Origin of the sequence: Rhizobium sp. WYCCWR 11152, assembly GCF_013087615.1 — a bacterium.
GTDB classification, from domain to species: domain Bacteria; phylum Pseudomonadota; class Alphaproteobacteria; order Rhizobiales; family Rhizobiaceae; genus Rhizobium; species Rhizobium indicum.
The window spans coordinates 57,672-173,014 of sequence record NZ_JABFCP010000010.1; the positions used below are offsets into that span (position 1 = coordinate 57,672).

Genomic DNA, 115,343 nt, shown 5'->3' on the forward strand with positions numbered 1-115,343 from the left:
GCGCCTCCGGCACCGGCACCGCCGTCACCAGGTTCGAAGCCTTTGCTGCCGGTACCCAGGCCGAGGCTCCGAGTGCGGCAAGCCCTGCCCGTGTCGCCGATGCCGCCAGAGCGTGGCGAGCGACGACATTCTCCAGGCCTTCGGCCTCGATGCGGTCGAGCGCCGTCTCCAGCGCGAAGAATTCCAGCGGCGCCGGTGTTCCCGGCAGGCTACGGCGGCCGCCGTCGATCCAGCTCTTCAGATCGGCCAAAGACAAGATCGAATCGCGCGGGGCGCCGTCTCTGAGGATCAGATCCCAGGCGCCGCCGCTGACGGAAAGTGCGGACACGCCAGCCGGGCCGCCGAGCGCCTTCTGTGGCCCGATCACCGCGATGTCGATGCCGAGATCGTCAACGTTAAGTTCATGGCCACCAACCGAGGCGACTGCGTCGACAACAGTGACGATGCCGCGTGCCTGCGCAAGCGCCAGTATCTCGGGCAGGGGGTTCAGAATGCCGCTCGCCGATTCCGCGTGAACCAAGGCAAGCACATCGATCCGGGGACCGGCGTCGAGCGCTTTTGCCACCGCCTCGATCTCGACCGGCAGGCCTGGCTCGGCGACAATATCGGCGACCGTCGCACCGCCCCGCCGCAGCCATTGCCCGAACCAGCCGCCATAGGGGCTGGTGATGATATTGAGTGCTGTCAGGCCGGGACGCGCAAGACTGACGGCCGCCGCCTCCAGCGCCACCACCGCCTCGGCCTGCACGAGCAGGATGTCGTTGCGGCTGCGCAATATGCCGCCGATCCTGTCGGCAAGGGCAGCGAAGCGCTCTGCGGGGTAGGAGGGGACACCGTGCAGGGGATTCCAACCAGGATCGGACATGGACACTTCCTTCAGCAGGGATCGGTCACGAGACGAGGGACGGCGGCAACGAGCGCGCGGGCGGCATCGGATTGCGGCGCGGCAACGACCGCCGCTGCCGGTCCGGTCTCGACGATCCGTCCGCCATCCATAACGGCGATGCGGTGGGAGACGGCGCGCACCACAGCAAGATCGTGCGAAATGAACAGACAGGCAACGCCCTGTTCTTTCTGCAGATCGACCAGAAGCTCCAAGATCCTGCCACGCACGGTCACATCGAGCGCCGAGACCGCCTCATCGAGCACCAGTAACGAGGGCCGTGTCGCCATCGCCCGCGCAATCGCCACACGCTGCCGCTGGCCGCCGGAGAGTGCTCGCACCGGACGGGCGGCATGATCTGCGGTGAGGCCGACACGCTCCAGCAGCTTGGCGATCTCGCCAGGACGTCGATCTTTCGCGACGACGCCATGGATGCGAAGCGGATCGTCGAGCACTGCACCGACGCTCGCCACCGGATTGAAGGCGGCGAGCGGATCCTGAAACACCATCTGCATACGCGCCCGCCGGCGCCGCAAAGGCGCACCATTCAGCGCGAGCCAATCCTCTCCCTCGAAGCGAATCGAGCCGGCATCGGCAGCAACAAGCCGCAGCAGGATGCGCGATAGCGTCGATTTTCCACTGCCGGAGGCGCCGACGAGACCGAGCGTTTCCCCCGCCGCGATGGTGAGCGACACATTATCGAGAGCGGCAATCCGGCGTCCCGCAGACGAAAAACCTTTCGACAGGTTTTCGATGGAAAGCAGCCTGTCGTTCATGACCGCACCTCCACGATCAGCGGCGGCGTCGCGAGGTCTCGATGGCTGGCGATCAGGGCGGCGGTATAGTCGCTCTTGGGCGCCGAAAGCACCGAACAGACGGGGCCTGCCTCGACCAGCCTCGCATTGCGGAAAACGGCGATGCGATCGACAAAGCCGGAGGCAAGCGCGATGTCGTGGGTGATGAAGAGCAGCGTCATGCCGTCTTCGCGTACGAGCCCGTCGAGCAGGCGGACGATCTCGGCCTGGACGACGACGTCGAGCGCGCTGGTCGCCTCGTCGGCGATCAGCAGCGCAGGCCTCGCGGCAATCGCCGCCGCAATCGCCACGCGTTGGCGCTGGCCGCCGGAAAGCTGATGCGGAAAGGCCCGCATCGCCTTGTCGGGCTGCGGTATTCTCACCCGCTCAAGCAATTCCTCGGCCCTGATATAGGCCTGTTTCCAACTTAGGCCGAGATGGCGTCTGGCGCCCTCGGCGATCTGTTCGCCGATCGTCAAAACGGGATTGAGGCTGGAGCCCGGATCCTGGAAGACGAGGCCGAAATCGCGGCCTGGGCGGGGCGGATGGCCAAGGCCGGGCCAGAGTATCTCGCCGCCGACCTTCGTTCCCTCCGGCAGCAGACCGGCAAGCGCGCGGGCAAGTGTGCTCTTGCCGGAGCCGCTTTCGCCGATGATCGCCAGCCTTTCGCCGGCGACGATATCTAGATCGATATTGTCGAGCGCGGCCGCGCCGTTCCCACTGCGCCCGTAGGTGACCGAAAGCTGCCGCAGGCTACAGAAGACGCCGCTCATGCCGCCCTCACGCCATTGTCGCCAAGCGCCTTGCCCAGACCCTCGCTGAAGAGATGGACGCCGAGCACGGTCACGGCGAGTGCCGCACCCGGTATGACCGAGAGATAGGATGCTGAACGCAACACGCTGCGGCCCTCTGCGATCATCGAACCCCAGGTGGCGATATTGGGGTTACCCAGACCAAGGAAGGACAGCGCTGCCTCAGTGAGGATCGCACCGGCGACGATGGTGGCCGAAAGCGCCAGCACCGGTGGCAATGCATTCGGCAGGATTTCCCGGAAAGCGATCTCGGCCGGATGCATGCCGATCACCCTTGCCGAGGCGACATAATCCTGCTCGCGGATCGCAAGCACCTGCGCTCTCGTCAGCCGCGCCGGATCGGCCCAGGTGCCGAGTGCGATGGCAAGGACGACAATGGGTGTCGACACGCCGATGGTGCTGACGAAAGCGAGGGCGAGCAGGAAAGCCGGCACGATCTGGAAGGCGTCAACCACCCGCATCAGCGCCTCGTCGACGAGTCCGCCGGCAAAACCGGCCGCAAGGCCGACGCAGAGCCCAAGCACCATGGCCGCAAACGCCGCCGCCAGGCCAACGGCAAGCGAGGTTCTGGCACCATAGAGCAGGCCCGCCAGCACGTCGCGGCCGAGACGGTCGGTGCCAAGCGGAAAACCCGGATCGGTGAATGGCGCCAGCAGGGCGTGGCCGGCAATTTTCAGCGGATCGCCCGGCGAAATGACGGGAGCGAGCAGCCCGGCTAAAAGCAGGACGAGAAGGATCGCAAATCCGGCCACACCTTCCGGCGTGCGCAACAGTCGCCGCAGCCAGCTCATACGCCGCCCTCCGAAGCGCCGATGCGCGGGTCGAGTGCGGCATAGACGAGATCGACGAGGAAATTGACCGAGATGACCAGGACGGCGCTGGTGACGATGATGCCCATCAACAACGGCGCGTCACGGCCGTTGACCGCCTCCTGCGCCAGCCGCCCGAAGCCCGGGATCGCAAAGATGCTCTCGATCACCACGCTGCCGCCGAGCATGGCCGCCGATTGCAGTCCGAGCATGGTGACGAGCGGCAACAGCGCGTTGCGCGCGACATGGCGCAGCACGATCCGGCTGCGCGACAGACCCTTGGCGCGGGCGAAGAGCACGAAATCGAGCTTCCAGGCCTCGGCCATGCCGCTGCGCATCACCCGCAGAAACAAGGCGAGATAGATCAACGCCAGAGCGCCGACCGGCAGAACGAGATGATCGGCGATATCGAGCGCGCGCGAAAATCCTGTCTTGCCGGAAGCGATCGTCGCGACGCCGGCGATCGGAAACCAGCGCAGCTTCACCGAAAAGGCGATGCTCAGCACTAGGCCGAGCCAGAAGCTCGGAATGGCATAGACGATCAGCGAGCCGATCGACAGCAGCCGATCCCGCAGACCGCCCGGCCGCGCCCCGGCAAGGATGCCGAGCGCCGAGCCGAGGCCGAAGGATAGCGCCGTCGCGCTGCCCATCAGGAGCAGCGTATTGGGCAGGCGTTCGGCAATGAGCGCACCGGCCGGCCGGCCGAAGGCGACCGACCAGCCGAGATCGAAGCGTGCGAGTGAGGAAAGATAGAGCCAGAGGCGCGCGAACATCGATTGGTCGAGGCCGTAGCTCTCGCGCAGCGACTGCCTAAGTGCGGCATCGCCGCCGCCGATCGAGCCAAGATAGGCGTCGACGGCATCGCCCGAGGCGGATTCAAGCAGGAAAAAGGTGAAGATCACCACGATCAGCAGCACCGGAATGCTGCTGATCGCCCTGCGCCTCAGGAGGATGATAGCACGTCTCACGCCGGACAGGGCCTCTGGAAGAGAATTGCCGCCGATCCTATCACGATTGTAGCGCCGTATCGCCCCAGTTCGAGACAGCCCAACGCGGATTATCCGCAACGCTGAGCACGCTGTCGCGCGCGACGGTGATGAAACCCCATTCCGCGACGTTGATCAGCGGCAGATCGGCTGCGACGAGCTGCTGGAACTTGCGATAGAGATCGGTGCGCGACGCCGTGTCGACGGTCTCGGAGGCCTGTTTGATGATCTTGTCGACCTCCGGATTGACGTAGCCGCCCTGATTGGAGAAGGGCACGCCGGCTGGCGTCCCGGACTGGACGAGAATGGTGGTGGAGATCGCCGGATCACCGCGGAAGACCGGCGGACCGACGGCGAGATCGAAGTCGTGGTCGGTATAGACTGCCTTCTGGTGCGCGGCCGCATCGGCATTGACGATTTCCGCATTGATGCCGATCACCGCGAGCGCCTGGCGAAGGTAATCGCCGAACTGCCGGGTCTCGTTGAAATAGGGTGCGGGGCGAAGCTTCAGGGTAAAGCGGTTGCCGTCAGTCCCTTGGCTGTATCCTGCCTTGTCGAGGATATCGTTGGCGGCCGCAGGGTCGAACGCATAGGTCGCGACATCGGGTGTATAGAACTGCGGTGCATTCTTCGGCACCGGCCCGGTCGAAGCGGCGGCGTAACCGAGGAAGATCGTATCGACCACGAATTTCTTGTCGATCGCCTGGGCGATCGCCTGCCGCACCCTGAGATCGGCCAATTCCTTGCGGCGATGATTGATCTCGACGACGAGTTGGTAGGTCAGGGCCTCATAGCCCTTCGAGATCACTTTGATACCGGCGACCTTGGAGATACGGTCGAGATCGGCCAGCGGCACAGCTGAGAAGGCGGCAAGCTGGATTTCCTCGGCTTCGAGTGCTGCACCCGCCGACTCGCGATCGGGCAGCACCCGGAAGATGATCTCGTCGAGTTTCGGCTGCTCCTTGTCCCAGTAATTCTCATTGCGCGTCAGCCGGTAATATTCGCCGGGCTTGTGTTCGGCGAATTTGAACGGACCGGTGCCGATCAGCGTGTTGTTGGCAGGGTTGGTGGCGATATCGGTGCCGTCGAAAATATGCTTGGCGACGACGCTAGTGACAACAGGCAGGGCGTTGCGGATCAGCTGGAACGGCGTCGGCTTGGAGAAGCGGAAGATGGCGGTGTAATCATCGGGCGTATCGACGGCTTCGAGATTGGCGAAGACCAGGCGGCCGAGATTCTGCAGCGGCTTCCAGATGTTAAGCGCGGAGAAGGCGACATCGACCGAGGTGAACGGCTTGCCATCGTGCCAGGTGACGCCGTCGCGCAGCTTGAAGGTGACCGAGAGGCCGTCATCCGAGCCCTCCCAGGAGGTCGCAAGGCGCGGTGAAAGCCCGTCCTTGCCGTCGAACGACGCTTCGGCGAGCGGCTCGATCACCTTGCTGGCGACGAAGAAGACGCCGTTCGAGGCGACGATGGCAGGGTTGAGGTTCTTCGGCTCGGAATCGGCCGCAACGATCAGTCGGCCGCCGCCGGACGCGGTCTGCGCGAGCGCCTGCCGGGCGAGCGCCGTCGAGGCAAGCAGTAGGGCAGTGCCCTTCATCAGCGTGCGCCGCGAGATAGATGATACGGTCATGACCCCTCCTGATCGGTGAACAATTCGCCAGACTATATTCACGGCGAAAAGATCATTGCGACGGATATTAAATTCAAATGCGCAAGCCGGGCGAGATATTTTTCTGCCCTGTGCGCATTCGCCTGAGCAAGCCGTGCCGATCAGCCGCCGGCGGCAAGCCTGACCGGTTCTCCCGCGAGGTTGCGGTAAGCAGCACCCGGATGCGGAGCGACGAGACGCGGTCCCTTGCCACCAAGCTTTTCCCGCAACGTTCCCTTGGCGTAATCGGTCTTGTAGACGCCGCGCTTTTGCAGTTCCGGCACCAGCAGATCGACGGCATCCTCGAAACTTTCGGGCGTCACGGCATAGGCCAGGTTGAAGCCGTCGACATCGGTATCCTCGATCCATTCCTGCATCAGGTCGGCGACCGTCTGCGGCGAACCAACGAACACAGGGCCGAAACCGCCGATGCCGACCCAGTCGGCCATTTCGCGCACCGTCCATTCCTTGGTGGGATCGATGGTGGTGAAGGTCTCGACGGCCGATTGCACTGCATTGGTATGGCGGTGGCGCAGTACCTCGTCCGGCCCGAACTGACCGAAATCGATGCCGGTCCAACCGGAAATCAGCGTCAGCGCTCCCTCGAAGGAGGCGTATTTGCGGTATTCGTTGAACTTCCGCTGTGCCTCCGCGTCCGTTTCGCCGAGGATCACGGTCTGCAGATTGAAGGCAAGGATTTCGCGCGGGTTGCGGCCGACGCGTTCGGCCGCCTCGCGGACATTGGCGACGTAACGCTTCAGCACAGGCTTCGACGGGGATGCGACGAAGATGCACTCGGCATGGGCGCCGGCGAAATCCTTGCCGCGGCTGGAGGCGCCGGCCTGGTAGAGCACTGGCGTGCGCTGCGGCGAGGGTTCGCTCAAGTGAATGCCGGGCACGTTGAAATGCTTGCCGGAATGGCGGATCGGGTGGACCTTGTCAGGATGGGTGAAGATACCGCTTTCGCGGTCGCGGACGACGGCGCCATCCTCCCAGCTTCCCTCCCAGAGTTTGTAGCAAACCTCGAGATATTCCTCGGCGAGGTCGTAGCGGTCATCATGCTTCGTCTGCGCCGGCTGGCCGATATTGAGCGCACCGCTGTTGAGGTAGGAGGTGACGATATTCCAGCCGACACGCCCCTTGGTCAGATGGTCGATCGTCGATATGCGGCGGGCGAAGGTGTAGGGGTGCTCGAAGGAGAGCGACGCCGTCAGGCCAAAGCCGAGATGCTCGGTCTCGTAGGCCATGGTTGGGATCAGCTGCAGCGGATCATTGACCGGCACCTGCGCCGAATGGCGAAGTGCAGCATCGACATTGCCGTTCAGCACATCGTAGACGCCGAGCACGTCGGCGATGAACAGCCCGTCGAACCTGCCTCGCTCCAGCGTCTTTGCCAGATGCACCCAGTAGTCGAGATCCTTGTAGGTTGAGGACTTGTCGCGCGGATGGCGCCAGAGCCCCGGCGACTGGTGTCCGACGCAATTCATGTCGAAGGCGTTCAGCCTGATTTCGCGGGTCATGTTTTCTTCCTTGGAATTAGGGATTGCTGCGGCCGAGGCCGTAGGTCAACGCCAACGCGCCGACGAGCACGGCGCCCTTGACGAAATCCTGTGTGTAATAAGGGGCGTTCAGCATGGTGAGGCCATTGAGCAGCACACCGACGAAGACGGCGCCGGCAATGGTGCCGAGCACGTTTGGGCGGCGCAGGTTGAAGACGGCAAAGCCGATCAACGCGGCAGCGACCGAATCCATCAGCAGCGAACCGCCGGAGGAAATTTCGCCGCGCCCGACGCGGGCGGCGATGACAATGCCGCCGAGCGATGCCAGCGTGCCCGATAGGACATAGGCGAGCGTCTTCAGCCGCACCGTCGAGGCGCCGGCAAGCCGGGTCGCGACCTCGTTGCCGCCGGTCGCAAACAGCAAGCGGCCGATGCGGGTGCGCTCGGTGAGGATGAAGAGGACGACGGCGACCACCGCCATCAGCACCACGGAAACGGGCAGGGTGCCAAGGATGCTGTAGCGGCCGATCAGCAGGAAGGCCGGGTCGTAGGCGCCGGTCGCCTTCGAGCCGTCGGGCAGGGTGAGGCCGGCCGAAATCGACCGGCCGGCGGTCGGGATCAGCTGCAGGCCGGAAAGCAGGAACATCATCGCCAGCGTCGCCAGGAGATCCGGCACCTTCAGGCGGACGATGAGGAAGGCGTTGACGAGACCGACCAGAGCGCCGAAGGCGAGCACAAGCGGCACCGTCGCATAGGCATCAAGGCCCCAGACGATCATCGCGTAACTGGCCGCCATCACGCTCGATGCGGCGACTGCGCCGATCGACAGGTCGAAACCGCCGACGGCGAGCGTGACGGTGACGCCGGCGCCGAGAATGGCGACGACGGACACCGCCTGCAGAATGCTCATCAGATTGGCGATATTGATGAAGGCGGGTTGGGCAATGGTGAAGCCGACGATGAGCAGTGCCAGGAGGATGAACACCGCGCCCGCCCGGAGAAATGCCCCGAGAGATGCAAGGCTGCTGCTATGGGCTTGCGGCGATGCCTTTGGCCGGGCGTTTGCCTGTGGAAGAGTGTCGTCATCGATGGTCGTCATGCGGATATTCCCTGGATGGCGGAGGCAAGAGCGGCCCCGTCTGCCGCGGGCCTCAACACGTGGTGGTCGATGACGAGAATGCGGTCGGCCACCTCATAGGCCTCCTCCGGGTCGGAGGTCGCGATCAGCGTCGCCCGGTCGGTGCGGGCGCGGATTGCCCGGATGATGTCATGACGGGCGCCGACGTCGACGCCCTGGAAAGGTTCGTCGAGCAGCAGCAGCCGGCTTGGTTCTGCCTCCCAGCGGGCGATCACCGCCTTCTGCTGGTTGCCGCCGGACAGCGACCAGACCGAGGCGAGCGGACCCGCGGCCTTGATGCCGAGACGGGTGATTGCCTGCTCGGCCTCGCGGCGCTCACGGCCGCCGACAAGGAAACCGTGCGGATACCATTTGCCAAGATGCGGCAGGCTGATCGTCGCCGACAGCAAATGGCCGGGCCATGCCGGTGGCATCAGCGAGGAACGATGACGGTCTTCGGCCGCCATCGCCACGCCTGATGCAATCGCTTCGGCCGGACCTTTCGGCCGGTAGGGCCGACCGCCGAGGAACATCGCACCGCCTGCAAGCGCAGTTACCCCGAAGATTGCCGATAGCAGCCGGCTCTTGCCGGCGCCAAGCACACCGGTCACCGCCACCACCTCGCCCTCATGCAATGACAGATCGAAGGAGGCAGCCCCAGAGAGCAGTCTGATATCGCGCATCTCGAAAATCACTGGTCCGGTCGCAGGCCGCGCATCCGGCCGAGCCGCATCCAGTCTGCGGCCGATCATCGTCTCGACGGCGCTCGAAAAATCGATCGGCCGCGCGAAGGTGCCGACGACGCGGCCGCCGCGCATGACGAGCGCGCGGTCGGCGATGGCTTCGAGGTCGGCGGTACGATGCGAGATATAGAGGATCGCCAGGCCCCGCTTACGAAGCTTCAGCAGAATATCGAAGAGGCGGCGACTTTCCTCTCCGGAAAGGCTCGCCGTCGGCTCGTCGAGGATGAGGAGGTCGGCGCGGTTGGCAAGCGCGCGAGCGATCGCCACAAGTTGCCGATCGGCGCTGGCGAGGTCACCGAAATCGCGGTCCAGCGGCAGGGTGAAGCCGGCGGCATCGAGCATGGACTGCGCGGCACGGCGGATGCCGGCGCGCGAGACGAAGAAGGGTGTGCTGCGATCGGCAAACCGGTTGAGCAGCAAGGCATCGGCAACGGTCAGACCGGCCGCGCCGACGAGATCCGTCGATTGATGCACCGTGACGACACCCGCCCTTGCCGCTTCGGCCGGGCTGCGCGGCGCAAAGGCGCGGCCATCGAGGCTGACCATGCCGCCATCGGCCGGAAGCACGCCGGAAAGGATCTTGACCAGCGTCGATTTGCCCGCGCCGTTTGCGCCCATCAGAGCCACGATCTCGCCGCGCTCCATAGAAAAATCAGCGCCGGCAAGCGCCCGCGTCGACCCGAAGCTGCGGGTGATATTTTCAATGTGAAGAAGCGGCATCGACAAAGGTCCGGGACTGTAATCGAAGCCGGAGTGTGCCCTGTCCGGGCGGTCGAACTCCAGGCACGGCTTTCCCCGGCGAACTGCCCTCGGGAAACAAAGAATCTCCCACAGCCCATAAAATCGGATCATTTACTCTACTAAAAACATAGAGATTATATCTAATAATCCGACGCGTCGCAGGGGCTGTCAGACCTGTCAGACGACGCCCCGCGATTTGCTAGAAGGAACGCGACGATGAAATCCCTCGCACGGCTCGCACTGTCTGCCGCCATCATTCCGTTCATTTTCATTCAAGGCGCAAAAGCCGACGGTTTATCCGGTGCTCCTGCCCCTTTCGACAAAGGCGGCGTCAAAGTGGCGCTGATCAGCTACATCTCGGCCGGCGATTTCTTCCAGGCATACCAGGCAGGGGCTGAAGCTCAGGCCAAGGCGCTGGATATCGATCTGCGCATCTTCCCCGGCCGGCAGGATGCCGCCGAACAGCGCGAGCAGATCCTGCAGGCGATCAATCTCGGCGTCTCCGGCATCGTCATAGATCACGGCCTGCCGGAATCGCTCGGCGACGTCGTGCAGCAGGCGCTCGACAAGGGCATCAGGGTCGTGGCCTTCGACGTCAACCTCAACAATTCCAAGATTCCGCAGGTGGAGCAGAGCGATCACGAACTCGCGTCACTGGCGCTCGAGCAGGTGGTGAAGGACAACGGCAACAGCTTCAACGCCGGTTATGTCTATGTCGCTGGCTTTGCGCCGCTCGACCGTCGCAACGAGGTCTGGGACAAGTTCAAGTCGGACAATAAGGGCGTGGTCGAAAAGGCTCGCTTCGGCAATGTCAGCGACACGACGGCGACTTCGACTACCGATCAAGCGAAGGCCGTGCTCACTGCCAATCCCGATATATCGGTCGTCTTCGCCCCCTATGACGAATTCGCTCGCGGCGTGAAGCTGGCTGCCAACGATCTCGGCATAGCAAGCAAGCTCAAGATCTATTCGGCCGACGTCTCGACGGCCGATATCCAGGAAATCACCGAGGAAGGCAGCCCTTGGGTCGCGACCGTCGCGACCAATCCCGCCGTCGTCGGCGCCGTCTCCATTCGCGCCGCAGCACTCGAAATCGCCGGGCAGACGGTTCCCCACCAAATCACCGTGAAGCCGACGCTTCTGACGCAGGAAAGCCTGCGTGCAGCCGGCGTCAAGACGATCGAGGAACTGGCCGAAAAGATCCCGGCCTTCAGCACGAGCGATGCGGCGACCGCCAGCTGGATCCCGGACAAGCTGTTCTGAGACCACGCACTTCGATCCTTCCGGCGGAAGCGTGCGGCTCCCGCCGGATCATCTTTTTGGAGAATTGGAGTTCCGCCCATGAGCCAATCCAATGTCATCTTCGCGGCCAGCCGCAACCCGACGCGCGAAGACCTCTTTGCCCGTGCCGAGGAGATCTCTGCCGACCTGTCGCGGCGTGCCGCAGACCTCGACCGCGAAGGCCGTCCGCCGCTCGCCGAGATCGTCAAATTGAAGAATGCCGGGCTGCTCAATGCGCTGCATCCCACGCAAATCGGCGGCGGTGGCCTCGATTGGGTCGACGGGCTGAGGCTGGTGCGCATTCTCGCCCGGGGCGAGAGCTCGATCGGCCAGTTGCTCGGCTACCACTATGTCAACAGCCAGTACATCTATTGGGCCCTCGATGCGGCGCGCGCCCATGCGCTGGGCAGCGATACGGTCGCCAGGAACCTCTATTGGGGGGCGGCCGTCAATCCGCGCGATCCCGGGCTGGTGCTTACCCGTCGCGGCAACGGCTATGTGCTGAACGGACGCAAGTCCTTCTCCACGGCGGCGCGGGTCTCCGACTATATCAATGCCAATGCGACGCTCGACGACAAGATCGCCGGTTTCGCCGTGCCGACCAATCGTCAAGGTTACGTCGCCAATGACGACTGGGACAATATCGGTCAGCGCCTGTCCGACAGCGGCAGCGTCGAGTTCCGCGACTTCCCCGTCTACGAGGAGGATTTCGTCGGCGCGCCCGCTGCACCTGATGTGGCGCCGCCGGTGCTGTCGACCTTCAACACGCCGTTCATCCAACTGGTCTTCGTCAACTTTTATCTCGGCACCGCGGAGGGCGCGCTGCATGCCGCCGTCGATTACGTCCGCAACACGACCCGGCCGTGGATAACCTCCGGTGTCGAGCGGGCGGCGGATGATCCTTATATCCTCGAACGCGTCGGCGAATTCACTGTCGCGCTGAAAGCATCGGCGGCCCTTGCCGACAATGCCGCAGCCGCCGTGCAGGCGGGTCTTGCCCGCGGCCGCGACGTCACCGAGCGCGAGCGCGGCGCAGCAGCAGCGGAAGCCTATGCCGCCAAGGTCCACGCCACCCATGTCTCGCTCGACATCACCTCGCGCGTCTTCGAGCTGACGGGCGCGCGCTCGACGGCCGACAAATACCGTTTCGACCGGTTCTGGCGCAATGTCCGCACTCACACGCTGCACGATCCTGTCTTCTACAAGGCGAAGGAAGTCGGTGAATTCGTGCTGAACGACAAGATACCGGAGGTCAGCCTCTATAGCTGAGGCGGCTATCTTTCACCGAAAGCAAAAACCCCACTGCCGGCACCGGCGGTGGGGTTTTCGGTTGGAAGACGGGGAGATTTCAGAGCGCGCCGTTCTTCGGCGGCGCTACGCCGTTCAAATGGTAGTTGCCGACGACGTGATATTTCCAACGCACGGGATCGTGCAGCGTATGGGTGCGGGCATTGCGCCAGTGGCGGTCGAGGTTAAGGCCAGCCTGCACCGACGAAGTTCCGGCAAGCTCGAAAAGCGTGTTCGAGGCCTCGATCGCCACTTCGGTCGTCAGCACCTTGGCGGCGGCAACCGCCAGCGTCGCCGCGATCACCTTTTCCTCCGTCGTCTCGACCTGCGCAGCATCGACCTTATGGCCGGCGCGCTCCACCAGAGCCGTTGCAGCTTCCAGGCGAATGGCGATCTGGCCGACCTTGGCGATCGTCAGCGGATCGTCTGAGGCACGCTCAAGGCCGCTGTCCATCCAGGGGCGCGATTTCGTCCTGACGAACTCAAGCGTTTCGGCAAAGGCCGCCCGTGCGATACCGAGATCAACGCCGGCATGGATGATCTGGCCGACCGAGCCGATCGTCGTCGGCCGCTCGAAACCCTTGTGATGGAAGACCACGGAATCGGCGCTGACATAGACATTGTCGAGGATGGTCGTACCGCTGCCGGTGGTGCGCTGGCCGAAGCCGTCCCAGTCGTCGACGATCTCGACGCCTTCGGTGCCCTTCGGCACGAAGGCCATGGTCAGCCGATCCTCCGGATCGAGCGCGAAGATGGTAATCCAGTCGGCGAAGATGACGCCGGTCGAATAGAATTTACGGCCGTTGATCCGGTAACCCGGACCGTCGCGGGTGATGCGCGTGTTGTAGTGGCCGACCGTCTTCGTACCGCGCTCGGAAAGCGCATTGCCGAAACGATCGCCGGCCAGCACCCGGCCGAAGAAATAACGCTGCTGCTCCTCGCCGCCGTCGGTTCTGAGCGCCTCGAGAATATAGAAATGGTTCTGCGGAATCTGGCCGATCGAACCGTCCGCCTCAGACAGGATCGCGGTGATCTCGGCAAGCACGGCGTTGGAGACGTCGAGCCCGCCATATTGCGCTGGCACGGTGATCGCCAGAAGGCCGGACTGGGCGAGAAGATCCAGTTCGGTAAACGGCAGGATCCGGTCAGCGTCGCGCTCGGCTGCGCGTGCGGCAAATTGCGCCGCCAGTCTGCGGGCGGTGGCGATCGCCTCATCATCGCTGCCGATACGGTCGGCTACGGGCCGGATCTGATCTGCTTGCCTCAGCACGGTGTTCATCGATGTCTCCAATTCTGACGAGCCTATCGGTGAAAGAAATTAAGCGCCGACATAAGAGCACAAATTCTATAGATGCGATGGAAAATGAAAAGTGTTTGCTTATCGGCTTCTGGCTGCCGCGATTAGTGTCTCAGTCGGGCGGTTCTGCGAAAACGTGGCTGAAAAAGCGCCGAAATCGCTTCCAGAAATTAGCGGAGCCGGCCTCGATTTGAATTCGTCGAGTTCCTACGTAACCGATATCCGATGCGTCGCTGCAGCGGCTTCAGACAGAACGCCCAATGCGGGGCAGGCGGCCGCCTTGCCCGATCCATGAGGAAAGTCATGACCCCACGGCAGTTGCGCCTCGGCGCCTTCATGCGTCCCGTCAGCCTGCATACCGGCGCCTGGCGCTATCCCGGTTCTTATCCCGACGCCAACTTCAATTTCGCCCATCTGAAGTCCTTCGCGCAGGCGTTGGAGCGGGCGAAATTCGACGCCTTCTTCATGGCCGATCATCTTGCCGTGCTCAACATGCCGGTCGAGGCGCTGAGGCGCAGCCACACTGTGACCTCCTTCGAGCCCTTCACGCTGCTCTCGGCGCTGGCAGCGGTGACGGAGCGTATCGGCCTTGTCGCCACCGCTTCCACCACTTTCGACGAGCCCTATCACATCGCCCGGCGTTTCGCCTCGCTCGATCATATCAGCGGCGGCCGCGCTGGCTGGAACATCGTCACGACATCGAACCCCGATGCCGCGCTCAATTTCGGCCTAGACGAACATATGGAGCATGGCGAACGCTATCATCGCGCCCGGGAATTCTATGATGTGGTAACCGGGCTCTGGGATAGTTTCGCCGACGATGCCTTCATCCGCGACCGTGAAAGCGGCCTGTTCTTCGATCCGGAGAAGATGCATGTGCTCGGCCACAAGGGCGAGGAACTGAGCGTCCGCGGACCCCTCAATATCGCCCGGCCGCCGCAGGGTTGGCCTGTCATCGTCCAAGCCGGCCAGTCGGACCCCGGCCGTCAGCTTGCCGCCGAGACCGCCGAGATGGTCTTCTGTTCGCCGCGCGATCTGGCCGCCGGCAAGGCGCTCTATGCCGATATCAAAGCCCGCATGGAAGCCATCGGCCGCAACCGCGACCATCTGAAGATCCTGCCCGCCGCCTTTATCATCGTCGGCGACAGCATCGACGAGGCACGCGCCAAACGCGCCACGCTCGACAGTCTGGTGCATTACGACAGCGCCATCGCTTCGCTTTCGATCGCGCTCGGCCATGACGCTTCGGGCTTCGATCCCGACGCCCCGCTGCCGGCCGATATTCCCGACACCAATGCCAGCAAGACCGGCCGCGCCCAGGTGCTGAAGCTTGCCGCCGAAGAAAATCTGACGGTGCGGCAGCTGGCACAGCGCTACGGCGGTTATGCTGGCCTCGCCTTCGTCGGCACGCCGGCAAGTATCGCCGACGACATGGAACGCTGGCTGGACGAGGAAGGCTCGGACGGTTTCAACGTCGTCTTCCCCTATCTGCCGCAGGGTCTCACCGACGTCACCGAACGGCTGGTTCCCGAATTGCAGCGCCGGGGCCTGTTCCGCAGCGAATACGAGGGCACGACGCTGCGCGAGCATCTCGGATTGCCGCGGCCGGAGAACCGGTTTTTTCCGGCCGGTGCGTAGGACGCTGCGGGCAGTCCCCGCGCGGCAAGACGATACAACTAGCCTTCAGAATTCGACGGTCCTGTTGTCGAAGCCCAGCTGCGCGTGTTCCAATTCCCTCTCATCAACGGAGGGATCGCGCAATGCCTCAAACAGCGTCTTCGGCGTCCAGTTCATCTGAAATTCGGCATAGCTGACAAGGACATAGGCCGCTTCGCCGCGATCAGTGATCACCACCGGCCGCTCGCTCGCTTCCTTCTTCGCCTTGCTCGGATTCCGGTTGAAGGCTGCGCCGGTCATGAAGGACATTTTCATCGAAACCATCCACTCTCCATCAAGCAGGGACTATATCCAACCTGCCACCTTCAGACCATGGCCCCAACATCGAACGCATCGCTTTCGCCGGGCATCAGTTCGAGGGGCCAGACGATGTTGCGGCCCTCGTTCGGATAGAAATCTCGATAAGCCGGCATGTTGGCGAGAAGCATCCGGCCCAGATCGACGCCGAGATCGTAGAGCGAGATGCGGAAGCAGCTCAGCGACGGCTGCAGAAACCGTGCGCGCGGAGCGTCGCGGAAGCCGATCACCGCAAGGTCGCGGCCGGGCATGACGCCCGATTCCATCAAGCGGCGGTAAAGGCCGATCGCCATCAGCTCGTAGATCAGGATCACCGCCGTCGGCCGCTCTTCGAGCAGCAGCAGCTCATGGGCCGCCTGATAGCCGCCCTGTTCGCTCGACCTGACGCGGATGACGAGTGAGGAGTCGAAGGCAATGTCGTGCCGCTCGAGCGCCCGGCGATAGCTGTCGATAAAGAGATAGCCGAGGTTGGCCTCGCTCGATGGCGCGGTGATTGCGATCCGGCGGTGGCCCAGCGTGATCAGCCGCTCGACGGCATGGTCCGCCACGCCCTCGAAATCGAGATCGATCCAGGGGAAATTGCTGGCCGAAAGGCTGCGGCCGAGCGCGACGAAGGGGATCTTCGCCCGCGATAGAAAGTCGATGCGCCGGTCGACGCGCTGCGTGTCCGAGATGATCATCGCATCGACGATGCGCCGCGCCACCATCCGCTTCAGATATTCGTGCGGGTCCTCGTCGCTCGGGCAGGGCAGCATGAGGAGGTCGAGCTTGTGGCGGGCAAAGACGCTCTGCAGGCCGCTGGTGACGCCGAGGAAGAAGTTGTCGGCGTTCTCGACCGTCTCCTTGCTGGATTCGATCATCAACCCGATGACCTTCGTCTCCCCCTGCCTCAGGCTCCGCCCAGACTGGTTGGCGACGTAGCCGAGTTCCTCGGCCGCCGCCAGCACCCGCCGGCGCGTTTCCTCATTGACATCGAGCTTGCCGTTCAGCGCGCGGGAGACCGTGCCGATCGAGATATTCAAGTGTTCGGCAAGCTGGCGAATCCCCTTCATCGCTGACGATTTTCCCGGGAGCATGATGCCGAAAAGTGTGCGCGGTTTTCGGACGACATCATGCTCCGTTTCTATAATTCAGATCCGTCCGGATCTGGGCCCGTAATTTCCCATTTGGCGTCTATTGACACCGCAAAATGTTTCCGCATACAGTCGTAAACGTTTACGGAGTGCGTGTCACGAGGAGAGTTGGCACCGTTCCCCTGGAGGAAATCGTGAAATTCAGTGCCATTCTGTGCGGGTGCGGAGCTATGTCCAAAGGTTGGTTGCGAGCCATCGCTTCCAACCCTCTGCTGGCCGATTCCATCACGATCGTCGGCCTTGTCGACCTGAGCCGCGAGACGGCCGAAAAGCTTGCTGCGGAGTTCGGCCTTGATGGCGCCGTCATCGGTTCGGACCTGTCCGACGTCATCGCGGCCACAAAGGCCGACCTGGTCTTCGACATCGTCATTCCGGCTGCGCGCTACGACGTCGTTTCGACGGCACTCAAGGCCGGCTGCCACGTGCTCAGCGAAAAGCCGATGGCGGCCTCGCTTGCCGAGGGCGCCGCTCTGGTCGGCCTAGCCGCCGAGACCGGCCGCATCCATGCCGTCATCCAGAACCGCCGCTTCATATCAGGCGTCAGGCGCTTGCGTCGCTTCGTCGAAAGCGGCGCGATCGGCGAACTCACCGGCATCCATTGCGACTTCTTCCTGGCGCCGCATTTCGGCGGTTTCCGCGAAGAGATGGACAACGTCCTGCTTCTCGACATGGCGATCCACACCTTTGATGCGGCGCGCTACGTCGCCGACCGGAAGCCGCTCGCCGTCTATTGCGTCGAGCGCAATCCGAAGGGTTCGTGGTACCGGCACGGCGCCTCAGCCAATGCCATCTTCGAATTTTCCGACGACATCGTCTTCACCTATCGCGGCTCCTGGTGCGCCGAGGGCGAGCGCACCAGCTGGGAAAGCCAGTGGCGTCTCGTCGGCTCGAAGGGGATGCTCACCTGGGATGGCGAGGAGAGTTTCAAGGCGACTGTTGCCGGCGAAGAGCCCGGCCTTTTGCATGGTTCCGCTGCCGTAAACGTTCCCGGTCCGGAACATGACGAGGAAACCCATGGCCACGCCAGCGTCATCGCCGACTTCATCGCGGCGATCGGCACCGGCAAACGGCCCGAGACGGTCAATTCCGATAATATCAGAAGCCTTGCCATGGTCTTCGGCGCAATCGAAAGCGCCAAGACGGGCAGGCGCGTCGAAATTTCAGCATAGGAAGACGTGACGTGAGCAACCCTGCAAAATCCATTCGAATCGGCACCATGGTCAGCGGCAACAAGGGCGATGCCGCTACCCGCATCGGCGAGATCGCCGGCCTGGGCTTCGAAAGCTTCGAACCCTTCTTCTGGCAGACGACCAAGGGGCAGGATCTTGCCGAACTCGGCAAGCGCTGCCTCGATGCGATCGGCGACCGCGACATCACCATCTCGACGCTTGGCATGTTCGGCAATCCGCTGGAAGAGACCGCAATCGACCTCGAGACGCTGGAGGGCTGGAAGCATTGTATCGACAATGCCCATCATTTCGGCGCCACCTGCGTTGCCGGCTTCACCGGCCGCATCCGCGGCAAGCCGCTGACAGACAGCCTGCCTCGCTACAAGCAGATCTGGAGCGAGCTTGCCAAGCGGGCGGCCGACAAGGGCGTCAAGATTGCTTTCGAGAATTGCGCCATGGACGGCAACTGGGCAAGCGGCGACTGGAATATCGCGCATAATCCCGACGCCTGGGAACTGATGTTCAACGAGACGCCGGACGATAATATCGGGCTGGAGTGGGAGCCGTGCCATCAGATGGTCTATCTGATCGACCCTTTGCCGCAGATCCGCAAATGGGCGCATAAGTTCTTCCACGTCCACGGCAAGGACGCGACCATCCGCTGGGAGGTCATCAAGGAACACGGTATTTTCGGCAAGGAGAAATTCGTCTTCATGCGCACGCCGGGCTTCGGCGACAGCAACTGGACCGACATCATTTCCGAGCTGCGCGTTGCCGGCTGGTCGGGCTCGATCGACATCGAAGGCTGGCACGACCCGGTCTATCGCGACGCGCTTGAAATGACCGGCCAGGTCTATGCGCTGAACCACCTCAAGCATGCCCGGGGCGGCGAATTCGTCGTCGATCCCATCTGATGATATCGTTTCCGGCAAGGAGGAATTGCCGGAAACGGGGATAACCACAAAGGAGGAGAACCATGGCTATCCGCAAATATGCAATTCTGGGCGCTCTCGCGCTTGCAGGCGTCTCGATATTCGGTCTTTCGGCCAAGGCCGAGGACGTCACGCTGACGCTCTGGTCGCTGGACAAAGACACCCAGCCGGCGCCGAACCTCGTCAAGGAGTTCAACGCCCAGAACAACGGCATCAAGATCGAATACCGGCTGATCCAGTTCGACGACGTCGTCACCGAGGCCATGCGCGCCTATGCGACCGGTCAGGCGCCCGATATCATCGCTGTCGACAACCCGGAGCATGCGCTGTTTTCGTCGCGCGGCGCCTTCCTCGATCTCACTGACATGATCGCCAAGTCGACCGTCATCAAGCCGGAGAACTACTTTCCGGGGCCGCTGAAATCGGTCGAGTGGGATGGCAAGTATTTTGGCGTGCCAAAGGCGACCAACACGATCGCGCTTTACTACAACAAGGACATGTTCAAGGCCAAGGGCCTCGATCCGGCGAAGCCGCCGCAGACCTGGGACGAGCTGGTCGAGGACGCGCGCAAGCTGACCGACCCCGCCAAGAACGTCTACGGTCTCGCCTTCTCGGCCAAGGCCAACGAGGAAGGCACCTTCCAGTTCCTTCCCTGGGCTCAGATGGGCGGCGGCAGTTATGAGCACATCAACGCCGAAGGCGCGGTGAAGGCGCTCGAGGTCTGGAAGACGATCATGGACGAGAAGCTCGCTTCTCCCGATACGCTGACGCGCGGCCAGTGGGATTCGACCGGCACCTTCAATTCCGGCAATGCGGCAATGGCGATCTCGGGTCCATGGGAGCTCGACCGCATGACGCAGGAAGCGAAGTTCGACTGGGGCGTCACTCTGCTCCCGGTTCCCAAGGAAGGGGCTGAACGCTCCTCTGCCATGGGTGACTTCAACTGGGCGATCTTCGCCACCAGCAAACATCCGGCCGAAGCCTTCAAGGCGCTCGAATATTTCGCCTCGCAAGACGACAAGATGTTCAAGAATTTCGGCCAGCTTCCGGCTCGCTCCGACATTTCGATCCCGGAAACCGGTCAGCCACTGAAGGATGCCGCCCTCAAGGTCTTCCTCGAACAGCTGAAATACGCCAAGCCGCGCGGCCCGCATCCGCAATGGCCGAAGATCTCCAAGGCGATCCAGGACGCCATCCAGGCGGCTCTGACCGGTCAGATGAGCCCGAAGGACGCGCTCGACCAGGCCGCCGACAAGATCAAGGCAGTACTAGGCTGATCATTGGCTGCGAGCGAGCCGCTTGCTCCCTCTTCTCCCCAGCGGGGAGAAGAGGAACCGGAAGCAACGCGTCTTTTAACCGGATGAACCTTGGTTCATCCCATCATTTCCTCCCGGCAGGGGCCGTCTTCCGCATCATGCGCCAGGCGGCCCCGTTCGGAGTATCGGAGGACCCATGAAGAGGATCCTGATGAGCGTCAGGGACGGCCGCGGTTTCGATATCGTGCTGGTCGCATTCCCGCTCGGCTTTCTGTTCCTGATGGCGGGGCTGCCGCTGATCTACAATGTCGTGATGAGTTTCCAGGAGGTCGACATGTTCAGCCTCGGGACCTTCTCGCGTCCCTTCGTCGGCTTCAAGAATTATACCGACCTCTTCGCGCAGCCGGAGACGCTGCCGATCCTCTACAACACCGTCATCTTCGTCGTCGGCTCCATCGCCGGCCAGTTCCTGATCGGCTTCGGCCTGGCGCTGTTCTTCTGGGTCAATTTTCCCGGCGCCTCATGGATGCGCGGCCTGTTCCTCGTCTCCTGGGTGATGCCCGGCCTCGTCGTCGGCGCCATCTGGAACTGGATTCTGTCGGGCGATTTCGGCGTGCTGAATTTCATCCTGAAGGAAAGCGGCATCATCTCGGGCAACATCTTCTGGCGCTCGGACCCGCATTATTCGCTCTATGCCGTCATCATCGCCAATGTCTGGCTCGGCACCTCGTTCAACATGATCCTGCTCTCCGTCGGCCTTGCCGGCATTCCCGCCGATCTCTACGAGGCCGCCGAACTCGACGGCGCCAATATCTGGCAGCGCTTCTGGACGATCACGCTGCCGATGATGCGCTCGACCATCGGCGCCATCATCGCACTTGGCCTGATCTTCACCTTGCAGCAATTCGATCTTTTCGCCGCGATCACGTCGGGCGGGCCGAACAATTCATCGAACGTCACGCAATACTGGGCCTGGGATCTCTCCTTCCGCCAATACGACTTCGCCAAGGGCGCAACGATCTCCGTCATCATGATCGTCTTCGTCATGTTCGCGTCCGTCGTCTATGTCCGGTCCACACGCCACGAGGTGCGCGGATGATTACGACGAACCGCGACCGCCTGATGCTCGCCATATCGGTCGTCATGGCGGCGATCTATCTGTTCCCGCTCTACTGGATGTACATCACCGCGCTGAAAAGCGGCTCGGAGATGTTCGCGACGCCGCCGAGCTTCTGGCCGACTGCACCGCAATGGGGCACCTATGCCTATGTCTGGGAAAGCCGGGATATGGGCCGCTATCTCTGGAACTCGCTGGTCATCGCTCTCGGCTCCATGGCGCTCATCACCCTGCTTGGCGTCGGCTGCGCCTATGTGCTCGCCAGATACCGCAATGTCTGGGTGGATATCGGTCTCTTTCTCATCCTCATGCTGCAGGTCCTGCCGGCCTCGCTGATGATCACGCCGATCTTCGTCGGCTTTTCGCAGATTGGCATGCTGAATTATCCACGCCTTGCCGTCATCATCGCGGTCGCGGCAAAGAGCATGCCCTTCTTCGTCATACTGGTGCGCGCCACCTTCATGAGCGTTCCCCAGGAACTGGAGGAGGCGGCCCTGGTAGATGGCAATTCGCGCGTCGGCGCCTTCTTCAACATCGTGCTGCCGCTCGCCCGCAACGGCATCCTGGTCAGCGCCATCCTGATCTTCATGCAGGCCTTCGGCGAATTCGTCTATTCGAAGTCGATGATCCAGGCGGTTGACCTTCAGCCGGCAAGCGTCGGCCTCAATTCCTTCATGGGGCCGAACACCAACGAGTGGAACAACATCATGGCCTACGCCACGATGTATGTGACGCCGATCCTTGCCATCTTCGTTCTCTTGCAGCGCCGCATCGTATCCGGCCTCACCTCTGGAGCCCTTAAATGACCACACAGATCGAGCTCAGAGGCGTCAACAAATATTACGGCGCCTTCCACGCCCTGAAGAATATCGACCTTTCGATCGCCAAGGGCACTTTCGTCGCGCTCGTCGGCCCGTCGGGCTGCGGCAAGTCCACGCTGCTGCGCTCGCTTGCCGGCCTCGAAAGCATTTCGTCGGGCGATCTCAGGATTGCCGGCGAGCTGATGAACGGCGTGCCGCCGCGCAAGCGCGATGTCGCCATGGTGTTCCAGTCCTATGCCCTTTATCCGCACATGACGGTCGAGGAAAACCTGACTTACAGCCTTCGCATCCGCGGCATCGCCAAGGCGGAGGCCAAGAAGGCCGCCGAGGACGTGGCGGCGACGACAGGTCTTTCCCATCTCCTGAAGCGCTATCCGCGCGAGCTTTCCGGCGGTCAGCGCCAGCGCGTCGCCATGAGCCGCGCCATCATCCGCCACCCCAAGGCCTTCCTGTTCGACGAGCCGCTGTCCAATCTCGATGCTGCGCTGCGCGTCCACATGCGCAAGGAAATCCGGTCGCTGCACGACCGACTGCACGCCACCTTCGTCTACGTCACGCACGACCAGGTCGAAGCAATGACGATGGCCGACCATGTGGTGGTGATGCGCGACGGCGTCATCGAACAGCAGGGCGCGCCGCTGGACCTCTACGACCGGCCGGCGAACCGGTTCGTTGCCGGCTTCATCGGTTCGCCGGCCATGAATTTCATCCCCGCGATCGCCGCGGAAGACGGAAAGAGCCTGATCCTGGATTTCGGCGCGGTGAAACAGACGCTTGCGATATCACGCGCCATCGAACCCGGGCGTAAGCTCATCGCCGGCATCCGGCCCGAACATATCGGCGTCGTCGAGCCCGGGCATGGCAGTTTCGATGTGCCGATCGCCTTCGTCGAATCGACCGGTTCCTCGACCTTCATCGTCGCGGAGACCCAGCCGGAACTGACGATCGTCGAGACGCGGCGCGACAGGGTCAAGGCAGGAGACATGATCGGACTTTCGATCGATCCGACCCAGATCCATCTCTTCGACGCGTCGACGGATCACTTGGTATAGACTCAGTCGAGCACCGATCCGGCAGAGCAGCCGTCGTCTGATCGTAGGAGACGTCTCTCGCGTCCATGATCTTGCCGAGGGAAGCACGCCTCAGGTTCTCAAAGAACGGCAAAACGGACAGTGCGTGCCGCGGTCAGGTCACGCGCGCGCGATGAGTGTGTCGTGAATATTACAATTGCATGACGCTTCTGGAATAAAAGCGAAGAAACCCACGATCCGTTCAATGTCATGGAACTTTGAAAAAGTGGTCATCGCGCTGCAATAATCGCGGTTCAAACAGCCCCGCACAAGTGGGGGCTCCATGCGAAAGAAAAACGTTCTACTCATCGTCGTTGACCAATGGCGAGCCGATTTCGTTCCGCACGTTCTGCGTGCCGACGGGAAAAACGATTTCCTGAAGACACCCAATCTCGACCGGCTCTGTCGCGAGGGCGTGACCTTCAGGAACCATGTGACGACCTGCGTTCCCTGCGGCCCGGCCCGTGCGAGCCTGCTCACCGGCCTCTACCTGATGAACCATCGCGCCGTGCAGAACACGGTGCCGCTCGACCAGCGCCACCTCAACCTCGGCAAGGCGTTGCGCGGCGTCGGCTACGATCCGGCGCTGATCGGCTATACGACGACGGTGCCGGATCCGCGCACCACTTCGCCGAACGATCCGCGCTTCAGGGTGCTCGGCGACATGATGGACGGCTTCCATCCGGTCGGCGCCTTCGAGCCCAATATGGAGGGCTATTTTGGCTGGGTGGCACAGAACGGCTTCGAGCTGCCGGAGCATCGTCCTGATATCTGGCTGCCCGAGGGCGAGGGCGCCGTTGCCGGCGCCACCGACCGTCCGTCACGCATTCCGAAGGAATTTTCGGACTCGACCTTCTTCACCGAGCGGGCGCTGACCTATCTCAAGGGCCGCGACGGCAAGCCCTTCTTCCTGCATCTCGGTTATTACCGGCCGCATCCGCCCTTTGTCGCCTCTGCTCCCTATCATGCCATGTACCGGCCGGAAGACATGCCGGCGCCGATCCGCGCAGCCAACCCGGACACCGAGGCTGCACAACATCCGTTGATGAAATTCTATGTCGACAGCATCCGCCGCGGCTCCTTCTTCCAGGGCGCAGAAGGGTTCGGTGCGACGCTCGACGAAGCGGAACTGCGCCAGATGCGCGCGACCTATTGCGGCCTGATTACCGAGGTCGACGATTGCCTTGGCCGGGTCTTTAACTATCTCGATGAGACCGGACAGTGGGACGATACGCTGATCATCTTCACCAGCGACCACGGCGAGCAGCTCGGCGATCATCACCTGCTCGGCAAGATCGGCTACAACGATCCGAGCTTCCGCATCCCGCTCGTCATCAAGGACGCCGGCGACAATGCCCGCGCCGGTGCGATCGAAAGCGGCTTCACCGAGAGCATCGACGTCATGCCGACCATACTCGACTGGCTCGGCGGAAAGATCCCGCACGCCTGTGACGGCCTGTCGCTGCGGCCCTTCCTGAGCGAGGGCCGGCCGCAGGATTGGCGTACCGAATTGCACTACGAATACGACTTCCGCGACGTCTATTATTCCGAGCCGCAGAGTTTCCTCGGCCTCGGCATGAATGATTGCAGCCTCTGCGTCATCCAGGACGAGCGATACAAATACGTTCATTTCGCAGCGCTGCCGCCGCTGTTCTTCGATCTGCAACATGATCCGAACGAATTCACCAATCTCGCCGACGATCCGGCCTATGCCGCGCTCGTGCGGGACTATGCGCAGAAGGCGCTCTCCTGGCGCCTGAAACATGCCGACAGAACCCTGACCCATTATCGCTCCGGCCCCGAAGGCCTGAGCGAACGCAGCCATTGATCCGAACCACCAGAGAACCCAAGGAGATATTCCCATGGTCACCTTCACCCGTCGCGGTGCTCTCGGCCTTGCCACCGGCGTCGCCAGCTCGCTGATCCTGCCGCGTTTTTCCATCGCACAGGCCGACAACCGTCCTTCGATCACTATCGCCGTCCAGAAGATCTCGAACTCGAACACGCTGGATACGTTGCGCGAACAGTCGAATGTCGGCCAGCGCATCTTCAATTCGTCGCTCTGGGAAAGCCTGATCGGCCTCGACTGGCTCGGCAACCTCTCGGCCGTTCCGTCACTCGCCACCGAATGGCGCCGTATCGACGACAAGACCGTCGAGCTGAAACTGCGCCAGGGCGTCAAATTCCACAATGGCGACGAGATGACGGCCGAAGACGTCGCCTTCTCCTTCAGCAAGGAACGTATGTTCGGCGATACGCAGCCGAGCACCGGCAAGACGATCTTCGTCACCGAAAAGAACCCGCTCGGCCGCGAAAGCAAGGAATTGCCGGTCGAAATTCCGGCCGTCGCCCGCCGTATCTGGCCGGCCCTGCTCGGCATCGAAATCGTCGACAAATACACCGTCCGCTTCGTCAACGGTTCGCCTGACGTGACGATGGAAGGCCGTATTTCCGTTGCCGCCAGCGCCATCGCCAATCGCCGCGGCTGGGATGAGGCAAAGAGCTATCTCGACTGGGCCCGCGCACCGATCACGACCGGTCCCTATCGCGTCGCCGAATTCAAGCCGGACACCTATCTGATCTACGAAGCGCATGACGAATATTGGGGCGGCCGCCCTCCGGTGAAGCAGATCCGCTTCGTCGAAGTTCCGGAAGTCGCCTCACGCGTCAATGGCCTGCTGTCCGGCGAATATCACCTCGCCAGCGACATCCCGCCGGACCAGATCGAAGGCATTGAAAAGAACGCTGCCTTCGAAGTCCAGGGCGGCATCATCACCAACCACCGCCTGACTGTATTCGACAAGACCCATGCCCAGCTCGGCAACCCGCTGGTGCGCCGCGCCTTCACGCATGCCATCGACCGCCAGGCGATCGTCGACTCGCTCTGGGCGGGCCGCACGCGCGTTCCGGCCGGCCTGCAGTGGGATTTCTATGGCGACATGCTGGTCAAGGATTGGACCGTGCCGGAATACAATCCGGATCTTGCCCGCCAGCTCCTCAAGGAAGCCAATTACAAGGGCGATCCGATCCCGTATCGCCTGCTGAACAACTACTATACCAACCAGACCCCGACGGCGCAGATCCTCGTCGAAATGTGGGCGCAGGTCGGCCTCAACGTGCAGATCGAAATGAAGGAAAACTGGCAGCAGATCCTCGAAAAGACGCCGACGCGCGCCGTCCGCGACTGGTCGAACTCCGCAAGCTTCCCCGATCCGGTTTCCTCGATCGTCGCCCAGCACGGTCCGAACGGCCAGCAGCAGCAGGTCGGCGAATGGACCAACGCCGAAATGAACACCCTGTCGACCTTCCTCGAGACCAGCACCGATCGCGCCAAGCGCCATGACGCTTTCGCCCGCATGCTGCAGATCTGTGAGCGCGAAGACCCCGCCTATACCGTTCTCCACCAGAACGCCGTCTTCACCGCCAAGTCGAAGTCGATCAATTGGAAGGCCGCATCGGCCTTCGCCATGGACTTCCGCCAGGGCAACTGGTCCTGATCAAGATCTGACGACATCAGCGAGCCGGGGGAAACTCCGGCTCGCTGCCATTTGGTAGACCGGCTATCCGGAAACCAGGCAAGCCCGACAGGCGTGAGCATGATGTCGAAAAGTGTGAGCGGTTTTCAGACGACATCATGCTCTCGTTCGGATCTGGCGGCCGGCGGGAATGCAAGAAGGAGAGGCTGAAATGCCATTGGTCGAAATTTCCAATTTGAAGGTCGCTTTCAGCGGTATCGAAGTCCTTCACGGCGTCGATCTGGCAATCGAGAAAGGCGAGGCGGTGGGTCTCGTCGGCGAATCCGGTTGCGGCAAGTCGGTCACCTGGCTGGCGGCACTCGGGCTCCTGCCTGGAAAGGCTTCCGTCGCAGGCAGCGTGCGTCTCGGCAGCGATCAGCTGATCGGCGCGTCGCGCACGAAGCTCGAAAGCATACGCGGCGGCCGCATCGCCATGATCTTCCAGGATCCGTCGAGCTCGCTCAACCCGGTCATCCGTGCCGGCCGGCAGATCGCCGAGGCCGTTGAATTGCACCGCGGCCTGACCGGCAAGGCTGCCCGCAACGAGGCCGTTCGCCTGATGGAAATGGTCGGCATTCCCGACGCCGTGCGCCGTTTCGACAATTTTCCGCATGAATTTTCCGGTGGCCAGAACCAGCGGCTGATGATCGCCATGGCGCTCGCCGGCAATCCTGATCTGCTGATCGCCGATGAGCCGACGACGGCGCTGGACGCGACCATCCAGGCGCAGATCCTCGATCTGCTGATTTCGATCCGTGAGGAAACCGGCATGGCGATCGTCTTCATCAGTCATGATCTCGGTGCGGTGTCGCAGATCTGCGAGCGCGTCTGCGTCATGTATGCCGGCAACATCGTCGAGAAATGCCCGACGGAATCGTTGTTCCGGTCGCCGCGCCATCCCTATACGCGCGGGCTATTCGATGCCATTCCGCGTATCGATGCCGGCCGCGACCGGCTGGTACCGATCCCAGGCACCGTGCCGCAACCCGGCCGCATGCCCGGTGGCTGTGCCTTCGCGCCGCGTTGCGGCCATGCCTCGGAACTCTGTCATAACAAGGTGCCGCCGCTCGTCGCACTTGACGACGACCGTGCAACCGCCTGCTTCCATCCGCTCAGTGACGGCGCCACCGCATCGAAACGGAACCTCATGCAGGCACAGCAGGGAGTGGCATGGGCATGAGCGAACCTCAGCTGATCGAAGCGAACGACCTCGTCAAGACCTATACGATGCGCCGCGGCATCTTCGGAAAGCCGAGCCATGTCCGGGCGGTCGACGGCGTTTCGCTGTCGGTCGCACCGAAGACGACGCTCGGCATCGTCGGTGAATCCGGCTCAGGAAAATCGACAATGGGCCGGCTACTGCTCGGGCTCGAAACTCCGACCGAAGGCAGCGTCCGCTTCGACGGCGAGGCGATGCCGGCACTCAGAACGCCGCGCTGGCGTAGCCTGAGGGCGCGCATGCAGCTCGTCTTCCAGGATCCGCTGGCAGCCCTTGACCGGCGCATCTCGATCGGCGCTCAGATCGGCGAACCGCTTGCCATCCATGCCGTCGGAAGCGAGGAGGGGCGGCGCGAACGTGTCGACGAACTGCTCGTCGCCGTCGGTCTTCGCCGCGATCAGGCGGAGCGTTATCCGCACGAGCTTTCGGGCGGCCAGCGCCAGCGCGTCGTCATCGCGCGCGCCATCGCCACCAATCCGGAGCTTCTGGTCTGCGACGAACCGGTCTCGGCTCTCGACGTCTCCATCCAGGCGCAGGTGATCAACCTGTTGCGCGACCTGCAGGAAAAGCGCGGCATCGCCATGGCCTTCATCAGCCATGACCTGAAGGTCGTACGCAACATCGCCGATCGAGTCGCGGTGATGTATCTCGGCCGGATCGTCGAGGAAGCAGCTTCGGAGGATATTTTCCGCAGCCCGTTGCATCCCTATACGCAGGCACTGGTCTCCAGCGTTCCGGTTCCCGGCACGGCGCTGCGCGACCGTATCATCCTGCAGGGAGAACCGCCGAACCCCGCTGCCCGGCCTGCCGGCTGCGCCTTTCATCCCCGCTGCGGCCATGCGGTCGAGCGCTGTCGCATCGAGACGCCTGAACTCGTCACCGTCGAGGCGGGCCGGAGAGCTGCCTGCCACCTCGTTGCGCCCGCACCCGCATCAACGCTCATGGAGAGCTGAGCCATGATCCGTTTCTTCCTGATAAGAGCGTTCCGCGCACTGATGACCATCGTGCTGGTGGTCACCTTCGCCTTCGTCGTCCTGCGTCTTTCCGGCGACCCGGCCTTGACGATCATGGGTCCGGAAGCGCCGCCGGAGGCAATCCGCGCCTTCCGCACCGCCTGGGGTCTCGATCAGCCGATCTGGGTGCAGTATCTGCGTTATTTCGGGGCGATCGCCCGCGGGGATCTCGGTATCTCGATGCGCGACGGCCAATCGGCGATCCAGCTCGTGCTCGACCGCATTCCGGCAACGCTGGAGCTGACGATCCCGGCCCTCATCCTTAAGCTGGTGATCGGCATTCCGGCCGGCGTCTACGCCGCCCTCCACCGCGACAGCTCGACCGACCGCGCCGTCATGGCGAGCGCGGTGGTCGGCTTCACCATGCCGAGCTTCGTGCTCGGCCTCGTGCTGGTGCTGATCTTCTCCGTCACGCTCGGCCTGCTGCCATCGGGTGGCCAGGACAGCTGGATGCATGCCATTTTGCCGATCATCACCATGAGCATCGGCGGTGCCGGCATTCTTGCCCGCTTTGCCCGAAGCGCGATGATCGAGGTGCTTGGCCAGCCCTATATCCGCACCGCCAGCGCCAAGGGCACTGCCTGGCGAAACGTCGTCTGGCGCCATGCGCTGCCGAATGCGGCGATCCCGATCGTGACGATCGCCGGCTTCATGGTCGGCACGCTGATCGCCGGCGCCGTCGTGGTGGAATCGCTGTTCTCCTGGCCAGGCGTCGGCCGGCTTCTCGTCGTCGCCGTCTCAAACCGCGATCTCGCCGTCGTCCAGTGCATCCTGTTGCTGGTGGCAGCGACCATGGTGTTTTCAAATTTCGTCGTCGATATCCTTTACGGCTATCTCGACCCGCGTCTGCGCAGCAACCAGGCAAGGCATTAAGGAGCGGAACCATGACAAATATCTCTGCTCAACCGGCGACCGTCATCCACGAAGTGCGCGCAACGAAGAAGCGCGGTGTGCCCGTTTTCGTAATGATCGGTTTTGCCTGGATCGCCGTCGTGATCCTGATCGCGCTGGCGGCCGACTGGATCCGGCCCTACAATATCACCGCCTTCGACCTGAAGAACCGGCTGTCACTGCCAGGCAATGCCGCGCATTGGCTCGGAACCGACGAACTCGGCCGCGATGTTCTCTCCCGCCTCATCGTGTCGATCCGCATCTCGCTGCTGATCGCCTTCGGCGCAACGCTGATCTCGGCCTTCGTCGGCACGACGCTCGGCTTTCTCGCCGCCTATTTTCGCGGCGTTGTCGAACAGATCGTCGTCATGCTTGCCGATTTTCAGGCGGCCATGCCGTTCCTGATCATGGCGCTCGCCGTGCTTGCCTTCTTCGGCAGTTCGCTGCCGCTGCTTATCTGCCTGATGGGCTTCTACGGCTGGGAACGCTATGCGCGCATCGCCCGCGGCCTTGCCATCGCCGCCAGTGGCCAGGGTTATGCCGCCGCCGTCACGCAGCTCGGCGCCAAGCCGGCCCATGTCTATCTCAAGCATATCCTGCCGAACATCGCCTCGACGCTGATCGTCTCGATGACGCTGACTTTCCCAGAGATCATCCTGATGGAAAGCAGCCTTTCCTTCCTCGGCCTCGGCGTGCAGCCGCCGATGAGCAGCCTCGGTAACATGGTCGGCTACGGACGCGAATATCTGACCCGCGCGCCCTGGATCATGCTGGCGCCGTCCTTCGTCATCATGCTGACGACGCTGTCGATCAGCATCACCGGAGACTGGCTGCGCGACAAGCTCGACCCGACGATCGGCTGACATCCTGCCGGTCGAGCTTCGATCGTCTCGCAAAAAAACAGATCCTGCACATTCATCGCTGTTGACAACGGCGAGCAATCGATATTGTCTTGTAAAGCGCTTTACTAAACCGCTTTACAATAGGTCCATCAATGGCCAGGGGAACGACGCCAAGTCTGAAGGATGTTGCCGCCGCTGCCAGCGTCTCGGTCACCACCGTGTCGCGTTTCGTCAACGGAAGTCTCGATCTTCCCTTTCAGACCAAGAAGCGCATCGAGGATGCGATCAAGACGCTGAACTACCGGCCGAACCCGCATGCGCGCCGGTTGAGCAGGGGCCGCTCGGACACGATCGGCCTCGTCGTGCCCGATATCGCCAATCCCTTCTTCGCAACGCTCGTCGCCGCCGTCGAGCAGGCGGCCGATGAAAAGAAGCTCGCCGTCTCATTGCACGCCACCCTCAACCGGCCGGGACGCGAGATCGAATATCTGCAGCTCATCGAGCGCAATCACGTCGACGGCCTGATTTTCGTCACCAACCATCCCGACGACGGCGCGCTTGCCGCGCTGATCAACGGCAGCGGCAAGGTCATCATCGTCGACGAGGACATTCCCAATTCGAAGGCGCCGAAGCTGTTCTGCGACAATGAGCAGGGCGGTTATCTCGCCGGCCAGCATCTGGCCGAACAAGGCCATCGCCATGTCCTGTTCATCGGCGGCGACGAGCGCATGATCAGTGCCCGCAGGCGTTATGACGGCCTGCTGAAGGCGCTCAGGGAACAGCATGGCGACGAGGCCCGGGCCGATCGTTATGCCGGCGAATATACGATAGAATACGGCCGTGCGGCTGCGCTCGACTATCTCTCCGGAAACCGAAAGGCGACGGCGATCTTCGCCAGCTCCGACGAGATCGCCATCGGGCTGGTCGAGGTCTTCAGAAGCCAAGGCGTCTCGATCCCTGCTGACATCTCGGTCATCGGCTTCGACGATGTCGGTCCGCTTCATCTCTTTGCGCCGCCGCTGACGGCCATCCGTCAGCCGGTGCGCCAGATCGGCCGGCGGTCGCTGGAGCTGCTACTGGAAACCAATTGGCACGAGTGGAAACCATCCGCCTCGGAAGAACTCCTGCCTGTCGAAATCGTGGTGCGGAACTCCGTTGCGCCGCCTGCGAAATAATAATCAGCAACGTCAAAAAACCAAAAGAGGATGAGAACATGACACTGAATTTGACAAGACGAACGATGATCGCCGCCGCCGGCTTCACGGCATTGACCTTCATCGGCCTGTCCAGCGCCGCGGCGCAGGAAAAGAAGACCGTCGCGCTGGTGCAGATCAACCAGCAGGCACTTTTCTTCAACCAGATGAATGAGGGCGCCCAGAAGGCGGCCGATGCCGCCGGCGTCAAGCTGGTGATCTTCAACGCCAACAACGAGACGACGGCGCAGAACAGCGCCATCGAAACCTATGTTCAGGAAAAGGTCTCCGGCCTTGCGGTCGTGGCGATCGACGTCAATGGTATCATGCCGGCGGTCAAGCAGGCGGCCGATGCCGGCATTCCCGTCGTCGCCATCGATGCCATCCTGCCTGATGGCCCGCAGAAGGCACAGATCGGCGTCGACAATGCCGCGGCCGGCGCCGATATGGGCAAATACTTCCTCGACTACGTCAAGGCGAACATGGGCGGCAAAGCCAAGCTCGGCGTTGTCGGCGCGCTGAACTCGTTCATCCAGAACATCCGCCAGGAGGGCTTTGAAAAGACCCTGAAAGGCGTCGACGGCATTGAAATGGCCGGCGTCGTCGATGGGCAGAACATCCAGGACAACGCCCTTGCGGCGGCTGAAAACCTGATCACCGCCAATCCTGACCTGACCGCGATCTACGCCACCGGCGAGCCGGCCTTGATGGGGGCGATCGCCGCCGTCCAGAGCCAGGGCAAGCAGGATAAGATCAAGGTGTTCGGCTGGGATCTGACTGCCGAAGCCATTGCCGGCATCGATGCCGGCTTCGTCGTCGCCGTCGTCCAGCAGGATCCGGCCGCAATGGGCGGTGCCGCCGTCGACGCACTCGTCAAGGCCTCGGCCGGCGAAGCCGTCACCAAGACGATCTCGGTGCCGATCACCATCGTCACCAAGGAGAATGTCGAGCCGTACCGGGCCGTCTTCAAATGATCGAAAGCGGACAGCGTGACATCGCTGCCGCCGCTTCCGGAGGGCTCGCACCCTCCGGAACCGGAACTTCCGGCGGCACCCGATCCGACCCGCGCATCTCGCTACGCGGCATCCGCAAGTCGTTCGGCTCGCACCAGGCCCTGCGCGGCGTCGATCTCGACATCTTCCCCGGCGAATGCCTGGGCCTCGTCGGCGATAACGCCGCCGGCAAATCGACGCTGACGAAAATCATCTCGGGAACCTACATTCCCGATGCCGGCACAATCACCATGGAAGGCGAAGAGGTTCGTTTCTCCGGCCCCGCGGATGCGCGTGGGCGTAACATCGAAATGGTGTTCCAGGATCTCAGTCTCTGCGATCATATCGATGTCGTCGGCAATCTCTTTCTCGGCCGTGAACTCAGCCGCGGGCCGTTTCTCGACACCAGGACGATGTTGGCCGAAGCGCGCAAGATGCTGGATTCGCTTGAGATCCGCATCCCGAGGCTGACCGGCAAGGTCGCTCAGCTCTCCGGCGGGCAGCGCCAGGCGATCGCCATTGCGCGCGCCGCCTCGTTCAAGCCGAAGGTGCTGATCATGGACGAGCCGACGTCAGCACTTGCAGTCGCGGAGGTCGAAGCGGTGCTGGCCCTGATCAACCGCGTCAAGGCGAACGGCGTTTCGGTGATCCTCATCACCCACCGGCTGCAGGACCTCTTCCGGGTCTGCGACCGCATCGCGGTGATGTACGAGGGCACGATGGTGGCCGAGCGGCAGATCGGCAGCACCAACCTCGAGGATCTCGTCAGGCTGATCGTCGGTGAAGGAGCCAGACAATGACGGCTTATACGGAACGCGGCCACGGCTCGCGCGTCGCCGATTTCTTCGGTGAACACGCACAGGTCCTGTCGATCGCCATTTTCTTCCTGGCCTGCATGATCTTCTTCTCGATCGGCAGCGAAACCTTCTTCACGCTTGGCAATATCCTGAACATCGTGCGCCAGGCTGCTCCCATCCTGATTGTCGCCATCGCCATGACCTTCGTCATCATCACCGGCGGCATCGATCTGTCGGTCGGCTCGCAGGTCGCCCTCGTCAATGCGGTCGCGGCGATCGTCATGGCGATGGGTGTTCCCTGGCCGTCGGTCGTCATCGGCATGCTCGTGCTCGGCGGCTTCATGGGGCTGGTTCAGGGCTGGTTTACCGCCTATCAGGGCATTCCGGCCTTTATCGTCACGCTCGCCGGCCTCTCGATCCTGCGCGGCCTGGCGCTCTATCTGACCCAGGGCTATTCCATCCCGATCAAGGATGCACCGGGCTTCTTCGCGCTCGGTCGGGGCGAAATCCTCAGCTTCCCGATCCCGGCGGTCATTGCCGTCGTCATCGCCATTCTCGGTTACGTCGTCATCACCGCGACCAAATATGGCCGTCAGGTCGTGGCGGTCGGCTCCAATGCGGAGGCGGCGCGGCGTGTCGGCATGCCCGCCAAATGGATCATCGCCTCGGTCTATATCATCTCCGGTATCGCCTGCGCCGTCGCCGGCCTGCTGATCGCCGCTCGCCTCGGCTCCGGCTCATCCAATGCCGCCGTCGGCTTCGAGCTGCAGGTGATCGCCGCCGTCGTGCTCGGCGGAACGTCGCTGATGGGCGGACGCGGCACCATCCTCGGCACCGTGCTCGGCACGCTGACCATCGCCGTCATCGGCAATGGCCTGATCCTGATGCACATATCGCCGTTCTTCACCCAGATCGTCACCGGCGCCATCATCCTCGTCGCCATCTGGCTGAACACGCGCATCTTCACGGCCAATTTCCATTTCCGGCTGGGCAGGAAAGGATGAATCGATGAGCGAACAGACAGCAGATAGCCTGTCCGAAGCGCATGTCCACTCCGGCAAGGTGATGACCGTTACCGGCCCCGTTTCGGCGGATGCACTCGGCGTGACGCTGATGCACGAGCATATCCTCAACGACTGCCGCTGCTGGTGGCATGCGCCGAAGACGCCGGAACGGCAATATCTCGCCGAAAGCTTCGTCTGCATGGAGATCCTCGGCGAACTCAGGCAGGATCCCTTCGTCAACAAGCACAATATCACGCTCGACGACGAACATCTGGCGGTGGCCGAACTCAAGGACTTCGCCGCGGCGGGCGGGCGCACCGTGGTGGAACCGACCTGCAAGGGCATCGGCCGTGATCCGCTGGCGCTCCGGCGCATCTCCGAAGCGTCCGGCCTCAACATCGTGATGGGGGCCGGTTATTACCTCGGATCCTCACATCCGGAAGGCGTCGCGGCAATGAGCGTCGATGACATCGCATTAGAGATCGTCCGCGAGGCGAGGGAAGGCGTCGACGGCACCGGCGTCAGGATCGGCCTGATCGGCGAGATCGGCGTCTCCTCGGATTTCACCGCCGAGGAAGAAAAATCGCTGCGCGGCGCTGCCCGGGCGCAAGTGCTGACCGGGCTTCCCCTGATGGTGCATCTGCCGGGTTGGTTCCGCCTCGGCCACCGCGTGCTCGACGTGGTGGCGCAAGAGGGGGCGGATCTCCGCCACACCGTGCTTTGCCACATGAATCCATCGCATGACGACATTGCCTATCAGAGCGAGCTGGCGGAGCGTGGCGCCTTCATCGAATACGACATGATCGGCATGGACTTCTTCTATGCCGACCAGCAGGTGCAGTGCCCGAGCGACGAGGAGGCGGCGCGCGCGATCGTGCGTCTTGTCGAGACCGGATATCTCGACCGGATTCTTCTGTCGCACGACGTCTTTCTGAAGATGATGCTGACGCATTACGGCGGCAATGGCTACGCCTATATCCTTCGCCATTTTCTTCCCCGTCTTCAGCGGCACGGCCTCGACAGGACGGTTCTCGACGAGATGATGCGCAGCAATCCGCGCCGCGTCTTTCATGCCGGGGGCTAAAGCGCGTCGCGCTTTAGGTCTTTGTTTTTACGCATGTCGTTATCGCAAAACCGCTTCACACTTTTGCGCGACGTGCTTTAGCTCCATCAATTCAATCGATCACAGGTAACCGCAGACCATGACCAAGAAAATCCTCCTTGTCGGCGAGAGCTGGGTCAGCTCCGCCACGCATTACAAAGGCTTCGACCAGTTCGGCAGCGTCACCTTCCATCTCGGCGCCGAACCGCTGGTGAAGGCGCTCGCCGGCAGCGCCTTCGAACTCACCTATATGCCGGCGCATGAGGCAGTGGAGAAATTCCCCTTCGATATGGCGGGGCTCGATGCCTATGACGCCATCATCCTCTCGGATATCGGCGCCAATTCGCTGCTGCTGCCGCCGGATGTATGGCTGCATTCGCGCACCGTGCCGAACCGGCTGAAACTTCTGAAGGCATGGGTGGAAAAGGGCGGCGGCCTACTGATGGTCGGCGGCTACTTCTCCTTCCAGGGCATCGACGGCAAGGCGCGCTGGCGGCGCACCCCGGTCGAAGACACGCTGCCCGTCACGTGCCTTCCTTACGACGACCGCGTCGAGATCCCCGAGGGCACGGTTGCCGAGGTAGTGAAGCCGGAGCATCCGACGATGCAGGGGCTTGAAGGCGCCTGGCCGGTGCTTCTCGGCGTCAACGAGGTCGAAGTGCGCGACCGTTCCGATGTCGAGGTCGTCGCACGCCTGCCTCAGGATCAGGGCGGCCATCCGCTGCTCGTCGTCGGTACGCATGGCACTGGGCGGACGGCGGCCTGGACGTCGGATATTGGCCCGCACTGGCTCTCGCCCGCTTTCTGCGAATGGGAAGGTTACGGCCGGCTCTGGAAGAACATCCTCGGCTGGCTCACCGAAAAGCAGGCGTGATGTCAGCACGCGCCAGGAATTGGAAAGGGAATGACATGCAGGAAATTTCGGACAGGCCGCCCAACGCCATCAGGGATATCTTCGGTAAGGACAAGGTTCTGATCGGCATGATCCATTGCCCCGCCTTTCCGGGAGCGCCGCGCTACCGGGGGGCTGCGATAGATGCGATTTACGACGCGTGCATGCGCGACGCCGAAGCCTGCGTGGAAGGCGGCCTGCATGGGCTGATCATCGAAAATCATGGCGACGTGCCGTTCTCGAAGCCCGAGGATATCGGCCCCGAGACGACAGGCTTCATGTCTGTCGTCACCGACCGGATCGCGCGCGCGGCCGGCATTCCGCTTGGCGTCAACGTGCTGGCCAATGCGCCGATCCCCGCCTTCGCCATTGCCATGGCCGGTGGCGCCAAATTCATTCGCGTCAACCAATGGGCCAATGCCTATGTCGCCAATGAAGGCTTTATGGAGGGCAGGGCGGCCGAAGCCATGCGCTACCGCTCGTTGCTCAGGGCCGAGCACATCAAGGTCTTTGCCGACAGCCACGTCAAGCATGGCAGCCACGCTATCGTCGCCGACCGCTCGATCCAGGAGCTGACGCGCGACCTTGCCTTCTTTGATGTCGATGGCGTCATCGCCACCGGCCAGCGGACCGGCAATTCGGCAACGATGGAGGAGATCGAGGAAATCGGTGCGGCGACGCACCTGCCGCTGCTCGTCGGCTCCGGCGTCAACAAGGACAACATCGTCGATATTCTGAGCCGCACCAATGGCGTCATCGTTGCGTCTTCATTGAAGCAAGGCGGCGTCTGGTGGAACCCGGTCGATATCGAGCGCGTGCGCGCCTTCCGGGCGGCGGCCGAACCGGGACTAGAGGGCTGAGCATGGCGGCAGAGAGCCTTTCGGGCCGCATCCTGCGCGAGAATGACGCTGTCCTCGGCGCGATGCTGAACCACCGCTTCGTCGAGGACGTGAAAAATGACAGGCTGAGCAAGGAGGCTTTCGAGCATTATCTCGTCTATGAAGGCGCCTTTGTCGACAGCGCCATTTCGATCTTTGCCTATGCGGCGGCGACCGCGAAGACGATGCCGCAGAAGCGTTGGCTGATCGCGGTTCTCGACGCGCTTGCCAACGAGCAGATCGCCTATTTCGAGCGCACCTTCGCCAGTCGCGGCATCGATCCCTCGTCCTTTGACACCGGCATCGCCGAGGTCGAGGGCTTTCGCGCCGGCATGTTGGAGATAGCCCGCCAGGGTGGCTTCCTCGACACGGTCACGGCGATGTTTGCGGCCGAGTGGATGTACTGGACTTGGTCGAAGGAAGCAGCCAGCCGCCCGATCAGCGATCCGCTGCTGAAGGAATGGGTCGACCTGCACGTCGATCCGAATTTCGCCGCCCAGGCGCAATGGCTGAAGAATGAACTCGACATCGCCGGAGAAACGCTGGAAGAGGATGAAAAAGCGCGGCTCAGCGCAATCTTCGGCCGGGCGATGCAACTCGAGATCGATTTTCACGATGCGCCTTATCTTTAGCTTCACCTTGCGAAAGCGGATGCATGCGCGCCTACATAGTCGGTAACGTCGCCATCGACGAAACCATCGCCGTCTCCGAACTTCCCGTCATCGGTGCTTCGATCCTCGGCAATGCGAGTGGCAGCGATCTCGGCGGCAAGGGCACGAACCAGGCGGTCGTCATGGCCCGCTGCGGCGTGCCGACAACGCTGGTGGCGCCTGTCGGCAGGGACGCGAGGGCCGATACGATACGCCATTACCTCGCGGACGAGCCGCTTCGGAGCGAACTGATCGAAATGGAAAATGCATCGAGCGATGTCTCGATCATCTTCCGGCTGCCGGGCGGCGAAAATGCCATCGTTACGACGACGGAATCGGCGCAGAGCCTGTCCCTGTCCGATGTCAGGCGCATTCTCTCGACGGCCGGCCCCGGCGATCTCATGATGCTGCAGGGCAATCTGTCCGACCAGACGACCCGCGATATCCTGGAGCATGCAAGGGAGATCGGCATGATCACCGCGTTCAATCCCTCGCCGGTGCGCTCCTATTTCTCCGATCTTTGGGGGTTGATCGACATCGCCTTCCTCAACAAGGGTGAGGCGCAGACCCTGACGGGAGCGACGGGCAGGGATGCAGCCGAATATCTGTTGAGCCGAGGGCTGCGCGAAATCGTCCTGACGCTGGGCGGCGACGGCGCGACGCTCGTGAACCGGCACGATAGCATCGAAGTGCCCGCCCAAATCTGCGATGTTGTGGATACAACGGGCGCAGGCGATACGTTCATGGCCGCAGCACTTGCATCCTGCGCGCTACGCGGACAGCGGCTGGACAGGCTAGCCATCGAACACGCAGTTGCAGCCGCGGCCATCACCGTCTCAAGACATGGAACAAGAAAGGCGTTTCCGACCATTTCCGAGCTTGAAGCGATCCTGAGATAATCCGCTCGGTATGAGCGCGCTTCATAAAATCATCATCGGCCTCTGCGAAGGGATGGGCTCCTCGCGATTCACTCCGTCATATCAGCAGCATCCGGACTTTTCTCATGACATCTTCCCCGATTTCCGCGCGTCTTTCCCCGACCGCCTCGTCCCGTCTCGTCGTGCTTGCCGAAACAGTATTGAAGGCGGGCGAAACCGCCCGCGGCTCGCTGCGGCGACGAACGTCGGCAGAAATGATCGCCAAGGCGCCGCGCGATTATCAGACCGAAATCGATGTCGCTGTCGAGCGGATCATCGTCGACGAGATGGCGAAGGCCTTCCCGGACTATGCCATCCAGGGCGAGGAAGCCGTCGGCAACCGCACGGCGGGTCCGGACACGCCTGTTATCTACATCGACCCGATCGATGGCACGACCAATTACGCCTGGGGCATTCCGCATTTCGGCATGACGATCTCGATCGTCGAAAGCGGCAGGCTCGTCATGGGCGTCGTCTATGACGCCATGCTGGACGAGCTCTTCAGCGCCGAAATCGGCGGCGGCGCTTATCTCAACGGCGAACGTATCCGCTGCGCCAATGTCGGTGACATCGAGAATGTGCTTGTCGGCGCCGGCCTGCCGATCCCCGGCCAAGTCACGGCGGTTGCGGAAGAGACTTATTTCGAGGCCATCAAACGCCTGATGGCGAATACGGCAGGTGTGCGCCGCCTCGGCTCGGCGGCACTGTCGATTGCCTATGTCGCCTGCGGCCGGCTGGACGGATTCTTCGAAGACGGGCTAGCGATCCATGATTTCGGCGCCTCGGCGCTGCTGGTCGAAGAGGCGGGCGGCATCGTCACCCGTTTTTCCGGCGCTAAGGTTTTCGGAAAGAGCGATATCCTGGCCGCCAGCAAGGCGCTGCATCCCTGGCTGCTCGAAGGCTTCCAGAATAAGGCGTGAACGGGCGCATTCCTCCAGTTTAAATCCGCAGGAGCTCTGCGATCTCCACATCGCCCTTTGCCGGCATCGACTGATGGACGAGCTCGTTGTCGCGGAAGACGAACAAGCCGGCGAAACTCGGCTCGACCCTCATCCCGGCCCGAATCCGATCGTCCGGTGCGACCATCGCCTTCAGGCGGGTGCCGTCGGCAAGATCGACATCGACCATCTTGTGGGTGCCGAAATCGACGGTGCGATGGACTGTCGCGGCATCGACCCGCTCCGAGGGACGGATCGTCAGCGCTTCCGGGCGGGCGGCAAGCGTCACCGGCCCATCCTCGACGGGAACCGGAAGCGGGAACAGCGGATGCTCACAGACGCCGTTTCTAACGCGGCTCTGGACAAAATTCATCGAGCCGATGAACCCGGCGACGAAAGCCGTCTGCGGCTGCCGGTAGATGGTGCTCGGCGGCGCGATCTGTTCGGTGCCTCCGTCGCGCATGACGACGATGCGGTCGGCGAGCGCTAAGGCCTCGTCCTGGCCGTGGGTGACGAAGAGCGTGGTGATGCCAAGGCGCTGCTGGATATCGCGCACTTCCTCCCGCAGCCTTTCGCGCAGATGCTGGTCGAGGCTGGCGAAGGGCTCGTCGAGCAGAAGGATCTTCGGCTCAAGCACGAGCGAGCGGGCAAGCGCGACGCGCTGCTGCTGACCGCCGGAGAGTTGCGTCGTCATCCGCCGCCCGTAATCGGCGAGGCCGACCAGGGCCAAAGCATCCTCGACGCGTTGCCGGATTTCCGCTTTCGGCAGCCGGCGGAGCTTCAGGCCGAAGGCGATATTGTTGAAGACGTCCATGTGCGTCCAGAGCGCATGGCTCTGGAACACCATGCCGGTCGGGCGCCGCTCGGGCGGCAGCACCGTCACATCCTTCGCGTCGATGCGGATCGTTCCGCCGCTTGGGCGCTCGAAGCCGCCGATCATCCTGAGAAGCGTCGACTTGCCGGAACCGGATGGGCCGAGCAGGCAGACGAGCTCGCCGTCTCCGACTTCGAGCGAGAAGTCGCGAACGGCAAAGGCGGTCCCGAACAGCTTCGAAACGCCCTCGATCGAAAGATGTGCCATCTCAAACCCTTCCCTGAATTAACCTCACGCGCCAAAACCTCTTGCAAAGGCGCCGGTGCCGATCACGCGGCGGGCAAACATCAGCGCGATGAAGGACGGCACCCACAACATGACTGACAGTACGGCGCCGTATTGCACGACGATCTGATTGTTGATGAAGCTGATCATCAGCACCGGCATGGTGCGGACCTGAGGCGCGCCGATCAGCCAGGCACCTTCCGTCTCGTAGAAGGTGCCGACGAAGGTCAAAAGCAGTGCGGCAGCGATCGTGGGTCCGGCCTGCGGCAGGGTGATCGACCAGAAGACGCGCAGCGGCGTGGCACCCGCATCGCGCGCCGCCTCTTCCATGCGCCGGTCGACATTCTGGAAGGCTGCGACCGGGATCCAGATCATCAGCATCAGCGTGCCGACAAGCTGGATCAGCACGACGCCCCAGAAAGTGCTGATCAGGCCGAGCTGTAGGAAGATGCCGGCAATGGCGACGAGCAGGCCGAATTTCGGGAAGGCATGCGATGCGAGGAACGACAGGAACAGGATGTTCCTGCCGGGAAAGCGCATGCGGGCGAAGGCGTAAGCCGCGGGAAGGCAGATGACGGCGGAAAGAATGGTCACCGTCGTCGTCAGCCGCAGGCTGAGGAAGAGCGCTTCCCAGACATCCGGACGCGCCAGCGTCTGGCCCCAGAAACGCAGGCCGAACTGCTGCGGGATCACCGATGGATAACGCCAGACCTCGGTGAAAGCCCACGTTCCGACGACGATCAGCGGCAGCGCGATGAACAGCGTCAGCAGGCACGCGAAGAGCATGCCGATCCAGTCGAAGCGAAGATCCGTACCCGATCTACCGGCACTCATGGCTGGGCCTCGCGGTTGCGGGCGATCGACCTGATGTAGAAGATACCGAAGACCAGGCAGAAGCCGAAGGTGATGACGGCTTGGGTCATGGCGTTCAGCGGGTCGTTCATGTCGGCGAAGGTGCGCTGCATGAAAGGCCCCATCATCTCCGGCGATGCGGAGCCCAGCACATAGGGCAGGGTGAAGGCGGAGAAGATGCCGAGCACGGCGAAGGACGCGGTCACCAGCAAGGAATTGCCCATGCGCGGCAAGATGATCGAGATGAACACCCGGAGCGGTCCTGCGCCGACATCGCGAGCGGCCTCGATCGCGCTGTTCGAAACGGAGGAAAGCCCCGCCGTCAGCATCAGCACCGTCAGGGGAAGATTGTCCCAGACGAGGCCGATGACCGGTCCCCACGGCGTCAGATAGGGCGTGCGCAGCTTGGGCAGGCTGACGGCGTTCAGCAGCAGGTCGACGGTGCCGTTCGGCCCGATCGTCCTGATCAGCGCATAGGCGAGAATGATCGACGGCACGAACATCGGGAAGATCGCAAGAGCCTGCACATAGGCGGCAAGTCGCCCCTGCGAGAACCGGAGGTATAGCGCGATCGGAAGGCCGATCGCCAGAAGCAGAATACCGCAGACGGCGGTGGTCCAGAGCGTCAGCCACAGATTGCCGAGGCTGTAGCCATCGGTGAAGAAGAAGCGATAGGAGGCAAGCGAGAATTCCGTCGCACCGTCAGGACCTCGAACGAAGATCGTGCCGACGACCGCCGAAAAGATCGGAAAGACGATCAGCCATGCGAGCAGGAGGACCGGCAGGGCAACGAGGAGGAGCCCGATAGAGCTCCCCCCGTTGATGGATCGGGGACGGCGCAGAACCGCCGGCGCAGTGTCAGTGGACATCAGGTGCGGCTGATGCCCGGAGCGACGTTGCGGTACCAGCCATCGGCGATCGCCTTTTCCCAATCGCCGCCCGGGAAGGTCGGAATGGTCGACGGAATGACGTCGGCATATTTCTTGCGGAGATCGTCGGAGATGTGATCCCAGGAGATGGCGGGGAAACCACCGATCTCCGTGATGATCGCTTCCTGCATTTCCTTCGTCAGCATGAATGCGGCAAGCTTGAGCGCCGCATCCTTGTTGGCGCCGTTCGAGAACACGGTGATGCTGGAGAAGCCGCCGCAAAGGGCAAGATCGGTAAGCTGCACGAGGCCGGTCGTATCAGGCAGCACACCCTGGGAGATCGCCTGCAGCACCTGGTCCGACCAGACCGGCACCATGGTGACGACGCCCTGGGCAAGGAGCTGGATCGACTGGGTGTTGCCGGCCGTATAGGCGCCCTTGTCATAGAGCGCCGGGGCGAGGTCGTTGAGGATTTTCCAGGCCGGCGTCAGCGCCTCGGTGGCGAAGTCGGCGCTGAAATTGTCGATCTTGAACTTCTTCGGATCGCGGCCATTGGCCTCATGGATCGCGCGGCGGACGAAGTTTCCGCCCGAACCGCCCTTGTCGGGACGGTTGTAGATGAACTGGCCCGGATTGGCCTTGATCCAGGCGGTGAGCTGATCCCAGCTCTTCGGCGCATCCTTCGGATCGAGCTTGGTCGTGTCGTAGGCGAGAAGGACCTGCGAACCGCGATAGGGAAGAGAGTAGCGGGTATCGAAGGCAAGCGGGTTGATATGGTCGTAGCCTTCGATGTTCTCGGCGGAGAACTTGACCCAGAGCCCGGCATCGATGCCGCCGGACGGCAGGCGCGGATCGAACTGCTCGAAAAGGTCGGCCTGCGGATCGGTCTTTGTCTTCAGCGCGGCGAGCGCACGGTCGGCGATGGCGCGCAGACCATTATTATCGCCGGCATCGGTCACCTTCAGGGCAACACCCGGATGCGCCTTTTCGAAGGCCGGGCGGATGACGTTGTTCCAGAGGTCGACGATGTTGGCATCCGAACCGCTGTAGAGATCGATCGTGCCGGCCGCAGCCGATGCGAAACGCGGAAGAGCCAGCAGACCGGCTGCAGCCGACGATGTGATCAGAAATTCGCGTCTATTCATAACCGTCTCCATCAGGTGTCGAGGCTCAGCCTCCGCAGGATTGTCCAAGGCCTTGCTAGCGCCGGCGCGTAACATCGACATGACAGGATCGGGGGTCTCGGCAGGGAAATTGCACAGCTGTGCTCTTTGCACCGTGTGGAAATCGGCGGCAGGAGACACTATCTCTTGCGGAAAAGGAGATATCCAATGACCGAAGAACGTGCAGTCCTCGCCGGTGGTTGCTTCTGGGGCATGCAGGATCTGATCCGCCGATATAACGGCGTGATTTCGACCCGCGTCGGCTATAGCGGCGGCGATGTGCCGAATGCCACCTACCGCAACCACGGAACCCATGCCGAGGCGATCGAGATCATCTTCGACCCCGCAAGGATCAGCTATCGGGAAATCCTCGAATTCTTCTTCCAGATCCACGACCCGAGCACGCGCAACCGCCAGGGCAACGACGTCGGCTTGAGCTACCGCTCGGCAATCTTCTATGTCACCCCTGAGCAGGAGCGCGTCGCCAGGGACACGATCGCCGATGTCGATGCATCCGGCCTGTGGCCCGGCAAGGTCGTCACCGAAGTCGTGCCGGTCAGCGATTTCTGGGAGGCCGAGCCCGAGCACCAGGATTATCTGGAGCGGATTCCGAACGGCTATACCTGCCATTTCGTCCGGCCTGGCTGGAAACTCCCGGTCCGTCAGAAGATCGCCTGAAATTGATCAGGCTGCCATCGCCGCGCGGCTGGTTTCCAGCAGTGCGGCGATGAGGTTTGCGCGCGGCGAGGATCGTGTCACGACGATGCCGACGGTGCGCATAGCGGACGAGCGGGGCAGGGGCAGCTTGACGATATCTAATCCCGCCGGCCAGGGCGGCGCCCAATCCGGCACGATCGAGATTCCGAGACCGCGGTCTACCATCACCGCGATCGCCTCCAGCGCGTCAAGCTCATAACGCTCGACCGGATGGATGCCGATCTCGCGCAAATATTCATCGGCGATGTGACCACCCCACTGGTTGCGGTCGTAGCGAATGAAGGGCAGGGCCGTCAACAGTTCGAGCGGATCCGCTCCCTCACAGTCCCGCGGAGCGATCAGCACCAGGGGTTCCTGGCGCAGCTTGTTGAAAGTCAGCGTCTTCTGCATCGGAAATCGCGGCTCGATGATGAAGGCGGCGTCCAGCGTGCCGTTCAGAACCTCGGCATAGAGGTCCATCGACGCGCCAGGCTTGAGGAAGATTTCGATCAGCGGATAGTCCTGCGCAAGGCGGTGGAGAATGCCGGGAACGAGACCGGTCAGCGCCGTATTGATCGCCCCGATCCGCATCTCGCCCGAAATCGTCGCGGTACCGGCCATCGCCTTCAGGTCGCGTGTATCGCGCACCAGATCCCGGCAACGTTCGAGAATGGCAAAACCCGCCTCCGTCGGCCGCATCACGCGGCCGGAGCGCACCAGCAGTCGCACCCCGAGCTCGGCCTCCAATGCGCGGATGCGCTGGGCAACGGCGGCAGGCGTGAGGTTCAGCCGCTGGGCGGCCTCTGCCAGCGAGTGTCGCTCGGCAACGACGATGAAGGTTTCGAGAAAACGTGTGTCCATCGATAGTTTTTCTATCTCTTGAACGAAGCAGAAGCCATATTTTATTTACGATCCATTGCTCCGAAAGATGGCCAGACCCTATGAGGAGATGGATGAAATGGATTTCGGCCTGAAGGACAAGACGGCCCTGGTGCTTGGCGCCGGCGGCGGACTGGGCAGCGCGATTGCCGCCAAGCTTGCGCGCGAAGGCGCCAGAATTGCCGCGGCGGATATCGATCTCGCCGCCGCTGAGAAGACCGCGGCTGCGATCGAATCCGACGGCGGCAAGGCGCTGGCGCTGCAATGGGACCTTTCCGATCTCGGTTCGATCAATGCGCATGTCGCTGCAATCGAGCGCCAGTTCGGACCGGTCGATATCCTCGTCAACAATACCGGTGGCCCACCGCCGACCACTGTCTCCGGCCAGGATCCGGCGGTTTGGAACCAGTATTTCCAAAGCATGGTGCTCTCCGTCATCGCCGTTACCGATCGGGTGCTGCCTCAGATGCGCGCGCGCAAATGGGGACGCATCGTCACCTCGACCTCATCGGGCGTAGTTGCGCCGATCCCCAATCTCGGTATCTCCAACGCGCTGCGCCTGTCGCTGGTCGGCTGGTCGAAAACACTGGCGCGCGAGATCGGACGCGACGGTATCACCGTCAACATCGTCCTGCCGGGCCGAATTGCCACCGGCCGCATCACCTTCCTCGACGAGCAGAAGGCCAAGCGCGAAAACCGCTCCATCGATGACGTCGTCACTGAGAGCACCGGCAGCATTCCGCTCGGCCGCTATGGCCGGCCGGAAGAATATGGCAATGTCGTCACCTTCCTGGCAAGCGAACCTGCCTCCTATCTCACCGGATCGGTGATCCGCGTCGATGGCGGCATGATCCAGAGCATCTGACAGAAACCGAATTGGAACCGAATACCGATGGCCCTCAGCGCTGAAGCGATAGCAACCCTCAAGACCGTCTCGACGGCGACCCTGACCACCGTTCTTCTGAAGAACGGCCTGCGGAACGTCTGGATCCGTGGCGCCGTTCCCCTGAAGCCCGACCAGCCGCGCATCGTCGGGCCGGCCTTCACCCTCCGTTTCGTTCCGGCCCGCGAGGATCTGGCGACGCCCGCATCCTGGGCCTCGCCGATCTCGACACGCGCCGCGATCGAGGCGATGCCGGAAGGCTGTGTTGCCGTCATCGATGCGATGGGCGTTACCGATGCCGGCATCTTCGGCGATATCCTCTGCGCCCGCATGCAGAAGAGAGGCGTTGCAGCCCTCGTCACCGACGGCGTCGTGCGCGACCTTGCCGGCGTGCTCGACACCAAGCTGCCGGTCTGGTGCCGTGGCGTCGCAGCACCCCCATCGGTCGCCGGCCTCACCTTCGTCGCCTGGCAGCAGCCGATCGGCTGCGGCGGCGTGGCGGTCTTCCCTGACGATATCATCGTCGTCGACCAGGACGGCGCAGTACTGATTCCGGCCGATCTGCTCGAGGCGGTGTTGGCGGAAGCGCCGGAACAGGAGCGCATGGAAGCCTGGATCATGACCAGGATCGATGAAGGCGTATCGCTGCCCGGCCTCTACCCGATGAACGCGGAAACAAAGGCGCTTTACGAGGCCTCGAAGAAGTAGGCTCCAGGCCAGGCGGATTGAGGAGGGCCGCGGCTTCGCGGCCCTTTTGCTTTCGCCCTATCTCAATAACGAGGCACGTAATCCAGGCCGCCGTCGATCCGTGCCGGGCGTCCGTTGAGGAAAAGTTCGCCGATGCGCGGCGCCGAGCGGGCGATGACTTTGCCGCGGCGGATTACCGCCAGCCGGTTGGGCTTCAGCCGCAGCGCTTCCAGCGTGTCGCTGGCCTGGAGGATGACGAGGTCGGCGCTGCACCCCTTTTCCAGGCCGTAGCCCTCAAGCCCCATCGTTCTCGCCGAATTGACGGTCAGCGCGTCGAAGATCTTCTTCTTGTCGTCGATGCCGGCCATCTGCGCGACATGGATTGCCATATGGCCGACCTCCAGCATGTCGCCCGATCCCATCGAGTACCAGGGATCCATGACGCAATCATGCCCGAAGGAAACGTTGAGCCCGGCATCCATCAATTCCCTAACGCGGGTCATGCCGCGGCGTTTCGGATAGGTGTCGTGCCGACCCTGCAGCATGATGTTGATCAACGGATTGGGGATGACGTTGATCTCGGCCTCCCGGATTAGCGGAATGAGCTTGGAGACATAGTAGTTGTCCATCGAGTGCATCGAGGTCAGATGCGAGCCGGCGACGCGCCCCTGCAAGCCGAAGCGGATGGTTTCCGCAGCCAGCGTTTCGATATGGCGCGAGAGTGGATCGTCGGTTTCGTCGCAATGGATATCGACCGGCAGGCCGCGATCGGCGGCGATGCGGCAGAGCGCTTCGACCGACGCCGTCCCTTCACCCATCGTCCGTTCGAAATGCGGAATGCCGCCGACGATGTCGACACCCATATCGAGGGCGCGGTTGAGCGCATCGATTGCGCCCGGCGAGCGGTAATAACCATCCTGGGGGAAGGCGACCAGCTGCAGATCGATATAGGGCGCGACCTTCTCGCGCACCTCGATCATCGCCTCGACGGTCACAAGCCTCGGATCGCTGGTATCGACATGGCTGCGGATGAAGAGCAGACCCTGCGTGACCGCCAGATCGCAATAGCGCAGCGCACGATCGACCAGTTCATCCTTCGTCACGATCGGGCGCAACTCCCCCCAGAGCGCAATACCCTCGAGCAGGGTGCCGGATACGTTCATGCGCGGCAGGCCGAGCGACAGGGTGGCGTCCATGTGGAAATGCGGATCGACGAAGGGCGGGCTGACCAGCCGGCCGGTCGCGTCGATCTCTTCTTGCGCCTGCGCCTGGAGATTAGGCTCGACAGCGATGATCTTGCCGCCCTGGATGCCGATATCGATCCCCTTTCGGCCATCGGGGAGATTTGCATTTCTGACGATCAGATCGAACATCGGAGCCTCATTGGACAGAAGTGGTTCAGCGTTCGCCGCGGCGATAGGGCTGCATCAACGCCTGTGGAACGCGGGCGCGGCGGGCCATGACGGCAAGGGCGGCAATGGAAAGGATATAGGGCGTCATCAAAAAGAGCTGATAGGGCACAAGCCCGCTTAGCGCGGTTTGCAGCCGAAGCTGAAAGGCGTCGAAGAAGGCAAAGAGCAGCGCGCCGAAAAGCGCGCGTCCCGGCCGCCAGGAGGCGAAGACGACGAGCGCGATGCAGATCCAGCCGCGTCCCTGTACCATGGTCGGGAAGAAGCTGTTGAACGCCGACAATGTCAGGAAAGCGCCGCCCATTCCCATCAGCGCGCTTCCGGCAATCACCGCGCCATAGCGCACCTTCATCGGATTGACGCCCTGAGCCTCAGCCGCATGCGGGTTCTCGCCGGTCATGCGGATCGCAAGGCCGACGGGCGTGCGGAAGATGATGTAAGCCATCAGCAGGGCGATAAGGATGGCAAGATAGGTCGGCGCCGTCTGCGTGAAGAAGGCCGGCCCGATAAAAGGCAGCGTCGAAAGACCCGGAATGGCGATCGGTTGGAACGGCACGATGGTGGGCGGAGTATTGGCAAGCGGCACGATCAGCCGGAAGACATAATAGCTGAAGCTGGAGGCAAACAGCGTGACGCCGAGACCGGAGACATGCTGGGAGAGGCCGAGCGTCACCGTCAGCGACGCATGCAACAGGCCGAAGACGCCGCCGGCCACCGCTGCAATCAGCAGGCCAGTCCAGAGATCGGCGCCGTGATAGACCGAAAGCCAACCGATCATTGCGCCGAAGGTCATGATGCCTTCGATGCCGAGATTGAGCACACCCGCCCGTTCGCAGAGCAGAGCGCCGAGCGTGCCGAAAATCAGCGGCGTGGCGATCCGCAGGATTGCCGCCCAGAGCCCGGCGGAAGCGATGATGTCGAACAGTTGCATCATCGCCGGATCCTGTATTGGGTGAAGAACAATGCGATCAGCATCGTTAGCAGCGACAGCGCCACCGTGACATCGGCGATATAGGTCGGGATGCCGAGGCCGCGACTCATGCCGTCCGCACCCACGAACATGGTGGCCGTGAAAATGGCGGCGAAGACGACGCCGAGTAGATTGAGGTTGGCGAGCATGGCGACGACGATACCGGCATAGCCGAAGCCCGGTGACAGGTCGGTCGTCACATAACCCTTGACGCCCATGACCTCGATCGCTCCCGCCAACCCTGCAAGCCCGCCCGAAAGGCAGGCGACCTTCACCAGCGTTCTGCCGAGCGGGACGCCGGCGAAGACCGCGCCGCCGGGATTGAGGCCCGCGGCGCGCGACTGCATGCCGAACACGGTGCGGGACTGGATGAAATGGACGACGACGGCCAGCGCGATCGCGATCGCAAAGCCGATATGCAGGCGCGAGCGGGCAATCAGCTTCGGCAGCATGGCATGATCGCTGACCGATTGCGACTGCGGCCAGCCGAAGGCGAGCGGATCCTTGAGAACGCCATCGATCAGCATCGAGACGAAGAGCACGGCGATGAAGTTCAGGAGCAGGCTGGTGACGACTTCATCGACCGAGAAGCGCAGCCTGAGCCAGAGCGGGATCAGGATCAGCACCATGCCGGCAATGGCGCCGACCAGCAGCAGCAGCGGAATGAGGATAGGTGCGGGAAGATCGCCAAGCAGTTTCGAGCTTGCCGCTGCAACGGCGATGGCGCCGAGATAGAACTGACCCTCAGCGCCGATATTCCAGAGCCGTGCCCGGAAAGCGACGGCGGCGGCAAGCCCCGTCAGCATCAGCGGCGTTGCCCGCGTCAGCGTCTCCGTCGCCGACAGCCGCGAGCCGAAAGCACCGGTCAGGATGCGCCAATAGGCATCGAGCACCGGCGCGCCGGCGATTGATATCAGGATGCCGGCCAGCGCCAGCGCTGCGATCACCGCGATCACAGGCGTGACAATCAGCAGGTAAAGCGGACGGTGCTCGCGACGCTCAAATCGCATGGCCGGCCTCTGGGTTTTCCTGCCATTCACCGGCCATCATCAGCCCCAGCCTGCGGGCGTCGGCGTCTTCGGCCGCGACGGGCGGCGACAGGCGGCCACCGACGATTGCCTGTATGCGATCGGCGAGCGCAATCACCTCGTCGAGGTCTTCGGAGATAAGCAGCACGGCCGTGCCCTGCCGGCGGGCTTCGAGCAGGCGGGCGTGCACGGCCGCCACCGCTCCCTCATCGAGGCCACGCGCGGGCTGCGCCGCGATCAGGATGCGCGGCCGCCGATGCAGGTTGCGGCCGAGAATGAGCTTCTGCATATTGCCGCCGGAAAGCAGCCGGGTGCGGATGGCAGGGCCGCCGCCGCGGACATCGAATCCGTCGATAATTTCGCTCGCGAAGGCCATGCCCGCCTTGCGGTTGACGAGGCCATGGCGCGAAAAGGCCGGCGAGGCGATGCGCTCCAGCACGGCGTTTTCCCAGATCGCCATTTCGCCGATCACGCCCTCCTCGTTGCGGTCCTCGGGAATGCGGCCGATGCCGGCGTCGACAACATCCTCGACACTGAGATTGCCGACGGCTTCGCCAAACAGCAGCAGGTCGCCAGTACTGCGCGCCAGCATACCGGAGAGAAGATGCGCCAATGTCGCCTGGCCATTGCCCGAAACGCCGATGATGCCGAGGATCTCTCCTTGCTGCAGCCGGAAGCTGATCGACTTCAGCCGATCAATGCCGCCGGTGCGCACCGTCACATCGACGGCTTCGAGAGCAACGGCACCGGGTGTCGACGGCTCGCGCACGGGCCGCGTCACACGGCGCCCGACCATCAATTCGGCGAGTTCCGCCTTGCTGGTGTCCGACGCTTTGCGTTCGGCGACCATCTTGCCGCCGCGTAAGACCACGATGCGGTCGGCCGCGGCCATGACCTCGTCGAGCTTGTGCGAGATGAAGATCAGCGACAGGCCCTGGCGGGCCATTTCCCTCAGCGTCGTGAACAGCCGTTCGGCCTCGATATTGGTCAGCACCGCCGTCGGCTCGTCGAGGATCAGGATGCGGGCATCGTTATAGAGCGCCTTCAGGATCTCGACGCGCTGCTGCTCGCCGACCGACAGGTCGCCAAGGCGGGCATCCGGATCGACCTTGAGGCCGAAGCGCTCGGAAATTGTGAGCAGCTTCTTCCGCGCCGCTGACGTTCCCGAGCGCCAGGACCACAGTTTTTCCGTGCCGGTCATGACATTTTCGAGAACGGTCAGATTGGGCGCGAGCGAGAAATGCTGATGCACCATGCCGACGCCGGCGCGGATCGCTGCACGTGGCTTGCCCTGCGGCACCTCCGCACCCTCGATCAGAATGCGACCGGCATCCGGCATGTAATGGCCGAAAAGGATGCTCATCAGCGTGGTCTTGCCCGCGCCGTTCTCGCCGAGCAGAGCGACGACCTCACCCCCGGCAAGGGTCATGGAAATATCGTCGTTGGCGAGATTGTCGCCGAAGCGCTTGCTGACGCCTGCTATCTCCAGCACAGGCGCGGTCATGACGGCAGTCCTACGACGGGAAAACGGTGCTGCCACCGCCCCTCGGCCTCCAGGCGTGCGGCAAGCGACAGCAGACGCGGCTCGTGACCCATCGGCGCCATGATCTGCACCGGCAGCGGCATGGCATGCTCATCCTGTCCGAAAGGCAGTGTCAAAGCAGGAAAACCCGAAATATTGGCGAGGCAGGCAAGCGGCGCAAATGCCGTCATCCGCTCGAGATGCAGATCCGTGTCGGCATGATCGGACGGAAAGGAGCCGATCACAAGAGGCGCGGAAGACAGCAGCGGCATCAGGATGCAATCGACCCTGTCGAACAGCGCCCAAAGGTTACCGCTCACCAGGACGGCCTCGCTCAGCGTGTTCCAAAGCATGGTGGCCGACAGCGCTCGTCCGCGCGCCGCGAAAGCCTGCGTCAGAGGCTCGGCCCTGCTTTCATCAAGCGCCGCCGCCTTTATGAGTGCTGCAAGGTTGACGGAGACGATATCCGCGAAGGCGCGGCGGCTGGCGGCGACACTCCATTCGAACTCGGTCCAACTCAGCGGAACGATCTCGTGCCCGTCGCTCTCGAGGGCTCGAGCCGCATCCCCGATGGCTGCGAGCCGCTCACCTTCAGTTGGATAGATCGACCCGGTATCGGTCAACAGGCCGATCCGCAGACAGCCGTTGTCAATATGGGCAGGGGAGGGATCCGCAAAGGGACCTCGTGAATTGCCGCTCAGCTCGTCGAAAATCAGCGCCGTATCCCGGACGGAACGGCAGACCGCGAGTTCGCTGGCGATACCGGCCAAGTGGTTGCCGAAGGATGGCCCGCCGGGAGTGGCGCCGCGCGTCGGCTTCAGTCCGACGAGGCCACAGCAGGCGGCGGGCACACGGATCGAGCCGCCGGCGTCGGTCGCATGCGCAATCGCGACGATACCGGCGGCAACCGCTGCCGCCGCACCGCCGGAAGAGCCGCCCGCGGTTCGTGCCGGATCGAGTGGGTTGCGACAGATCGGTCCGATCGCCGGTTCGCTGGCGAGCGACAGACCAAATTCCGGGCTCGTCGTCAGGCCGAACAGGCAAAAGCCGGCGTCGCGGAAACGGGCAGCCAGATCGGAGTCCGCTTCGCCGCCTTTTCTTTCGAAGAGACGGGAGCCTGCCGTTACCGGCAGCCCGGCAAAAGGGCCGCCAAGATCCTTCGCCAAGGTCGGCACACCGGCGAAAGGCCTGATGGAAAAGCAATCGGGCTCGTTCCGTCGCTCGCTGTCGCGGGCCTCCGCCGAGGCTCGGCCCATGACGGCATCGAGATAGGCGATCGCGCCGAGCGGCTCCTGCAGCACGGCTGCCTCAAGAGAAGCCTCCATCGCCTCCGCAGCGCTCAGGCTGTCATGCCTGATCGCTGCCGCCAGATCCGTCGCATCGCCACGCATCAGCCGAATTACTTCGGCTCGTCCATCATCTTCGGAACTTCGAAGGTGCCGGCCTTGATCTCCGCCCGCTTGGCCTCCATCGCAGCCTCGGCTTCAGCAGGCGCCACGCCCTTCACGAAGACGATGTCGCTGCCGCCTTCCTTCATCAGGCCGTAGGACGTGTAGTTCCGTCCAACAGGCTTTCCGGCAGCGACATCGGCGATCGCAGCGTCCAGGATCGGGCGGAAATACCACATGGCGTTGGCAAACACCGTATCCGGATAACGTGGCGTATAGTCGATCAGCGAGCCGACCGACTTGATGTTGCGTTCCTTGGCGGCATCGGCCGTGCCGATGCGCTCGCCGAACAGGAGGTCGGCGCCGGCGTCGATCTGGGCAAGACCGGCTTCCCGGGCCTTCGGCGGATCGAAGAAGGTGCCGATGAAGGAGACGAGGTGTTTTGCATCCGGATTGACCGCCTTGACGCCGGCTGCGAACGCATTGATCAGCATGTTGACCTCGGGGATCGGGATGGCGCCGACCGAACCGACGACATTCGACTTGGTCATCTTGCCCGCCAGCATGCCGGCGAGATAGGCGCCGTCATGGTTCCAGGTGCCGAAGACGCCGAAATTGTCGCCAGCCTGCTCGCCGCTCGAACCCAGGACGAAAGCGGTGTCGGGATAATCGGTCGCGACCTGCCGGGCCTCTTTCTCCACCGCATAGGCCTCGCCGATGATCAGCTTGTTGCCCTGTTCGGCATATTCGCGCATGGCGCGCGGATAATCGGTGCCGGAGACTCCTTCGGAGAAGACATATTCGATGACGCCTTCCTTGGCCGCGTCCTGCAGCGCCTTGTGCAGACAGGAGTTCCAGGCATTTTCGACCGGCGACGCATGAATGCCGGCAACCTTCAGCGGCGCAGCCGCCCTTGCCAGCGGGGCAAAGCCGCTGACCCCAAGCGCAATGCCCGACGCGATCACTGCCCGGCGTGAAATCAGGATATCTTTGGTCATTGATTGTTCCCCTTTTTTTACCATTTGGTTCAAAAATCATAGTAGCGCCCAAAAATGTGTCAAGCAGCGAATGGGCTTAAAAATCAGGCTGTTCAATCTGTTGCGCTTGCGTTCTGCAGCCATTTTTTCCGAACTGTATGGCGTCGCGGCTTGGCGCGACGCAATTGGCAGGATAAGCAAGGAGGATAGGGGTTGGGGGACATGAAATGGGGGAAGAAGAGGGCGCCTCGCGGCGACCGATCGCGAGCCGGTCGTCGTCCTGGGCCATCGGCCTCAGCGCGTGGTTGGCGCGGAGCGGCGCGACACCAAACGGCATTTCGCTTTTATCGGTCGTATTCGCGGGTATAGGCGCAGCGCTCATCGTTTTCACAACACATCCGATTGCCATGGTTTGCGCCGCGATCTCGGTGCAACTGCGGCTCGTCTGCAATCTGCTCGACGGAATGGTCGCGATCGAAGGCGGCAAGAAAACCAAGAGCGGGCCGCTCTACAATGAATTTCCCGACCGGGTCGCCGACAGCCTGTTTCTCGTCGCGGCTGGCTATGCCTGCGGCTTTGGCTGGCTCGGCTGGCTCGCTGCTCTGCTCGCCGCACTCACCGCCTATATCAGGGTCTTCGGAGGATCGGTCGGTCTTCCCCAGGATTTCAGCGGCGTCATGGCCAAGCAGCGCCGCATGGCGGTGCTGACGGCGGGCCTCCTCGCCCAGAGCGTCGAGACGCTGATATCAGGCAGCCACTGGTCGCTGATCCTGGCATGCGCGGTCATCGCCGCCGGCAGCCTTGTCACCTGCATCACACGCACGATAACGCTTGCCCGTTCCCTGGAGAGACTATGATCGCGCTCATCCGTCGCCTTCTCGTGCTGTTCGTCCGTATCCTGGTCGGCGCCCGAAGCGAGTGGCGGGGCTGCGCGCCCGATCCCCGCCGCCGCATCTATTTCGCCAATCACAACAGCCATGTCGATACCGTCGCCGTCATGGCTGCCCTGCCGTGGTCGGTGCGCCGGCTGACCCATCCGGTCGCCGCACGAGATTATTGGGGAACCAACGCCTTTCGCCGCTTCATCGCGGAGAAAGGCCTACGCGCCGTCCTGATAGACCGCAAGCCTCCGCCGGACAGCAACCCGCTGGAGCCTCTCGAGCGCCTGCTCGAGGAAGGCCGTTCGATCCTGATTTTTCCTGAGGGAACGAGAAGCGCCACCGATGAGATCGCCCCGTTCCGGAGCGGCATCTATCGCCTCGCCTGCCGTTTTCCGGATGTCGATCTCGTGCCGATCCATCTCGACAATCTTCAGCGCATCCTGCCGAAGGGAAGCATGCTGATCGTCCCTATCACCTGCACGGCGCGCTTCGGCAAGCCGCTCCGCGTCGAACCGGGCGAGGAAAAGGACAGCTTCCTGGCTCGCGCCCGCGCCGCGGTCATTGAACTCGCAGATGGGGGGCATACCGCATGACCAGCCTGTTCTCCATCGTTCTGGCCGCCATCCTCGGCCTGCTTGCCGTTGCGTCAGCCATCGGTTTTATCCTTCAGCGGCGCGCGACCGAGCCCGGCTCCGTCGCCACCGTCCAAAATCTCAACGCCCGGATCCGCTCCTGGTGGATCATGGTCGCGGTGTTCGGCGGTGCGATCCTCCTCGGCGATACGGCGACCGTCATCCTGTTCGCATTCCTATCCTTTATGGCGCTTCGCGAATTCTGGACGCTGACACCATCGCGGCGCGGCGATCATCTGGCGCTTTTCCTGTCCTTCTTCGTTGTGCTGCCGCTGCATTACGTGCTGCTCGGAACGGAGTGGTACGGCCTGTTTGCGATCTTCATCCCGGTCTATGCCTTCCTGATCCTGCCGGCGGTGGCGACCTTGACGGGTGACGTCAACGAATTCCTCGCCCGCAGCGCCAGGGTGCAATGGGGATTGATGCTGACTGTCTATTCGATCAGCCACGCTCCCGCACTCCTTATGCTGGAGACCGGCACGCCGTCGGCACTTCTTCTCGTCTATCTGGTCGTGGTCGTGCAGCTCAGCGACGTCTTCCAGTATGTCTGGGGCAAACTCCTCGGAAAGCACCGCTTCTCGCCGAATATCAGCCCGTCGAAGACGATCGAAGGGCTGGTCGGAGGCGGCGCCTCGGCCATCCTCGTGGGAACGCTGCTTTATCGCCTGACGCCGTTCTCGCCGCTGCAGGCCGCTGCTATCAGCACGGTCATCGTCGTCGCCGGCTTCTTCGGCGGCTTCGTGCTCTCGGCCATCAAACGCGATCTCAATGCCAAGGACTGGGGCTATGTGATCGAGGGCCATGGCGGCGTGCTTGACCGCCTGGACTCCATCACCTTTGCCGCACCGCTATTCTTCCACATCGTCCGCTATTGGTTCACCACGTAGAAGCTGGTTCTGGCTAAAACCGGTCGATCTCCTCGAGGCTCTCGAACAGCCGGCGCTGAACATCCCGCTCCTGCTTGCCGATGGCGGTCATCAGCTTGCCCATCGTTCCCCGCAGGCCGTGCAACTCGTCGACCAGCTCCATGACGATATCGACGCCGGCTTCGTTGACACCCATGTTTCCCATGAGGTCCAGGATCAGCCGGGCGCGTGCGACGTCGGCGTCGCGAAATTGCCTCTGGCCGCCTGATATCTCCGGGATCAGCCAACCCTGTTCGATCCAGAGGTCGAGCTGGACGATGTCAATTTTCAAGTAAAGACGGAATTCGAGATCATCCATGATCAAGCCTCCATGTTCTTTCTCGGATCGTAGGAGTTTGCCGTCGCCCATTCCTTCATCAAGTCCGTCAGCCGCTCATCCGGGGCGTCGGGCAGCACGATCTTCAGCGAGATGTAGACGTCGCCGTGTCCGCCGCCGCGTTTTGAAACACCTTTGCTCTTGAGACGCAGGACCTTGCCCGTGTTCGAATGAGGCGGCAGCGTCAGATTGACCGCTCCCGATGGCGTCGGCACGCGAACCTTGCCACCAAGCACGGCTTCACTAAGGGAGATCGGCAGTTCCAGGCGGATATCGTCGCCGTCACGCGTAAAGAAGCGGTGCGGGCGCACACGGATTTCGATCAGGGCATCGCCCACCGGCCCACCGCCGATGCCCGGCTCGCCCTTGCCGCGCAGTCGCAAGGTCTGGCCGTCGCGCGTCCCCGGCGGGATCTGTACGTCGAGCGCCGGACCATTCGGCATCTTGACCTCCGTCCTGGTGCCGTTGACGGCCTCGAGAAAGTCGACCTCCATGGAAAATTGCCGGTCACGGCCACGACCACGGGTCTGGCCGCCGCCGGAACGACGTGAAAAGAAGCTGGCGAAGATATCGTCGGCATCGCTGAAATCGGCAAAGCCGGCGCTGTTGTGGTAGGGATCGCCAGGCCCGCTCTTCGACGCGTAGTCGCGGTAATAGTTGCGTTGCGCCCGCTCGGCGCCCGTTATATCGATCTCGCCGCGGTCAAAGCGTCCGCGTTTTTCCTCATCGCTCAAGATCTCGTAGGCCGATGAAATTTGCTTGAACCGTTCCTCAGCTTTTTTGTCGCCGGGGTTAAGGTCGGGGTGAAGTTTCTTGGCGAGCTTGCGGAACGCGCTTTGAATATCCTTTTGCGTCGCATCGCGTTTCACGCCCAGAAGCTCATAGGGATCCTGGCTCATACATATCTCCGGTCGGGCAGCGAATCCTGCTGGTTGGCTTGGCAATGATATAGGTTGTCGGGCCGCCGCCGGGGAGGGGAGACCGGCCGCTCTGATCGACGTCAATCCGACAAAGCGCCCGCTGTCACGCAAGCTCTCCAGAGCTTAGAACAACGCCGCGTCTTCCGCTGGGGACGCCGAACCTTCCTGCGCGTGATCGGGGCGTCGATCGATAAGAACCGAGCACCCGGCATGGCGCACGACCTGGTCGACGATCGAGGAAAAGAGGTAGTCGGTGATATCGGTCACATGGGATGAAACCAGGATAAGATCGGCCGATTTCTCCTTTGCGACGGAGACGAGCAGGGAAGCGGCAACGCCGATGCGAACCTCGATCATCGCCGGAATTTCCATCTCCTTGCAGAGCGATGCTAGTTTCTTTTCGGCGTCGAGGATGGCGGTCGTTTCGAATTCCTCGGGAAGCTCCGTCAGGTGACGGTGGGGGATATTCTCGATGACGTGCATGACGACGATGCTTCCGCCTTCATCCACCAGCGCGGCAGCCCGGCGCAGAAGGCGGCTGGCCGTCTGGCGGGGACCCATGCCGATGCCGCAGATGATCGTCCGATACATTTGAAATCCATATCCTCGAATGCGAATGATAGCACCGATCATACCGGTGTCGACCGTCCCGGCATTGACGAATATCAAGAAAAAGTGCCGCAACGGCAGCACGCACGAAACAGCCAGCTGCTCGGAACGAACCTCCGGCCGAAATCGTCGCAGAAGCGCCTGAAACTCAAGGCTTCAGCGCAGTCAGCACCCCGACCCAAGAGGGCACGCCATGCTCAGGAAACCCCGGTCCCGCCTGGCACGCTAAGCGAGCCGCCGCCACCTCCAGATGGTACTCCTTCCAGAGTTGCCCACGGTGACGCCGCCTGATTAACCTGTTAGTGTATTTCGGCTTTTTGGATGGTGATGAGGAGGAGTTCAGTATGGTTCCTGCTCCTAAAGTTCGGTCCGGCCAGACCGTTGGAATTCCATCCGGATTTCCTTGCCTTCTATTGCTCGCGATGGTTTTGGCCGCGAATGTCGCCTCGGCGGCGATTGTGGAGCGGGTTCCGCGCGTGCTCATCCTTTACCCGCTGGATGAAAGAACCCCCGCACCAGTGATTGTCGGTGAATCGGCGAGAAATCGACTGCTGGATGTAACCACTGGCAAGATTGACCTATTCTCCGAGTTTCTCGACCTTACCAGATTCAGCGACAAAATTCACATAGATCGCATGGCGCGCTATCTCGCCGCGAAATACGTCGATTATCGCCCGGATGTTGTCATCGCCATCGCAGAGCCGGCGGCCAACTTCATCGTCGCGCACCGCAGTACAATCGCCCCAAATGCTAGGATAGTGTTCTCCGGCTTTGGTAGCGACACTGCCGCCAGAATGAAGCTGCCGAGCGATGTGGTAGGTGCGTTTACCGAGTTCGACATCGCGAAAACTCTCCAAATGGCTCGCAGCCTCCAGCCGAGCGCACGCCATCTTTTCATTGTCGGCGGTTCGTCGGAGTTCGACCGTTCGTGGCTTGCACTAGCGCGCAAGGAGCTGGCGCTTCTCGTCAAGAGCTATGAAACAACTTACTTGACGGATTTGACGATTGATGAGTTTGTCGAGCGCGTCGCCCGCCTCCCGTCCGAAAGCATCGTTTTGTTCCTGACCGTTTCGAAGGATAGCACCGGGCGTGACCTTATCCCGAGGGACGCGCTCGAACGGATAGCGGCCACAGCCAGCGCACCGATTTATGGTCCCTTCTCCACCTATGTCGGTCATGGCATTGTCGGTGGCAACACCGTCACCTTTGAATCGGCGGGACTGGCTGTAGCCGACCTCACTGCGGATGCGATTGGCGGAAAGGTGATCGCCAATGTCGACGTGCCGCAGACCTACGTCGCCGATGCGAGACAACTGAAGCACTGGGACTTGTCGGAGAGCAGGCTCCCTCCGGGAACAGTTCAAAGCTTCAAGGAAAAGACCCTATGGGAGGAGCACCAGAGGCTGATCATTGCCATCCTTGTCGTTCTCGCGCTTCAAGGCTTGGTCATTGGGGGATTGCTGGTCGAGCGCCGGCGCCGCCACGGCGCGGAGCAGGAGGCGCGCCGTCGTCTTCTTGAGGTGGTGCACCTTAACCAGTCGGCCACCGCAGGGGCGCTGTCGGCCTCGATCGCCCATGAGCTCAACCAACCGCTTGGCGCGATCCGAGCCAACGCCGAAGCTGCCGAAGTCATGATCCGCGGCAAAACGCCCGACCTCAAACTGATCCAACAAATACTCTGTGACATCCGCGACGATGATCAGCGTGCCGAGGATATCATCGTGCGGCTAAGAGGACTGCTCAAGAAGCGGAGCGAAATCGACTGGCAAGAATTCGACCTGAAGGACGTGATCAAGAGCTCGATCCAAATTCTCCACGCTGAGGCGGGTCGAAGGAACATAACAATCAGTTTCAGCCAACCGGTAGCGCAACTTCCGGTGCGGGCAGACCAGGTTCATGTTCAGCAAGTTATATTGAACCTCGCGACCAATGCGATGGATGCGATGCTCGACGCGGTGTCGACCGAGAGACGGCTGGTGTTTCAGACAACTCTCACAGAGGGATCCGAAGTCGAGTTATCAATTTCGGATACTGGACGCGGCATCCCAAGCGGACAGCTCGCCAGGGTTTTCGACGCGTTCTACACCACCAAGGCGACTGGCACTGGACTTGGCCTCTCCATCGCGCGCACAATAATCGAAACCTACGGCGGCAAGATATGGGCCGACAATCGCGCTGATGGTGGCGCTGTGTTTCGCTTCGTTCTGCCGCTCGCGCAGCGAGGATGAGGCAGTGGGACCAATCGTTCATATTGTCGATGACGACAAGTCGTTTCGCATCGCGGTCGGACGATTGCTGGAGGCCTCGGGCTTTCGAGTAATTTCTTATGAGTCGGGCGACGATATTTTAACGCGTCTGACAGGCTCGGAACCTGGATGCATTCTGCTCGATCTGCAAATGCCTGGCCTGAGCGGGTCAGAACTGCAGGGCTGTCTCGCACAGAAGGCACCGCTGCTGCCTATCGTGTTTCTCACCGGTCAAGCCGAAATCGAGGACAGCGTTCGAGCGATGAAGGCAGGCGCCGAAGATTTCCTAGAGAAGCATGCATCCAACAAGGCATTGCTAGGGGCTATCGAACGGGCGCTGCTGCAGTATGAAAAGCGGCGTACCCAGCAGGACCATGTTCATTCTCTCCACGCCCTCGTCGCCGCCCTAACGCCGCGTGAATACCAAGTTTTCGACCGGATTGTCCGCGGCAAGCGCAATAAACAGATCGCCTACGATCTCAGCACGTCGGAGAGAACTGTCAAGGCACACCGGCACAGTGTCATGGAAAAACTTGGAGTGGGTTCACTTGCCGAGGCAGTGTCGATTGCCGAGCGATTGGGACTTGTCGATCCGGCGGCATGACCGCCCGGCAATAAAAATCCGGCACTTCCCCATAGGACAATATCCGCGGTCCGTTGTTGAGCCTACGATCGGTAAGATTGGAAGTGGCCATATCGCCGGCTGGTTAGGGAAAGGCACACGGTGGAAAGTTCGCCGCCCACAGTGGCTGTCGTGGAAGACGACCAGAGCATGCGGACAAGCGTCGAGCGCTTGCTCAACGCTCATGGGTTCCCGACCAAAGGATTTAGGTCGGCGGAAAGTTTTCTCAACCGCGACGCCACGATCAAGATAGGCTGTATCGTGCTCGATATCCATCTTGATGGCATGTCAGGCATCGAGCTTCGGCACCGGCTTAAACAATCTGACTCCACGCTCTCAGTCGTTTTCATTACCGCCGTCGATGATGACGCGCTCGAACTCGAGGCGGTTCAAGCAGGTTGCATCGCCTATCTTCACAAGCCGTTTCCAGCGGCCTCGTTGATTGGCGCTGTCACCAAAGCACTGGCTGATTCCTCAACTGGCTGAAAGCGGTCCATGTGCGCTCCCCAGCCAACAAGGCATGCCTCGCCACTTCCGAAAACCATCTTCCCCTAAGGACAATAGCGCAGCCACCTTTTCTCGGTAAGACTTATCACCGGAAGGAGTTTAGCGGTGACTTGTCGCCATCGCTCGAACCGAACCTTTCTTGGCCTCACGGTCGAAGGCTTGCGATCAACGACGAAACGACGAAAGCCATGACAAAACTTGCCCCTGCCGAACTGACAGCTGGACCTGTGGCAGCGAACACGTCCGACACAAACATGGTCTTGATCCCCGGGGGCACTTTCCGCATGGGGTCGGACACGCATTACCCAGAGGAGGCTCCGTCCCATCGCGTGACTGTCGACGACTTCTGGATGGACAGGGTGCCGGTCACCAACGGAGAGTTCAAACAGTTCGTCAAGGCTACCGGCTATGTAACGATCGCCGAGCAGGTTCCCGATGCGAGAGATTATCCAGGAGCGCTTCCGCACATGCTCTACGCCGGATCGCTGGTGTTCCAGAGGGCCTCAGGGCCAGTCGATTTGAGAAATCCGAACAACTGGTGGGCCTTCGTCAAAGGGGCAAGCTGGCGGCATCCGCTCGGCCTCAGCAGCGGCCTGTTCAAGAAGGAAACCCATCCGGTCGTTCAAATCGCCCATACGGACGCACTTGCCTATGCAGAATGGGCCGGCAAGGAACTGCCGACTGAAGCCGAATGGGAATATGCAGCCTGCGGCGGTCTTGAGAACGCCGAATTCGCTTGGGGCGACGAGTTCACACCTGCCGGTCGCCACATGGCCAACACCTGGCAGGGCGAGTTCCCGCACCAGAACCTGGCCGCCGATGGCTACGAGCGGACCTGCCCTGTCAACGCATTCCCGCCAAACGGCTACGGGCTCCTGAGCATGATCGGCAACACCTGGGAATGGACTTCTGACTGGTACACTTCGGAGCATCCAGCCGATGCGCCCAAAGCCTGCTGCATTCCGGAAAACCCGCGCGGCGGTCGCGAGTTGGACAGCTACGATCCGCGCCAGCCGGAGATCAGGATTCCGCGCAAGGTTCTGAAAGGCGGCTCGCATCTCTGCGCTCCAAACTACTGCCGTCGCTATCGCCCGGCGGCGCGCTACCCCCAGCCAATCGATACTTCAACTAGCCATGTCGGCTTCCGATGCATAGTGAGAGGAGACGTCAGATGACCAGTAGCTCGCAGACCCCCACAGGGACGCAGCCGAAGACAGGGTTGCAGCGCCGTGAACTCTTGTTGAGCGCCAGCGCACTCGTCGCGGCAGGCGCCGTCGCCACGGGCGGATTCGGCCTGCCGGTTCTTCGCGGCGCATTCGGTTCGGGGATGGCCGCAATGGCCGCAGAACCACAGCCGAATATCATCCACATTGTTTCGGACGATCAAGGTTGGAAGGATGTCGGATTTCATGGCTCCGACATCAAAACGCCGAACATCGACCGTTTGGCGGAAACAGGCGCGGAGCTGACGCAGTTCTACGCGCAGCCGATGTGCTCACAGACGCGCGCCGCGATGCTAACGGGGCGTTATCCACTCCGTACCGGGTTTCAAACGGCGGTCATTCCCTCCGGGGGCCTCTATGGGGTACCGGTGGACGAATGGCTTCTGCCTCAGGCACTGAAAGACGCCGGATACGAAACCGCGCTCGTCGGGAAATGGCACATCGGCCACGCCAAGCCGGAATATTGGCCACGTCAGCGCGGCTTCGACTATTTCTATGGCGCGATGGTGGGCGAGATCGACCATTTCAAGCACGAAGCGCATGGCGAGGGTGATTGGTATCGCAACAACGATCGCATTGAAGAAGAAGGCTACGACACGACGCTTTTCGGCAACGAAGCGGTCAAGCGGATTGAAGAACACGATCCCAGCAAACCACTATACCTCTACCTCGCCTTTACCGCGCCGCACACGCCATACCAGGTGCCTGACGAGTATCTCGACAATTATCCGGAGATCGCCGATACGTCGCGGCGCACTTACGCAGCAATGATCACCGCCATGGACGATCAGATCGGCCACGTGCTCGAAGCGCTCGACAAGCGAGGAATGCGTGAAAACACACTGATTGTATTCCACAGCGACAATGGTGGAACGCGTTCAGCGAAGTTCACCGGCGAATCGAAGGTAACCGGCGAACTCCCGCCCAACAACGGCTCCTATCGCGACGGCAAGGGAACGATCTACGAAGGCGGCACCCGCGTTGTCGCGCTCGCGAATTGGGCCGGAAAAATCAAGCCCGGGAAGGTCGATGGGATGATGCATGTCGTCGATATCTATCCGACGCTTGTCGGCCTCGCTGGCGGCACGCTCGACAAGACCAAGCCGCTGGACGGCCTCGATGTGTGGGGGGCGATCAGCGAAGGGAAGGTCTCGCCGCGCACCGAAGTCGTCTACAACGTGCAGCCGTGGGCTGCTGGGGTGCGCCAGGGAGATTGGAAGCTGGTATGGCAGGCGCTCATACCCGGAACCTTGGAATTGTTCGATCTGGCGGCTGACCCGTCGGAAGCCAAAAACCTCGCGGAAGCGAATCCCGCAAAAGTGAAGGAACTTCAGGCCAGGATCGCGGAGCTGGCAGCGCAAGCGGCGCCGCCGCTATTCATGACCGATGCATTCCGCCTCATACTTTCCGAACCGCCGTCGACACCCGAGGGCTTTTTCGAAGTGTCGGACTAGTCCCGCATTCATGGTGACTCGAAACGACGGAACTGCCTATCGCGGATACCGCAAGCTGGCTCAGCGACTTTGGCGACACGTCGCCTAGGTGTGCCTCCGCCGTCGCCTCTGGACGAAGACACCGCTCGGACCTCCGACGTCCTTCGCATGTCGACGGAACATATTCGGGAGTGTAGATTGCAGCAGGGAATCGAGGATAGGCGATGGACTGTTCGGCGTCGCGGGTGGCCAGGAAACCGGGCTCATAATGTGGGAGGTAGGGGCACTCATGCAACCAGGAACGGAAAGCAAGGGACGGCAAGTCAGCCACGACAGCGGGCAATGCAGAGAGACGCGGTGAAGAAATGTGTTTCAAATAGGTTGGAGAGGCGATCCGATATATCGCGCATCGCACAACCACCGGAGGGGGAAGGTCAATGAGGAATTACTTGAAAACAGCGATTTCAGGGGTGATGGCAGTGCTGATCGGTACCGCGGCGCAGGCCGCCGACGTCTCTCCGCTCCTCACCCAGCAGCCCCAACCTGCCGAGGCGCAGGACGGCTGGACCTTTACCGTCGCACCTTATTTCTGGATGTCGGGCCTGTCGGGGGACACGGCGCAGTTCGGCCTTCCCACTGTCCACATCGACGCCGACTTCGGCGACATCCTCGGCAATCTCGACTTTGCATTCATGGCGGCAGGCGAAGCCCGATACGACCGCTTCAGCGTCATCGCCGATGTGATCTACGTAAAACTGGGCGCTGATGCCAGCACGCCGGCAGGCATCCTCGCCACAGAAGTCAACGTCACTTCGGAAACCTTTTCTGGCCTGCTCGGGGTTGGCTACGCGGTGCTGGATGGCCCTGACGGCAATCTGGATGTCGTGGGCGGTATTAAGGTCTGGTCGGTCGACACGACGATCAGCTTTACGGGTGGATTGTTCGGAGGAGTAGAACAAAGCGACAGCGCCACATGGGTAGATGGCATGGTCGGTCTGCGGGGGAAGTACTCTTTGACCCCAGAGGTCTACCTCACGGGTTGGGGCCTAGTTGGCGGAGGCGGCGCGGACATCGACTGGGATGTGGCGATGGGCATCGGCTACGACTTCAACGACAAGATATCGGCGATTGCGGGATACCGTGCCGTGGGCGTCGATTACAGCGACGACGGCTTCATCTTCGACACTGTCCAGCAGGGGCCGATCCTTAGCCTCGCCATAAAGTTCTGATAGATGGCCGCCTGCCCGAGAGAGCCAAAATGACAAGTGCGATGGACCAACTGAGCAACTCGGAGAGTGACATACATGGCGCTTGCATCCCCCGAGATCATTAATCGGAATGCCATAATCTAATAAAGTAACTTACAATATATCAAACCCGCAACCAGCCGTCCGCCCCTTCGTTGTTTGACAATTCGGGGTCGGTTCCGGCTAGGGGCGGAATGACACTCCAAGGTTATTTGCAGACGCTCAGTTTGGGCGCCGCGCGCCTTGGCGGCGGCGAGGCTGGATTGACCCCGCTCGCTGATTAAGTCCCGTTCGATCAAAGGCCATCCCGTTCATGGCGAGCACGGTTACTTTCCAGCCGTCCAATTCGCGTGACTCGGAGAAAATCGGAAATACTCTCACGTGATGTCGTCACTGATTGAGGTTCACATGCCGAATTTTGCGATTATTGGATCGGGCGCGATGGGAAGTGCTGTCGCCAAACGGCTGATCGACCACGGCGCTACGGTGCTGACCTATCTCGAGGGTAGGAGCGAGCAGACGATCGCGCGGGCAAAGGCAGCCGGCATGGTGCCGGTCGGCCGCCAGGAACTGACGAAGGCCGAGCTGATCCTGTCGATCGTTCCACCGGCGGAGGCGATCAAGGTCGCCGAACTCGTCGCGGACATATCGTCGGCGATGCAGGCGCCGCCGCCCTTCATCGACCTCAACGCGATTGCGCCGAAAACCATGCAGGCTTTGGCGGCACGGTTCGAAGGCAGCAGCGTCGAGGTGCTTGACGGTGCGATCATCGGCGGGCCGCCGGTCACCGGCAAATCAGGTCCGACCATCTATATCAGCGGCGATATTGCGGAGCGAAGCCGGCTGCTCGAGGATTGCGGCCTGCGGATCCGCCGGCTCGACGGACCGCTCGGCGCCGCCTCGGCACTGAAGATGTGTTATGCCGGCATCAACAAGGGATTTGTCGGCCTTGGCACCGCCATGCTGCTTGCCGCATCGCGTTCCGGTGCGGCCGAAAGCCTGAAAGCCGAGCTCTCCGAAAACCTTCCCGACATCGATCGCAAGCTGTCGGGATCCATACCCGACATGTATCCGAAAGCCTATCGGTGGGTTGCCGAAATGCAGGAGATTGCCGATTTCCTCGGCGAGAATGATCCGGCAGCGACCATCTTCCGCGGCATGGCGGACGTCTTCTCCAGGATGGCGAACGACGTGGAGGGCAGCCGCGTGCTCGTCGAGCAGCTGGACGAGATCATCGGCCGTCCCGGTAGCTGAGCGCAATAGTCAAGGAATCCCCGCAACAGCCTTACAGGTGCTTGGCTACATCCATTCTTTGATGAAGGACGCGGACGATGATGATCTGGCCCGCATCATTGCTTTTGAAATACAGAAAATGAGAGCCAACGGAGACCTTTCTGTACCCTTTCCGAATATCTGAGGGGCGGCTCACCCGTGTTCCCTCCGCCAGTTCCTGACAGGCGTCTCTTATGTCCTGAATATAACGCTCTGCCTGATCGACATTCCAACTCGTCGCTGTGTAATCCCAAATCTTGTCAATATCGGTTTGCGCGGCAGGAAAAAATATGATGCCGGTCATTTCGCCTTGAACGCCGCCCGTTTGCGAGCGTTGAACGCATCGAAATCGAAGGGCGTGGCAGGGCCGGATTCCTCGCCTTCAATCAAGGCGTCCTGTAATGCCTTCACTTTGGCTTCGTGCTCTTCAAGTAGGCGAAGGCCTGCCCGGACGACGTCGCTGGCTGAACCATAGCGGCCAGCCTGAACTTGCGTATCAATGAAGCTGGTGAAATGGTCGCCGAGCGATATGGACGTATTTCTAGCCATCCTCAATCTCCTTTGAGCCCAATATACCAATTTTTGGTACTTACAAAACCCTAGTGTTCACAGCGTAAATTGATATATGGCCGCCGCTCTGACGATTGTGTGAAACGCTTCGACACCTCTGACAAAACCTCGTCGCCTCTGCTATGTCAGGAAAAATGCGGCAGCCCAACTGGCGTCGCGCTCTGTCCTATCAATGCCAGGAGTTTGAAAGATGAGCGGTTCTCCCGATTATACACCCCCGAAGGTCTGGACCTGGAACAAGGCGAATGGCGGCCAGTTCGCCAGCATCAATCGCCCGATCGCGGGACCGACGCATGACAAGGAGCTTCCGATCGGCCGCCATCCGCTGCAGCTCTATTCGCTCGGAACGCCGAACGGCCAGAAGGTCACCATCATGCTCGAGGAACTGCTGGCCCTTGGCCATAGCGGTGCCGAATACGATGCATGGCTGATCAAGATCGGCGATGGCGACCAGTTCGGCAGCGACTTCGTCGCGGTCAATCCCAATTCCAAGATACCGGCGCTGATGGACCGCAGCGGGCCAAAACCGATTCGGGTCTTCGAATCCGGTGCCATCCTGACCTACCTCGCCGAAAAATTCGGCGCCTTGCTACCGACTGAGCCGAGCGCGCGGGCCGAATGCCTGTCCTGGCTGTTCTGGCAGATGGGAAGCGCGCCTTATCTCGGCGGCGGCTTCGGCCATTTCTACGCTTATGCGCCGACGAAGATCGAATATGCGATCGACCGCTTCGCCATGGAAGTGAAGCGTCAGCTCGACGTGCTCGATCGTCGCCTTGCCGAAAGCGAGTATCTGGCAGGCAGCGAATATACGATCGCCGATATTGCCGTCTGGCCCTGGTATGGCGGGTTGGTGAAGGGCTGGACCTACGGGGCTGCCGAGTTTCTGCAGGTCGAGGACTATAAGAACGTGCTGCGCTGGGCCGACGCCATCCACAGCAGGCCGGCCGTGCAACGCGGCCGGATGGTCAACCGCCTCTCCGGCGAGCCATCGAGCCAGTTGCACGAGCGCCACGACGCCAGCGACTTCGACACCAGGACGCAGGACAAGCTCGCGGCCGCCGAGTAAGCAAGCGGCCCCAGCCACGTGTCGCAGCAACAAATGATGCTCCGCCGCCTTTACGGCGACGGAGCATCTGCATACTGCCCGAACTCAGTTCTTGACCGTGTCTTCCAGGAAGAAGCGGCCGAGCGGGTTCTGGTAGAAGTTCTCGATATTCTTGCGCGAGACGTTGATATAGGGGCTGTAATAAAGGTCGATCCAGTTGACGTCGTCCTTGGCCATCTTCTGCAGATCGACATACATCTGTTCGCGCTTCTTCGGGTCGAGCTCGAGGCGCGCCTTGGCGACCAGTTCCTTCACCGCCTCGTTCTTGTAATTGGTCGAGTAGTTGTTGTTGGAATCGTGGCCGAGGACGAAGGTGGTCTTCTGGTCCGGATCGAGAATGTCGTTGGTCCAGTAATTGACCGAGACGTCGTAGTCGCCGGCAACGATCATGTCCCATTCCTGGCTCGGGTCGACCTTCTGCAGATTGGCGGTGATGCCGGCCTTCTGCAGCTGCTGCTGGACGAGCACGGCCGTCTGTTCGTCGACTTCGTCGCCGGCGCGCACCAGATAATTCAGCGTCAGGTCCGAGGCGCCGGCGGCGGCCAGCAGCTCCTTTGCCTTTTCGGGATCATAAGGCCGCTGCAGATTGTCGGCATAATAATAGAGCGCGCCCTTCGGAATATAGGAGTTGGCGACCGTGCCCTGGCCGAAGGTGACGGTATCGACGATCGCCTTCTTGTCGATCGCGAGATCAAGCGCCTGGCGGACTTCCTTCTTGCCGAGCGCGCCATGCGCATGGTTGATCAGAAGATGATCCTCGCGGGTCGAAGCGTCGATATCGACATTGAGGTTCGGATCCTTCTTCAACTCCTCGACGCGAGAAAAGGGAACGAAGATCGCCGTATCCAGTTCGCCGGCCTGGACGTTCAGCATGCGGGTATTGTCGTCAGGCACCGAGATCCACTCGACACCGTCGAGCTTGACGCGGTCGGCCTGCCAGAAATTCGGGTTCTTCGTCAGGATGACGCGGTCGCCGCGCCGCCATTCCTCGACCACGAAGGCGCCGGATGCGATCGGCTTTTCGCCATAGGCATCGGCGCCCAGTGATTCCATGCCCTTCTTGGAGATGACCGAGGCATTCGGCAGCGCCAGCGTCGAAAGGAACGGCGCGGACTGGTTCTTGAGCTTGATCGTCAGCGTGTGCGCGTCGGTCGCCACGGCCGTGTCGATCACCTTGTAGGAATCGCTCCAGAGCGAGGCAGCGTCATCGCGGATGCGCAGCAGGCTGTAGGCCGCATCTTCCGCCGTCAGCGGCGAACCGTCGGAAAATTTTGCGTCGCGGATCTTGAACGTGTAGGTCAGCCCGTCATCCGAGGTGGTCCAGCTTTCGGCAAGGCCCGGCTCCAGTTTCGTGCCTGTCTTGTCGACGCGGATCAGCACGTCGTAGACGTTGGAGAACACCCAGTTGTCGATGTTCTGCGCGGTCTTGATCGGATCGAATGTCGTCGAATCCTCGCGGCGGCCGATGGTGAGCACGCCGGCGGCCTCGGCATAGCTTGCGCTGAGCGTCAGACCTGCGAGCAGGGCTGCAAGCCCGATTGATTTCCATCTGTTTGTCATGAGTTCGTTCCCTTCGTTGTTATGGCATGCGTTTGATTGATTGAATCGGCATCGAATGCGGAGCGTCCTTGCCGTCGGCGCCTTGCAGCAGCCGCTTGTCAGGATCGATGTCGGGAATGGCGGCGATCAGCGCCGCCGTATAAGGATGCTTCGGCCGCGCGAAGACTTCTTCGGAGCGACCTTCCTCGACGATCTCGCCGCGATACATCACGACGACGCGTTCGCAGAGATTGCGGACGATTGCGAGGTCATGGGCGATGAAGATCAGCGTGAGGTTCATCTTCGCCGTGAGATCGCGGAAGAGCTCGATGATCTGCGCCTGGATGGTGACGTCGAGGGCCGCCACGCATTCGTCGGCGATGATCAGCTTGGGATCGACGGCGAGGGCTCGGGCGATGCCGGCGCGCTGGCACTGGCCGCCGCTCATGCTGCGCGGTTTGCGGCCGGCGAATTCGCGTTCGAGGCCGACGAGATCGAGCAGTTCGCCGATTCGAACAGGGATATCGGCCTTGGCGACCTTGCCCTGCACCTTCAGCACCTCGGCCAGCATCTGCCCGATCGTCAGTCTGGGATTGAGCGCATTATAGGGGTCCTGGAACACCATCGCCGTCTCGCGCCTGAGCTTTGCCAGGCCAGCGCTTTTCTGCAGCGCCAGATCGACGCCGTCGAAAGTGACGTGACCCGAGGAAAGCGGGGTGAGGCCGAGCACGGCGCGGGCAAGCGTGCTCTTGCCGCTGCCAGATTCGCCGACGACGCCGACCGTCTCGCCCGGCATGATCTGCAGGCTGACGCCGGCAACGGCGCTGACCGTCTTCGCACCGCCCCTGAGCAGGGCGCCGCCCGCTCTGAAGCGCACATGGAGATCATCGATTTCGAGTAACGGCCTGGCCGGTTGGCTGGCTTCGGCAAGCTCGGGCAACGGCGCTGATATCGCGCCCGGCAGGGAAGGGTGGCTGTTGATCAAGTTGATCGTATAGGGATGCTGCGGCCGCGCCAGAATCGTCCGCTTCGGCCCCTCTTCGAGCAGTTTGCCGCCGCGCAGCACGGCAATACGGTCGCAAGTCTGGGCGACGATACCGAGATCGTGGGTGATCAGAATGATCGACAGGCCGCGCCGGTCGCGAATGTCGATCAACAGCCGCAGGATCTGCGCCTGGATGGTCACGTCGAGCGCCGTCGTCGGCTCGTCGGCGATCAGGATCTTCGGATTGCAGGACAGCGCCACGCCGATCATCGCCCGCTGCCGCATACCGCCGGAAAATTCGTGCGGATAACTGTCGTACTGGCGCTTCGGATCGGGGAAGCCGACCTGCGCCAGGATTTCCGTCGCCGCGGTGCGGGCCTCGCGGGCGCCAAGGCCCTGATGGTAGCGGATGCCCTCGGCAATCTGGTCGCCGATCCGCATGACAGGGTCAAGATGGCTGGTCGGGTTCTGGAAGATCATGCCGATCTCGCCACCGCGCACTTTCAGCATCTCGCCATCGTCGATCCGCATGAGATCGCGCCCTTCGAGCAGCACGCTACCGCTTTCGATCTTCAGCAGCGAGGAGGGCAGCAGGCGCACCAGGGAACGGCAGAACAGGCTCTTGCCCGAGCCGCTCTCGCCGACGAGACCGAGGATCTCGCCCTTGCCGAGGTCGAGTGAGACCGCATCGAGCAGCGTGCGTGGGCCGGGCTCGACATGTGCCCTGACGGTGAGATCACGGACGGACAGCACGGAGCCGCTCATTCATGCACCCCCAGCAGTTCGCCGAGCGCATCGCCCAGCATGCTGAAACCGAAGGCGAGGCAGACGATGGAGAGGCCGGGAAACAAAGTGATCCACCATGCCGTGGTGATGAAGCTCTGTCCTTCTGCGACCATAACGCCCCATTCGGCGATCGGCGGCTGGACGCCGAGGCCGAGATAGCTGACGGCAGCGCCGCTGAGCAGCACCAGCGTCGCATCGGACATCGAAAAGACGATCGAGCCGGCGATCGCGTTCGGCAGCAGGTGGCGGAACATGATGCGCGGGCGGCTGAAGCCGAGGCTGACGGCGGCAACGGCGTAGTCGCTGCCTTTCAGCACCAGCATCTGCGCCCGGATCAGCCGTGCATAGGAGACCCAGCCGACCAGCGCCATGGCGATGTAGAAGCTGCCGAGGCCGGGGCCGAGGATCGCGATGATCGACAGCATCAGCACCAGGAAGGGGAAGGCGAGGATGATATCGACAAGACGCATGAACAGCGCATCGACGATCCCGCCGAAGAAGCCGGCGATCGTGCCGACCGTCGTGCCGATCAGGAAGGGGAAGATGACGCCGATCAGCGCCATCTGCAGGTCGAGGCGGGCGCCCCAGATAACGCGGGAGAGGATGTCTCGGCCGAAATTGTCGGTGCCGAAGGGATGCAACAATGACGGCGCCTGCAGGCGCACCTCGGCATTCTGCATGATCGGGTCGTAAGGCGCGACAATGGGCGCGCCGATCGCCAGCAGGACGAAGAACAGCAGCAGGCCGGCACTGAGCACAAGCATCGGCCGCCGACCGAAGAACCGGCGCCAGCCGGGGGAGGCGGGGGCGATCGCCTCGATGCTCATAGCTTCACCCTCGGATCGACGGCGACAGTGACGATGTCGGCGATGAAGTTGATGAGCACGGTGGCGCAGGCAAAGACCATGGCGACGCCTTGAACCACCATATAGTCGCGTGAGAAGATCGCCCTGACGAGCAGCTGTCCCATGCCGGGCAGCGCAAAGACGCTCTCGACCACCACCGTGCCGCCGATCAGCCAGCCAATATTGACGGCAAGCAGGTTGATGGTGGGCACCAGCGAATTCGGCAGGACATGCCGCCAGAAGACGATCCCCTCCGGCATGCCGCGGGCGCGCGCCGCCGTCGCGACATCCGATTTCAACTGCTCGATCATCGCCGCCCGCAGGCTGCGCGTCAGCACGGTCGAGAGCGACAGCGCGACCGTCAGGCTCGGTAGTACGAGATGCGGCAGCTTTTCGCCGATCGTCGCACCATAACCCGAGACCGGCAGCACGCCGAGTTCGACGCTGAAGAGGATGATCAGCATCAGTCCCAGCCAGAAGGGCGGAAAACCGATGCCGAAGGTCGAGACGATGCGCACCGCATGATCCGGCGCCCGGCCGGCATTGCGCGCGGCGATCGCCGCCATCGGCACCGCGATCAGGACCGACAGCACGACGCTGGAGACGACGAGGGCGAGCGTCGGCTCGATGCGGGTGACGATCAGCTTCAGCACGTCGATCTTGTAGAGGATCGACTTGCCCATCTCGCCATTGGCGAGGTTCTTGAGGAAATAGACATATTGCAGCCACATCGGCTGGTCGAGGCCGTACTGGGCGCGAATGCTGGCGAGAGCCGCCGGCGTCGCGCGCGTGCCGAGGATGTTGCGCGCCGGATCACCGGGGATCAGCCTGACCAGAATGAACGTGATGACGCTGATGCCGAAGATCACGGGCAGGAACTGCAGCGGTCGCGTCAGAACGAATTTATAGCGATGCATGACGGCGATCGCCCCTTTGTCTTCGTCGGGTTCGGTCCGCTTCCTGTTGCATCAGCCTGCCTCGTGCCGGGCGAGAAAATCGAGAAGCGCCGGATAATAATCCTGCGGGTTCTCATAGAACGGCATATGGCTGGCATTGGCAAATACCCTCAGCTCGGCATTCGGCAGCGCAAGCTTCATCCTGAGCGCACAGGCCGGCGTCAACTCGTCATGCTCTCCCGTCGTGATGAACACCGGCAGCGTCAGTCGCGGCAGATCGGGGATGCGGTTCCAGTCCTTGAGATTGCCGATATAGAGAAACTCGTTCGGTCCCTGCATCGTCTCATAGGGCACCATGTTCCAATCGTCGAGCGAGCGGCGCACCGGCGCCGGCCATTCCGGCAGACGGCAGACATGGCGGTAGTTGAGGATGGTGACGGCGGCGAGATATTCGGGATGATTGTAGGTGCCCTGCGCCTCGTGCTTCTGCATCATCGACACGGTTTCGGGACCGAGCGCTGCGCGCAGCCGTTCCAGTTCCGAGATCAGATGCGGCATGTCGGCGACGGTATCTTCGAGGATCAGCGTCTTGAGGTTTTCGGGATAGGTCAGCGCATAATCGATCGCCAGCCACCCGCCCCAGGAATGGCCGAGCATGTGAACCTTGCCGAGCCCCAGCGCCTTGCGCACCGTCTCCGTCTCCTCGACATAACGACCGATCGTCCAGAGCGAGAGATCGTCCGGCCGGTCGGAGGCGCCGGTGCCGAGTTGATCGAAGGCGACGACGCGATAGCCCTTGTCGATGAGGCAGGAATGCGCTTCGCGCAGGTAATCGCAGGGCAGACCCGGCCCGCCGTTCAGGCAGAAAACCGTCTCTGTGCCGGTCCCGAAACTATAGGCAACGACGCGATAGCCATCGACATCGATCTCGAATCGTTCGTCCGGCTGTATTTCACGCCACATTGATCGCTCCGGCAGAAGATTTCGCTTGCTCAATATTTGGGCATGGCTAAATTTTTACCTTAAATCCCATTCTGTGCCAGCTATAAGAAGTGATAGGGTGGGCACCATGCCGAACCTGGGAGCAGCCCATGCTTGACGAGCCCATTCTTGACGACATTGGAACGATCAGACGGCAGTTTACAGCACACGAAACGCTGGACGGCCGAATCGACCAGGCCTTCGAGGCGATGAAGCAGATCGGCTTCGAGGCGCTGATCTACGACTATACACCCGTTCCCTACGATCTCGACGGCGCGATCATGATACCATCGCTGCTGAAGCTGCGGAATATTTCAGACGACATGCACGACTACTGGTTCAATCGCGGCTATTTCCGTATCGATCCGGTGCAGCAGGTGGCGCTGCGCACCTCCGCACCCTTCTTCTGGAACTATGACCCGGACGCCGACACGCTGATCAACCGTTTCATGAACGACGACACCGCGCCGGTGACCCGCTATTTAAGCGAACGCGATATGTCTACCGGTGTCACCGTCCCGGTTCATATGCCACGCGGCGACTATGCGACCGTCACCGGTATCCGCTTCGGCCGGAACAAAGATTTCGAACGGCACGCACTGCGCTATATCGCCGACTTCAACCTGCTTGCCCATGTTTTCCATGAGACCGCCTATTCGCTTTTCGATACGCGGGCGAAGAGCGTCGGCACGATCCGCCTGACCGAGCGGGAACGGGAATGCCTGCGCCATTCGGCGGAAGGCTACTCCGCCAAGGAAATTTCCCGCATCATCGACCGTTCCGTACCGACTGTCGTGATGCATCTGAACGCCGCGACAAAGAAACTCGGCGCCCGCAACCGCACCCAGGCCGTGGTGCGCGCCACCCATTACCGTCTGCTCGAAGACCGGCCGACCCATAATTGGCCACCCTATAACTTGTGATAGCTGCCTTCCCCGTTGCCGCCGCGTTATGCTTTTTTCATACCGCTAAGAGATGGAGACGCCCGTGGGCGAAGTCACGACCAACGAAGCCTATCTGCCCTTTCGCGACTATCGCACCTGGTATCGCGTCACGGGTTCGCTGGAGAGCGGCAAGCTGCCTCTCGTCGTCGCCCATGGCGGACCGGGCTGCACCCATGATTATGTCGATTCCTTCAAGGATATAGCCGCCCTCGACGGTCGTCCGGTCATCCATTACGACCAGCTCGGCAACGGCAACTCCACCCGCCTTCCGGAAAAGGGCCCGGATTTCTGGACGGTCGGCCTGTTTCTCGAGGAGCTGGACGCGCTGCTTTCCCATCTCGGCATTCAGCATCGTTACGCCTTCCTCGGCCAGTCCTGGGGCGGCATGCTTGGTGCCGAACATGCGGTGCGCCGGCCGCAAGGCCTGAAGGCACTTGTTATCGCCAACTCGCCGGCCAACATGCACACCTGGGTTTCGGAGGCGAACCGGCTGAGGCAGGAACTGCCGAAAGAGGTGCAGGACACGCTGCTGAAGCATGAACTGGCGGGAAGCCTCACCGATCCGGAATATATCGCCGCCTCGCGTGTCTTCTATGACCGCCATGTCTGCCGGGTGGTGCCGTGGCCGCCTGAAGTGGCGCGGACCTTCGCGATCATGGACGAGGACAACACGGTCTACCGTAACATGAACGGCCCGACCGAATTTCACGTCATCGGCACCATGAAGGACTGGACGATCGAGAACAGGCTCGACCGCATCGAAGCCCCGACGCTGCTGATCTCGGGAAAATACGACGAGGCGACACCCTTGGTGGTAAGGCCTTATCTCGAACGCGTTCCGGGCTGCGAATGGGTGCTCTTCGAAAATTCCAGCCACATGCCGCATGTCGAGGAAAAGCAGCTTTGCCTGGCGACCGTTTCTGGTTTCCTGTCGCGGCGCGATTGAGAAAACTCGCCCGCGCCGGCTACACCGTTTCTTGCCGCGGCAGTGGCGCTTGCGATAGTCTCCGTCCCATTCAAGAGCGAACGGAACGGACCGATGAACGATCATCCTCAAACAGAAAGCGCGACAATCCTCGCAACGAGCAAGGGCCGTGCCTGGCGCGGTCTGGAGGCCGAGCTTTTGCGCATTCCGCCCGGCCGCACGCATATTTCAGGCACGCCCTATCATCGCCTCGGAATCCATGTCGGCCGACCGGTGCGGGCGCAATGCCGCTGTGACGGGCGGGAGCATCGCCGACTGCAGAAGCATGGCGATATCGACGTGGTGCCAGCCGGCCTCGATGGCGTCTGGGAGGACGACCGCGAATGCATGATCCTGCGGCTGAAGATCAGCAAGGATCTTTTCCATCGGGCTGCCATCGACCTCGGCCGCGATCCCGCGACGGCAATCGTGCCGCAATTTCAACTCCGCGATCCGCGGCTCGAGGCAATCGTCTGGGCCTTGAAGGCGGAACTCGAGGCGGATGTGCCGTCCGACAATCTCTATGCTGATACGCTGGCGACAGCCTTGGCGCTCCGTCTGGTCGAGGCGGGCAGCGATACCTCCCGTCCGGTGGATAACGGCAGAGCGCTCTCGCCCCGTCAGAAGCGGATGCTCACCGACTACATCGAGGATAATCTCGACACGTCGCTTTCCCTTGCAGAACTGGCAGGTCTTGCCGGACTGAGCCTCTCGCACCTGAAGACGCAGTTTCGAAACAGTTTCGGCATGCCGCCGCATCAGTATGTGATGCATCGCCGGATCTCGCGTGCCGAGGCACTGATCCGGAGCTCCAGCCTGCCGCTGAGCCAAATCGCGCTGGAAGCAGGCTTCGCGCATCAAAGCCATATGGCAAACAGCATGAAGCGGCTGCTTGGCGTCAGCCCCGGCACCATCGCCCGCCTGCGTAATTGACGAAAAGTGGCCGATCCTGCAACGGATCGGCTGAATGCGCAGGCAATGCCCCTGGCGGCAGTACATCTTCCTTCGACAGCGAACAGAGGAAGGAATGATCATGTTTGTCATCTTCGGCGCCACCGGCAAGGTCGGCAAGGCAACGATAACAAGGCTTCGGGCCGAGGGCGCCCCCGTCAGGGCGGTGCTCCGTGATCCCGCCAAGGCTGCGCTCCTTGCGGCACTCGGATGCCAGATCGCCATGGCCGAGGTCGGCGATGTCGAAGCCATGGCCGCCGCGATGAACGATGCGACGGCTGTACAGCTCATCTGCCCGATCGATCCGCGCGCCGCCGATGCCAGCCGCCAGATGCTGCAGTCGATCGAGCGGATGGCGGAGGCGATCGATGCCGCCCGGCCGCCGCGCATCTTGGCGATCTCGGATTACGGCGCGCATCTGACGATCGATACCGGCATTACCAGCTTGTTCCGCGCGATGGAGGAGCGGTTCCGGCGCTGCAGCACCAGGGTGAGCTTCCTGCGTTCGGCCGAACATATGGAAAACTGGGCACGCTACCTGAAGATCGCCGGCGAGACCGGCGTGATGCCGAGCATGCACCAGCCGCTGGCGCGACCCTTCCCGACCGTCTCCGCCGCCGATATCGGTGATATGGCCGCCGACCTTCTGCTGGCTGACCAGGATCATGGCCCTTCGCCGCGGATCGTCCATGGCGAGGGGCCGCGCGAATACACGGCGCTTGAGATCGCTGCGGCCGTGGGGCGGTTATCGACTCGGCGCGTCGTCGCACACGAACTGCCGCGTGCCGATTGGCCGGCAACGTTGATCCGCGCAGGACTTTCGGAAAGTTACGCCGATCTGATCGTCAGGCTCGGCGATGCGCACAACAAAGGTCTGATCGGAGCGGAAGCCGGCGTCGGTGAAATCCGCCGTGGCCGCACGGGGCTTTCCGCTGCCCTTGAACCATTTCGTCCCGACATCCGGCAGGCTGTGTCACGATAGCCTCAATCACGCATGGGGAGGAGTCCTGCCGGGGACCCTCTATCGGCGAACCAGCCATTTCTTGGCAACACGGCAAGCCATCGTATAGGCCGGATCGAAGACATTGCCGACATCATAGCGCACCACCTGGCCGAGCAGATGGCTGGCCGCCGTTCTGTCCAGGCCGTAATCCGCTGCCAGCCAATTCAACATTTCGCTGGTGGCGTGCTGGAGCGCCTGATCGAGGGGCCGGGCGTTGCCGATGGTGAAGATGTCTTCGGCCGTTTCTCCGCGCGGCCAGACCAGTCCGGCCTTCTTTTCCACCGTCAGCCGTACCGTGACCTCGAATGTCGTCTCGACGCCGGTTCCGACGATTTCGCCATCCCCTTGCACGGCATGGCAGTCGCCGAGAAAGAACAAGGCGCCGGGGGCCGCTACGGGCAAGCGGACCGTGGTGCCGGGGCCGAACAACCGATAATCCATGTTGCCGCCATATTCGCCGCTGGTTGCGGTCGATATCGCCTGGCCGAGGCTGGGCGCCACGCCGAAGCAGCCGATCATCGGGGCGAGTGGCAGAACGAAATTTTCGAGGCCGCCGACCGGCTCGGAAAGCCGGACGGTCAAGGCCTCACGGTCGATCGCCCAGATGGCGATATCGCGCGGCGGCAGGTCACGAACCGCCTCTGGATCGACCACATTGGCCGCGACGACGCTACGGGTGAAACCCGTGTCCTTGGTCGGGATCATGCTGATGATCTCGACCTTCAGCGCATCCCCGGGCTCAGCACCTTCCACGAAGATCGGGCCGTTCATCGGATTGGGGCCGGATGCCTGCTTGATGCCGTCCTTGTCATGCCCAGCGGCGTCGAGCGTCTCGGTGACGACGGTATCGCCGTCGGCGATGTGCAGGGCCGGCGAAAGAGAGCCGATGACATTGTGAAAGCTCGTCGGAATGAAGCGGTGAGTGGTCATGAAAGTACAGCTCTCGCTCGTTTCGAATGTCATGAGCCTGCGGCTGAACTGCCCGGCGGAGAGAGTGCGAGACTACTGCATAATTCCGTAAATCGGAATCGATTTACGGATAAAATTATGCAGCAATTCAAAGTGCTACAGCGTCCTTTGCGCGTCTTTTCAGACGCGCGGCGCGGTAGATCAGAGATTGCCGGCAATGCCTATATCCGCGGCACCACGCAATCCCGATCTCGAAGACCGATGGGTTCATTTACGAACCGTAGATCGGAAAAGCCTCGCACAAAGCGCGGACTTGTGTGCGCACCTCCGCCTCGGACTCGGCGATGCCCTCCGGGTTCTGCGACAGCGCATCGATAACAGTCAGGATCAGCACGCCGATCTTTTCGAACTCGGCTTCACCGAAGCCGCGCGTGGTTCCAGCCGAACTCCCCAAACGAATTCCTGAGGTAACGAAGGGCTTTTCCGGATCGTTCGGGATTGCGTTCTTGTTGCAGGTCAGGCCCGCGCGTTCCAGCGCAATTTCAGCCACCTTGCCGGTTACGCCTTTCGGGCGCAGATCAACCAGGACCATGTGACTGTCCGTACCACCCGAAACGATCCCGAGGCCACCGTCCTTCAGAACTCTTGCCAGGGCTTGGGCATTGGAGATGACCTGGCCGGCGTAATCAGCAAACTCAGGCCGCAGCGCTTCACCAAACGCCACGGCCTTGGCAGCAATGACATGCATCAGGGGGCCACCCTGATTGCCGGGGAAAACGGCGGAGTTCAGTTTCTTCGCCAGGTCGGCATCATTGGTCAGGATGACACCCCCGCGCGGCCCGCGCAGGGTCTTATGGGTGGTCGAGGTGACGACATGGGCGTGGGGCACCGGGTTCGGATATTTGCCGCCTGCGATCAGACCGGCGTAGTGGGCCATGTCGACCATCAAATAGGCCCCGACCTCGTCGGCGATCTTGCGAAATCCGGCAAAGTCGATCTGGCGCGGATAGGCCGAGGCACCTGCGACGATCAACTTTGGCTTCGTCTCCAGAGCCTTCTCGCGGACCTTTTCCATATCGATGAGATGTGTGTCGGCATCGACTTCATAGGAGACCACATCAAACCATTTACCCGACATGGTCACCGGCGATCCGTGGGTGAGGTGCCCGCCATGGGCGAGCGACAGACCCATGATCCGATCTCCGGGCTGCAGAAGCGCAAGGAAGACCGCTTGATTGGCCTGCGCGCCGGAATGCGGCTGCACATTCGCGAATTCTGCTCCGAAGAGCTGCTTCAGCCGGTCGATGGCCACCTGCTCGACCTTGTCGACGAATTCGCAGCCGCCGTAGTAGCGTTTCCCTGGGTAGCCCTCGGCATATTTGTTTGTCAGCACCGATCCTTGCGCCGCCAGAACGTCCCGAGAAACGATGTTCTCCGAAGCGATCAGCTCGATCTGGGTCTTCTGCCGCTCAAGTTCTTCGGCGATGGCGCTGGCAACCGCCACGTCGGAAACGGTGGTTTGTGACAAACGGTCAAACATTGGATTTTCCTTTCAGGATAAGGCGATTTCTGCAGCAAGTTCCTTGCTGCCGATTTCAAACAGATGGCCGAGGTGCGGTGCGAAACTATTCCAGATGTCCATACGGAAGCGGTCCCCGGAATCGCGCCACAAGATCACCGTCGTTCCGTCGCAAACCGTCCTGCGACCCTCACCGACCGGGATGATCTCGACGTCGCGGGCGCAGCCGAGCGCCAGCAGCTCCACCGCTTTCGGGCCCTCGATCTCAAGCGTGATCTCACGCCCTGAAATATCGACAAGGCTGTGGGGATGCTCGACATAGATTGCGTCACAGGCGGCAATAAGCCCAGTCACCTCACCGACGGGGACGAGGATCGTCCATTCGTCGGGACCTAGCCGGATGACTTCGGTTTCGCCGGCGATGACGCGCCGGCCGATCCGATCAGGAAGCGTCAGACCGAGAGCCTTGTTCAGCGCCGCAGGGTCGCCGCGGGAGCGCAGCGACAACCGTCCCCGCTCCGGCAAGACTGCGACCCGTACGGCTCCGGTTTCGACCAGGACGCCGGGTGTCAGAGAAGAAATCTGCGTGCTCATCTTCATCTCCGGGTCAGATTTTCAGGCGGGTGTTTTCGGGATCGACAAACACGGTCCCGGCAATTTTCGCGGCAATGGTGCGGTCGGGCATCGGGATGTAGACCGTCTCTCCAATCCGGTCGTGGCCTCCCTCGACAAGCGCCAGCGCGATCGGCTGGCCGGCTGCGTCCGAATGATAGGAAGAGGTCACATGCCCCACTATCGTCATCGGAATTGCCTGCTTCGGGTCGAAGACGATCTGCGCTCCTTCTTCCAGCTTCGAGCGATCCTCGGTGAGAAGGCCGACAAGCTGCCTGCGGCCTTTGGCCACCAAATCCGGGCGCGCTAAGCCACGCTTGCCGACAAAATCCGGCTTGTTCTTGCCCACGGCCCAGCCCATACCCGCATCATAGGGCGTGACGGTGCCGTCAGTATCCTGACCAACGATGATGTAGCCCTTTTCGGCTCGCAGAACGTGCATCGTTTCGGTGCCATAGGCGGTGATGCCATATGACTGGCCTGCTTCCCAGAGCGTCTCCCATAGCCTGCGCCCGAGAGGCGCGGGCACGTTGACCTCGAAGCCGATCTCGCCGGTAAAGCTGACACGGAACAGTCGTGCAGGCATCCCGGCGACGGTGCATTCGACGCAGGACATATGCGGGAAGGCTTCCTCCGTCAGTTCGATCCCCTCGACCAGCGGCGCCAGCAGTTTCGCCGCATTCGGGCCATTCAGCGCAACGGTGGACCATTGCTCGGTGGTCGAGGTCAGCCAGACGTTGAGGCCGGGCCATTCGGTTTGGAGGTAGTCTTCCATCATATTCATCACACGCGCCGCGCCGCCGGTGGTGGTTGTGACGTGGAAGCGATCCTCGGTCATGCGGCCGATGACACCATCGTCACGGATAAAACCGTCATCGCCCAAAAGCAGACCGTAGCGGCATCGCCCCGGCGCAAGCTTCGACCAGGGGTTGGTGTACATACGGTTCATGAATTCGACCGCATCGGGACCTGCGACCTCGATCTTGCCGAGAGTCGACGCATCGAAGATGCCAAGGCTTTTGCGCACGGCCCGGCATTCGCGGCTCACGGCAGCGTCCATATCCTCGCCCGGCTTCGGAAAATACCAGGCGCGCCGCCACTGTCCGACCGGCTCGTAAACCGCGCCTTTCGCTTCGGCCCACGAGTCGATCTGCGTTTTGCGGGTGACCTCGAAATGAACGCCGCGATGATAACCTGCAAAAGCTCCGAAAGTCGTCGGCGTATAGGGCGGACGGAAGGTGGTCAGACCAACCTCGGGCTGACGTCTGCCGAGCGCATCGGCAGCGATGTTCAGACCGTTGATATTCGACATTTTTCCCTGATCGGTCGCCATGCCGTTGGTCGTGTAGCGCTTGACATGCTCGATCGAGCGCATGCCCTCGCGGACGGCCAGACGCAGGTCCTTGGCGGTCACGTCGTTCTGGTAGTCGACGAAAGCCTTGGCCTTGCCCGGATTGCGGTCGGTCGGCAGCTCCGTGTGTGACACGCCAGTGCCGGTCCGGTCATGATCTACGGCATAGCCGATCGACGCACCGGTTTTGCCGAGGGCGGCAGCGATCTCGCGACCGCGCTCGGCGCCATCTTTCAATGCCGCTTCGATGCCCCAGAGCCCTCGTCCGGCTCCAGCGATCACGCAATCCTCTCGGGTGAGCGCCGGCAGGAAAGTCGTGCGTTCGTCGTCCCATGCGATCTTGCCCTGGGTGTGCGAAAAAAGATGCAAGGAGGGTGTCCAGCCGCCCGACATCAGCACGGCATCGCATTTGATCCTATGCCCCGAGTGGACCGTCTGGCCGTCGACCCGGCTGACGCCGACCGAGTTGACGCGCAGACGCCCCGAGGTCGACGTTACCGTATGAGACAGCTTGACCGGAATTCCCAAGGCGCGGGCCTCGTTCACCAGTTCCTCCCGTACGTTGTTACGGGTGTCTACGATCGCCTGGACGCGGGCGCCCGCGCCGTGAAGATCGAAGGCTGCGTACCACGCGCTGTCATGGCTGGTGACGACGACAGGCATATTGCCGACCCTGACGCCATAGCGGTTCAGATAGGTTTGGGCCGCACCGGCCAGCATCACACCCGGACGGTCGTTGCCATGGAAGACCAGCGGCTTTTCAAGCGCACCCTGCGCCAGCACGACCTGGCGCGCCCGCACCCGCCACAGGCGTTCGCGTGGCGTATCTTTGGGCAGGGCCTCGAGGTGATCGGTCAAGCGTTGGCACAAGCCGATCATGTTCTGGTGGTAATAGGCGATTGCTGTGGTCCGGGTCATGATTTTGACGCCCAGATCATCGAGAGCTTTCAACTCGGCAGCCAGCCAGTCCCATGCCGGGCGTCCGCCGATATGGGCCTGCGGCTCGGACAGAAGCGTGCCGCCAGCTTCACCGTTTTCGTCCACGACGACGACCTTCAGGCCATCGACCGCTGCCGCGCGCGCTGCCGCCAGCCCCGCCGGTCCGGCGCCGACGATCAAGACGTCGCAATGCATGTTGCGCGACGCATAGGTGTCTGGATCCGTCTCCTTGGGAGACACGCCCAAACCGGCAGCCGCGCGGATGAAGGGCTCATAGACCTTGTTCCAGAAACTCTTGGGCCACATGAACGTCTTGTAATAGAAGCCCGCCGAAAACAGCATGTAGGCGGCGTCGTTGACCGCCCCCACGTCGAATTTCAAGCTGGGATACTTGTTCTGCGAGTTGGTTTCGAGCCCGTTCCAGATTTCCTGAACGGTAGCGCGGGTATTCGGCTCGAAGCGGCCAGGGCCGCGCCGCGTGCCGATCAGCGCATTGGGCTCCTCCGAACCCGCGGCAATAGGGCCGCGTGGACGGTGATATTTGAACGACCGCCCCATCAGATGAACGCCGTTCGCCAGCAGCGCCGAGGCTACCGTGTCGCCCTTTGCGCCGTGATAAGTCTTGCCGTCGAAGCTGAAGACAACAGGACGTCCGGTGTCTACCCGGCCGCGATCCGAAACGCGATACTGGTTCATTTCAGCACCTCCGAACCGGCTGGCAGGCCGGGCAATGTAGCAAGATCGGGGCGCAGCTCGCCCGCTGCATAGGTTGTCAGGAACCGATCGCTGACCGTGTCGCGCACCGCGTTGAAAAACCGGCCGCAACCATGCAGGTGCCGCCAGCGTTCGTAGTGCGGGCCTTTGACGTTGGCGCGGATAAACAGAAACTCCTCCCACTGCTCGTCGGTCTGTGACGAAGGATCGGACGCGCGAACGATGTGGGCCTGGCCGGCGTAGGTGAACTCCGCCTCGGGCAGGGTTTCATTGCAGTAAGGGCAACGGATCAGCAGCATCAGTTATGTCCTCAATGTGCTACGGCGGCGGCGGCGGCTTCGTCGATCAGGCGGCCGGAACGGAAGCGTTCAAGCGTGAAGGGCGCATTGATCGGATGAGGTTCGTTTTTCGCGATGGTCCAGGCGAAGGTGTGCGCCGCTCCCGGCGTGGCCTTGAAACCGCCGGTGCCCCAGCCGCAATTGACGTACAGCCCGGGAACCGGTGTCTTACCGAGAATAGCCGAGCGATCGGGTGTGACATCGACGATGCCGCCCCATTTTCGCAGCATCCGCATGCGGTTGAAGATGGGAAAGATCTCGACGATGGCGGCGATCGTATGCTCGATCAGCGGCAGTCCTCCACGTTGCGAGTAGGACGTGTACTGATCGGTCCCCGATCCAATGACCAGTTCGCCTTTGTCTGACTGGCTGATATAGGCGTGGACCGCATTCGACATCACCACGCACGGGAAAATTGGCTTGATCGGCTCGGAAACTAATGCCTGCAGTGGGTAGCTCTCCAGCGGCAACCGCACCCCAGCGGTTTCCATGACGACCGAGGTATGGCCGGCCGCCGAGACCGCAACCTTTTTTGCCTTGATGAATCCCTTGGCCGTTTCGACGCCGGCGACCGAACCGTCGGCGTTGCGGCGGATCCCGGTGACCGGGCAGTTCTCGATGATATCAACGCCTCTCGCCGCTGCACCGCGCGCATATCCCCAGGCGACGGCGTCGTGACGGGCTGTGCCAGCCCTCTCTTGAAGGGCGGCGCCCATCACCGGGTAACGGGCGTTGGGTGACAGATCCAGGGGAGGGCAATATTCCTTGGCCTCTTCCTTGGTCAGCCATCGGTTGTCGACACCGTTCAGCCGATTTGCATGAATATGCCGCTTGAAGCTCTGAACGTCATGCACGGTATGAGCCAGCATGAGGCAGCCTCGACGCGAATACATGACGTTGTAGTTAAGCTCCTGGCCCAGCCCTTCCCAAAGATCAACCGCGTGATCGTAAAGGCGCGCACTCTCGTCATAAAGATAGTTGGAACGGATGATCGTCGTATTGCGACCGGTGTTGCCACCGCCAAGCCAGCCCTTGTCGATGACGGCGACGTTGGTGATGCCGTGCTGGCTGGCAAGGTAATAAGCGGCCCCCAGGCCGTGGCCGCCGGCGCCGACGATGACAACGTCATATTCGGCTTTTGGCTCTTTCTGCGGCCATTGCTCATCCCAGTGCTTATGCCCGGTCAGTGCATGCCGCAGGAGATTGAGTGCGTTGAAGCGCGTCATGGCGTGCCTGCTTGTTGGAGATATGGTGGCCTGGAACGTAGAGAGATTTCACAACGCACGTCTGGACAATTGCGTCGCTTTGATTGAATATTTGCGCATGATCGCGCCTCGCACCAAAAAGCGCCTAAGTGTCGCTTTTCTTCTTGCCGACCGGTTCACGCTCTCGGCATTCGCGAATTTTGTCGATGTGCTTCGCCTCGCCGCCGACGAGGCTGACCGCTCCCGGCCTATTCTATGCGAATGGACCGTTCTGTCGGACGACATGAACAGCGTGCAGTCGAGTTGCGGCGTCAAGGTGCAACCGGATACGCGTCTTAAACATGCGGAACGATATGATTACATAGTGGTCGTTGGTGGCCTGATCGGCGACAAGAGCGCGCTCACAGCCGAGGCAATCCGCTTTCTGAAGAGTTCCGCCGAAATCGGCGTCCCGATCATTGGGTTGTGCACAGGCGTCTTCATCCTGCATGAGGCAGGATTGCTCGACGGTTATCGATGCTGCGTCAGCTGGTTTCATCATCAGGATTTTCTTGACCGATTCAGCGCAGAGCAATTGGTCGCCGACCAGATTTTCGTCATCGACCGCGATCGGCTCACATGTTCTGGAGGTCACGGGGCAGCCCATCTGGCGGCTTTCCTGGTTGAGCGGCACGTGGGCCAGTCTGCCGCCATTAAAAGCCTGAACATCATGATGATCGACAATGCGTTGAGTGGAGAAAAGCCGCAGCCGGGTCAACAAACAAGGCGCATAGCGAGCGATCCGCTGGTGAAGAAAACAATCCTGCGCATGCAGCAAAATATCGAAGTACCGAAGACGGTCATCGACCTGGCGGACGAGCTTGGCGTCGGACGACGGGGGCTCGAGCGGCGGTTCCTGACGGATCTGAAGATCAGTCCGGCCAAGCTCTATCTCGAACTCCGGCTGGATCGAGTGCTTTCGCTTTTGCGCACCACGGACTGGACGATCACGCAGATTGCGATGGCCACAGGGTTCTGTGACGCGCCACACCTGTCCCGGGCCCTGAGTGCTGAGCATGGGTTCACGCCGGGGGAATATCGCAAGGCGCAAGGCGGGCGCTCGACCAGCGCCGAGGAATTCGCCGTCGGCGTTCTTCTCCCGAAATCCTGATCCAGAGACTTCGCTCCCGACCATGGGAAAGCCAAAGCCAGCTACGCCGTTGCAATCGGTCACGGGCGAAAACGGCATGAACGCGTCGAGGCACATCACCACATTCGTGCGCAAAAACCGACGTCCGTAGGGCATTTCGGTCGCTCTAACGCGGCGAGAAAGGAGTGTATTTTCTCATAACAATCACTGTATACTCAGTTTATACATTTTTATTGACTCATGTCTCGGCCCATGCAAACCTGACTTTATTGACGCAGATCATGTGATCTGCCCGACACGGCGATGTGCAGGAGGTTTACGTGAGAAGCGGCAAAAACGATCTATACGACGATCTCAAGCGGCAGATACTGACGATGGAGCTCGACCCCGATCAGGATCTGGACGAGGTAGGCTTGAGCGAGCAGTACGGGCTTTCGCGCACGCCGGTTCGGGAAATCTTCCGACGTCTCGAAGGCGAGGGCTACGTCGACATCCGGGCGAACCGCGGCGCGCGCGTCATCCCGATGAACCACCAGACGCTCAGGCACTTCTTTCTGGTCGCGCCGATGATCTACGCAGCGATCGGTCGCCTCGCCGTCCAGAACTTCAAGCCGAAGCAGCTCGGAAACCTTAAGGACACGCAGGAACGCTTCCGCACGGCAAGTGTGTCCGGCGACGCTCTCGCGATGGTGCTGGAGAACAACCGGTTCCACGAGATCATCGGCGAGATGTCGGCCAACGCCTATCTGCAGCCGAGCCTCGGCCGCCTGCTCATCGACCACGCACGGATCGGCCACACTTTCTTCCGGCCGCGCAACGACGACATGCGCCAGCGGCTGCAATTGGCGGTCGAACATCACGACGGTTTCATCTCCGCCATCGGTGCCCACGATGAGGACGCGGTCGTCGACCTGGTGTTCGAACATTGGGAATTGTCGCGGGAGAACATGGAGATGTTCATTGCACCACAGGGAATGAAGGCTGACGCACTCGTCGAAGTGCCCGCCGCAGCGATGGAGAAATCGTCTTGAAATTCGAAGGTATCTACACTCCGGCGGTGACCCCGCTAAACCCTGATGGGCAAATAGACAGGCCAGGCTTCGCCGCCGTACTAGAATCGCTGATCGAAGCGAAGGTCCATGGCATCATCGTTGGCGGTTCGACCGGCGAGTATTATGCGCAGAGCGCCCAGGAACGTTTTGAGCTGGCCGCCTATGCCAAGGATGTCATCGGCACACGCCTGCCGCTCATCATCGGAACAGGTGCGACGCGGACGGAAGACTCCGTCGAATACGCCACGGCCGCGAAGGAAATCGGCGCCGATGCTATCCTGGTCTCGTCCCCTCCGTATGCGCTGCCCACAGAGCGCGAGAATGCCGTTCACGCGCTCACCATCGACCGCGCAGCCAACATGCCGATCATGCTCTACAACTATCCGGCCCGCATGGGCGTCGTGATGGGCGAAGAATATTTCGCCCGCGTGGGCAAATCGAAGAACGTCGTCGCCATTAAGGAAAGCTCCGGCGACATGGCCAATCTCCATTTGCTGGCCCGCAAATTCCCGCACATCTCGCTGTCCTGCGGCTGGGACGACCAGGCGCTGGAATTCTTCGCCTGGGGTGCAAAGAGCTGGGTCTGCGCCGGCTCTAACTTCCTTCCGCGTGAACACGTGGCTCTCTACGAAGCCTGCGTGAACGAGAAGAATTTCGACAAGGGCCGCGCCATCATGACCGCGATGCTGCCGCTGATGGATTTCCTCGAATGCGGGAAGTTCGTCCAGTCGATCAAGCACGGTTGCGAACTGATCGGTCTCAGCACGGGGCCGGTTCGCGCGCCGCTTCGCCCGCTCAATTCGGAAGAAAAAAGAACCCTCCAGACTGTCGTTACCACCTTGAAGCGCACGGTCGCCCAGATCACGTCGGGAGCAAATCATGCATGAACCTTTGACAGCCGCCGAATACAGGGCAATTGCCGCAAGCCTCCAACTGGCCACCAACGCCTTCATCGATGGCGCCTTCGGTCCGGCGAATTCGGGAAAGACGTTCAAAACAACCAATCCTGCGACCGGCGACCTCCTGGCCGAAATCGCAGCCTGTGACGCAAGCGATGTGGATGATGCTGTCGCCAAAGCCAGGCAGTCCTTCGACGATGGCCGCTGGCACCTTCAGTCTCCCGGCGAGAGGAAAGCCGTTCTCCTCAGATTCGCCAAGCTCCTTGAAGAAAATCGCCATGAGCTCGCCGTCATGGAGAGCATCGACAGCGGTAAGCCGGTTCGCGAATGCCAGACCGTCGATATTCCGGATACCATCCACACCATTCGTTGGCACGCCGAACTGATCGACAAGCTCTACGACAACACCAATCCTGTGGGACCAAATGCGTTGACCATGGTGGTGCGCGAGCCCATCGGCGTCGTCGGCTGCGTTCTACCCTGGAACTTTCCCCTGCTGATGCTGGCCTGGAAGATCGGTCCGGCGCTTGCAGCGGGCTGCTCGGTGATCATCAAGCCAGCCCAGGAAACCACGCTGACGACGCTTCGTGTCGCCGAGCTTGCCCATGAGGCGGGTATTCCGGCTGGCGTTCTCAACGTCGTCACGGGAAGCGGCAAGGATGTCGGCGAACCGCTCGGCATGCACATGGACGTCGATATGGTGGCCTTCACCGGATCGACGCCGACCGGCCGGCGTTTCCTGCGATATGCAGCAGACAGCAATCTTAAGAAAGTCGTCCTCGAATGCGGCGGTAAAAACCCGGCGGTCGTGCTGGACGACGCCGAAGACCTGGATCTCGTTGCCGAACAGGTGGTCAACGGTGCCTTCTGGAACATGGGCGAGAATTGCTCGGCGACATCGCGGCTTATCGTCCACTCCAAGATCAAGGACGAACTGCTCGAGCGCATCGGTGCCTATATGCGCGAATGGAGGACGGGCGACCCGCTCGACCCTGACAACCGCATCGGCGCACTGGTCAGCAAAAATCACTTCGAGAAGGTGAAGTCGTTCCTCGACGACGCAAAGGCGGAAAAGCTGGAGATCGCTCATGGGGGAGAAACCCAGAAGGGCATCTTCATCGAGCCGACGGTGGTTGATGGCGTCACGCCGCAGAGCCGGCTTTTCAGGGAAGAGATTTTCGGACCCATCCTGTCGGTCACGACCTTCAATTCCCTCGACGAGGCCGTGGCGCTCGCCAACGACACGAATTATGGCCTGACGGCATCGGTCTACACCGGCAGCCTGCGCAAGGCGATCAGGCTCTCGCGCGAAATCCGCGCTGGACTGGTCACCGTCAATTGCTTCGGCGAGGGTGACGCGACCACCCCGTTCGGCGGTTACAAGGAGTCGGGTTTCGGCGGACGCGACAAGTCGATCTTTGCCCACGACAACTATTGCGAACTGAAGACGATCTGGATCGACATCTCGGAACGCTCGGTGGACGAGACGATCCGATGATCACCAAGTCCGTCAAACGCTTGCCGGTCGAAAACGGCATCTCGGGTTGGGAGGCGATCAGTCGACGTTCGTTTCCGATCCGAAGCCTCGATGGCAACGTGACCGCGGACTGGCTGATCGTCGGCGCGGGCTTTGCGGGCCTTTCCGCCGCCCGTCGTCTGCTCGAACTGCGTCCGGACGACAAGATTGTCATTTTGGACGCGAGCGAATTGGGGAAGGGGACGTCGGGTCGCAATTCCGGCTTCATGATCGACGTCCCGCACACCCTTTCATCCAGTGAATATTCGAGCGGCGGCTTGAACGCCACTCGTTTGGAGATGGAGCAGAACCGTTCCGCGATAGCCTTCGCCAAACAGGCGGCGGAAGAATACGGAATGTCTCGCGAGACGTTTGATCCGGCCGGAAAGATCAACGCTGCGGCCACGGCGAGGGGCCTGAAGCTGAACCAGAGCTTCGGAGAATCGCTGACCGGTGCAGGCGAAAAGCACAGCTATCTCGACGCCGCGGATATGCGCGAGATCACCGGAACGGAATTCTATCGCGGTGGAATCTATACGCCGGGGGCGGTGCTGATCCAGCCCGCCGATTACATCCGGAGCTTCGCCCAAGGGCTCTCCGGCAGGGTGGATATCTTCGAGCGCTCTCCCGTCACGTCGTTGAAGCGGGAAAACGGGACCTGGATTGCAACGTCCCCTTGCGGCAAGGTCGTCGCCCCGAAGGTTATCCTGGGCGTCAACGGACATATCGACGACTTCGGCCATTATCGCGGTCGTCTGATGCATATCTTCGCCTATGCCTCGATGACTGCCCCTTTCTCCGACGACGACATCGGCCGCAAGGCGTCGGGACGGGAGAGATGGGCATTGCTTCCGGCGGATGCGATGGGAGCTACGGTCCGTAAGATCTCCTCTTCAGGCCAGTCCCGGATCGTGATCCGGACCAAGTATACTTACGAAACGAAGGTGGCCGTGACCGAACGGCGGATGGCGAAGATGGCCAAGGCCCATCGGGCTTCGCTCGATGCGCGCTTTCCCGCCCTCGAGGGCATACCGTTCGAACATAGCTGGGCCGGGCGCCTTTGCCTGAGCCTGAACCACGTGCCCGCCTTCGGCGAGATCGAAGAAGGGCTTTACTCCGCCTGCTGCGAAAACGGGCTGGGTACCGTGAAGAGCACGCTCGCCGGCATGATGGCGGCGGAACTGGCGACCGGGACCACGTCCCGGCATCTCGAACGATACATGGATCACCCCGAGCCGTCCCGGCTTCCACCCGAGCCCATCGCATGGCTGGGCATCAATTCGGTGATCCGTTTGCAGGAATTGCGTGCAGGCCGCGAGGGATGATCCCTTGCCGCGCAATCTGAAGACTGAGGCGACCCGCCGGTTTTCAACGAGAATGGGAACGTAAGAAGAGGAAAACAACAATGAAGGCTTTGTGGAAAGCGCTCTGCGCTGCGGCAATGGTCGGGATGACCATGACGTCCGCTCAGGCGGAGGAAAAAAGCATCACGATCGGAACGATGTCGTGGGAGGATCTCACGCCGATCACCGGCATTACCAAGAAGGTTCTGGAAGACAAGGGCTACACCGTCAAGGTCGTGCCGTTCTCCGAGTGGGGCATCGCCTATGCTGCTCTGACCAAGGGCGACATCCAGATGCTCGCCTCGCAGACGGACTACGTCGCCCAGGATTACTGGGACAAGAACAAGAACCGCCTCGAGAAAATCTCCCCGGTTTCTCATGGTCTGTTCCAGGGCGTCGCCGTGCCGAAATACGTGCCGATCGACTCCATGGAGCAGCTCAACGAAAACGCCGACAAATTTGGCGGCAAGATCGTCGGCATCGAGCCGGGTTCCGGTCTGATGCGCGACACCAGCAACTCGGTCAAGGAATATGACCTCAAGCTCCAACTGGTCGAAGGCAGCACGGCTGCCATGACTGCCGCCCTTAAGTCGGCGGTCGACCGCAAGGAATGGATCGCCGTTACCATCTGGGAACCGTCCTGGATGATGCAGAAATACGACGTCAAGTTCCTCCAGGACCCCAAGGGTGTCTTCCCGCCGCCGCAGAGCTACTACTGGATCGGCAAGAAAGGCTTCTCTGCCGACTATCCGCATGCGCGTGAAGTCATCGCCAGCATTTACGTTCCGCTTGCCGATATCACTGCCATGAACAGCGCAGTCAACGACGGCAAGACCATGGATGAGGCCATTGCAGCGTGGACCGAAAGCCACGCCGATCTCATCAAGCGCTGGGAAAACATCAAGAGCGAGTGACGCCAACCGCGGGTCGCCACGGTCGGCGGCCCGCATCCTCTACCATGGACGAGCAACAGGCCAGCATCAGACCGGCCCGCGGGGAACGAAATGAACACTGCGATGAATGACTCCAACGAAGTATTGGTCGACTGCCAGAACGTCTGGAAAATCTTCGGCGGCCGGGCGTCGGCGGCCGTCAAGGCCGTCTCCGATCGAGGATTGTCCAAGACCCAAATCCTGCAAGAGTTCGACTGCGTGGTCGGGGTGTCCGGTGCCAGTTTGCAGGTCCGACGTGGCGAAATCTTCTGCATCATGGGGCTTTCGGGCAGCGGCAAGTCGACGCTTATTCGCCTTCTCAACCGCCTTATCGAGCCGAGTCTCGGCAAGATCACGGTGAAAGGCAAGGAGATCGCCAAGCTCAATCCCGCCGAACTCCGTGACATGCGCGCGCGCAATATCGGTATGGTCTTCCAGAGCGTAGCGCTCCTTCCCAACAGAACGGTCATCGAGAATGCCGCATTCGGCCTTGAGGTTCGCGGAGTTCCCAAAGTTGAGCGCGAGAAGACGGCACGGGCCGCACTCGACAAGGTAGGTCTTTCTGACTGGACCTCCCGGTATCCATCCGAGCTGTCAGGCGGCATGCAGCAACGCGTCGGTCTTGCGCGCGCGCTTGCTGCCGATCCTGAAATCATCTTGATGGACGAACCCTTCAGCGCTCTCGACCCGCTCATCCGCCGGCAGCTCCAGGATGAATTCAGACAGCTGACGAAGTCGCTCGGCAAGTCGGCAGTCTTCATCACCCACGATCTCGAAGAAGCTATTCGCATCGGTGACCGGATTGCAATCATGAAGGACGGCGTGATCGTGCAGGTCGGCACGGCCGAGGAAATTGTCACGAAACCTGCGGACGACTACGTTTCCGATTTCGTCGCGGGCATTTCCCGGATCCACCTGGTAAAGGCGCATTCGGTGATGTTTCCCGTCGCCGAGTTCAAAGCCGCGCAGCCGCACTGCGACGTCGAAACGCTTCTCAAGACCTCGCCCGAGGCCGATATCGGCGAACTCATCGATCTCACCATGCAGTCCGACCGTGACGCCGTGGCAGTCGTCGAGAACGGAGCCGTTATCGGTGTCGTCACCACCCGCGGCTTGCTTCGCGGCGTAGCCGGAGCGCCTCTCGGAGAGATGCCAGCTTAAGGGAGAAGGCGAATGGACACCTCGGTCATAACGGATACTTTCGATACCTGGACGGATGATGCTCTCAGCTGGATCAGCGACAACGGCGAGTGGCTGTTCGAGTTCCTGCGGTCGGTCCTCGAAGGCACCTATGCAGGCATTCTCTGGCTGCTTCAACTGCCGCCTTTCTACGTTGTCGCAATCATCGTGGCGCTGCTGAGCTGGCGGCTGATAAATTTGACATCCGGCATTCTCGCTGGCATCGCGATCATGGTCTGCGCGATCATGGGGCTGTGGACCGAAACCATGAGCACCCTGGCGCTCGTGGCAACAGCGACCATCCTCGCCCTTGCCGTCGGCATCCCCATCGGCATCGTCGCGGGCTTCGTCAAATCCTTCGACAGGTTCCTCGAGCCGATGCTCGACCTGATCCAGACCCTGCCGCCCTATATCTATCTGCTTCCCGCAATCGCGCTGCTGGGTTATGGCCCTGCGACGGCGCTTGTAGCCACCGTCATCGTTGCGATGCCGCCGGCGATCCGCCTTACGTCGCTTGGTATCCGCATGACGCCGCGCGAGTTCATCGAGCTTGGACAGGCGAGTGGCCTGACACCGTGGCAGATGTTTACCAAGATCAGACTGCCATTCGCCATCCCGAGTGTGATGGCCGGCATAAACCAGAGCCTGATGATGGCCTTCGGCATGGTCGTGATCGCCGGCATCGTCGGCTCCGGCGGCTTGGGCGAGACGATCTACGGGGCGGTTCGCACGCTTGATATCGCTACCTCTATAAACGCTGCGATTGCCATCGTCATCCTGACCATGGTTCTCGACAGACTCACGCAAAGCGCTGCGCGTCATGCGAAGGCAGGTGTAAGATGAACGCTGATCTTTTCCGGTTCTCGCCCGGCGCCTACCTCGCTCCGGTGGTCGATTGGCTCAACACCAATTTTCACCCCTTCTTTGATGCCGTGACGAAGTTCATCGAGGCTGTGCTCGGCGGAATTGAAGCTGTCCTGCTTTATCCGCCGGCTTACGCGGTGATCCTCGTGGTCGTGCTTCTTGCAGCATTCCTCATCAACCTCAGGGTTTCGATCGTGGCGGCTGTCGCACTCATCTTCTGCTTCTTGACGGGGCTCTGGATTGCGTCGATGCAGACGCTGGCTCTGGTTACCGTCGCGGTCATCATTTCGGTGGCAATCGCCTTTCCGCTCGGCGTGATCGCGTCGCGTTATAGAAAATTCGAAGCCGCCATCCGGCCGGTGCTCGATATCATGCAAACCGTGCCGCCATGGGTCTATCTCATCCCCGCCGTCATGATCTTCAGTCTGGGCCGTGTCCCGGCGATCATCGCCACCATCGTCTATGGTGTTCCGCCAATGCTGCGTCTGACGACGCTGGCGTTCAAACAGGTTCCCAAGGATCTTCTGGAACTCGGCCAGGCCACTGGTGCTCCGCCCCGGGCGATCCTGTTCAAGATCGAAATCCCTTCCGCCACACCGACGCTTCTGGTCGGCCTCAACCAGTGCATCCTCCTCTCCCTTGCAATGGTCGTGCTGGCCGGACTTGTCGGAGCAGGGGGCCTCGGTGCCGAAGTCACCCGCGGGCTGACGCGCATGGAAATGGGGTTGGGTCTGAGGGCAGGACTGGCCATCGTCGCGGTCGCTATCCTTCTCGACCGGCTGTCGAAGGGCGCCTTGCAGGGCCGCCGCAATCTTGGCGTGTAAGGCCTGATCGAAAGAAAAACTCATGCGTCGCAGCTTCTTTTGTATCGACTCCCATACTTGCGGCAATCCCGTGCGGCTGGTCGCAGGCGGCGGCCCGATGCTGCCGCATCTCCCGATCGCCGAGCGCCGCGAGCTTTTCGTCCGCGACCATGATTGGGTTCGCCAAGCCTTGATGTTCGAGCCCCGCGGCCATGACATCATGTCGGGCGCGATCATCTATCCCGCCTACCGCGAGGATTGTGATTTCGCGGTGATCTTCATCGAGGTCAGCGGTTGCTTACCAATGTGCGGGGCGGGCACTATCGGACTTGTCACCGCCGCAATCGAGGAGGGGCTGGTGACGCCTCGCATCCCAGGTCGGCTGTCCATCGAGACGCCGGCGGGAAGGGTCGATATCTCCTACGACAAGCCTGGCGAATTTGTCGAATCCGTCCGTATGTTCAACGTCGCGAGCTATCTCCATGCGGCGGATGTCGAAGTCGACGTCGCGGGTCTGGGAAAGCTGGTGGTCGACATTGCCTATGGCGGCAATTTTTATGCGGTCGTCGAGCCGCAGGACGCTTGGCAGGGCCTTGATGGCATGACGGCTGCAGACATCGTCGATCTCAGCCGTAAGCTGCGCGACGCGCTGGCCACGATCTGCGATCCGGTGCACCCCGAAGACGAGAGAATAGGCGGGCTCCATCATGCCCTTTGGTGCGACAATATGAGTGGGCCGGATGCCGACGGACGCGGCGCGGTCTTCTACGGCGACAAGGCGATCGACCGCTCGCCGGGCGGCACCGGAACATCGGCGCGCATGGCGCAGCTACACGGCAAAGGACGGCTGCGTCCTGGAGACACGTTCCGCCAGCAGAGCCTGATCGGCACCGTGTTTGAAGGCCGCGTCGAGGCAGAGACCATGGTCGGCCCGTTCAAGGGCATCAAGCCAAGCGTCGGCGGCTGGGCTAGAATCATCGGGCACAACACAATATTCGTCGATGACCGCGATCCGCTGGCGCACGGTTTCCAGATAGTTTGATTGGACGCAAGTATCGGGTGGCATAATCGGTGATGCAGGCTGGCCCGGATCTGCCGTACCCAAAGCGCTGATCGGTCGCGCTATCCAAACGTCGCGAATGGCGCCGGACGGGGCGCTTTGAGTTCTTCTTCCGGGCAAGGCCGCTCCTACAATGCCTTGCCCACCTTCCTTTCAATCCGATAGGCAGATCATGACAAATATCGAGCAGATGCAGGAACAGCGACTTGAAGCGCTCCGACTGACGAAGTCGGGATCACCGAAGCTGCCGTCCAATCCGTTTTTCGGCGTCGGTCCGATCACGGATGCGACCACCGACGAAGTGGATAGCCGCCTGCGGCGCATCGCTTTCGATACATGGATCGAGAAGACCTATCGCAAGTTCGACGACAAGGGCAACGATATCGGCGGCTTCACCACCGCCGAAATTACCCGCAGCATGCACCGCGGCTACCCGGCGGATAAAATTCTGACCGACATGATGCGGGCGATCCACCGCTATTTCCACTTCCCGAAGGCGAACCGGATGGCTGTGGGACTCGGCGGCGGCCACAGCGGCTATACCGTCTGCGTCCAGCACCTGATGAACGCCAACGACGCCTCGCAGCGCGTCTACGTCGATACGCCGCGCCCGGAAAGCGATCCGGCCCGCGCGGCAGGCTTCTTCCGTCAGTCCTGGGCCACACAGCTGATCGAGATGCAGCGCTTCGCCGAAAAGGGCTGCGAAAGCCGCATTCATTTTGCCGCCTCCGAGGGTGTGATTCCGACGGCCGCCGAGCTTTCCGCTCTCGGCGTGTCGATCTTCGTCGGCGTCGGCCACGAGACGACCGGCGCCAATGCCTATACCAGCCGTGAGATCCACGAGCTGCTGAACTGGATCGATGGCGATCCGGCAAATCGTCATGCAGTGTTCGACGCGACGTCGATGCTGGGCGCCATGCCTTGGGAGCCCGAGCTGGTCGATGCCGTGATGGCGAAATGCTGCTTGTTCATGCCGTTCCAGAAGGCGATCGGCGGGGTGTCGGGGTATTTCGTCGCCTCCTTCACACCGCATGCTTTGGCGCTCGTTGAGAAAAACCAGCAGGATCCGTCCTGGGCGATCCCGCGCCAGCTCAAGATCGCGCCGCCGATCGATGCCCGGCAGCCGCTTTCAGCCAAGCGATCCGTGGATGCCGGGCCGTTTTACGATGCAGCGGAAGACCGCATGCTCGGCGGCGTCATCAATACCTACAGCGCGCTTGCCTTTGCCGAAACCACCTTCGGCCTCCTGCAGTCCGAGGCGCGGGTCGGCTCGGTGGTCGAGCTCAACAAGCGGTCTGCGGCCAATCGGGCGGTGATCGACGGCTGGGTCGAGTCGCACCCGCTGTTTTCGCTCACCGTCACCGATGCCGAGCGGCGCGGTGCGGCAGTGACGCTGCTAAAGGTTGAGGACGCCGGCATTACCGATCCTGCGATCCATGCCCGCATTATCGCACGTTCGAAGCAACTGCTCGGCTATGAGGGCTTTACCCATCCGAACGGCGCGTTCGAGCCCGGCCTCGACGCCGCGCGTTACGTCAACGCATTCCCGGGAACGCCCGGCGACTACCGCGCCTGGGTCGGCGGCATCCGCGAGCCGGCCGATATCGTCGCGCTGCTGGAGAACCTGCAATATGCCTATCTGCGCGCCAAGATCGTCGTGATCGAGGAGGAACTGGCAAAGCAGGGCGTCACGTTCGCGGCGCCTGTGAAGGCCGGCGCGATGGTCCGCAAGGACGATCCCGAACACGCCTATACGGTGCTGATCGCCGATCTGGTCGGCCTGCGCCTCGGCGCCGATGGGGAGCCCGACGACAGCGAGATCAGGACCTATGTCAAGGAAAAGGGCGGCGTCTTCCATACCGGCCCGATCGACGACAGGGCGGCGCTGGAAAAGGGCCGCATCCATTTCTTCTACCAGCCAAATCTCAGCACCGAGGCCGAAATCCTGCCGCAGACGGACAAGGGCCAGTATGACGCGCTGATCGCGGCGGCGACCTTCATCCCGAAGGCTTCCGTCTTCCCGTTCGGCGGCGTGCGCATCGGCGCGGGTACCGGCAATATGGGCTCGGCCTCCTGGGGTGGCGGCAACGGCGAGGGCGGCGAGGCGCCTTTGATGAACACGCCCGGCATCAACAGCCGGGCGACCGCCCAGATGGCGATGAAGGCGATCCTCAAGGTTGTTCCCGACCTGCCCGTCGACAGGCTGCACCGGATGGTCGCCAACGGCGACTTTGATACCGGGCGCCAGCTCAAGGACTTCCCGACCGCCAAGCTGGAGGGCCGGAAAATCGCCATTCTCGGCTACGGCAATATCGGTCGCGAAGTCGCCAAGCTCGCCAAGGCTTTCGGCATGGAGGTGGTGATCTACGCGCGCCAGCATCACCAGCGCTGGATCGAGTCGGAAGGCTTCGATTACGCCGCAAGTCCGGTTGAAGCGGCGACCGGCGCCGACGTGCTCTCCGTCCATATCGGTCTCGGCCGGCTGGATGCTGCGACAGGCGTCTACTCCAACGCAGGGGTGGTCGACACGCAGGTTCTCGGCGCGATGAACGATGGTGCGGTGCTGGTCAACTACGACCGGGGCGAGGTCGTCGATGCGGCGGCGCTCGACCAGGCGCTGTCATCCGGAAAGATTGCCCATGCGGCAATCGACGCCGATCTCTTCAAGGATGCAGTAACCGGCAAGCTCAGCGGACCGATGGTTCCCTATCTGCCGCTCGAAGAGCGCCATAAGGGCAAGCTGGAACTGCTGCCGCACGCCGCCGCCGATACCGACCATCCTTCTCGGGTGACCGGCGCCAAGCAGGCGGTCGATCAGATCTTCGATGTCATCCGCTTCAAGTCGGTCACCAATCTGAAGGGTGATCTGCCGGACGGGTACGTCTCGGCAGGCGGCCGCACACCGGCCGGAATCGGCAGGGTGACGAAGCGGGTGGTCAGCGAGATCAGCGGCAATTCGGAACTGCTGGACGAATTGCGGCGGACCTCGGAAAAGGTCGCGGCGATCGTCGGCGCGCTCTCCGTTGTCTCCGACCCGAGCCACCGCGACCGGATCATCGATCGCTATACCGGTCTGCTGGCCGAAAATGCCGGCCGGCAGCGGGCGCTTCTCGAACAGCTTGGTCTCTACGGGCCGGCGGCGGAGTAAGCCGCGGTCATGCCCGGTGTGCGCCGCTCTTTTTCTGACCGAGCCGGCCGGCTATCTCATCCGGATCCCCCATGACGGCTAGTCTGAAGACGATGGTCGCACCTTAGAGCATTCCGTGACTCGGAGAAAAACGGAACCGATCTAGTTGCGGCCCCGGCTCCCGGCGCGACATGGACCGAAGCCGAAGGTCTTCCCATATGCAGGCAACGCGGCATCGACGGCACATTCAACAGCGTTGAGCCTTGACGGACCCACATGCGATGCCTCAGCGAGACCGCTACTGCATGTACCAGCCATGGCTAACGACCAGTGACTGGCCGGTGAGAGCATTGGTCTCGAAATCGGCAAACAGCAGCGCCACTTCGGCGACATCGTCGACCGTGGTAAACTGTGCATCCACCGTGCCGCCGAGCATTACCTTCTTGATGACCTCGTCTTCGGAAATTCCGAGTTCCTTTGCCTGTTCCGGAATTTGCTTGTCGACGAGCGGCGTCCGGACGAAGCCGGGACAGATGACGTTGGCGCGCACGCCATCCGGTCCGCCTTCCTTGGCGACCACGCGAGCAAGGCCGAGCAAGCCGTGCTTGGCGGTGACGTAGGCCGATTTCAGCGGCGAAGCCTCATGCGAATGCACCGAGCCCATATAGATGATCGCGCCGCCCTTCTGCGCCTTCATATGTGGAACGCAAGCCTTGGTGGTGAGGAACGCGCCATCGAGATGGATGGCGAGCATCTTCTTCCAGTCGGAAAAGGCGTAGTCCTCGATCTTGTTGACGATCTGGATGCCGGCATTGGAGACGAGCACGTCCACCCGGCCCCACTTGGTTACGACGGCGGCGACGCCGGCATTCACGGCTTCCTCGCTGGTCACGTCCATCGCAAGACCGATCGCCTCGCCCGGGCCCGCAGCCGTCAAGTCCTTGGCCGCCGCTTCCGCCGCCTCGAGCTTCAGGTCGGCGATGACGACCTTGGCACCTTCTGAAACGTATTTTTTGGCGATCGCCAGTCCGATACCGCTGGCCGAGCCGGTGACGATGCAGACCTTGTCCCTGAGCTTCATGGTTCGACTCCTTATTTTGCAAGATAATCATGGACCACTTCGCCGAGGCCCAGCGTCAGGTCCGAGAGAATATGGACGGCGGATTTGACCTCAAGCACCGGCAGATCGGCGACCGGCGCCAGCGCGTGCGGAAACAGCGCCAGGGCGCCCGGTCCTTCCCACGCGCCCTTCACCGTCAGATCCTCCAGATAGTAGCGCACCAGTTCGCAGATGCGCGGTGTGCAATCGACATGTGGAATAATCTTCAGCATGAAATTCGGCTGCTTCAGGCTTTCGAGGATTTTCGCCTCGTCGAGTGACCGATGCTTGAAGCCCATCGTTGCGGTGGCGACGCGCTGACCGCCATAGTCGAGCGTGCCGACCAGCGCATCCTTGACGGATGTCAGCGATGGCTCGGCCAGTTTCTTCGGAAAGCCCCAGATTTCGCGTCCGCCGGCGATCGGCGCGTCGTCGTTGAGATACATGGAATGCACGTAACCGCCATGGACCCCTTGATAGGTCACCGGGATGACCTGGCCGGATTCGGTATAGTCGCCAAAGCCGGTCGAGTCCGGCATGCGGATGAATTCGTATTTCACCAGCGGCTCATCGAACTGCAGCGGTTCGGGCACGACCCGGCGCAGGGCCTCCGGATCGGTGCGATAGGTGATGATCATATATTCGCGATTGACGAACCGGTACGGCCCGGGCGGGTAGGATGGACTGGTCAGCGGCATGGCAAAGGCATTGCGAACGACATCTTCAATTTTCATGGTTTTTTCCCACGCAGGCGTTGCTCGGCAAGGTCGAAAATCCGTATCCCATTGGTCGGACGCGTTCGGTCGAGCCAATCTGGATGGTTCAGCGTCTCGACCACATCGTCATGGCCGGCCTTCCAGTGTTCCTCCACGGAGAGCCGCGAAAACTCATAGTCCTTAGATCCGGTTTCATACGCGGCATGCCGATAGATCAGGTGCACCATGGTGACGGCGCAATCATTGCCGATCTTTTCAAGGAGCCTCGCATCAGGATCGTCCTTCAGCTCAGGCGGCAGCTTTTCAGTCAGCCTCTTGGCCGCCATGCGCACCGACTGAAGCTTGCGGAACTGGTCGGTGTTGAGCCGCGTGCGGCTGGAAAAACGGATTTCCTTCTCGCGGGCATCCACGTCAAAGACATCCTTCGGCAGCACGCCCTTGGCGCTGAACAAATCGACCTGGAAGATGCAAAGATCTGTCTCCAACTCGCTACCACCGAGAATGCGCTGCAGCGGCGTGTTGGAAACGATACCTCCATCCCAATAATAGCGGCCGTCGATCTCGACGGGCGCAAAACCCGGCGGCAACGCCCCGGAGGCGGCCACGTGTTTGGGCGAAAACGCGCAATCGCGGTTGTCGAAATAATTGAAGTTACCGCTAACAACATCGACTGCGCCGAGGCTCAGACGGATGGCACCTGAATTGATCAGGTCGAAATCGACCAGACCGGCGAGGGTCTCCTGCAGCGGCGCGGTGTCGTAAAGGCTGATCGCGGCCATCGGATCGCCCGGGATGTTCCATGGCGCAAAGACGCGCGGCGTGAAAAAGCCGGGAACGCCGGTCAAAGACCCCAGAAAAGCGGAGGATTCGTTGAACCATTTGCGCATCGCATTGCCATTGCCGAGAAAATGGCCGGGCAGTCCGGACGAGACCCGATGCCAGAAGGTCCTTAGGTTATCGACACGCTGATCGACGGGGCTTCCGGCAATGATGGCTGAGTTGATCGAACCGATAGATATCCCGGCCAGCCAGTCGGGGCGGATGCCAGCCTCATGCAAAGCTTCGTAAGCGCCGGCCTGGTAGGCACCCAAAGCACCACCGCCCTGAAACACCAGCACGGTTTTCTCTGTCGGAATAGTACTCACGGGGCGCTTTTCCTTAAATGCTGCAGCCGCTAACAAATAGCACAGGAAAGGCCATCGAGCTGCACAGGGCAAATTAAGTTTTAGTAATGCAGGAAGGCTTCTTCGCTAATCTTATTCATGCCATTTCAATGACTTGATAGTCAAATCGGCGAATTCTTCGCAATCATTGAGGCCTTTTTGGTAGTCCCGCCGAGCGCATCTTGCAATGCAACAAAATGTGACAACACCGGCTGTGTGGAGATGTAGACCGCGAATTCACCCACGCCAGGCCAATCCTTCATTTCAGGTTTGCTACGCCGTTCGACCAGCGTCGTCAGCTGGTTCAATCAACGAAGTCTCGCTTCGAGACAGGAGCACTCGCAAGTTCCATAATATCTATTACGCCGCAAATTTATGTGTAGCCTCAAAGTTGAAGTGTCCTGTTTCTGCAAAGTTGGAATGTCACACTCCCCGGGTTTGATGACGGTGGAGATTGCGGATGGGATTGATAGCGATGAGCGAGCGCGACCTGCAACGGATCGAGATTCTATCGAAAGTGATCGCCGGCCGGATGACGATGGTGTCGGCAGGAAGAGCGAAACGTCGCTTCCGGAACAATGCGTCTTCATCCGAGTTTGCCTAGCTGGAGTAGCCGCTCGCGAAATCCCTCGTGAGTAGCGCCATCTTCACAGGAATCCCTAATGATATTACCGCAAGGCACAGTCGTCGCCGTCACTGACGGCGAGAAGCTAGACCTCTATCGCAATAACGGGTCGGGTACGGAGCTAAGTCTGTCCCTCATACATGGCGTATCGATTGTGGATGAAGCCAAAGGCTCCGGTGGACGTCACGGAAGCACGTCGGCAAATCCGGATGAAAGCCAGCTCGCCGAAGACGGGTTCTCCGCAGGCATCGCGCAGTACCTCAACAAGCAAGTGCTCGTAGGCGAGATCGAACATCTGGCTATCATTTCCGCGCCGCGTTCGCTGGGCGAACTGCGCAAGCACTACCACAAGTTTCTTGCTGCAAAACTCCTGCTTGAAATCCCCAAGGAGCTCACCGGCCACTCCGTCGAAGACATCGAGAAGGCCGTCCTGGGGGCTTGAGTTTCTGTCGAGACAGGCATCGAAACGCCCTATCATTTGGCGATTCTTAGTAGATTTATATTCGTTTTATCTTCACTGATTTCGCCTGTGGAGGAGCGATGTTGGTCTTCGAGCGATAGGCGCTGTGGGCCCACACCGTCGATGCCGTATTGTCCTTGGCGACGACATTCCTGAGTTGGGCGCCGTCATGGGCGCTCGCACTCGTCACCGTCCATCCCCGGATGAAGCCGTGCGCTCGGTCGATGCCGGCATGGTTTTTGTATCCGAACATCGGAATAGCAATGTCATGTGCCTGGTCGCGGCTGGTGTCGGAGTTTCCATGGGCTGCTTCGCCTTGGAATACTTCACCGTCCAACGCGCGTACACGCGGCTTCGGCGGTGTGTCTCTTGGGTCGCTACGTGCCGACTCAGGGTAGCTGGATTACGCGGGCGTTCGAAATTCTCCGCGGCGAACGAACTGGAGCAAATCCAACGCTTCGCGTTCGGGGCCTGCAGGCTTGCCGCTTGCCAGCCAAAGTACGAAGCTTGCCCCGAAGTAGCCGATCCCGCCGATCGGTATCATGATCGCCAGTTGCAGGGACTCTGACCTGTCGGTGATCATGAGGCCGACGCCCCAGACACAGCCAGCCATAACCAGCGCGGCGACGATCGAACGCCAGCAGGCGAGAAGCTGAGCCCTCACTGACACGCCGGTGAGACGCCTCGCCAGGAAGACATACATCAGGATGCCGATCGCGGCGCTGATGCATCGCGCGAACAGAAGACCAACCAGCCCACCCCAGACCAGGCCGGCGAAAATCAGGGGAAAGCGGACGAAGATGAAAGCGAGGTCAAGCTGAAACAGCGACCGCGTGCAGCCGAGGCCCATTGCCAAGGGAGTCACCGGCATTTTAAAGGCGATGATGGCGAAGACCGCGCCTAACACCTGAGCCACCAGCGCGGCCGAGGACCACGCCGGGCCAAGGACCATGCTGACGAAGGGCTCGGCAACCAGCGCGAACCCAATGCCAACCGGCAGCGCCGCCGCAACAAGCAGGCCTTGGGATCGAAGGAATGCATGCCGCAGGCGTTCAGGATCGTCCTGAAGCCGTGCAAAGACTGGGAAGAGCAAGCTTGCAATCGGCGCCGTCGTTTCACGCACTGGCAGCGAGGCAAGCTTGTCGCCTACGGTGTACTGGCCGAGAGGGGCGGCGCCCAGCATGGCGCCAAGCGCAAGCTGGTCGGCGCGCCAGTTGAGCTCATTGAGGCCGGAGCTGAGCGCCACCCACCCGGAGAACGAGAACAGATTTCTCCAGTGAGCAAACGAAATGCGCGGCAAATAAGGAAGCAGGACGTACGACATGATCACACCGGCCACCTGCGAGGCGAGCGTGCCGATCACGAGCGCCCAGTAGCTGCGAAAAATCAGGGCGATGACGACGGCGACGACCACGCCAACCACCCTGTTAATCAGCTCGATGAATATCTCTTGGTGAAAGGAAAGGCGCCGCCGGAAGTCCACAAGCCGGGGGTTCACGAGGCCGCTGATCAGCGCGCCGCCTCCAAGCGCGAAGAATATGCCGATCAGACGGTCGTCCTGATAGGCCCATGCGACGGGATAACCTGCGCTAACCAGCAGGACGGCGATCGCCGCCGCGCGCAGCATGTTTAGTGTCCAGGCCGTATTGTAATGTTCTCGCTGCGGGCTCTTGTGCTGGATGAGGGCCGAACTGAGCGAAAGTTCGGTTATGGCCGCGATGATCGAAAGGACGATAGTCGCGAGGGTCACTAGGCCGAAATCGGCAGGTGATAGCAGTCGAGCCAGTACCAGCATGCTAACCACGCCCAGAAGATTTGAGACGACGCGTCCGCCGGCGGTCCACATTGCCCCGACACTCAGCTGTTTGCGTACACCTTCCAACGTTGTTTCCTCGCTTACGCTTACAGTGCTAATGCGGTGCAGTTCTCGTGAGAAATATTCATCGGGCCGTGGTGTCCAGCTATGTCTTGCTGGAGGTACAAGACGATCGAAAGGTCAGGTACATCTCAACCCTGACGGCTGAGGCAGAAGAAACAGCGAAGCCAAAATCCCAGGGCCAGGCAAGTACTCACTGGATCGGTCGCAGCCTCACTGAAGAGCTGAAAAATGTTGATCTGATTCATCGCAAGAGCATTTCAGTCGCTTTCTTCAACAGCCTGCTAGACCGGGGTGCTCCGGGCGACGGTACGCGCAATCTCAAGGGCTTCCTCATATGTGTCGGCCCAGTGGACGGTGCTGTAGTTCCGACCTGTGTACTCGTACACAGCGCGGTTCTTGCCGAAGCGGTCGGGCAGCAGCACGCTGTGCTGCGAACGCAGGGCGCAGAGAATGTGTGGGTGCATGCGGTCAGTAACCAGCACCTTACCGGTATCCAGCCTGCGGTTGCCGCTCGCGAGCACGTAGCGCGCAAAGCGATCGTAGCTGCCGGCAATCTGCCTATTGACGATCGAACGGAGCGTTGGCGCCAGTTGGCGGACGCGGGAGAAAAAGCGCCCTGGAAACAGGATCCGCATGCCCGCGGAATCATAGTGCGTCCAGTCGAACACTTCGACGTCACTTGGCGCGAGGGATCCGACGCCCTCGATATCGTCGCGGGCGAGCCAGATGACATCGTGATCAGGCGCGGCGTGCCTTGGCTGCGGCGGGAGCAGCAGCGCGGAATCGTGGACCGTCTCGACATGGACGTTGCCGGGGAATACGTTGCGCGCTGACTCAGCGCTGACCGGGTCCCTGGCCAAAAGTACAGCATTGCGATGATTTCCGAAGAGCGTGCTCGCCTCGCGGCGGTCCTCGTCGTCGACGAACAGCATGGTCGACGGCAGCGACACGAGGCGATTACGGGGGCACGCCTCGGCGACGATGCGCTTGACCTCTGCGTGGCGCGGCCATAGGCGCGAGACAGTGACCCCGCCCGAGAAGAGTATCGTGCCGTCCCCGACAGCGCGAATCATTTGCTGAAGATCGAGGTTATGCCCATGCGCCGTATAGGCGATGGGCGCATTACGTTGCTTCAAATAGTCCATGGCGGCCACCCACATCATGTGGTTGCCGACATTGAAGTCGAACGGGAACTGCAGAAGCGCTACAGGCTGGCCTTCGGGGATGTATCGGTCGAGACACTCGCGAATCGCTCGCGCCTGCTGCGCCTTTTGCGCCGCGTCTTTAGGCGAAAGTGCTGTACCGGTCATGTGCGCCTACCCTCGATCATGCACTGCCGCGATTGGCGAATGCTGGAGCCTGTCTTTGCTAGCGGCCTACCAGGTGACAAACCGGCGCACGCCCTTGGACACTGTCATCCGCACCGCGCTGGAGGAGCCCTTACAGGCCCCCGAGCGAAGTGAAGCCAATGATTGCTGGTCTTGCGTCTTGGATCTTTGGCGCCGCGGTAGGCATCGATTCTCGAAGTCCTTGCTGTGTCTAGTGCAGGAGGTGCCGTCCCAAAAATGTCTTTTTGGACGGAGAAGGTTCAGTGCGTTCGGGTCACAAGCATGTGTCCAGCCGAGAGGTCAAAGTCCAGTCCCTCCCGTCCTGCGCGAGAGAAGTAATCGTCTGCCGCCTTTCGGCACCCAGACCAATCCGAATAGGCGTGAAGTGCGACAGCGCCGCCGACGATGAGATGAGGCATAACCCGCTCTAGACAGGCGCTGACAGGCTCGTACCAATCAACATCGATATGGGCCAAAGCGACCGGCTCGGCGACTGTAAGCGTGTCTTGCACCTTACCCTTTATCAGTTGGACGTTGTTGGACTCGACGGGATAACCAAACCTAGCGAAGTTGTTCGTCACCGTCGCCATCAGGTCATCATCATAGAGATAGTATTGCTGGCCTCCAAGGCCGACGGCTTCGCCGGCAGTGATTTCAGCGTACCGAGCTTTCATGTCGTCGCCATCGTGCTCCGAAGGCGGAGGGAGCATCTCGAACAGGTCGTACACGCGTATAGCGCGCTGAGGCGACTTGGCGGAACACATGAGAATTGCTGAACCGCCGCGCGCGCAACCTGCCTCAATGATCAACGCTCCGCTCGGGGCGGTACGACGCACTACCTCAAGCAATTGATTAAGTTGACGATCAGTCGTGTAAGAAAGGTGTTCGGCGCGCACCCTTGACCAAGCCTGTCGAACGGTCCCTGGGTAGGCGGTCCGACGGGCGCGTTCCAAAAGCGCGTTGAGGCGCCAACGCGCCCCACGCGCAACTCTATCTACTGCTTTCATAACGCCTCCATCTCCCCGCAACAGCGTCCGCCTCGGCGAAGCCTTACTGAACTCCCTACGACTCCCTTGGCGGGGGAAACCCGCTAGCGTCGAGTCTTGCCCTTCTCATCGACGTACTCGTCGTTGGCAAAGCTGATCTGTTTTCATGATACGATCATCTCTGGTCCTCACTCGCATACCTTCAAAGCGTTGGCGGATAACTCGGCGGTTCATCACGACAAAGTAAGCCAAGAGGAGGGGGTCTGCGGTCTTACATCCATTTCGGAAAAAAGATTGACCGTCATCTGCTGCGCGCGGCTATCTACGCATGGCATATTCCTTATCGGAACAGTAACGACTAGAGACACCAAACCCTTTATCCAGTTCTTTATTCTTCTCCGCCAACTTCTCGTGAGCTGAGGCGGTTGGAAAGCCCAGCTGTTGTCTAAGCCCCATACCCATTGAATTGATCCAGTCGAAAACACTCGCGCTCCACTCACTGCTCTGTAACAGATAGCATGGGAGATATTTGGACGTGTGCCACCCGGCAGTGGTGGGAGAATTTCGTTGGCACGTGTAGAGGATTTCGAAAGAATGACGAGCCCGTCGGGAGATTCTTCGTTGTCTAGAACCGCATCCCATTCGTACCCGACCAGTCCCTTCAGCCTATCGCCGTTTCTTAAACCTGTGTGCGCGTAGATAGGGTCAGCAGCATTAGAAACGATGAAATCAAACCCCTCATAGATGTTACCTTGATCGGATACATAGCCCACCCCCATCAGTGCATTCTCCGGTCTATTGACCTCCTTAGAGCGAAACACTGAAGTTGACGCAGGAGGATCTAGCTGAGCCACCGGATCGAGAGATAGGCCGGCGCCAATACCCGATGAGTCCTTGTATATGGTAACAACGCGGTTCGACTGCCCCCGGCTTGAGCAGTCGAACCGAACCTGCCAATAAGCAGTATTAGCAGAGTAAAAGGCGAGATGAATACCATTATCGCGTGCCGACTCAACTCTATTACGCTGTTCCATCGACCAATACTCATCATGACCTACCGAAAGAAATATTCTGTGCGAAAGAATTTGTAAAGGGTTGCTGTGAACATCCACATTGGTGTAATAGGATATGTCGTAACCCTGCGACTCCAACCAGCGGACCATGTTGTACTCCCAAGTTAGCATATTATTACAATTGAAACCATCAGTATTGCTGAATCCGAGATGGGCGGCATCATAGGGGCGATCAAAGCTTACCTGGTATGCTCTGGTGTTACTGGTGCTATTAGCATCATATACACTGAAGCCGCCGAATATGTTATACGCTTGAGCAGTCGTTACTGCATCCTGAAAGCCTATGTCGCTGGGGTGATTGTCTTTGCGCAGAACAAACGGGACAAGCGACTGTTTGCCGCTTCTGCAATCAGTTAACTTGATAACATAAAGTCCGCTTGTCCAAGCTGCAGATGTTTTCAGTTCATACGATACGTCCCATAGACATTCGATCAAACGCGTGCCAGGATTGGTCACGGTGGGGCTTGATTGAGTTAATCCGTCTAGACCGAGCGCGCTGGCTATAAGTCGACCGCCTGCACCGCCGTAGTAGCCAAGGCGATAGACCTCAAGATTATATTGTCCAGCGGAAGACAAAGAAACCTTTAGATTCAAGGGGTCTCCTGCATTTATACTTGTTGCATCCGCATAAGCCTCGATCTCGTGGTTCGTCGCCAAATTTGTAATCTTCCAATCAGTTGTGCCGGCATTTAGATTTTCGATTACAATTGAGTTTTGAGCGTCCACTCTGATGCCCTGACTGGTGAAGTTGTTAAGGCCCTCGGTCGTGGATACGACTGCTAGAGCTCGGATTTGGCTGCCAAGAAGACCCGACGGTATTCTGATGCGAGCACTCGTCTCTCCGGCAATATTCGTCCATGCCCCGTCAATTTTTTGCTGCCAACCGTAAGCCGCCTCCTTCTCAGGACTTTGGCCGCATTCATTGAAAACATTTGCGGTCAGCGTATTTCCAACAGTGGCGCTCCCTCTAAGGAGAACATAATAGGTGTGTTCCTCGTTCGACGAAGTGGGTATCTTTTGCGCGCCACTCTTGACACTGCCTTGCATGGGTCCCCCTGACCGTTATCCCACATTGGTACGTAGTGATTATTTATTCGCTGGGCGTGGCCGCGTTTCGGGAGCCTATAATTTCAGAGCCTTCCGATGACAGTACGAAACCAGCGTTCTGCAACGACCTATCGCGAAGCTTTATAGACCCTTAGTAGGTTTCCCTCAACGGCCCATTGGCCCGACTTAGACCGCTTTTCGGCTACGTAGCGGGGGGCTGTCACTGCCCGTTTGATTGCATCGGCGCGGCCATTCATCCTCCAATTGGGGGTTTGCTAATTCGCTCTTCCTGTGAACTGCCCCCCATTTCGACCAGACAGTCGGCATAAGCAGAAAGGCTCAAGCACAGGCTTGAGGACAGGCTTATGTCCAACGACACCTGTCGTCGGCAATTCCGAGGTCAAGACGCTCGAAGAGCGGGTGCGTGAGCTGGAACGCATGCTCGGCCGCAAGACGCTGGAGGCCGAGATCTTCCGCGAGGCCATTTCCAAAGCCCAGACAACAAAACAGATATCGCGGCCACTCTTGTTGCCCAAGGAGGTTCCCGATGAAGACACTTCACGCGACGAGCTGCGGCCGGAAGACCACATCGGCATAGTAGTTCGCTGGATCATAGGTGCTGGTCGGGAAGAGACCTGAGGTGGCGGAACCGCCATACGCATAGACACCATTGCCGCCAGCCGCCGCACTCGATTGCCTTCCCTTTCCGCCGACGGTCAACCATCGGGGAACCAAGGAATCCACCAGGAGTGAGCGCGAAGTCCACCGACGAGCGTTGCGATACATGGCAGGCACCTCTCTCGCGAGATTGTCAGGGTCGAATGTATGAGGATCATGCGATACGCAACTGTGAAGTATAGTCGAAAATGGGAGAGTATATCCTACGAATTTCGCTCTGCAGGGCGGCATCCTTTGGGCAAACGGGCGTGTTGCATGGCCCATGTGATGGCTGAGATGCGCGAGGTCGGCAAGATGCGCCGCATCCTGTACAAGGCTCGAAGCCGCAAGCGGTGGCTTTTTTTCGACATCGCCGCATGGTGGTGCCAATGCTGGCCCCCAAACAGGAAGCCACGCACTGGACCGTTCGTGCAATGGCATAAGCCGCTGGGATCTCATCACCTGTTGATTTTCCCGGGCGATGCCTCGGTGTCGCGCCGAAGATATGTGTTTCTGCTGGATTTAGGCTGAAGTACCCGCCCCACCTCATCAATAGTGATGAGGCAAAATAAACGATCTCCACCTTCCTCAAGGCGTCGCCAGACTGCACACTAGGGACGCGGCTTCGGACTTGTCGTCCGGCGTGCGAACAGAATCAAGGCAGTTGGACCAACATCCCTTTAAGGATGTTTTGCAGGCGAGATATATATATGAATTCATCGCACCGCGCCCCCCACGTGTTCTTTCGCGCGACGTTTGTCATCGGTGCACTCGCCTTTCTTGCCGGAGCTGTGTCGCCAGCTCTCGCCGATAGCGCCCCCTTGACTCCGCAAACGAAAATCCGCCTGACGATTGTCCAATGGATGCAGTCCAAAGGCCAATATGAACGCTGGGATGCGCTTGGCGGCGAATACACCGTCTCGGATGAAGGCGCTGTCTTTTTGCCCTTTCTTGGATCCCTTTCCGTCGGCAATCGCGATAACACCAGCCTCACCAACGAGATTGCCAAGCGTCTGCAAGAAAAAATCGGATTGGTTCAGGCACCTGCGGTCACCATCGAAATTCTCGAATACCCACCAATCTACGTCGTCGGAGACGTAACCAAGCCCGGGGAATACAAATTCCGCCCTGGACTGACCGTCCTGCAATCACTGGCACTGAGCGGCGGCCCGTTGCGCGCCCCAAGTCTGCAGCAATCGCAGACGATCAAACTCGCAGGCGAATTGCGAGACGTCGACCACTCGCTGCTGCGCAGCACTGCCAAATTAGCACGGCTCCAAGCAGAGATGACCGGGGCGAAGGAGATAACGTTCGATCAGACGCTCGGCGTCGATCAGCAATACGCTGCGGGAGTATACAACGAGGAACGGGTCATTTTTCAGGCTCGTGCAAATGCGCTGGACAGGCAGTCGAAGGCGCTCACGGAATTGCGTGATCTTTTGAACAGTGAAGTCGGCATGCTAGGCGAGAAGGTGCAAGGCTCGGAAGACAATATCAAATCGATCGAGGACCAGCTGACCAGCGTCAAAACGCTGGTCACGAAAGGCCTCACCGTTTCGTCGCGTCAATTGGATCTGGAACGGTTGCTCACCACCTACCGCTCCAATCGGCTCGACCTTGTCACCGCCATCATGCGGGGCCGTCAGGCGATCAGTGAGACAACGCGAAATCTCGAGGGGCTTTATGACACGCGGCGAAGCGAAGTCGCTTCCGAATTGCAGTCGGAACAGGCAAGTCTCGATCAGTTCAAATTGAAGCGCGAGATAACGCAAAAACTGCTTCTGGATGAGCTCGCGGCAGGGGGAAGCTCGAATACCAGCGGCGAGGAGCTCCCGCTGACCTTTACGGTGAGCCGGCGAAACGAAGGGCAAATCAAGCAGTTCCAGGCCTCCGAAACAACGGCGCTGATACCGGGTGATGTGGTGAGGATCGTCCGAACCCGCATTGCGGATGGCGTGTCTCGGGCCGCCCCTGCCGACCTGCCGCGTGAAACTGAGACACACGCCAGTCAGGCAAGCCAGTGACCCGCGAAAAGCACGTATTGCAAACGAACCCCCAGTGGGCGATCGAGCAGCGCCGAGGCGCTCAGACCACCAGCGCGAGAGAAATCGCTCTTGATACAAGCTGGCATAGACCCGACCAGCTTGAATTCGCTTCCTGCCCCAACAGCAATGCCTGTGCCGCGTATCTTCGAAGTGGCGTTGGGCAACATGTCGGCGACAGCGCCGGAGATCCCGTCCCACAGCATAGCGGCTAAGGATAATTGATGACTTTGCGCATGATCCCAGCCAGTGGGCAGACTTATACCCAGAACCTCAAGTCGACGATGCTGATGGGCGGTTCCTCGCTCGTGAACGTCGCTTTGAGCATCATTCGCAACAAGGCCCTGGCCGTTCTGCTTGGGCCAGAAGGCGTAGGGCTCTTTGATCCTGGCGGAAAGATGCCCGGCCCTTCGGGTTGGCTGAAACGGGCCGGCTGATCGACCGGCCGGCTTGGCCGTAGAGCTGGGCTACGACGCGCGCCGGCCGGTCGACCATCCGACTCCGTTTGAGCCAACAGAATGCTTCAATCTGACCAGGAAAGGCTCTAACAAAAAAATGCGCATCGAAGCGATGCGCATCAGGCCCTGCGGCACAACGAAGATTGCATCACGCAATCAGGAAATCACACAAGAGCGATGTCCCGATCGTGCTGTGCGGTGGCGGGTATGCCGGCAGCCTCAGCCAATGAGCTTCGAAGTGCTTCGACAACCCTGACGATGTCGAGATCCGTCATCTGGGCATAAAGCGGCAGGACTATCGTTTGCCGCTGCGCGGCCACGCTTCGCTTCAGGCTTGTCGCAGCACGATGAGAACTATGGTCGGAATAGGCACCTTCCAGATGAATGTTCATCACACCGCGTCGGGTCGAGATCCCTTGATCGAGCAGTGCCTGCATGACCGTCCGCTGGTCGACGGCATCAGGCAGTCTCACGCAAAAGCTCTGCCAGTTGCTACGAGCCCAATGCGGCTCGACCGGTGAGAGCCCAGGGATCGAAGACAGGCGCTCGCAATATTGCTCGGCGAGCCGCCTGCGCTGCGCAATCAGCCCCGGCAGCCGCCGCAACTGTTCCCTTCCGACGGCAGCCTGAAGGTCGGTCATACGGTAGTTGTAGCCCAATTCGTCATAGTCTTCGAAAATCACCTGTTTCGAGCCATGGCGAACAGCATCGGTGACGCTCATGCCATGCTGACGCCACAGCCGGAATTTTCGATCATATTCGGGATTGGCGGTGGTCAACATGCCACCATCACCTGTCGTGACGACCTTCCGGGGATGGAAGGAGAAACAGGCAATGTCGCCATGCGGCTTGCCGATCTTTTCCCAACGCCCGTCCCACAGGATTTCGCTTCCCGTCGCGCATGCCGCATCTTCGATGACCGGCAACTGATGGCGCTTGCCGATCTCCACGATGGAGCGGAGATCGCAAGGCATGCCAAGCTGATGCACACATAGGATTGCCTTGGTGCGGGGCGTGATGGCTGCTTCGATCAGGCTGGGGTCGATATTGTAACCATCTGCTTCGATGTCGACGAAGACAGGCACCGCATTGCAGTATCGAACAGCATTCGCGGTGGCGATGAACGAATGACTGACCGTGATGACTTCATCGCCGGCACCGACATCGACCGCCATCAAGGCGAGATGCAGTGCGGTCGTGCAGTTTGAAACGGCGCAGGCATGTGCAGCGCCGACAAAGGCTGCGAATTCGCCCTCGAAGGCTGCGACTTCCGGTCCCT

At 61.2% G+C, this 115,343-nt stretch carries 107 protein-coding genes and 2 pseudogenes (2 of these 109 cut by a window edge); 60 read left to right on the plus strand and 49 right to left on the minus strand.

The genetic code is table 11. The features are described from left to right. The 9 genes from G9X67_RS20455 to G9X67_RS20495 all read right to left on the minus strand — a co-directional run. Nucleotides 1-865, minus strand: the 5' portion of a protein-coding gene (locus tag G9X67_RS20455; protein ID WP_138389957.1) for an aminotransferase class V-fold PLP-dependent enzyme. Its footprint begins 230 nt before the window's first position; the window shows 865 of its 1,095 coding nt (coding positions 1-865); its start codon is at nt 863-865; its stop codon lies off the left edge, out of view. Between the two features lie 11 nt (nt 866-876). Further along, on the minus strand, nt 877-1,659 hold the full coding sequence (locus G9X67_RS20460; RefSeq protein ID WP_138334023.1) for a dipeptide/oligopeptide/nickel ABC transporter ATP-binding protein: 783 nt from the start codon (nt 1,657-1,659) through the stop codon (nt 877-879). Next, the gene (locus G9X67_RS20465; protein ID WP_138334025.1) at nt 1,656-2,450 is read right to left on the minus strand and encodes an ABC transporter ATP-binding protein; all 795 of its coding nucleotides are present in this window, start codon (nt 2,448-2,450) and stop codon (nt 1,656-1,658) included. Before G9X67_RS20465 ends, G9X67_RS20460 begins: the two co-directional genes overlap by 4 nt. After that, nucleotides 2,447-3,280, minus strand: coding sequence for an ABC transporter permease (locus G9X67_RS20470; RefSeq protein WP_171599523.1), 834 nt, complete (start codon nt 3,278-3,280; stop codon nt 2,447-2,449). Before G9X67_RS20470 ends, G9X67_RS20465 begins: the two co-directional genes overlap by 4 nt. Next, nucleotides 3,277-4,266, minus strand: a complete 990-nt coding sequence (locus tag G9X67_RS20475; RefSeq protein WP_138334028.1) for an ABC transporter permease — start codon at nt 4,264-4,266, stop codon at nt 3,277-3,279. The genes G9X67_RS20470 and G9X67_RS20475 overlap by 4 nt, the downstream gene beginning before the upstream one ends. Nucleotides 4,267-4,306: 40 nt before the next feature. Continuing rightward, complete coding sequence (locus tag G9X67_RS20480; protein WP_171599524.1) at nt 4,307-5,917, minus strand: ABC transporter substrate-binding protein; 1,611 nt, start codon at nt 5,915-5,917, stop codon at nt 4,307-4,309. A gap of 140 nt (nt 5,918-6,057) precedes the next feature. Then, the gene (locus tag G9X67_RS20485) at nt 6,058-7,455 is read right to left on the minus strand and encodes an LLM class flavin-dependent oxidoreductase (protein ID WP_138334032.1); all 1,398 of its coding nucleotides are present in this window, start codon (nt 7,453-7,455) and stop codon (nt 6,058-6,060) included. Nucleotides 7,456-7,471: 16 nt separating this feature from the next. Then, a complete protein-coding gene (locus G9X67_RS20490; protein WP_138334033.1) occupies nt 7,472-8,533 on the minus strand; it encodes an ABC transporter permease in 1,062 nt (353 codons plus the stop codon). Then, nucleotides 8,530-10,014: a sugar ABC transporter ATP-binding protein gene (locus G9X67_RS20495; protein WP_138334035.1), complete on the minus strand. Its 1,485-nt coding sequence runs from the start codon at nt 10,012-10,014 to the stop codon at nt 8,530-8,532. Before G9X67_RS20495 ends, G9X67_RS20490 begins: the two co-directional genes overlap by 4 nt. Nucleotides 10,015-10,251: 237 nt before the next feature. On the opposite strand from G9X67_RS20495, the gene G9X67_RS20500 reads away from it, so the two are divergent. Continuing rightward, the gene (locus G9X67_RS20500) at nt 10,252-11,298 is read left to right on the plus strand and encodes a substrate-binding domain-containing protein (RefSeq protein WP_171599525.1); all 1,047 of its coding nucleotides are present in this window, start codon (nt 10,252-10,254) and stop codon (nt 11,296-11,298) included. Between the two features lie 78 nt (nt 11,299-11,376). Continuing rightward, nucleotides 11,377-12,585: an acyl-CoA dehydrogenase family protein gene (locus tag G9X67_RS20505; RefSeq protein ID WP_171599526.1), complete on the plus strand. Its 1,209-nt coding sequence runs from the start codon at nt 11,377-11,379 to the stop codon at nt 12,583-12,585. Nucleotides 12,586-12,664: 79 nt separating this feature from the next. On the opposite strand, the gene G9X67_RS20510 is transcribed toward G9X67_RS20505, so the two are convergent. Further along, complete coding sequence (locus G9X67_RS20510; protein WP_138334041.1) at nt 12,665-13,882, minus strand: SfnB family sulfur acquisition oxidoreductase; 1,218 nt, start codon at nt 13,880-13,882, stop codon at nt 12,665-12,667. A gap of 321 nt (nt 13,883-14,203) precedes the next feature. On the opposite strand from G9X67_RS20510, the gene G9X67_RS20515 reads away from it, so the two are divergent. Continuing rightward, on the plus strand, nt 14,204-15,538 hold the full coding sequence (locus tag G9X67_RS20515) for an LLM class flavin-dependent oxidoreductase (protein ID WP_171599527.1): 1,335 nt from the start codon (nt 14,204-14,206) through the stop codon (nt 15,536-15,538). A gap of 45 nt (nt 15,539-15,583) precedes the next feature. Here the strand turns inward: G9X67_RS20515 and G9X67_RS20520 are convergent, their stop codons facing one another. After that, a complete protein-coding gene (locus G9X67_RS20520; RefSeq protein ID WP_138389944.1) occupies nt 15,584-15,841 on the minus strand; it encodes a type II toxin-antitoxin system Phd/YefM family antitoxin in 258 nt (85 codons plus the stop codon). 41 nt (nt 15,842-15,882) lie between these two features. Continuing rightward, complete coding sequence (locus tag G9X67_RS20525) at nt 15,883-16,926, minus strand: substrate-binding domain-containing protein (RefSeq protein ID WP_171599528.1); 1,044 nt, start codon at nt 16,924-16,926, stop codon at nt 15,883-15,885. Between the two features lie 215 nt (nt 16,927-17,141). Here G9X67_RS20525 and G9X67_RS20530 point away from each other — a divergent pair, with 215 nt between their 5' ends. From G9X67_RS20530 to G9X67_RS20635, 22 genes are all read left to right on the plus strand, one after another. Continuing rightward, complete coding sequence (locus G9X67_RS20530; protein ID WP_171599529.1) at nt 17,142-18,176, plus strand: Gfo/Idh/MocA family oxidoreductase; 1,035 nt, start codon at nt 17,142-17,144, stop codon at nt 18,174-18,176. A gap of 11 nt (nt 18,177-18,187) precedes the next feature. Then, entirely contained in the window at nt 18,188-19,090 is a 903-nt protein-coding gene (locus G9X67_RS20535) for a TIM barrel protein (RefSeq protein WP_171599530.1), read from the plus strand. A 62-nt stretch (nt 19,091-19,152) separates the two neighbouring features. Next, nucleotides 19,153-20,385, plus strand: coding sequence for a sugar ABC transporter substrate-binding protein (locus tag G9X67_RS20540; RefSeq protein ID WP_171599531.1), 1,233 nt, complete (start codon nt 19,153-19,155; stop codon nt 20,383-20,385). Between the two features lie 175 nt (nt 20,386-20,560). After that, complete coding sequence (locus tag G9X67_RS20545; protein WP_027687276.1) at nt 20,561-21,463, plus strand: sugar ABC transporter permease; 903 nt, start codon at nt 20,561-20,563, stop codon at nt 21,461-21,463. Then, nucleotides 21,460-22,287, plus strand: a complete 828-nt coding sequence (locus tag G9X67_RS20550) for a carbohydrate ABC transporter permease (protein WP_171599532.1) — start codon at nt 21,460-21,462, stop codon at nt 22,285-22,287. The genes G9X67_RS20545 and G9X67_RS20550 overlap by 4 nt, the downstream gene beginning before the upstream one ends. Then, nucleotides 22,284-23,354: an ABC transporter ATP-binding protein gene (locus tag G9X67_RS20555; protein WP_138334055.1), complete on the plus strand. Its 1,071-nt coding sequence runs from the start codon at nt 22,284-22,286 to the stop codon at nt 23,352-23,354. The genes G9X67_RS20550 and G9X67_RS20555 overlap by 4 nt, the downstream gene beginning before the upstream one ends. Before the next feature lie 301 nt (nt 23,355-23,655). After that, nucleotides 23,656-25,200 (plus strand): phosphoric/sulfuric ester hydrolase PehA, encoded by a 1,545-nt coding sequence (gene pehA, locus G9X67_RS20560; protein ID WP_171599533.1) that lies wholly within the window; start codon nt 23,656-23,658, stop codon nt 25,198-25,200. A gap of 34 nt (nt 25,201-25,234) precedes the next feature. Continuing rightward, nucleotides 25,235-26,869: an ABC transporter substrate-binding protein gene (locus tag G9X67_RS20565; protein WP_027667137.1), complete on the plus strand. Its 1,635-nt coding sequence runs from the start codon at nt 25,235-25,237 to the stop codon at nt 26,867-26,869. 190 nt (nt 26,870-27,059) lie between these two features. Next, nucleotides 27,060-28,067 (plus strand): ABC transporter ATP-binding protein, encoded by a 1,008-nt coding sequence (locus G9X67_RS20570; protein ID WP_171599534.1) that lies wholly within the window; start codon nt 27,060-27,062, stop codon nt 28,065-28,067. Then, nucleotides 28,058-29,059 carry an oligopeptide/dipeptide ABC transporter ATP-binding protein gene (locus G9X67_RS20575; RefSeq protein ID WP_171599535.1) on the plus strand — a complete coding sequence of 334 codons (1,002 nt, stop codon included), beginning with the start codon at nt 28,058-28,060 and terminating at the stop codon, nt 29,057-29,059. Before G9X67_RS20570 ends, G9X67_RS20575 begins: the two co-directional genes overlap by 10 nt. A 3-nt stretch (nt 29,060-29,062) precedes the next feature. Then, nucleotides 29,063-29,992 (plus strand): ABC transporter permease, encoded by a 930-nt coding sequence (locus tag G9X67_RS20580; protein ID WP_138334063.1) that lies wholly within the window; start codon nt 29,063-29,065, stop codon nt 29,990-29,992. 11 nt (nt 29,993-30,003) lie between these two features. After that, on the plus strand, nt 30,004-30,873 hold the full coding sequence (locus G9X67_RS20585; RefSeq protein ID WP_171599536.1) for an ABC transporter permease: 870 nt from the start codon (nt 30,004-30,006) through the stop codon (nt 30,871-30,873). Between the two features lie 131 nt (nt 30,874-31,004). After that, nucleotides 31,005-32,027 carry a LacI family DNA-binding transcriptional regulator gene (locus tag G9X67_RS20590; protein ID WP_138334066.1) on the plus strand — a complete coding sequence of 341 codons (1,023 nt, stop codon included), beginning with the start codon at nt 31,005-31,007 and terminating at the stop codon, nt 32,025-32,027. Between the two features lie 38 nt (nt 32,028-32,065). Further along, nucleotides 32,066-33,019 carry a substrate-binding domain-containing protein gene (locus G9X67_RS20595; protein ID WP_138389934.1) on the plus strand — a complete coding sequence of 318 codons (954 nt, stop codon included), beginning with the start codon at nt 32,066-32,068 and terminating at the stop codon, nt 33,017-33,019. After that, a complete protein-coding gene (locus tag G9X67_RS20600; protein WP_171599537.1) occupies nt 33,016-33,837 on the plus strand; it encodes an ATP-binding cassette domain-containing protein in 822 nt (273 codons plus the stop codon). The genes G9X67_RS20595 and G9X67_RS20600 overlap by 4 nt, the downstream gene beginning before the upstream one ends. Then, entirely contained in the window at nt 33,834-34,838 is a 1,005-nt protein-coding gene (locus G9X67_RS20605) for an ABC transporter permease (RefSeq protein WP_138334072.1), read from the plus strand. The genes G9X67_RS20600 and G9X67_RS20605 overlap by 4 nt, the downstream gene beginning before the upstream one ends. Nucleotides 34,839-34,842: 4 nt before the next feature. Further along, complete coding sequence (locus G9X67_RS20610; RefSeq protein WP_138334074.1) at nt 34,843-35,922, plus strand: phosphotriesterase; 1,080 nt, start codon at nt 34,843-34,845, stop codon at nt 35,920-35,922. Nucleotides 35,923-36,040: 118 nt separating this feature from the next. Continuing rightward, a complete protein-coding gene (locus tag G9X67_RS20615; RefSeq protein WP_171599538.1) occupies nt 36,041-36,814 on the plus strand; it encodes a glutamine amidotransferase in 774 nt (257 codons plus the stop codon). Between the two features lie 35 nt (nt 36,815-36,849). Then, the gene (locus G9X67_RS20620; protein ID WP_171599539.1) at nt 36,850-37,692 is read left to right on the plus strand and encodes a BtpA/SgcQ family protein; all 843 of its coding nucleotides are present in this window, start codon (nt 36,850-36,852) and stop codon (nt 37,690-37,692) included. A 2-nt stretch (nt 37,693-37,694) separates the two neighbouring features. Continuing rightward, complete coding sequence (locus G9X67_RS20625; protein WP_138334080.1) at nt 37,695-38,342, plus strand: TenA family protein; 648 nt, start codon at nt 37,695-37,697, stop codon at nt 38,340-38,342. A 23-nt stretch (nt 38,343-38,365) separates the two neighbouring features. Continuing rightward, complete coding sequence (locus tag G9X67_RS20630; RefSeq protein WP_171599540.1) at nt 38,366-39,259, plus strand: ribokinase; 894 nt, start codon at nt 38,366-38,368, stop codon at nt 39,257-39,259. A gap of 104 nt (nt 39,260-39,363) precedes the next feature. Then, on the plus strand, nt 39,364-40,197 hold the full coding sequence (locus G9X67_RS20635) for an inositol monophosphatase family protein (protein ID WP_138334084.1): 834 nt from the start codon (nt 39,364-39,366) through the stop codon (nt 40,195-40,197). A gap of 19 nt (nt 40,198-40,216) precedes the next feature. On the opposite strand, the gene G9X67_RS20640 is transcribed toward G9X67_RS20635, so the two are convergent. Genes G9X67_RS20640 through G9X67_RS20655 form a run of 4 tightly spaced genes read right to left on the minus strand, consistent with a single transcriptional unit; the run spans nt 40,217 to nt 44,180 of the window. Continuing rightward, on the minus strand, nt 40,217-41,296 hold the full coding sequence (locus G9X67_RS20640; protein WP_138334086.1) for an ABC transporter ATP-binding protein: 1,080 nt from the start codon (nt 41,294-41,296) through the stop codon (nt 40,217-40,219). A gap of 24 nt (nt 41,297-41,320) precedes the next feature. Beyond that, nucleotides 41,321-42,148 (minus strand): ABC transporter permease subunit, encoded by an 828-nt coding sequence (locus G9X67_RS20645; RefSeq protein WP_138334088.1) that lies wholly within the window; start codon nt 42,146-42,148, stop codon nt 41,321-41,323. After that, a complete protein-coding gene (locus tag G9X67_RS20650) occupies nt 42,145-43,035 on the minus strand; it encodes an ABC transporter permease subunit (RefSeq protein ID WP_171599541.1) in 891 nt (296 codons plus the stop codon). Before G9X67_RS20650 ends, G9X67_RS20645 begins: the two co-directional genes overlap by 4 nt. Next, nucleotides 43,035-44,180: an extracellular solute-binding protein gene (locus tag G9X67_RS20655; protein WP_171599542.1), complete on the minus strand. Its 1,146-nt coding sequence runs from the start codon at nt 44,178-44,180 to the stop codon at nt 43,035-43,037. Before G9X67_RS20655 ends, G9X67_RS20650 begins: the two co-directional genes overlap by 1 nt. Before the next feature lie 186 nt (nt 44,181-44,366). Here G9X67_RS20655 and msrA point away from each other — a divergent pair, with 186 nt between their 5' ends. Continuing rightward, nucleotides 44,367-44,876, plus strand: a complete 510-nt coding sequence (msrA, locus tag G9X67_RS20660; protein ID WP_138334093.1) for a peptide-methionine (S)-S-oxide reductase MsrA — start codon at nt 44,367-44,369, stop codon at nt 44,874-44,876. A 6-nt stretch (nt 44,877-44,882) separates the two neighbouring features. Here msrA and G9X67_RS20665 read toward each other — a convergent pair whose 3' ends face one another. Then, entirely contained in the window at nt 44,883-45,755 is an 873-nt protein-coding gene (locus tag G9X67_RS20665; RefSeq protein ID WP_171599543.1) for a LysR family transcriptional regulator, read from the minus strand. Between the two features lie 97 nt (nt 45,756-45,852). Between G9X67_RS20665 and G9X67_RS20670 the strand changes: the two genes are divergently transcribed. Both G9X67_RS20670 and G9X67_RS20675 read left to right on the plus strand, forming a co-directional pair. Next, nucleotides 45,853-46,638: an SDR family oxidoreductase gene (locus G9X67_RS20670; protein ID WP_171599544.1), complete on the plus strand. Its 786-nt coding sequence runs from the start codon at nt 45,853-45,855 to the stop codon at nt 46,636-46,638. A 27-nt stretch (nt 46,639-46,665) separates the two neighbouring features. Continuing rightward, on the plus strand, nt 46,666-47,364 hold the full coding sequence (locus G9X67_RS20675) for a ribonuclease activity regulator RraA (protein ID WP_171599545.1): 699 nt from the start codon (nt 46,666-46,668) through the stop codon (nt 47,362-47,364). Between the two features lie 62 nt (nt 47,365-47,426). Here the strand turns inward: G9X67_RS20675 and G9X67_RS20680 are convergent, their stop codons facing one another. Genes G9X67_RS20680 through G9X67_RS20705 form a run of 6 tightly spaced genes read right to left on the minus strand, consistent with a single transcriptional unit; the run spans nt 47,427 to nt 54,658 of the window. Beyond that, on the minus strand, nt 47,427-48,716 hold the full coding sequence (locus tag G9X67_RS20680) for an amidohydrolase family protein (RefSeq protein ID WP_171599546.1): 1,290 nt from the start codon (nt 48,714-48,716) through the stop codon (nt 47,427-47,429). 25 nt (nt 48,717-48,741) lie between these two features. Then, nucleotides 48,742-49,686, minus strand: coding sequence for an ABC transporter permease (locus G9X67_RS20685; protein ID WP_138389919.1), 945 nt, complete (start codon nt 49,684-49,686; stop codon nt 48,742-48,744). Then, entirely contained in the window at nt 49,683-50,732 is a 1,050-nt protein-coding gene (locus G9X67_RS20690; RefSeq protein WP_171599547.1) for an ABC transporter permease, read from the minus strand. The genes G9X67_RS20685 and G9X67_RS20690 overlap by 4 nt, the downstream gene beginning before the upstream one ends. Further along, nucleotides 50,722-52,254, minus strand: a complete 1,533-nt coding sequence (locus tag G9X67_RS20695) for an ABC transporter ATP-binding protein (protein ID WP_171599548.1) — start codon at nt 52,252-52,254, stop codon at nt 50,722-50,724. Before G9X67_RS20695 ends, G9X67_RS20690 begins: the two co-directional genes overlap by 11 nt. Then, complete coding sequence (locus G9X67_RS20700) at nt 52,251-53,663, minus strand: amidase (RefSeq protein ID WP_171599549.1); 1,413 nt, start codon at nt 53,661-53,663, stop codon at nt 52,251-52,253. Before G9X67_RS20700 ends, G9X67_RS20695 begins: the two co-directional genes overlap by 4 nt. 8 nt (nt 53,664-53,671) lie before the next feature. Further along, nucleotides 53,672-54,658, minus strand: a complete 987-nt coding sequence (locus G9X67_RS20705; protein ID WP_171599550.1) for a BMP family protein — start codon at nt 54,656-54,658, stop codon at nt 53,672-53,674. 206 nt (nt 54,659-54,864) lie between these two features. Between G9X67_RS20705 and G9X67_RS20710 the strand changes: the two genes are divergently transcribed. The 3 genes from G9X67_RS20710 to G9X67_RS20720 are packed head-to-tail and all read left to right on the plus strand — an operon-like array spanning nt 54,865 to nt 57,037. Next, nucleotides 54,865-55,494 (plus strand): CDP-alcohol phosphatidyltransferase family protein, encoded by a 630-nt coding sequence (locus tag G9X67_RS20710; RefSeq protein WP_163878052.1) that lies wholly within the window; start codon nt 54,865-54,867, stop codon nt 55,492-55,494. Beyond that, nucleotides 55,491-56,111, plus strand: a complete 621-nt coding sequence (locus tag G9X67_RS20715) for a lysophospholipid acyltransferase family protein (protein WP_171599551.1) — start codon at nt 55,491-55,493, stop codon at nt 56,109-56,111. Before G9X67_RS20710 ends, G9X67_RS20715 begins: the two co-directional genes overlap by 4 nt. After that, nucleotides 56,108-57,037 (plus strand): phosphatidate cytidylyltransferase, encoded by a 930-nt coding sequence (locus G9X67_RS20720; protein ID WP_062943156.1) that lies wholly within the window; start codon nt 56,108-56,110, stop codon nt 57,035-57,037. Before G9X67_RS20715 ends, G9X67_RS20720 begins: the two co-directional genes overlap by 4 nt. Nucleotides 57,038-57,050: 13 nt before the next feature. Here G9X67_RS20720 and G9X67_RS20725 read toward each other — a convergent pair whose 3' ends face one another. The 3 genes from G9X67_RS20725 to G9X67_RS20735 all read right to left on the minus strand — a co-directional run bounded on the left by G9X67_RS20725 (nt 57,051) and on the right by G9X67_RS20735 (nt 58,903). After that, complete coding sequence (locus tag G9X67_RS20725; protein ID WP_062943155.1) at nt 57,051-57,374, minus strand: chaperone modulator CbpM; 324 nt, start codon at nt 57,372-57,374, stop codon at nt 57,051-57,053. A 2-nt stretch (nt 57,375-57,376) separates the two neighbouring features. Then, the gene (locus G9X67_RS20730; RefSeq protein ID WP_171599552.1) at nt 57,377-58,291 is read right to left on the minus strand and encodes a J domain-containing protein; all 915 of its coding nucleotides are present in this window, start codon (nt 58,289-58,291) and stop codon (nt 57,377-57,379) included. 144 nt (nt 58,292-58,435) lie between these two features. Next, nucleotides 58,436-58,903: a universal stress protein gene (locus G9X67_RS20735; RefSeq protein WP_171599553.1), complete on the minus strand. Its 468-nt coding sequence runs from the start codon at nt 58,901-58,903 to the stop codon at nt 58,436-58,438. A 440-nt stretch (nt 58,904-59,343) separates the two neighbouring features. Between G9X67_RS20735 and G9X67_RS20740 the strand changes: the two genes are divergently transcribed. The 7 genes from G9X67_RS20740 to G9X67_RS20770 all read left to right on the plus strand — a co-directional run bounded on the left by G9X67_RS20740 (nt 59,344) and on the right by G9X67_RS20770 (nt 67,453). Beyond that, nucleotides 59,344-61,149 (plus strand): sensor histidine kinase, encoded by a 1,806-nt coding sequence (locus G9X67_RS20740; RefSeq protein ID WP_246697088.1) that lies wholly within the window; start codon nt 59,344-59,346, stop codon nt 61,147-61,149. A gap of 4 nt (nt 61,150-61,153) precedes the next feature. Next, entirely contained in the window at nt 61,154-61,771 is a 618-nt protein-coding gene (locus G9X67_RS20745; protein WP_138334120.1) for a response regulator, read from the plus strand. A gap of 168 nt (nt 61,772-61,939) precedes the next feature. Next, nucleotides 61,940-62,275: a response regulator gene (locus G9X67_RS20750; protein ID WP_210258952.1), complete on the plus strand. Its 336-nt coding sequence runs from the start codon at nt 61,940-61,942 to the stop codon at nt 62,273-62,275. A 275-nt stretch (nt 62,276-62,550) separates the two neighbouring features. Continuing rightward, nucleotides 62,551-63,471 carry a formylglycine-generating enzyme family protein gene (locus tag G9X67_RS20755; protein WP_171599627.1) on the plus strand — a complete coding sequence of 307 codons (921 nt, stop codon included), beginning with the start codon at nt 62,551-62,553 and terminating at the stop codon, nt 63,469-63,471. Continuing rightward, nucleotides 63,468-64,973, plus strand: coding sequence for an arylsulfatase (locus tag G9X67_RS20760; RefSeq protein WP_138334123.1), 1,506 nt, complete (start codon nt 63,468-63,470; stop codon nt 64,971-64,973). The genes G9X67_RS20755 and G9X67_RS20760 overlap by 4 nt, the downstream gene beginning before the upstream one ends. 452 nt (nt 64,974-65,425) lie before the next feature. Then, a complete protein-coding gene (locus G9X67_RS20765; RefSeq protein ID WP_246413408.1) occupies nt 65,426-66,181 on the plus strand; it encodes a hypothetical protein in 756 nt (251 codons plus the stop codon). A gap of 426 nt (nt 66,182-66,607) precedes the next feature. After that, nucleotides 66,608-67,453, plus strand: a complete 846-nt coding sequence (locus tag G9X67_RS20770) for an NAD(P)-dependent oxidoreductase (protein WP_171599628.1) — start codon at nt 66,608-66,610, stop codon at nt 67,451-67,453. A 31-nt stretch (nt 67,454-67,484) separates the two neighbouring features. Here G9X67_RS20770 and G9X67_RS20775 read toward each other — a convergent pair whose 3' ends face one another. Further along, nucleotides 67,485-67,775, minus strand: coding sequence for a type II toxin-antitoxin system RelE/ParE family toxin (locus G9X67_RS20775; protein WP_171599555.1), 291 nt, complete (start codon nt 67,773-67,775; stop codon nt 67,485-67,487). Beyond that, the gene (locus tag G9X67_RS20780) at nt 67,772-68,020 is read right to left on the minus strand and encodes a type II toxin-antitoxin system ParD family antitoxin (protein WP_130707098.1); all 249 of its coding nucleotides are present in this window, start codon (nt 68,018-68,020) and stop codon (nt 67,772-67,774) included. The genes G9X67_RS20775 and G9X67_RS20780 overlap by 4 nt, the downstream gene beginning before the upstream one ends. Before the next feature lie 211 nt (nt 68,021-68,231). Between G9X67_RS20780 and yghU the strand changes: the two genes are divergently transcribed. Further along, nucleotides 68,232-69,107, plus strand: a complete 876-nt coding sequence (gene yghU, locus G9X67_RS20785) for a glutathione-dependent disulfide-bond oxidoreductase (RefSeq protein WP_171599556.1) — start codon at nt 68,232-68,234, stop codon at nt 69,105-69,107. Between the two features lie 84 nt (nt 69,108-69,191). Here yghU and G9X67_RS20790 read toward each other — a convergent pair whose 3' ends face one another. From G9X67_RS20790 to G9X67_RS20810, 5 genes are read right to left on the minus strand one after another with little or no spacing between them, the layout of a single operon-like run. Next, a complete protein-coding gene (locus G9X67_RS20790) occupies nt 69,192-70,706 on the minus strand; it encodes an ABC transporter substrate-binding protein (protein ID WP_171599557.1) in 1,515 nt (504 codons plus the stop codon). 19 nt (nt 70,707-70,725) lie between these two features. After that, the gene (locus tag G9X67_RS20795) at nt 70,726-72,435 is read right to left on the minus strand and encodes an ABC transporter ATP-binding protein (protein WP_171599558.1); all 1,710 of its coding nucleotides are present in this window, start codon (nt 72,433-72,435) and stop codon (nt 70,726-70,728) included. Then, on the minus strand, nt 72,432-73,283 hold the full coding sequence (locus tag G9X67_RS20800) for an ABC transporter permease (RefSeq protein ID WP_003549355.1): 852 nt from the start codon (nt 73,281-73,283) through the stop codon (nt 72,432-72,434). Before G9X67_RS20800 ends, G9X67_RS20795 begins: the two co-directional genes overlap by 4 nt. After that, the gene (locus G9X67_RS20805; RefSeq protein WP_138334132.1) at nt 73,280-74,218 is read right to left on the minus strand and encodes an ABC transporter permease; all 939 of its coding nucleotides are present in this window, start codon (nt 74,216-74,218) and stop codon (nt 73,280-73,282) included. Before G9X67_RS20805 ends, G9X67_RS20800 begins: the two co-directional genes overlap by 4 nt. Before the next feature lie 51 nt (nt 74,219-74,269). Further along, the gene (locus tag G9X67_RS20810) at nt 74,270-75,160 is read right to left on the minus strand and encodes a proline iminopeptidase-family hydrolase (protein ID WP_171599559.1); all 891 of its coding nucleotides are present in this window, start codon (nt 75,158-75,160) and stop codon (nt 74,270-74,272) included. Nucleotides 75,161-75,288: 128 nt separating this feature from the next. Here G9X67_RS20810 and G9X67_RS20815 point away from each other — a divergent pair, with 128 nt between their 5' ends. From G9X67_RS20815 to G9X67_RS20830, 4 genes are all read left to right on the plus strand, one after another. Then, nucleotides 75,289-76,101: a LuxR family transcriptional regulator gene (locus tag G9X67_RS20815; protein WP_171599560.1), complete on the plus strand. Its 813-nt coding sequence runs from the start codon at nt 75,289-75,291 to the stop codon at nt 76,099-76,101. A gap of 64 nt (nt 76,102-76,165) precedes the next feature. Beyond that, complete coding sequence (locus G9X67_RS20820; RefSeq protein WP_138334135.1) at nt 76,166-77,068, plus strand: proline iminopeptidase-family hydrolase; 903 nt, start codon at nt 76,166-76,168, stop codon at nt 77,066-77,068. A 93-nt stretch (nt 77,069-77,161) separates the two neighbouring features. Further along, the gene (locus G9X67_RS20825) at nt 77,162-78,019 is read left to right on the plus strand and encodes an AraC family transcriptional regulator (RefSeq protein WP_138334137.1); all 858 of its coding nucleotides are present in this window, start codon (nt 77,162-77,164) and stop codon (nt 78,017-78,019) included. Between the two features lie 94 nt (nt 78,020-78,113). Beyond that, complete coding sequence (locus G9X67_RS20830) at nt 78,114-79,019, plus strand: NAD(P)H-binding protein (protein ID WP_171599561.1); 906 nt, start codon at nt 78,114-78,116, stop codon at nt 79,017-79,019. A gap of 39 nt (nt 79,020-79,058) precedes the next feature. On the opposite strand, the gene G9X67_RS20835 is transcribed toward G9X67_RS20830, so the two are convergent. The 6 genes from G9X67_RS20835 to G9X67_RS20860 all read right to left on the minus strand — a co-directional run bounded on the left by G9X67_RS20835 (nt 79,059) and on the right by G9X67_RS20860 (nt 86,648). Then, nucleotides 79,059-79,970: an acetamidase/formamidase family protein gene (locus tag G9X67_RS20835; protein ID WP_138334141.1), complete on the minus strand. Its 912-nt coding sequence runs from the start codon at nt 79,968-79,970 to the stop codon at nt 79,059-79,061. A gap of 250 nt (nt 79,971-80,220) precedes the next feature. Next, nucleotides 80,221-81,489, minus strand: a complete 1,269-nt coding sequence (glyA, locus tag G9X67_RS20840) for a serine hydroxymethyltransferase (RefSeq protein WP_171599562.1) — start codon at nt 81,487-81,489, stop codon at nt 80,221-80,223. Nucleotides 81,490-81,501: 12 nt separating this feature from the next. Continuing rightward, nucleotides 81,502-82,062 (minus strand): sarcosine oxidase subunit gamma family protein, encoded by a 561-nt coding sequence (gene soxG, locus G9X67_RS20845; protein WP_171599563.1) that lies wholly within the window; start codon nt 82,060-82,062, stop codon nt 81,502-81,504. A 13-nt stretch (nt 82,063-82,075) separates the two neighbouring features. Next, entirely contained in the window at nt 82,076-85,066 is a 2,991-nt protein-coding gene (locus G9X67_RS20850) for a sarcosine oxidase subunit alpha (protein ID WP_171599564.1), read from the minus strand. Continuing rightward, complete coding sequence (locus G9X67_RS20855) at nt 85,063-85,383, minus strand: sarcosine oxidase subunit delta (protein ID WP_171599565.1); 321 nt, start codon at nt 85,381-85,383, stop codon at nt 85,063-85,065. Before G9X67_RS20855 ends, G9X67_RS20850 begins: the two co-directional genes overlap by 4 nt. A gap of 11 nt (nt 85,384-85,394) precedes the next feature. Next, the gene (locus G9X67_RS20860) at nt 85,395-86,648 is read right to left on the minus strand and encodes a sarcosine oxidase subunit beta family protein (RefSeq protein ID WP_171599566.1); all 1,254 of its coding nucleotides are present in this window, start codon (nt 86,646-86,648) and stop codon (nt 85,395-85,397) included. A 97-nt stretch (nt 86,649-86,745) separates the two neighbouring features. Between G9X67_RS20860 and G9X67_RS20865 the strand changes: the two genes are divergently transcribed. The 11 genes from G9X67_RS20865 (at nt 86,746) to G9X67_RS20915 (ending at nt 100,552) form a co-directional block, all read left to right on the plus strand. After that, entirely contained in the window at nt 86,746-87,777 is a 1,032-nt protein-coding gene (locus G9X67_RS20865; protein WP_138334304.1) for a GlxA family transcriptional regulator, read from the plus strand. Nucleotides 87,778-88,076: 299 nt separating this feature from the next. Next, nucleotides 88,077-88,787: a GntR family transcriptional regulator gene (locus G9X67_RS20870; RefSeq protein WP_138334152.1), complete on the plus strand. Its 711-nt coding sequence runs from the start codon at nt 88,077-88,079 to the stop codon at nt 88,785-88,787. Beyond that, nucleotides 88,784-89,695 (plus strand): dihydrodipicolinate synthase family protein, encoded by a 912-nt coding sequence (locus tag G9X67_RS20875; protein ID WP_171599567.1) that lies wholly within the window; start codon nt 88,784-88,786, stop codon nt 89,693-89,695. Before G9X67_RS20870 ends, G9X67_RS20875 begins: the two co-directional genes overlap by 4 nt. Further along, entirely contained in the window at nt 89,688-91,205 is a 1,518-nt protein-coding gene (locus G9X67_RS20880; protein WP_171599568.1) for an aldehyde dehydrogenase, read from the plus strand. The genes G9X67_RS20875 and G9X67_RS20880 overlap by 8 nt, the downstream gene beginning before the upstream one ends. Then, nucleotides 91,202-92,548: an FAD-binding oxidoreductase gene (locus G9X67_RS20885; RefSeq protein ID WP_171599569.1), complete on the plus strand. Its 1,347-nt coding sequence runs from the start codon at nt 91,202-91,204 to the stop codon at nt 92,546-92,548. Before G9X67_RS20880 ends, G9X67_RS20885 begins: the two co-directional genes overlap by 4 nt. An 80-nt stretch (nt 92,549-92,628) precedes the next feature. Continuing rightward, nucleotides 92,629-93,480 (plus strand): glycine betaine ABC transporter substrate-binding protein, encoded by an 852-nt coding sequence (locus G9X67_RS20890; RefSeq protein ID WP_062941731.1) that lies wholly within the window; start codon nt 92,629-92,631, stop codon nt 93,478-93,480. Nucleotides 93,481-93,570: 90 nt separating this feature from the next. Next, the gene (locus tag G9X67_RS20895) at nt 93,571-94,659 is read left to right on the plus strand and encodes a glycine betaine/L-proline ABC transporter ATP-binding protein (RefSeq protein ID WP_138334160.1); all 1,089 of its coding nucleotides are present in this window, start codon (nt 93,571-93,573) and stop codon (nt 94,657-94,659) included. A gap of 12 nt (nt 94,660-94,671) precedes the next feature. Beyond that, entirely contained in the window at nt 94,672-95,520 is an 849-nt protein-coding gene (locus G9X67_RS20900; RefSeq protein ID WP_138389893.1) for an ABC transporter permease subunit, read from the plus strand. Beyond that, on the plus strand, nt 95,517-96,365 hold the full coding sequence (locus G9X67_RS20905) for an ABC transporter permease subunit (RefSeq protein WP_171599570.1): 849 nt from the start codon (nt 95,517-95,519) through the stop codon (nt 96,363-96,365). Before G9X67_RS20900 ends, G9X67_RS20905 begins: the two co-directional genes overlap by 4 nt. A 22-nt stretch (nt 96,366-96,387) precedes the next feature. Continuing rightward, nucleotides 96,388-97,386, plus strand: a complete 999-nt coding sequence (locus tag G9X67_RS20910; RefSeq protein WP_171599571.1) for a 4-hydroxyproline epimerase — start codon at nt 96,388-96,390, stop codon at nt 97,384-97,386. 190 nt (nt 97,387-97,576) lie between these two features. Next, complete coding sequence (locus G9X67_RS20915; protein ID WP_171599572.1) at nt 97,577-100,552, plus strand: NAD(P)-dependent oxidoreductase; 2,976 nt, start codon at nt 97,577-97,579, stop codon at nt 100,550-100,552. A gap of 277 nt (nt 100,553-100,829) precedes the next feature. Here G9X67_RS20915 and G9X67_RS20920 read toward each other — a convergent pair whose 3' ends face one another. The 4 genes from G9X67_RS20920 to G9X67_RS20935 all read right to left on the minus strand — a co-directional run bounded on the left by G9X67_RS20920 (nt 100,830) and on the right by G9X67_RS20935 (nt 103,817). Beyond that, on the minus strand, nt 100,830-101,612 hold the full coding sequence (locus G9X67_RS20920; protein ID WP_138334167.1) for a 3-hydroxybutyrate dehydrogenase: 783 nt from the start codon (nt 101,610-101,612) through the stop codon (nt 100,830-100,832). An 11-nt stretch (nt 101,613-101,623) separates the two neighbouring features. Next, nucleotides 101,624-102,364 carry an acetoacetate decarboxylase gene (locus tag G9X67_RS20925; RefSeq protein WP_011649696.1) on the minus strand — a complete coding sequence of 247 codons (741 nt, stop codon included), beginning with the start codon at nt 102,362-102,364 and terminating at the stop codon, nt 101,624-101,626. Next, on the minus strand, nt 102,361-103,491 hold the full coding sequence (locus G9X67_RS20930) for a patatin-like phospholipase family protein (RefSeq protein WP_029875401.1): 1,131 nt from the start codon (nt 103,489-103,491) through the stop codon (nt 102,361-102,363). The genes G9X67_RS20925 and G9X67_RS20930 overlap by 4 nt, the downstream gene beginning before the upstream one ends. Before the next feature lie 140 nt (nt 103,492-103,631). Continuing rightward, complete coding sequence (locus tag G9X67_RS20935; RefSeq protein WP_171599573.1) at nt 103,632-103,817, minus strand: hypothetical protein; 186 nt, start codon at nt 103,815-103,817, stop codon at nt 103,632-103,634. 167 nt (nt 103,818-103,984) lie between these two features. Between G9X67_RS20935 and G9X67_RS35325 the strand changes: the two genes are divergently transcribed. Further along, a complete protein-coding gene (locus G9X67_RS35325) occupies nt 103,985-104,113 on the plus strand; it encodes a hypothetical protein (RefSeq protein WP_280818223.1) in 129 nt (42 codons plus the stop codon). Nucleotides 104,114-104,171: 58 nt separating this feature from the next. Next, on the plus strand, nt 104,172-104,576 hold the full coding sequence (locus G9X67_RS20940; protein ID WP_062941740.1) for a host attachment protein: 405 nt from the start codon (nt 104,172-104,174) through the stop codon (nt 104,574-104,576). A 55-nt stretch (nt 104,577-104,631) separates the two neighbouring features. On the opposite strand, the gene G9X67_RS20945 is transcribed toward G9X67_RS20940, so the two are convergent. The 5 genes from G9X67_RS20945 to G9X67_RS20965 all read right to left on the minus strand — a co-directional run bounded on the left by G9X67_RS20945 (nt 104,632) and on the right by G9X67_RS20965 (nt 110,907). After that, nucleotides 104,632-104,847 (minus strand): hypothetical protein, encoded by a 216-nt coding sequence (locus G9X67_RS20945; RefSeq protein WP_173863105.1) that lies wholly within the window; start codon nt 104,845-104,847, stop codon nt 104,632-104,634. 150 nt (nt 104,848-104,997) lie between these two features. Then, on the minus strand, nt 104,998-106,476 hold the full coding sequence (locus G9X67_RS20950; protein ID WP_138334170.1) for a lipopolysaccharide biosynthesis protein: 1,479 nt from the start codon (nt 106,474-106,476) through the stop codon (nt 104,998-105,000). 278 nt (nt 106,477-106,754) lie between these two features. After that, entirely contained in the window at nt 106,755-107,783 is a 1,029-nt protein-coding gene (locus tag G9X67_RS20955; protein ID WP_062941743.1) for a polysaccharide pyruvyl transferase family protein, read from the minus strand. A gap of 278 nt (nt 107,784-108,061) precedes the next feature. Beyond that, entirely contained in the window at nt 108,062-108,808 is a 747-nt protein-coding gene (locus tag G9X67_RS20960) for a TylF/MycF/NovP-related O-methyltransferase (protein WP_138334172.1), read from the minus strand. Nucleotides 108,809-109,020: 212 nt separating this feature from the next. Next, a complete protein-coding gene (locus tag G9X67_RS20965) occupies nt 109,021-110,907 on the minus strand; it encodes a N,N-dimethylformamidase beta subunit family domain-containing protein (RefSeq protein ID WP_171599574.1) in 1,887 nt (628 codons plus the stop codon). A gap of 381 nt (nt 110,908-111,288) precedes the next feature. Between G9X67_RS20965 and G9X67_RS20970 the strand changes: the two are divergent. The 4 genes and pseudogenes from G9X67_RS20970 to G9X67_RS20990 all read left to right on the plus strand — a co-directional run. After that, nucleotides 111,289-111,414: pseudogene (locus G9X67_RS20970) on the plus strand (IS3 family transposase); the annotation flags it as partial. Between the two features lie 426 nt (nt 111,415-111,840). Next, complete coding sequence (locus G9X67_RS20980; protein WP_171599576.1) at nt 111,841-112,095, plus strand: hypothetical protein; 255 nt, start codon at nt 111,841-111,843, stop codon at nt 112,093-112,095. 179 nt (nt 112,096-112,274) lie between these two features. Beyond that, nucleotides 112,275-113,588 (plus strand): polysaccharide biosynthesis/export family protein, encoded by a 1,314-nt coding sequence (locus tag G9X67_RS20985; RefSeq protein ID WP_171599577.1) that lies wholly within the window; start codon nt 112,275-112,277, stop codon nt 113,586-113,588. A 242-nt stretch (nt 113,589-113,830) separates the two neighbouring features. Continuing rightward, nucleotides 113,831-113,986, plus strand: a pseudogene (locus G9X67_RS20990) (O-antigen translocase); the annotation flags it as partial. Between the two features lie 242 nt (nt 113,987-114,228). On the opposite strand, the gene G9X67_RS20995 reads toward G9X67_RS20990, so the two are convergent. After that, a protein-coding gene (locus G9X67_RS20995) for a DegT/DnrJ/EryC1/StrS family aminotransferase (RefSeq protein ID WP_171599578.1) crosses the window boundary here: on the minus strand, nt 114,229-115,343 show its 3' portion. Its footprint extends 100 nt past the window's final position; only the last 1,115 of its 1,215 coding nucleotides appear in the window; its start codon lies off the right edge, out of view; it ends in the stop codon at nt 114,229-114,231.

Coding starts and splice junctions, on each gene's coding strand:
- G9X67_RS20460 (WP_138334023.1), bottom strand. CDS start 1,659: ATGAACGACAGGCTGCTTTCCATCGAAAACCTGTCGAAAGGTTTTTCG.
- G9X67_RS20465 (WP_138334025.1), bottom strand. CDS start 2,450: ATGAGCGGCGTCTTCTGTAGCCTGCGGCAGCTTTCGGTCACCTACGGG.
- G9X67_RS20470 (WP_171599523.1), bottom strand. CDS start 3,280: ATGAGCTGGCTGCGGCGACTGTTGCGCACGCCGGAAGGTGTGGCCGGA.
- G9X67_RS20480 (WP_171599524.1), bottom strand. CDS start 5,917: ATGACCGTATCATCTATCTCGCGGCGCACGCTGATGAAGGGCACTGCC.
- G9X67_RS20485 (WP_138334032.1), bottom strand. CDS start 7,455: ATGACCCGCGAAATCAGGCTGAACGCCTTCGACATGAATTGCGTCGGA.
- G9X67_RS20490 (WP_138334033.1), bottom strand. CDS start 8,533: ATGACGACCATCGATGACGACACTCTTCCACAGGCAAACGCCCGGCCA.
- G9X67_RS20495 (WP_138334035.1), bottom strand. CDS start 10,014: ATGCCGCTTCTTCACATTGAAAATATCACCCGCAGCTTCGGGTCGACG.
- G9X67_RS20500 (WP_171599525.1), top strand. CDS start 10,252: ATGAAATCCCTCGCACGGCTCGCACTGTCTGCCGCCATCATTCCGTTC.
- G9X67_RS20505 (WP_171599526.1), top strand. CDS start 11,377: ATGAGCCAATCCAATGTCATCTTCGCGGCCAGCCGCAACCCGACGCGC.
- G9X67_RS20510 (WP_138334041.1), bottom strand. CDS start 13,882: ATGAACACCGTGCTGAGGCAAGCAGATCAGATCCGGCCCGTAGCCGAC.
- G9X67_RS20515 (WP_171599527.1), top strand. CDS start 14,204: ATGACCCCACGGCAGTTGCGCCTCGGCGCCTTCATGCGTCCCGTCAGC.
- G9X67_RS20520 (WP_138389944.1), bottom strand. CDS start 15,841: ATGGTTTCGATGAAAATGTCCTTCATGACCGGCGCAGCCTTCAACCGG.
- G9X67_RS20525 (WP_171599528.1), bottom strand. CDS start 16,926: ATGAAGGGGATTCGCCAGCTTGCCGAACACTTGAATATCTCGATCGGC.
- G9X67_RS20540 (WP_171599531.1), top strand. CDS start 19,153: ATGGCTATCCGCAAATATGCAATTCTGGGCGCTCTCGCGCTTGCAGGC.
- G9X67_RS20545 (WP_027687276.1), top strand. CDS start 20,561: ATGAAGAGGATCCTGATGAGCGTCAGGGACGGCCGCGGTTTCGATATC.
- G9X67_RS20550 (WP_171599532.1), top strand. CDS start 21,460: ATGATTACGACGAACCGCGACCGCCTGATGCTCGCCATATCGGTCGTC.
- G9X67_RS20555 (WP_138334055.1), top strand. CDS start 22,284: ATGACCACACAGATCGAGCTCAGAGGCGTCAACAAATATTACGGCGCC.
- pehA (WP_171599533.1), top strand. CDS start 23,656: ATGCGAAAGAAAAACGTTCTACTCATCGTCGTTGACCAATGGCGAGCC.
- G9X67_RS20565 (WP_027667137.1), top strand. CDS start 25,235: ATGGTCACCTTCACCCGTCGCGGTGCTCTCGGCCTTGCCACCGGCGTC.
- G9X67_RS20570 (WP_171599534.1), top strand. CDS start 27,060: ATGCCATTGGTCGAAATTTCCAATTTGAAGGTCGCTTTCAGCGGTATC.
- G9X67_RS20575 (WP_171599535.1), top strand. CDS start 28,058: ATGGGCATGAGCGAACCTCAGCTGATCGAAGCGAACGACCTCGTCAAG.
- G9X67_RS20580 (WP_138334063.1), top strand. CDS start 29,063: ATGATCCGTTTCTTCCTGATAAGAGCGTTCCGCGCACTGATGACCATC.
- G9X67_RS20585 (WP_171599536.1), top strand. CDS start 30,004: ATGACAAATATCTCTGCTCAACCGGCGACCGTCATCCACGAAGTGCGC.
- G9X67_RS20590 (WP_138334066.1), top strand. CDS start 31,005: ATGGCCAGGGGAACGACGCCAAGTCTGAAGGATGTTGCCGCCGCTGCC.
- G9X67_RS20595 (WP_138389934.1), top strand. CDS start 32,066: ATGACACTGAATTTGACAAGACGAACGATGATCGCCGCCGCCGGCTTC.
- G9X67_RS20600 (WP_171599537.1), top strand. CDS start 33,016: ATGATCGAAAGCGGACAGCGTGACATCGCTGCCGCCGCTTCCGGAGGG.
- G9X67_RS20605 (WP_138334072.1), top strand. CDS start 33,834: ATGACGGCTTATACGGAACGCGGCCACGGCTCGCGCGTCGCCGATTTC.
- G9X67_RS20610 (WP_138334074.1), top strand. CDS start 34,843: ATGAGCGAACAGACAGCAGATAGCCTGTCCGAAGCGCATGTCCACTCC.
- G9X67_RS20615 (WP_171599538.1), top strand. CDS start 36,041: ATGACCAAGAAAATCCTCCTTGTCGGCGAGAGCTGGGTCAGCTCCGCC.
- G9X67_RS20620 (WP_171599539.1), top strand. CDS start 36,850: ATGCAGGAAATTTCGGACAGGCCGCCCAACGCCATCAGGGATATCTTC.
- G9X67_RS20625 (WP_138334080.1), top strand. CDS start 37,695: ATGGCGGCAGAGAGCCTTTCGGGCCGCATCCTGCGCGAGAATGACGCT.
- G9X67_RS20630 (WP_171599540.1), top strand. CDS start 38,366: ATGCGCGCCTACATAGTCGGTAACGTCGCCATCGACGAAACCATCGCC.
- G9X67_RS20635 (WP_138334084.1), top strand. CDS start 39,364: ATGACATCTTCCCCGATTTCCGCGCGTCTTTCCCCGACCGCCTCGTCC.
- G9X67_RS20640 (WP_138334086.1), bottom strand. CDS start 41,296: ATGGCACATCTTTCGATCGAGGGCGTTTCGAAGCTGTTCGGGACCGCC.
- G9X67_RS20645 (WP_138334088.1), bottom strand. CDS start 42,148: ATGAGTGCCGGTAGATCGGGTACGGATCTTCGCTTCGACTGGATCGGC.
- G9X67_RS20650 (WP_171599541.1), bottom strand. CDS start 43,035: ATGTCCACTGACACTGCGCCGGCGGTTCTGCGCCGTCCCCGATCCATC.
- G9X67_RS20655 (WP_171599542.1), bottom strand. CDS start 44,180: ATGAATAGACGCGAATTTCTGATCACATCGTCGGCTGCAGCCGGTCTG.
- msrA (WP_138334093.1), top strand. CDS start 44,367: ATGACCGAAGAACGTGCAGTCCTCGCCGGTGGTTGCTTCTGGGGCATG.
- G9X67_RS20665 (WP_171599543.1), bottom strand. CDS start 45,755: ATGGACACACGTTTTCTCGAAACCTTCATCGTCGTTGCCGAGCGACAC.
- G9X67_RS20670 (WP_171599544.1), top strand. CDS start 45,853: ATGGATTTCGGCCTGAAGGACAAGACGGCCCTGGTGCTTGGCGCCGGC.
- G9X67_RS20675 (WP_171599545.1), top strand. CDS start 46,666: ATGGCCCTCAGCGCTGAAGCGATAGCAACCCTCAAGACCGTCTCGACG.
- G9X67_RS20680 (WP_171599546.1), bottom strand. CDS start 48,716: ATGTTCGATCTGATCGTCAGAAATGCAAATCTCCCCGATGGCCGAAAG.
- G9X67_RS20685 (WP_138389919.1), bottom strand. CDS start 49,686: ATGATGCAACTGTTCGACATCATCGCTTCCGCCGGGCTCTGGGCGGCA.
- G9X67_RS20690 (WP_171599547.1), bottom strand. CDS start 50,732: ATGCGATTTGAGCGTCGCGAGCACCGTCCGCTTTACCTGCTGATTGTC.
- G9X67_RS20695 (WP_171599548.1), bottom strand. CDS start 52,254: ATGACCGCGCCTGTGCTGGAGATAGCAGGCGTCAGCAAGCGCTTCGGC.
- G9X67_RS20700 (WP_171599549.1), bottom strand. CDS start 53,663: ATGCGTGGCGATGCGACGGATCTGGCGGCAGCGATCAGGCATGACAGC.
- G9X67_RS20705 (WP_171599550.1), bottom strand. CDS start 54,658: ATGACCAAAGATATCCTGATTTCACGCCGGGCAGTGATCGCGTCGGGC.
- G9X67_RS20710 (WP_163878052.1), top strand. CDS start 54,865: ATGGGGGAAGAAGAGGGCGCCTCGCGGCGACCGATCGCGAGCCGGTCG.
- G9X67_RS20715 (WP_171599551.1), top strand. CDS start 55,491: ATGATCGCGCTCATCCGTCGCCTTCTCGTGCTGTTCGTCCGTATCCTG.
- G9X67_RS20720 (WP_062943156.1), top strand. CDS start 56,108: ATGACCAGCCTGTTCTCCATCGTTCTGGCCGCCATCCTCGGCCTGCTT.
- G9X67_RS20725 (WP_062943155.1), bottom strand. CDS start 57,374: ATGGATGATCTCGAATTCCGTCTTTACTTGAAAATTGACATCGTCCAG.
- G9X67_RS20730 (WP_171599552.1), bottom strand. CDS start 58,291: ATGAGCCAGGATCCCTATGAGCTTCTGGGCGTGAAACGCGATGCGACG.
- G9X67_RS20735 (WP_171599553.1), bottom strand. CDS start 58,903: ATGTATCGGACGATCATCTGCGGCATCGGCATGGGTCCCCGCCAGACG.
- G9X67_RS20740 (WP_246697088.1), top strand. CDS start 59,344: ATGGTTTTGGCCGCGAATGTCGCCTCGGCGGCGATTGTGGAGCGGGTT.
- G9X67_RS20750 (WP_210258952.1), top strand. CDS start 61,940: ATGCGGACAAGCGTCGAGCGCTTGCTCAACGCTCATGGGTTCCCGACC.
- G9X67_RS20755 (WP_171599627.1), top strand. CDS start 62,551: ATGGTCTTGATCCCCGGGGGCACTTTCCGCATGGGGTCGGACACGCAT.
- G9X67_RS20760 (WP_138334123.1), top strand. CDS start 63,468: ATGACCAGTAGCTCGCAGACCCCCACAGGGACGCAGCCGAAGACAGGG.
- G9X67_RS20765 (WP_246413408.1), top strand. CDS start 65,426: ATGGCAGTGCTGATCGGTACCGCGGCGCAGGCCGCCGACGTCTCTCCG.
- G9X67_RS20770 (WP_171599628.1), top strand. CDS start 66,608: ATGCCGAATTTTGCGATTATTGGATCGGGCGCGATGGGAAGTGCTGTC.
- G9X67_RS20775 (WP_171599555.1), bottom strand. CDS start 67,775: ATGACCGGCATCATATTTTTTCCTGCCGCGCAAACCGATATTGACAAG.
- G9X67_RS20780 (WP_130707098.1), bottom strand. CDS start 68,020: ATGGCTAGAAATACGTCCATATCGCTCGGCGACCATTTCACCAGCTTC.
- yghU (WP_171599556.1), top strand. CDS start 68,232: ATGAGCGGTTCTCCCGATTATACACCCCCGAAGGTCTGGACCTGGAAC.
- G9X67_RS20790 (WP_171599557.1), bottom strand. CDS start 70,706: ATGACAAACAGATGGAAATCAATCGGGCTTGCAGCCCTGCTCGCAGGT.
- G9X67_RS20795 (WP_171599558.1), bottom strand. CDS start 72,435: ATGAGCGGCTCCGTGCTGTCCGTCCGTGATCTCACCGTCAGGGCACAT.
- G9X67_RS20800 (WP_003549355.1), bottom strand. CDS start 73,283: ATGAGCATCGAGGCGATCGCCCCCGCCTCCCCCGGCTGGCGCCGGTTC.
- G9X67_RS20805 (WP_138334132.1), bottom strand. CDS start 74,218: ATGCATCGCTATAAATTCGTTCTGACGCGACCGCTGCAGTTCCTGCCC.
- G9X67_RS20810 (WP_171599559.1), bottom strand. CDS start 75,160: ATGTGGCGTGAAATACAGCCGGACGAACGATTCGAGATCGATGTCGAT.
- G9X67_RS20815 (WP_171599560.1), top strand. CDS start 75,289: ATGCTTGACGAGCCCATTCTTGACGACATTGGAACGATCAGACGGCAG.
- G9X67_RS20825 (WP_138334137.1), top strand. CDS start 77,162: ATGAACGATCATCCTCAAACAGAAAGCGCGACAATCCTCGCAACGAGC.
- G9X67_RS20830 (WP_171599561.1), top strand. CDS start 78,114: ATGATCATGTTTGTCATCTTCGGCGCCACCGGCAAGGTCGGCAAGGCA.
- G9X67_RS20835 (WP_138334141.1), bottom strand. CDS start 79,970: ATGACCACTCACCGCTTCATTCCGACGAGCTTTCACAATGTCATCGGC.
- glyA (WP_171599562.1), bottom strand. CDS start 81,489: ATGTTTGACCGTTTGTCACAAACCACCGTTTCCGACGTGGCGGTTGCC.
- soxG (WP_171599563.1), bottom strand. CDS start 82,062: ATGAGCACGCAGATTTCTTCTCTGACACCCGGCGTCCTGGTCGAAACC.
- G9X67_RS20850 (WP_171599564.1), bottom strand. CDS start 85,066: ATGAACCAGTATCGCGTTTCGGATCGCGGCCGGGTAGACACCGGACGT.
- G9X67_RS20855 (WP_171599565.1), bottom strand. CDS start 85,383: ATGCTGCTGATCCGTTGCCCTTACTGCAATGAAACCCTGCCCGAGGCG.
- G9X67_RS20860 (WP_171599566.1), bottom strand. CDS start 86,648: ATGACGCGCTTCAACGCACTCAATCTCCTGCGGCATGCACTGACCGGG.
- G9X67_RS20865 (WP_138334304.1), top strand. CDS start 86,746: ATGATCGCGCCTCGCACCAAAAAGCGCCTAAGTGTCGCTTTTCTTCTT.
- G9X67_RS20880 (WP_171599568.1), top strand. CDS start 89,688: ATGCATGAACCTTTGACAGCCGCCGAATACAGGGCAATTGCCGCAAGC.
- G9X67_RS20885 (WP_171599569.1), top strand. CDS start 91,202: ATGATCACCAAGTCCGTCAAACGCTTGCCGGTCGAAAACGGCATCTCG.
- G9X67_RS20890 (WP_062941731.1), top strand. CDS start 92,629: ATGAAGGCTTTGTGGAAAGCGCTCTGCGCTGCGGCAATGGTCGGGATG.
- G9X67_RS20895 (WP_138334160.1), top strand. CDS start 93,571: ATGAACACTGCGATGAATGACTCCAACGAAGTATTGGTCGACTGCCAG.
- G9X67_RS20900 (WP_138389893.1), top strand. CDS start 94,672: ATGGACACCTCGGTCATAACGGATACTTTCGATACCTGGACGGATGAT.
- G9X67_RS20905 (WP_171599570.1), top strand. CDS start 95,517: ATGAACGCTGATCTTTTCCGGTTCTCGCCCGGCGCCTACCTCGCTCCG.
- G9X67_RS20910 (WP_171599571.1), top strand. CDS start 96,388: ATGCGTCGCAGCTTCTTTTGTATCGACTCCCATACTTGCGGCAATCCC.
- G9X67_RS20915 (WP_171599572.1), top strand. CDS start 97,577: ATGACAAATATCGAGCAGATGCAGGAACAGCGACTTGAAGCGCTCCGA.
- G9X67_RS20920 (WP_138334167.1), bottom strand. CDS start 101,612: ATGAAGCTCAGGGACAAGGTCTGCATCGTCACCGGCTCGGCCAGCGGT.
- G9X67_RS20925 (WP_011649696.1), bottom strand. CDS start 102,364: ATGAAAATTGAAGATGTCGTTCGCAATGCCTTTGCCATGCCGCTGACC.
- G9X67_RS35325 (WP_280818223.1), top strand. CDS start 103,985: ATGAGCGAGCGCGACCTGCAACGGATCGAGATTCTATCGAAAGTGATC.
- G9X67_RS20940 (WP_062941740.1), top strand. CDS start 104,172: ATGATATTACCGCAAGGCACAGTCGTCGCCGTCACTGACGGCGAGAAG.
- G9X67_RS20945 (WP_173863105.1), bottom strand. CDS start 104,847: ATGTTCGGATACAAAAACCATGCCGGCATCGACCGAGCGCACGGCTTC.
- G9X67_RS20955 (WP_062941743.1), bottom strand. CDS start 107,783: ATGACCGGTACAGCACTTTCGCCTAAAGACGCGGCGCAAAAGGCGCAG.
- G9X67_RS20960 (WP_138334172.1), bottom strand. CDS start 108,808: ATGAAAGCAGTAGATAGAGTTGCGCGTGGGGCGCGTTGGCGCCTCAAC.
- G9X67_RS20965 (WP_171599574.1), bottom strand. CDS start 110,907: ATGCAAGGCAGTGTCAAGAGTGGCGCGCAAAAGATACCCACTTCGTCG.
- G9X67_RS20980 (WP_171599576.1), top strand. CDS start 111,841: ATGGCCCATGTGATGGCTGAGATGCGCGAGGTCGGCAAGATGCGCCGC.
- G9X67_RS20985 (WP_171599577.1), top strand. CDS start 112,275: ATGAATTCATCGCACCGCGCCCCCCACGTGTTCTTTCGCGCGACGTTT.